The following is a 115,343-nucleotide window of genomic DNA, read 5'->3' as shown; positions in this document are numbered from 1 at the left end:
GCTGACTGTTCTGGCCCTTTCGCTGGTTCTGATCCAGGGCGTTGCTCACGGGCGCCAGATCCGGCAGCTGAAAACCTCGCTCAAGGACCGCTGCGATATCCTTGGCCGGGAGCTGCACGCGACCACCAGCGGCAGCGTCGGCGTCGGCCAGCGGCTGGTCGCCTGCGAACGACAGCTCCACGAACTGCGAACCACGCTGGACGAGATGCGCCAGAACGACCCGCTGCGAATCTCCTACGATGAAGCCTCCCGGCTGGTCGACCTGGGTGCCGACATCGACGACCTCATGAATACCTGCGGTATCTCCCGCCCCGAAGCCGAGCTGGTCTCCGCGTTGAAACGGCGACAGGTGGCCTAAACCGGTCCGGAAGTCTTCGGGCGCGCGCTCAGTCGCTTTCCCGGTTTGCGGGTCGGGCATCGTCGGGTGTCCGGCCCCGGATGTGGAAGGCGAAGGCCAGTATCTCGGCGATCACCCGGTACAGGCTCTCCGGAATTTCCTCATTAAGCGAGAGTCGGGCCAGAATGCTGGCCAATTCGGCGTTCTCATAAAGCGGCACATTGTGCTCCCGGGCTATCCGGATAATTTCCTCTGCCAGTTCATGAGTGCCGGTGGCGGCAATGATTGGAGCCTGCTCGCCCTCGTATTTCAGCGCGACGGCCGCGTTGGCGGCCTGTCTGGTCGTACCATTGGTCATGCTCTTGTATCCACCAGTCTGTGTTCAAGGCGTGTGGCCGACGTCTGAGGGGTTCCCCGTCGACACTCCAGATCGGTCACCTCCAGCCCAAGGTCGGTCAAGCTCTGCCTGAGCAAGGGCAATTCCTCGTTAACCTGTCGCAGAGTGCTCTGCTTCTCGGCCCAGACCCGGGCGCTGACCGATTGCTGGCGCAGTGTCACGTCGAAGTGCAGGGGGCCGGCTTCATCCAGGTCCATGGCCAGCGAGAGTCGCCATTCACTGGCGGCAGCTTTCTGCGTTTTCTCCTGGTTTGCGCGGTCGTCCGGGTATTGCTCCAGGCGCAGCTGTGCGACCCGGGGTTCGTTCTGGGGGGTGACCCAAGGCAACTCCAGCAGCAGGGTGGACAGAGGTGCGGGCGCGTCACCGCCGGCCCTCGCTGTCAGTACCTGGCTGTGGAGCTGGTTCACGGTAATCCGGTTGAGCATGCCCGCCAGAAGCCGAAGCATCTGGCCGACGGTGGTTGATTCGCTGGCGGAGGAGGGAGCCGATGTTTGGACCGGGGCCTGGGGAAACTGCAGGGGAGCCATCACGAGCTCCGGGCTGGCCAGAGGTGTCAGCCGGTTAAAATGCTCCGGGCCCTGGCCCTGCTGGGCGAGCAGGGCGGTAATGACCCGTCCGATCGCCAGTTTCAGATCTGGCAGGTTGGCAGAGGGCGTTTGGGTCAGTCTCGATTCGGCAAACAGACCGCTTTCGTTGATCCATTGCTTGATCTGTTGCAGCGGCTGATCCTGACGGCCGCTGCCGGGGGTGAGCGTGGTGGTCGAGGGCAAGCGGGCGAGCACCTGCTGAATGCTTTGTCGGGCTGCTTCCGGCAAGGGTTGGCTCGGCCGTGCCGAGGGCAACTGGCCGGGAACGGGTTCTGGCTTCAATCCCTGGGTCAGGCTGGACAGCAATTTCGTGAGGCCGCTCTCCAGATTTTGCTGCCAGGGCATGTGCTGGACCAGGGCTCGTGCGATACCGGTTTCCTGGGCCGGTGCCAGCTTGCCCATCAACTGCAATTCATTGCCTGCCCGCATGACCTTGACCCAGTCACCGGTTTCCAGGCGAGTGTTGCCAATGGCCGCGTCGACCAGCAAAGACTTGCCCCGAACGTCCAGAAGCACCTCGGACGTTGCATTCCCCTGTCGGGTGATAATCTCGGCGACCCGCGCCAGTGTGGTTTGCCGATTGGCCAGCAACGCGTCAAGCTGCTGTCGCGCCGACGGCGGCACATTGTCCAGGTTCACCCCATTCGACGTTGACGTTCGGACCGGTGAGATTGGGTGTTGCCCGGCGGGTTGGGGAGGCTGTTGGCCAGTCGGTAGTTTCATCGCTATCGATTTGATGTTGGGCAAGAGTAATCCGTTAACGCTTCCGTTATAATACGCCGCGCTGGCGGGTCTTGCCGTGACTAATGTCCGCATCCGCCGCGCCAGTCTTGAATACACCCGATGCCGCATGAGCCGTGCATCGTCCTGGTTACGGGGCCCCGATGTCTGAGCCGTTACTACAGGCTGCCAATCTGCAGTGTGAACGAGATGAGCGGATACTCTTCCGTGACCTTTCGTTTTCCATACTGCCCGGTACAGTCACCCGTGTCGAGGGTGCCAATGGCACGGGCAAAACCACACTGCTCCGGATTCTGGCCGGGCTCAACGATGCCTGGTCGGGCGACGTACTCTGGCGCGGGCAGTCACGGACAACCCACCGGGAAGAGTTTCTGCGCAATACGCTGTATCTGGGCCACAGGCCCGGCATCAAGGCATTGCTAACACCGTTGGAAAACCTCCGGGCGTTGACGGCATCCCGCCGACCGACGACCGACTCCGTGTTGCGCGAGGCGCTGGCGGGTACCGGGCTGGACGGCTTTCAGGATGTCCCCTGCCGCAAGCTGTCTGCCGGTCAGCAACGCCGGGTGGCCCTTGCCCGCCTGCTGATTGCCGACGAGCCTCTCTGGTTGCTCGATGAAGTGTTTACCGCCATTGATGCAGACGGTGTCCGCGCCATAGAGGCGTTGCTGCAGCATCGTGCGGATGAGGGCGGTGCCGTGGTCGTCACCACCCACCACAACCTGCAACTGCCGGGCATGCATCGGGTCGTTCTGGGCGGAGAGTTGAGCGATGAACGCTGAAGCCCGGCCCGTGATCAAGCCCCTGAGTTCGGGGGTCGGCAATGTTGCCGCCATGAAGGCGGTGTTCAGCCGTGACATGAAGGTGGCGTTTCGACAGCGCCAGGACCTGCTCAACCCGTTGCTGTTTTTTGTCATGGTGGTGACGCTCTTCCCCCTTGGTGTTAGCCCGGAAGTGTCATTCCTGCGGGAAGCCGGTGCGGGTATCCTGTGGGTAGCGGCGCTGTTGTCCGTGCTGCTGTCGCTCGATCACCTGTTCCGGCACGATTTTGATGACGGTACGCTGGAGCAGTTGGTGCTTCAGCCGCAGCCGTTGTTTTTGCTGGTGCTGGCGAAGACGGTGGCACACTGGGCGCTGACCGGGCTGCCGCTGGTGCTGCTGGCCCCGGTTCTTGGGGTCATGGTGCATCTGGAAGGGAACTCCATTGCAGTTTTGTGTCTAACGCTGCTGATTGGTACGCCGGTGCTGAGTCTGATCGGGTCTATTGGCGCGGCGTTGACCCTCGGATTGCGGTCAGCGGGTGTGCTCTTGTCCCTGCTGATCATTCCGCTGTACATTCCGGTCCTGATTTTTGGCACGGGCACGGTCGCCGCGGCTGCCGAGGGAGCGTCGGTTGACGCTTACCTGGCCCTGATGGGGGCTTTCCTCGTCCTGGCAGTCACGCTGGCCCCGTTTGCGGCCTCGGCGGCATTGCGAATCAGCCTGTCAAACAGCTAGGAAGACGTTGATGATGTTTAGGGTATCCAACTGATGTGGCAGATCTTTCATAAACTGGGCTCCCCCAAATGGTTCTTCGGGATTGCAACCCGGTTAATGCCCTGGCTGCTGGCGGGTGGCGTACTGCTGTTAATGGGCGGCATCGTGTGGGGCCTGGGATTTGCGCCCAAGGACTATCTCCAGGGCAACAGTTACCGCATCATTTTTATCCACGTGCCCACAGCGTTCCTGGCGCAGTCCGTCTACATCATGATGGCCGTGGCCGCCGTCGTGACACTGGTGTGGCGAATGAAGCTGGCCGACGTCTTTGTCAAAGCGGTGGCACCGGTTGGCCTGGTGCTGACGTTCCTGGCCCTCTTCACCGGCGCTGTCTGGGGTAAGCCGACCTGGGGAACCTGGTGGATCTGGGATGCCCGGCTCACGTCCATGTTGATCCTGCTGTTCCTCTACGGCGGCGTGATTGCCCTCGATCGGGCGATCAACGATGAGAAATCGGCGGCCCGGGCTGTGGCGGTGCTGGTCTTGGTCGGCGTGGTGAACATCCCTATCATCAAGTATTCGGTGGAGTGGTGGAACACCCTGCACCAGCCGGCAACGTTCAAGCTGACCGAAAAGCCGTCCATGCCGCCTGAGATGTGGGTGCCGCTGTTGCTGTCCATCCTCGGTTTGTACTTGGTGTTTGGCTGGCTTGCCTGCCTGCGTATGCAAACCGAAATTCTGGTCCGTGAGCAACGCACGCGCTGGGTAAAAGATCACGTTATGGCGGGGAGGGCCTGATCGATGGCGTTTGATTCGTTCGCTGCCTTTCTCTCGATGGAAGGACACGGTCCCTACGTGTGGACCTGTTATGGGGCCTTCTTCCTGCTGATGGCGGGGCTGATGATCTGGTCGGTCCGGCGTCGCCGGGCGGTGATCCAGTCCTGCCGTCGGCAATTTGAATCTCTCGAGAACACGACGGGGGCTGCCGCGACCCGGGCGGCGGCCACGTTCACTCGCGTCAATGTTTCCCAAGACTGAAGGGCAGATACTCAATGCACCCGATCCGTAAAAAACGGCTGACCATTGTTCTTTTCCTCGTGGCAGGCATCGCTATTGCGGTAGGTCTGACCACCTACGCGCTCCGTCAGAACATCAACCTGTTCTATGATCCAACCCAGATCTCCGAGGGTGAGGCACCGGTTGATGTCCGGATTCGCGCTGGCGGTATGGTTGAAGAAGGGTCTGTGGTGCGTGATCCCAACAGCCTGAAAGTGGAGTTTCGGGTGACCGACTTCAATGCGTCGGTTCCGGTGGAGTACGTCGGTATCCTGCCCGATCTGTTTGCCGAAGGGCAGGGTGTTGTTGCCATGGGCCAGTTGAACGGTCAGGGTCGTTTCGTTGCGGACCAGGTGCTGGCTAAACACGACGAAAACTATATGCCACCGGAAGTGGCTGACGCGTTGGCGAAATCCGCAAAAAACGGGCAACAGCCGGCCAAGGCTGGCGACGCACCCGCTTACTGATCACCACACATTGAACAGCCGGTTGGCTGGAGGGCTTTGATGTATCCGGAACTCGGACAGCTCGCACTGATTCTCGCGCTGTTGCTGGCAGTGCTCCTTTCCGTCGTGCCCCTGGCAGGTTCTGTCTCCGGGCGGGACAATCTCCAGGCTTTCGCCCGTCCTCTGGCGACCGGCATGTTTGTATTCATTGCCCTGGCCTTCGCGGTACTGACCCATGCCTTCCTGACCGACGATTTTTCCGTCGCCTATGTGGCCAATAACAGCAACAGCCTGTTGCCCTGGTACTTCAAGTTCAGTGCGGTGTGGGGCGGTCACGAAGGGTCGCTGTTGCTCTGGATATTGATGCTGGCAGGCTGGACACTGGCTGTGGCGGTCTTCAGCCGACGCCTGCCGTCCGTGATGATCTCCCAGGTCCTGTCGGTCCTGGGCATGGTCGCGGTTGGTTTTCTACTGTTTATCATTATCACCTCCAATCCGTTTGACCGCCTGCTGCCGAATATTCCGGCGGACGGCGCCGACCTGAATCCGCTGTTGCAGGACTTCGGGCTGATCGTGCATCCGCCCATGCTGTACATGGGTTATGTGGGTTTCTCCGTGGCTTTCGCCTTTGCGATTGCCGCGTTGATGAACGGCCGGCTGGATGCGGCCTGGGCCCGTTGGTCGCGCCCCTGGACCACGGTGGCCTGGGCGTTCCTCTCGCTGGGTATTGCCCTTGGCAGTTGGTGGGCCTACTACGAGCTGGGGTGGGGCGGCTGGTGGTTCTGGGACCCGGTCGAAAACGCCTCGCTCCTGCCCTGGCTCTCCGGCACCGCATTGATGCATTCACTGGCGGTGACTGAAAAACGCGGCGTGTTCAAGAGTTGGACCGTGCTGCTCGCCATCGTTACCTTTTCCCTGAGTTTGCTGGGTACGTTCCTGGTTCGGTCAGGGGTTCTGACGTCGGTTCATGCCTTCGCTTCCGATCCGGAGCGGGGTGTGTTCCTTCTGGGTCTGTTAGCGATCACTGTCATCGCCAGTCTCACGCTTTACGCTTTTCGGGCCCCCGTGGTCCACGTCCGGGCCCGATACGGTTCCTTGTCGCGGGAGATCTTCCTGCTGCTCAACAACGTACTGCTGGTTTCTGCCACCTTGCTGGTTGCCGTGGGCACGTTGTACCCGCTGGTGCTGGATTATCTCGATATGGGCAAACTCTCCATCGGCGAACCCTTCTTCAACCTCACGTTCAGCCCGCTCGCGGTTGCCACGGGCCTGTTGCTCGGCGCCGGTATCTTCTCGCGTTGGAAAAAGACCGACGGGGGCTGGCTTGGCCGCAAACTGTTATGGCCACTGGCGATCAGCCTGGTCGCCAGTACCGCCGTACTGATCGGGTATGGTGGCTTTAAGCCCTGGGCGTTTGCCGGGATCTTTTCCGCCATGTGGGTGGCGGTGGCCACGTTCTGGGACCTTTGGGACAAATCCTCGTCCCGCAAGGGCCGGATCCACGGGCTCAGGCGCCAGTCAAGAAGCTATTACGGCATGGTTCTCGGGCACCTGGGCCTGGCCATCACCATCGCGGGTGCCACCGTGGCTTCGAACTACGGCATCGAGCGGGATGTGCGGATGGTGCCCGGTGATGTCGCCTCGGTGGGTGATTACCAGTTCGTCTTTCGCGAGATCGGCGAGCGCCAGGGGCCCAACTTCACGGCACAATACGGCAGCTTTGATGTGATTCTGGACGGCAAACGGATCGCCGACCTGCACCCGGAAAAGCGGCAGTATTCCGTGGGCATGAGCGTCATGACCGAGGCGGACATTGACGCAGGCCTGTTCCGGGATATTTTCGTTGCCATTGGTGAACGTATCTCGGACCAGGCCTGGGCAATTCGGCTCCAGTACAAGCCTCTGGTGCGCTGGCTATGGTTGGGCTCTCTGTTCATGGCGGCAGGCGGCTTCCTCGCGATCTCCGACCGCCGTTACCGGGTTCGTGAGCGGGCCGGGGCACCCGAACGCACCCGCGAAGGTACCGCGGGTCAGTCTGATGATCCTGCTGGAGCTCTATCATGAAGCGGCTTTTCCTGTTTCTTCCCCTGCTGATTGCCATTGTGCTCGGTATCGTCCTGTTCGCCGGTATTGGCAAGGACCCCACCAAACTGGAGTCGGCCCTGATCGGCAAGCCGGTGCCTGCGTTCAGCCTCAAGGACCTCAACAATCCCGAGGCCGAGCTGGACGAGAGCCTGCTTCGTGGAGAAGTCCAGCTGCTGAACGTCTGGGGCACCTGGTGCCCGGCCTGCCGGGACGAACACGATGATCTGATGTGGTTGGCGCAGGACAAAGGTATTTCGATCGTTGGGCTGAACTATAAGGACAACCGGGCAGACGCTCTGGTGTGGCTGGAGCGCCTCGGAAATCCCTACAGCACGACCATTTACGACCCCAAGGGCACTCTGGGCTTTGATCTCGGCGTCTATGGGGCGCCAGAGACCTTCGTGATCGATGCGTCCGGCGTGGTTCGTTATCGCCACGTTGGAGTGGTAAACGAGAAGGTCTGGCAGGAAACCCTGCTTCCGGCGATCAACGACGCCCGGGGGAACGGTTGATGCGGCGGCTTCTATTCATCTCGCTGCTGGCGATTCTGTCCTCGGTGACGACCGCAGAAGTAGCGGACGTCTACGATTTTGACACCGTGGCCCAGGAGCAGCGGTTTCAGTCTCTGATCGAGACGTTGCGCTGCCCCAAGTGCCAGAACCAGAACATCGCCGATTCCAATGCGCCTATCTCCAAGGACATGCGGGCCGAGGTGTATCGGATGATGGGGGAGGGCGCCGGTGATCAGGAGATCAGGGACGCCCTGGTGGCCCGATTCGGAGAGTTCATTCTCTACAAGCCCGAGGTGGAGAAGCGCACCATCCTATTGTGGGCGACGCCGGCCATTGCGGTGTTCGGTGGGCTCCTCCTGGTCGCGATTGTGGTGATCCGATCCCGGCGAGGAGCAGCTCACGTGACCGCCCTGACCCCGGAAGAGAAAGCCCGAGTGGAAAAGATTCTTGCAGAGAATGACCGGGACACACGCGCCTGAGCCAGCCCTTCTCTGCTGCACCCATGACTAGACCTGTGACGATAGCTTCATGACCGAAACCTTCTGGATTGCCGCAACGGTATTAATCATTCTTGCCCTTGCCTTTGTGCTTTACCCGGTACTGTTCCACAGCACAGGGGCACGGGAACGAGCCGACCTGAGAAACCAGAACCTGCTGGCTTACCGCAGCCGGATGAAAGAACTGGACGCCGAGTACGAAGCCGGAATACTGGATGACGAAAACTACCGGCAGCTGAAGGAAGAGCTGGCGGGCGCGATGCTCGACGATCTCCCGGAGAATGCGGAGCCTGGCCGGCTCGTCAGTGGCCGGAAAAGCGCCATGGCGGTCGGCCTTCTGGCCATTCTTGTGGTGCCCGCCGCCACGTTCATGCTGTACCAGGAATGGGGAGCCATGGATCGGGTAGAACAGTTCCTCACCATGCAGGAGATGGGGGATACCGAGGCGGCCCGCCAGGATCGAATGAACGAGCTGGCTGGGCAACTGAGGGAAAAACTCGAAGCCAGCCCGGACAATTCCGAGGGCTGGGCGATGCTCGGACAAAGCTACATGCGGCTTGAACGCTATGGGGATGCAGCGTGGGCCTTCCGGAGCCTGGCGGACAGCGTCGAGGACGATGGCTCCAGGGCCGTCGCCCTGGGACTGGCGGCACAGGCTCTGTTCTACCGCAGCGAGGGGGCAATGACCGAGGAAGTGACCGGCGCTATCGAGGCGGCCAGGGCCCTCAACCCCGATGAAGTGAACTCCCTGGGTTTGCTCGGTATCCATGCTTTCAGCCAACAGAACTACCGCGAGGCAATCCGGTACTGGGAACGAATCGGCACCGTGGCGCCGGACCATCCCCAATTGGCGTCCATTCAGGGTGGTATCCGGGAAGCCTACAACCGGTTAGGGGAGGAGCCCCCGGCGATGGAGCAGGCGATGTCTGACGGTCCGGCGGTGATCGTCCGGGTGAGCCTCTCTGACGCGTTTCAGGATCAGGTGCCCCCGGACACCACGCTCTTCGTTTTCGCACGCCGGGTTGACGGTGCGGGTGGGCCACCGCTGGCGATCACCCGTCTGACCGCCGGAGCGCTGCCGGCGGAGGTGCGCCTGGACGACAGCACATCCATGTCTCCCGAGTCGAAGATCTCCGGTGCGGAGCAGGTCATGGTGACGGCACGACTGAGTCGTTCCGGCAACGCCATTGCTCAGGCCGGTGATTGGCAGGGCAGTCTCGATGCCCCGGTTGAGGTAGGGTCGGAGGCTCCGGTGGACCTGGTGATTGACCAGCAGCTCACCGACTAAGCCGGGGAGGCTTGCCGCCACGGTCCGTGGTTCAGGCCGACAGGTTGCCGGGGTAAAGCGGCGGTAGCCCGGCCTCGGTCGTGTTGTCCTTCTCACCCTCGCGGCGTAATTGCTGCAGTGCCTGAGCCAGCGCAATGCCATCCCAGTCGGGGGTTGTTCCGGCCCCTGGCGAGAACAGGTGCGCCTGCAGGCGTCGAATCTCGGTTTCCAGGGCCGGATCGTTGCACCAGGTGATCACGTCGCTGGCCGTCTGAAACTGGTGCCCGGGAAAGCGCCGATTCATCCACTGTACCAGCAGGACCGGTGTCGATGACGAACCTGCCCGGGCGGACTGAACCAGCTTCTCGAACAGTTCCATCTCCTGGGGATTGGCCGCACCCCGTTTGGCCTTGGAGTGAGCCTTCGACGGTCTGGAGCGCCACCAGAACCCCAGCGTGAGCAACCACAATACCGCCAATGCCAGGCTCAGCCATGGCCAAAGACCTGCGCCGCTCTCGGTTCCGGTTGCCGGCGTGTTGCCGGTTTCACGCGCCTCCGGTTTCTCGTTGTTGGTGGCGGGTTCTGTGGGCTGGGTCACCGGGGCAGAGGCGCCGGCAACCCGAAGGGTTTGCGCGGGGATAACGGCAACACGCTGGCTGTCAGTGTTGGTATCCCACCAGGGCACCCGGATCTCCGGCAGGGTCAGTTGCCCGGCTTGTACCGGCACCAGAGCGCTGGTCTGACTCAGGGTGGACGTCAGGCCAGCCGGCGTGACCTCGGTGGATCGCTCGGGTTGTTCCGGATAGCTTCTGAGCCCTTCCGGTGTCGCATCGGGCAGCGGGGGAAGCGCCTCTGCGGGCAGGCCCGCGGCCTTGAGGGTGATGGTCCGGGTGAGGTTCTCGCCGGTTTCCACCTGCAGGGTGGGCGGCAGGCCGGCTTCGTTCAGGCTCAGACCACTGGCGGGCAGCCAGGTCTTCCCGGTGAAACCGGCAGGCACGTCCTTGACGGGGACGGCGTAAAGTTGCTCGCTGTCTCTCAGGAAGATCAGCTTGCCACTGGCATCGCGAGCCTGCCCCTCGAAACGGATCGGGGCCAGTGACAGTTCGCCTGGTTGTTGCGGGAACAGGGCGTAGCGGCGTTCCACTACCCGGTAGCGTACCCCGTCACGGTAGCGGGAGAACTCCCGCTGTTTGCCCAGCGGCTCGATGATGGCGTTCGGGTGCTCGGGCTCGGACAACTCTCCGCGAATCAGGTTGCCGCTGAAGAACAGGCGAATGGTCAGCGTAAGCTGCTCCTGCACGTAGACCTCCGCCTTATCCGCCGACAATTCGATAAAGCTGTCCCGGCTGGCGCTGTCCTGGTCCGGTGGCGTGCCGCTTACCACCTCAATGGTCACCGGTTTGGAGGTCGACTCCTTGAAGCTGAGCGCCGGTATGGTCAGTGTTCCGTTGTGCTTGGGCGCCAGCTGGTAGGTCCAGGTAATTTCACCGATCATTTCACTGTTCTCGGTGCGAATGCTGTAGCGCTGGTTTTTGCCCAGTATCTCGAAATCCGGCTCGACCTTTTCAATGTTTGGTGCCGGCAGATCGGAAAGATTGAAGTCGAACAGGTTACTGAGATTGATGTCGAGCTTCATGGAGCCGGTAACGGTCAGGGTCAGCACTTCGCCCTCGTAGAGCCGGGTCCGGTCCGGCTCCACCTTGAGTTCTTCGGCGTGAAGCGATGTCGCCAGGCTCACCAGCAGTAACAGCAGAGTAACGGGTAGGGTTAGCTGTTTCACCATGGTGTATCGCCCTCATCGGATGGTGTCTGACGTTCCTGGTACTGTTGCAGGAATTTGCGTTTCAGGAGCCCGCCCGGATTGTCAGGAACCCGGCGCAGCCATTGTTCCTGTCCCTGGGACAGGGGCCTTTCCGAGATCTGTGCCGGTGCTTCGACCTGGCCGGCGGGTTGCTCGCCATCGTTGGCACGGTCCTGCTGCTCCTGTTGTTCCTGATCACGCTCGGCGTCACCTGGGGATTCCTGCTGGTCGCGGTTGTTGCTGTCCGGTGATTCATCGGACGATTGTGGGGATTGCTGTCCTGAGTTCTGGCTGTCGTCGGATTGAGACGGCTTCTGCTGCTGGTTCTGGTCGTCGGAGGATTGCTCCCGGTTGTCGTTCTGACTGTTGCCCGAGTCCTGCTGCTGGTTCTGGTTGTTCTGGTCCTGTTGCTGTTGTTGTTCCAGCAATTCCTTGACCAGAGCCCGGTTAAACTCGACATCCTCCAGATCCGGATTCCGGGACAGCGCCCGGTCATAGGCGGCGATGGCGTCCTCAAGCTTGCCCGCCCGAGCCAGGGCATTGCCGCGATTGTAGTCGGAACGTGCGCTTTCGCCGGATGCAAATGCCTCGACGGCCTGATCGAACTTACCGGATTTGTAGAGCGCGGAACCCCGCCATTCCGGATCGGTCAACTGCTCAGCGGCCCTGTCGGGATCCTGGCGGATCATGTCCGCTGCCCGTTGATCCTCCCGCTGCCAGAGCGCGTCCCAGTCCTGGGCTTGCGCGGATTGGGGGACAAGCGGCATGGCGCTCAGGGCGATGACTGCGAATGCTCCTCGTCGCCACCCCAGGAGCAGCAGGGGTAAGGCCAGCCAGAGCAGCCAGTAGCCATCGTCCTGCCATCGGTCGACCGTGAGTCCGTCCTGGCTTTCCTGCCAGTTTTCGTTTTCCGTGGGTTCCAGCCTGAGGGCCTGGATGTCTGCGTCGGCGAGGGTCAGTGTCTGGCTCCAGCCGCCGTTTTCTTCGGCGAGATCGGCCATGGCGCCCGGGGCGGCCCGGGTGATCACAATGTCCCCGTTGTCGCGGATAAAACCGCGCTTGGCAAGGGGAATCGGCCCACCTTCCTCCGTACCGACAACCAGTGTACTCAGGGAGATGTCGGTGCCCGCGAGGGTTTTGCTGATGGCGGTGTGGTAACGCTCGGGTACATCATCTGAAATCAGGAGAATCCGACCTTCACCCGGCGCCCCCTGGGTCAGCAGGGTTTTGGCCCGGGCGATGGCAAGATCGGCCCGATTTCCGGGGGCGGGCATGATCACCGGATCCAGTACATCCAGCATGCCCTCGATGGTCTTGCTGTCGTCGGTCAGCGGTGCGACCACGTGTGCGTCTGCAGCAAAAACGATCAGGCCATTCAGGCTGCCTTGCCGGGCATCCAGAATGTCCCGGATTTTGCGTTTGGCGAGGGTCAGCCGGTCGGGTTCCACGTCGGTGGCCAGCATGGATAACGACAGGTCCAGGGCAATCACCAGGCTGTCCCCGGGCTGTTTGAGGGGCGTCGGCGCTTCCCGCCAGGCCGGGCCCGCCAGGGCCAGGGCAAGCATTGCCATGGCGACGCAGGCCGGCAGGACCGGCGACCGGTGCCTGCTGCCGGATGTGCCCTCGTGCCGAATGACCGGAGCAAGCAGCCGGTCCGGTATGACGCGGGACCACCCGCTGTCTCCGGCTCGATAATGCCGAAGGGCCAGGTAGATCACGGGCAGGCTCAGCATCAGCAGCAGCCACATAGGTCGAAGGAAATGGAATTCAGCCACGCGCTGCCTCCCCTCCGTTCAGTCCCCGTGACAACCTCGTGCGACTCACGGGAACCAGCACAAGCAGCGCGAGCCAGAGCAGGGCGGCGATCCCTGCGGGCCAGACAAAAAGTTCGGTGACTGGCCGGTAGAATTTGCCTTCCAGCTCGATGGGTTCCAACTGGTTGATGTTTTCATAGATCATTTCCAGCTCGGGCAGACTTCGGGCCCGGAAGTAGCGGCCCCCGGTCTGCTCCGCCATTCGTGTGAGCAGGGCTTCGTCCAGATCCCGGGATGGGTTGACCCGCCGCGATCCCAGGAATCCCCGCTGCACCATGGATTCCGCACCAATGCCAATCGTGTACAAGCGAACGCCAGCGGCTTCCGCGATTTCCGTTGCCTTGTCCGGGGTGATCTCGCCCGCGGTGTTGGCACCGTCGGTCAGCAAGACGACCACCCGCTGATCCTGGGGACGATCCCGCAGGCGCTTGATGGCAAGGCCAACGGCGTCTCCAATCGCGGTGGCCCGACCCGCCATGCCGAGCCCGGATTCATGCATCAGGGTGCGTACCGTTTCCAGGTCGAAGGTCAGCGGCACCTGCACATAGGGCTGGGTGCCAAACAGAATGAGCCCCAGCCGATCCCCCTTTCGCCGCGTGACGAAGTCGTCGAGCACCACCTTGACGGCCTGAAGCCGGTTGATGCTGCGTCCCTGAATGATCATGTCCTGTTCGTCCATACTGGGAGAAATGTCGACCACCAACATAAGGTCTCGACCGGACACCGGCAGTTGGACCTGTTCGCCCACATGCTGCGGCCGTGCCACGGCCACCACCAGCAATACCCAGATCACGAACAGCAGGATTTTCTGCCAAATCGGTGTGGCGCTGCCCCGTCGACTGACGCCAGGCAGTTCCGACAACCAGTGCCCGATGGGTAACACGGGTGCGTCAACAGACTGCCCGACCGGTCGCCGCCATTGCAGGAGTACGGGCAGGATGATCAGTAATAGCAGCCAGGGATAAACCAGTGTCAGCATTTCTGGCCTCCCAACCAACGCCAGGCAAAGTCCATGGCCTGGCGGGGATCGGCACTGGCCCGGGGTTGCCAGGCACTGTGGACGATGGCCTCGACCACCGGCCGCGACGCCACCCGTTCGCTCGGTGCCTTTTCAAGGAGAAAGGCGACCCAGGCCTCCCCAGTCAGGGTTTCCGGGTGAAGGTCGGGGTAGCGCTGGCGGGCAGCCCGCTTGAGCAAGTTGTTGAGTTGCGAGAACCAGTCAGGATCTCCGGTGGCGCCCTGTTCAAGGCTGGCCATCTCGGCCTTGGCCAGCCGTAACCAGCGATTCTGCTGCCGCTTGCGTCGAACCAGCCAGGACATGCCGGCGATCATCAGGAGTACCAGCAGCGCCAGTACCCACCAGCCGGGTGCCGGTGGCCAGAATCCCCCGGTCTCCGGTAGGTGAATATCCCTGAGCTGGCTGAGCGGGTCCTGGGGGTTCATCCGATGCGTCCTCCCGGGCCGAGCAAGGTTTTCAGCACGACGGCCGGGTCGTCGGCGGTGGACAGGGTGGCCGCGGCGACACCGGCGGTGCGAAAGCATTCCTCCAGTTGCGCCTCATGGGCGTTCACCTTGCGGTGCCAGGCGTCCTGGAATCGGGCATTGCCAGCGTCAAACCACACCGGACCATCGGCCCCCGCCACCGCAAAACGGCCATAGTCTGGCAGCTCGAGTTCCAGTGGATCGACAATGCGCAGCGCACTCACCGAATTATGGCGGGCGAGCGCCCCGAGCAGGGCGCCGGTGTCGCCGGAGACACCGAGAAAATCGCTGATCACGAAAATACGGCTACCGGTATGAGCGACCCGGCGGGCTTCGGCGAGTGCGCGATCCAGGCCATTGCCCGCGTCCGGGTCAGGAGCGTGACGGGTCGGTTCCCGGCCCGGTTGTCGCTGTTGTTCGGCGAGGGTGTCCAGTAGGCGCAGGACGGATTTCTTCCGGCGCGCAGGTCGCAGGACGTTGAGTTCCCGATCGTTGAACACGATGCCGCCGACCTGGTCACCGGCCCACAGGGCCAGCCAGGCGAGCAGGCCGGCTACTTCGGCGGCGCGCACCTGTTTGAAGGCGCCGGTACTGGCGAAAAACAAAGTTTGACCAAGGTCGCAGAGCAGCAGCACCGGGCGTTCGCGTTCCTCCTCATAGAGTTTGGTGTGGGGCGCCTGGCGTCTGGCCGTGACGCGCCAGTCAATACTGCGGATGTCATCGCCTGGTTGGTATTGCCGGACTTCCGCGAAGGCCATGCCACGACCGCGTTGAGGGGAGCGCTGCAGGCCCGCCTGCCGGTTACGTACCGGTCGGGCGGACGGTAGCTTCAGGGCCCTGGCGTCCGCTTGCAGGCGGATCAGGTCGGGCAGACTGATGTGAGTTACAGCGTCAATGTTGGCCATGGTGGCATGGTGAGTCTGTCGGGTCTGGAGTGAACATCACGCGGTTACCGGCACCCGGTCGATCAGTCGCTGGATAACGGTATCGGGCGTCATGCCCTCGGCTTCGGCTTCGAAGGTCAACAGGATCCGGTGGCGGAGGACATCGAAGGCCATGGCCCGGACATCATCCGGGGTTACGTAATCACGACCGTCGAGCCAGGCCAGCGCCCGCGCGCAACGGTCCAGGGCGATGGTGCCCCGTGGACTGGCGCCAAACGCGGTCCAGCGTGCCAGTTCAGGGTCCAGGCTGGCGGCATCGCGACTGGCGAGCACCAGGGCCAGGAGGTATTGCTCGACCGGTTCCGCCATGTACATGTCCGCCACTTCCGCCCGGGCCTCGAATACCTGCTCGGCGGTCAGTTGGATGTCTGCTCGCGGCTGGCCCTGGCGATAGTCATTGCGTGCCAGGTGAAGGATGGCTTTTTCGGCATCCGCGGACGGGTAATGAATCACCACGTGCATGAGGAACCGGTCGAGCTGGGCCTCGGGCAGGGGGTAGGTGCCTTCCTGCTCAATCGGGTTCTGGGTGGCCATGACCATGAACAGGCGATCAAGGGGGAAGGTACGGAGGCCCACGCTGACCTGGCGTTCACCCATGGCTTCCAGCAATGCCGACTGGACCTTGGCCGGCGCCCGGTTGATTTCATCGGCCAGTACGAGGTTGTGGAAGATGGGGCCCCTCTGAAACTCAAACTGGCCCGTTTCGGCCCGGTATATTTCGCTGCCCGTCACATCGGAGGGCAACAGATCCGGTGTGAACTGGATGCGGTGAAAGTCGCCGTCCAGGTGATCGGCGAGCGCCTTGATTGCGGTGGTCTTGGCCAGACCGGGGGCACCCTCGACCAACAGGTGTCCGTCCGCAAGCAGTGCAATCAACAGCCGGTCCACCAGTTTTTCCTGCCCGATTATCCTTTTTGCCAACTGCGATCTGAGCTCACCGAACGTATTCTGTAACGACATTGGAAGTGACTGCTCCCATTCTTTTTGGGTTCATCAAAAGAACGTGTTTCGTCCGTAAGTAGTTGCCGCAGTTTTGGTGTCTGGCCGGCAAAAATCAAGGGTTTGACTATGCTTATGTGACGATACGACGATTACGTTTATTTCACACTAACCGAGGTCGACCATGAATGCGCTGACAGTGGCCAGCAAGGATCAGTTTTTTGAACAACTGGCTGATGCCTTCGCCCAGAAGATTGCCAAAACAGAGGCAAAGAAAATCAGCGAATTTGCCAAACAGCATTACGCCCATATTCCTCTCGAAGAGCTCGTTAGTCGACGATTTTCGGATACCTACGGTGCGGTGCTGGCCGCCTGGCAGTTTCTCCAGAAACGAAGCGCCGAGGAATCCCCGGTTTCGGTGTTTAACCCGGACCTGGAAAGCGACGGCTGGCAGTCCACCCATACCGTCATTTTCATTCTGCACCCGAACATTCCGTTTCTGATCGATTCCCTGCGCATTGCGATCAACCAGCGGGAGATCGGCACCCATTCCATCCAGCACTCCATCCTGCAGGTGGAGCGGACCGAGGAAGGCAAGCTGAGCAAGCTGCTTTCTACCAAGAAAACCAACAAGCAGGCCGAGTACGAAGCCTTCATCGTACTCGAGATTGACCGGCACAGCGATCCGGAAGACCTCAAAGAACTTGAGGAAGCCCTGCAGACCGTACTGCACGAGGTGCGGATTGCGGTGGCGGATTTCCCGATCGTGACCAACAAGGTTGCGGAAATCCTGGAGGAGCTCGACGACACCACAGCGGGCATCAGCGATGAGGAAAAGGAGGAAGCACGAGCCTTCCTGAACTGGCTGGTGCAGGACCACTTTACCTTTCTCGGCTACGACGAGTACGACTTCGCCAAGGACAAGAGTGGCATGGTGGTGCGACGGGTCGAGAACTCGGAATTGGGCATCCTGAGGGTTAATAACGAGCGCCCGGACCGGGTTCGGCTGAATGAGCTGCCCCAGCGAACACGCCATGAAATGACTCGCACCGATGACATCTTCATCTTCGCCAAGTCGGCGCAGCGGTCCCGGGTCCACCGACCGGCCTATCCCGATTACATCGCCGTGAAGAAGTTCAACAGCAAGGGCGAAGTGGTTGGTGAACGTCGGTTCCTCGGCCTTTACACGGCCCGGGTCTACAACGAGAGGCCGGATGAGATTCCCCTGTTGCGGCGGAAGTATCAGAGCGTGATGAAGCGCTCGGGGTTTATGCGGGACGATTACGCGGGCAAGGAGCTGGAGCAGATTCTGACGCTCTATCCACGGGACGAGCTGTTCCAGATCGAGAGCAATGAGCTGCTGAAGGTGGCCAAGAGCATCCTTTACATCCAGGAGCGCCGGCGGATCGAGCTGTTCATGCGAGAGGATGTCTACGGTCAGTTCGTGACCTGCCTCGCCTTCTTCCCCCGGGACATCTACAACACCGAACTGCGGCTCAAGGTCGAGCAGGTGTTACTGGACCGCCTCGAGGCAGAAGACATCGAGTTTGTGACCCATTTTTCTGAATCGGTGCTCGCCCGGGTGCAATTCACGGTTCGGGTTCCGCAGGTGGAAAACCGGCAGTTGCCGATTTCCGAGATCCGGGAGAAGGTCATCGAGATGGCCCAGTCCTGGCGTGACGGGCTCTACGAGGCGCTCAGCGAGGCCTATGGCGAAGAAGAGGGGAACGAACTTTACCGGCTCTGGGCCGGCGGTTTCCCGGCCAGTTACACGGATATGTTTTCGCCGCGCCGCGCCGCCATCGATCTCGAGCACATTGCCCAGTCTGCCCGTACCCATGATCTGGCGATGAGCTTCTATCGGGCCCTGGAAGAAAATGAGAGCACGCTGCACTTCAAGCTGTTCTTTCCCGATGAGCCATTGCCCTTGTCCGATGTGATGCCGATCTTTGACAACCTGGGTTTCCGGGTGCTGGGTGAGCACCCGTTCGAGGTGATTGATCGTCACGACAAAACGGTGTGGATCCACGACTTCACGTTGCAGGCGCACACCGGTCGCGTGGTGGATATCCATCGCATTCGGCCCATTTTCGAAGACCTGTTCCGGCGGGTCTGGCACGGTGATGCCGAAAACGATGCCTTCAACCGGATGCTGCTGTCCTCCTACATGAGCTGGCGCGAGATCGCGCTGCTGCGGACCTACGCCCGTTACATGAGGCAGATCCGCTTCTCCAACAGTCAGACGTTCATCTCCAACACCCTGGTCAACCATGTGGAGCTGACCCGGATGTTGCTGGACTACTTCGAAGTGCGCTTTAACCCGGATCGCTATCAGAGTGACGGCAAGAGCCGGGCGGCTCAGCAAAAACTGGAAATCGAATTCAATGCGGGGCTGGACGAGGTGGAGAACCTCAGTGAGGACCGGGTCCTGCGATTGTACCTGGAACTGATGCAGGCGACCCTGCGCACTAACTACTACCAGCCCGACGATCAGGGCATCAACAAGTCGTACATCAGCGTCAAGTTCGATCCCTCGCGGATTCCGGACATGCCATTGCCCATGCCGATGTTCGAGATTTTCGTGTACTCGCCGCGGGTGGAAGGCGTGCACCTGCGGGGCGGAAAGGTGGCCCGCGGGGGGCTGCGCTGGTCCGACCGGTTCGAGGATTACCGCACCGAGATCCTGGGGCTGGTGAAAGCTCAACAGGTCAAGAACGCGGTGATTGTCCCGGTCGGGGCCAAGGGCGGTTTTGTCGCCAAGCGCCTGCCCGATCCCTCTGATCGTGAAGCATTCCAGGCCGAGGGTATCGAGGCCTACAAGACCTTCATCCGTGGCTTGCTGGACATCACCGACAATCTCGTGGATTCCGACATTCATCCACCCGAACGGGTGGTGCGGCACGACGAGGACGACCACTACCTGGTGGTTGCGGCGGACAAGGGCACCGCCACTTTCTCGGACATCGCCAACAGCCTGTCTGCCGAATACGGTTTCTGGATGGGGGATGCCTTCGCGTCCGGGGGCAGCAACGGCTACGACCACAAGAAAATGGGCATCACGGCGCGGGGCGCGTGGGTGTCAGTGGAGCGGCATTTCCGGGAACTGGGTGTGAACCCGGCACTGGACGAGTTCACGGCCATCGGGATCGGGGACATGGCTGGCGACGTGTTCGGCAACGGCATGCTGTGCTCCGAGAAGACCAAACTCGTGGCGGCGTTCAACCATATCCACATCTTCATCGATCCGACGCCGGATCCGGAGAAAAGCTTCAAGGAGCGGAAGCGGTTGTTCGAGCTGCCACGTTCCTCCTGGACCGATTACGATACCAAGCTGATCTCGAAGGGTGGCGGGGTGTTCAGTCGCAACGCCAAGTCCATTCCCCTCAGCCCGGAAATGAAGAAACTCCTCGGGGTGAAGTCGGACAGGGTTCCGCCAAACATGCTGATTTCCCTCATCCTCAAGGCGCAGGTGGATCTGCTCTGGGTCGGAGGTATCGGCACCTACGTGAAAGGTACCACCGAAACCCACGCGGATGTCGGCGACAAGGCCAACGACGGCCTGCGGATCAACGGCTCCGAACTGCGCTGCAGAGTGGTGGGAGAGGGCGGCAATCTCGGCCTCACCCAGCTCGGGCGCATTGAGTTCGCCCTGAAGGGCGGACGCCTGAACACCGACTTCATCGACAACTCCGGCGGTGTGGACTGTTCGGACCACGAAGTGAACATGAAGATTCTGTTGAATCAGGCCGTCGCCATGGGCGATCTTACTGGCAAACAGCGCAACATCATGCTGGAAGACATGACCGATGACGTGGCCGCGCTGGTTCTCAAGAACAACTACCGTCAGACCCAGGCCATCAGTATCGCCAGTGAAGACGCAGCGATCCGGCTTGAAGAGTACCGTCGGTTGATGAATAGCTTTGAGATCGAGGGCAAGCTCAACCGGGCCCTGGAATTCCTGCCGGACGATGAAACCCTGTCCGAGCGAAAGCTCGACAAGAAGGGTCTGACCCGGCCGGAGTTGTCGGTCCTGATTTCTTACGTGAAAGGCGATCTCAAGCAGACCCTGATCGACAGCACCTTGCCGGATGAGCCCCTGTTGGCGGGGGAGATGTATAAGGTCTTCCCCCGAGGACTGACCCAGAAGTTCTCCAAGGAGCTGGGTGAGCACCAGTTGAGGCGCGAGATCATCGCAACCCAGATTGCCAACGACATGGTCAATCACATGGGCATCACCTTTGTTGAACGCCTGAACCAGTCCACGGGTGCCGACCCGGCGTCGATCGCCCTGGCCTGGATCATTGCCCGGGATGTGTTCCGCATTGATAACTGGTGGGACCGCATCGAGGAGCAGGATTTCAACGTGCCGGCCCAGCTGCAAATGGCGCTCATGCAGGACCTGATGCGACTGATGCGTCGGTCCGTGCGTTGGCTGCTGCGGAACCGTCGGGCGGAACTGAGTATCCAGAACCACATCGAACGGTTCGCCGACAGTGTCTGGGCCATTACCGCCAATCTTCCGGATTACCTGGGCGAGCAGGCCCGCACTGCCTGGGAAAAGCGTCACCAGACCCTTGTCGAGGCGGGTCTGTCCAAGGAGTTGGCGTCGGTGGTTTCGGGTACCGATTACCTCTACTCGTCGCTGGGCATCATTGAGGCCCAGGAAGCGACCGGGATGCCGCTTAAAACGGTGGCCAACCTCTATTATGAGCTGGGCGACAGGCTGGACCTGAACTGGTTCGCCCAGGCCATCGCGGCTCTCACCCCGGCATCGCACTGGCAGGCCCTGGCCCGTGAAAGCTTCCGCGAGGATCTCGAATGGCAGCAACGGGCCCTGACCACGGGCGTGCTCCGGCTGGCGGAAAAGCCGGAGGATGTTCCCGTCTGTGTGGATGCGTGGCTGAATCGTCACACGGGTATGATTCATCGCTGGAAATCCATGCTCGCGGAGCTCAAAGGCGTGCGCGAACCGGAATACGCCATGTTCTCCGTCGCACTGCGGGAATTGCTGGATCTGGCGCAAAGTACAATGCACTCAGGCCATCTTGAGGTCGAACCTGAGACCATCTGAGTATTGATTTGTGGCGACGATTACCGTTCAATTTCAGACTCCAAGCCATTGAGTGGGGGACATTTTGATGGGTCAGCTTGACCACCTTCTTGAAAAAAACCGGGCATGGGCCGACGGAATCAAAGCGGAGGACCCAAAGTTCTTTGACCGTCTGTCCAGCCAACAGGCACCGGAATACCTATGGATTGGTTGTGCCGACAGCCGGGTCCCCGCGAACCAGATTGTGGATCTGATGCCGGGGGAGTTGTTTGTCCATCGAAACGTGGCCAACGTGGTGGTTCACACCGACTTCAACTGTCTCTCGGTGTTGCAGTTCGCGGTCGAGGTGCTGAAGGTGAAGCACGTCATGGTCGTCGGTCACTACGGTTGCGGTGGCGTTCGGGCTGCACTGCTGGATGAGGGCTTCGGACTGATCAGCAACTGGCTGCGCCACGTCCAGGATGTTCGGGACCGGCACCAGGCCGTGCTTGATGAGATTTCCAGTGAACAGGATCGTGTTGACCGCCTGTGTGAACTGAACGTTGTGGAGCAGGTTGGGCACGTGTGCCAGAACAGCATCGTGCAGGAGGCCTGGAAACGCGGGCAGCCGCTGACCGTGCACGGCTTCGTGTACGATCTGGCTGACGGCATCCTGCGGGACATGGGGCTTTCCATTTCCAGCGAGCAGGACCGGGAGCGGATCAAGCAGAACAGTGTCGATGAACTGGTGTTGAGGCCGGTTCGGTCCGGGCGCCAGAAAAAGGTATAGCGTCAATTGTAAAATGACGTCAAAAAATCGTGATGAGCGTCACTTATGAACCCGTGGCGTCATCACAGTTGGTCACCTCCCGTTTTGGTACATTGGTACCTGCTGTAAGCGAGGAGGTTGACCATGAAAGAATTGATGCAAAAAGCGCTGAGTGCCCTGGCACAGCGAAAGTCCGATAACCTCGAGGCAGACGTTCGGACCGAACACCCCAAGGCGCCTGCCCATCGGCAGCGCGAAGACTGGGGAATGTCTCCGGAAGACGCCCTGCGCGTTGGCACGGTCGCACGGTACAAGTAAGACCCTCTCACCCCGTATCCTCCCGATCAGCCCTCTGATGCTGCCATTCCTGGCGAGACTCAGGGGCTGATTCCGGTTAGAGTATCCCGTTTCAAGAACCAGCCACGGGACCGCTTTGCCAATGTCTGTCATGCCCAATTCCCATGAAGCCCTGATCCGCAATCGCGACCGACTGGGTGGCCGCGTTGCTCTGCTTGGTGTCAGCGCTCCGGCGTTGCTGGCTGAGCTTCCGGATGGGGGCATGGCCATGAGCGAACATGCAGGGCAGGCGGCTGCGCTCGCCACCCAGGAGCACTGGCAATCGTGCTTTGGTTATGACGACCCGGGATTGATCGCGTCGGCGTTTGACACGGTGGTGGTCTTCCTGCCGAAGGCCCGGTCGGAACTGGACCTGAGGCTTTCGTTGGCGCGTTGGTTGTCAGCCCCCGGTGCCAGAGTGATCCTCGTTGGCGAAAAAAAGGAAGGCATCGCGGGCGCCGTGAAGCAATTGAAAGCAGTGGCCCCCGGCGCCTCAAAAGTAGACAGTGCGCGGCATTGCCAGGTCTGGGAGGCCGCCAACATCGAGCCGCTGGCCGACTTCGACTTGTCCAGCTGGCAGGCGTGGCATTCCGTCAGTCACGCCGGTTGTTCAATCGACGTATGTGGGTTGCCCGGTATCTTCAGCCACGGCGAACTGGATGGCGGCACGGCGCTCTTGCTCGAAACTCTCGTCACGTCGCCGCTCAAAGCTGAGCACATACTGGACTTCGCCTGCGGTGCGGGGGTGATTGGCGCGTGGTACCAGGCGTGGCAACGCGCCCAAGGTCAGTCCCCAAGCGTTGTGGATGGCGTGGATGTCCAGTCGCAGGCGGTGATCTGTGCCCGGGCAACCTACGACCGCGCGGGCGCCCGTGGTGACATCATGGCTTCGGACGGACTCGAGAATGTTGACGGTCTCTGGTCCGCGATCGTGACGAATCCGCCGTTCCACTCCGGCGTGAAAACTGACACCTCGATGACCGAGAATTTCCTGCGCGAGGTTTCGCGCCACTTGAAATCTCGGGGGGAGTTGCGGTTGGTCGCCAACAGTTTTCTGCCCTACGAATCCGTGATCAAGCGCTTCATCGGACCGGTGGAGCGACTCTATGAGGACCGGCGCTTCACGGTTTACCGGGCGATTCGGCGCTGACACGCGCTTCTCCGTTTCTGCGAGCGCACAACGAAAAAAGCCCCTGGGGTGAGGGGCAAAGGGTTCGCGTCCAAAACAACGGAGCCAACCGGAAAAGGGATGTTGCGTGAACAGGTACTAATCTAGGGTTAATTTCTAGAATAATCAGCCTAGAATGGCGCGAATGTGACAATCTTCGTTTTGGATGCCTGAAATGACAACTGCAGTACTGGATTATCCGGACGGTCAGCTCAGCCTGTCCCGGCCGGGCGGCGGCGATCCGTCACTCCGCGCATGGGATGCCGCGGATGAACTGTTACTGCAGGAAGTTTTCCAGCGCGTGGATGCCGGCAAAGCGCCGAAAGTGCTTGTTGTCGATGATCAGTTCGGCGCCTTGGCGCTGGGCCTGCACCGCTACCAGCCGGACCTGGTGGCGGATAGTGCGACGCTGGCGGAAGCTCTGGCGCACAATGCCCGGATCAATCCCGGCGCGGCTGACGGGGTGAGTGTACGCAGTTGGCTGAATCCGCCAGAGGGCGTCTATGACGTCGTCATTGTCAGAATTCCCCGCCACGCGGATTATCTGGCCTGGCTGCTGCGCTGGGCGAATGGCATTCTCAAACCCGACGGTGTGTTGCTCGCCGGTGGCATGATCAAGCATCTGCCGGATCGAGGCGTGGAGGTATTTGCTCAGGCCGTGCACACAGAACAGGTCTGTCCCGCCCGTAAAAAGGCCCGGGTGGTGGTCTGCCGGCGCGGTGAGGCGACGCTCGAAGGTTGGTCGGGCGTATGGAAGGGGTACCATCCTGACGACGCCGGATTCCGGGTTGAGGCTCTGCCTGCGGTCTTTGCCCGGGAGAAGCTGGATATCGGCACACGGTTGTTGCTGCCCCACGTGAAGCGGCTGGTGTCGGGCCTGGCGACGAATGCCCCAGTACTGGACCTGGCTTGCGGCAATGGTGTGGTGGGTTTGACGGCGCTGGTCGTGCGGCAGGACCTGTCCCTCACTTTCTCCGACGTGTCCAGCCAGGCTGTTGTCAGCGCTCGCCACAACGTGTCCGGAGCGTTCCCCGACAGCCGGGTTCACTTTGAACATGGGGATGGCATAGCGGAGTCCGCCGGTTTGTTTGACCTGATCCTGCTGAACCCACCGTTCCACGAGGGTGGGGTTGTCGGCGATCACGTGGCACTGCGCCTGTTCGGGCAGGCGGCGAAACATCTGACCCCCGGCGGTCGACTGCTCATGGTTGGCAACCGTCACCTTGGTTACCACCGGAGTTTGCGTCGGTTTTTCCCGCAGGTTCGCCAGCTCGATGCGAACCCGAAGTTTGTCGTTCTCGAAGCGGGGCTGGGTTAGCCGATTCGGCGGTGTGGTGGCTGTTTTCGGTCAGAGCTGTCTGGGTGGCTGGTCGTAACCAAGGCGAGCGAGGGTGTCTACGATCGTCTGGGTCTGGCTGTCGATCTCGATGTTGACCTGATCTCCCTCGGTCGCCTTGCCAAAGGTCGTTGCCCGAAGGGTTTCCGGGATCAGGTGCACATTGAACCGGTTGCCCTGGACCTCGCCAATGGTGAGGCTGGCACCGTTGATGGCGATATAGCCCTTGGCAAAAATGTAGCGGGTCCACTGCTCAGGCACTTCAAACCAGAGGGTGACGTTATTTTCCGGCCGCAGGATGTCCACAATCGTTGCCGTGGTATGAACGTGGCCCGACAGAAGGTGTCCGCCAATTTCGTCACCGATCCTGGCCGCCCGCTCGAAGTTGATTTCATCCCCGGGTTCAAGGTTTCCGAGCGTGGTCAGCCTCAGGGTTTCCTGCATGGCGTCAAAGTAGAGCGCGTTGCCGTCTTGCCGGGTGACGGTCAAACAGGTGCCATTGATGGCGACCGACGCCCCAATGGTCACGCCTCCCACCTTGTCCTCGGGCAAGCGGATCACGAACGTGTTCAGTCCGGGAGCCGTTTTGATCTCCTCGACGGTTGCAATGCCTTGAACGATGCCTGTGAACATGGTCGAACCTCGTGAAGTTTATACCTGGTTGCCCGCTGGGGTGGGGGCCAAGGATAGCGGGCGGGTTCGCCATTGCCAAGTTCGCCGGATCGCCATTCGGGTTGTGACGCTGACTCAAGAATGGCGGTAAACTGTCGATAGACAGATAGAGCTGCATTTCAGGGCTATTCCGTTGCCCATTTTCCGGACCGTTGAGCATGGCTGAGAATCAGAGGACCGCACCGCCCGTCAAGGATCCCGCCCAGGGCGCCGTACTGCGTCCGGGCCGGGCTGCCGATCCGTTACCGTCAACGGCACCGAACCCTGCCCAGCCCGCCACGCCATCGGCGATGCCCGCAAGTGTGCGCCCGGAGCCGTCTTCAAAAGAAGACAGTCCGGACGAGTCCCCAGTGAGCAGGAGCGGCGATGGCCCGGCGGACTCCGAGGCGTCGGGGCAAGAGGAGATTGCCGGCGATGACGTCGAGCAGACGCTGGCCCTATCCCGGCAACGTCAGCTTCGGCTCATGCTGCGTCAATGCGACCGGGTCCTGTTGATGGACTTTGATCAACTGGCCATGGCGGACTGGCCGGATAACTACACACTCGCGGCGGCGCGCAGGCGGCGGGACCTCTGGCTGTTCAGTGCGCTGCTGGCGGCGCTGGTGTTTCTGAGCGGTCTGACCGGTTTGGTCCCGGCCTGGGTCGCCGGTACCGGCTTTGGTGCGTTCGTCATTATCCTGTTATTGGGCATTCCCTCGGTGAGGCGGATTTATACCGCCAGTCCCTCCTACCTGGATGTGGTAATGAAGCGGCAGCGAATGCTTCGGGATGCGCGGGCCCACGCCGCTCACCTGGAAGGCAGTGATGGCTTGATCTGGCAGTGTGCCCGGATGGCGGACTTTAATCCGGCCCTGAAGAACACCCGGTTCAGCAATCTGCTCAGGTTGTCGGAGCAGCGGGCGTTGGCACGCAATCTGAACCGGCGGGACCATGTTCGCATGTACCTCATCTATCTGCTGGAAGCCGAGAAGGCCTACGACCGGGTGCAGAAAGCGTTTTTCGAGGGGAACCAGCGGGCAATTGATCGCGGCTGGCAAGGGGTGGCCGCAGAGCCAGAGCCCAGAGCTTGACATAGACTGGCTTCAAACGTATGTTTCAAACAGACGTTTGCTAGAGGCTTTGAGAATAAAATGGCGCAGTCTGACACCGTTGACCGGATTCTTGATGCAGCCGAAGAGCTGTTTGCCGACCGAGGTTTTTCGGAGACCTCGCTTCGCATGATCACCAGTAAGGCTAAAGTAAACCTGGCCGCTGTCAATTACCATTTTGGTTCAAAAAATGCGCTGATTCATGCCGTATTTGCCCGTTTTCTGACGCCGTTTTCGGCCACGCTGGAGAAAGCCTTCGATGAGCTTGAAGACCGGTGCGAGGGGCAGCCGCCGACGCTGAACCAGACGCTCTGGGCGTTGACCGAGAGCGCAGTCCGCATGCCCCAGCGCAATGAAAAGGGGATTTCCATCTTCATGCGCCTGCTCGGGCTCGCCTACACCCAGTCCCAGGGTCATCTTCGAAAGTTTCTCGAGCAGGAATATGGCGATCCCTTCAGCCGCTTCATGCGTCTGCTCAAGGAAGCAACGCCCCAGTTGTCCGCCGTCGACCGTTACTGGCGTATCCAGTTCATGCTGGGTGCCACCGCCTTCACCATGTCCAGCAGCGACGCGCTGCGGGATATCCTGCAGAACAAACTGGGTGTCGAAACCACCGTGCAGGAAATTGCCGCCAGACTGGTGCCGTTCCTCGCCGCCGGAATGCAGGCCGAAGACACCATGCTTGTGCCTCCCTCTGGCAGCAAGGTCTCGGTTGCCTGAGTTCTGTGCAGTCGGTTAGGCTTCCTTCTGGCACCAGCCCGAAGGGAGCTTCACCGATTTGAGTTTCGACCGTTCCACCGCCCCGAAAATCCGCATCAGCCTCGATCGTCAGGTCCTGACTCTGGTCAGTCATGACGGCACGGTGCTGGTCGAGTACCCGGTTTCCACCGCCCTCAACGGTCCCGGGGAGCAGGACAGCAGTGGTTGTACGCCCCGTGGAGAGCACTACATCCGTGCCAAGATTGGCGGGGGTCAACCCATTCGCACGGTCTTCCGTGGCCGTCGGCCGACGGGGGAAATCCATACCCCGGAGTTGTCCCGCCAGAACCCCGAGCGGGACTGGATCCTGAGCCGCATTCTCTGGCTCTGTGGCCTCGAGCCCGGCAAAAACCGCGGGCGCGGGGTCGATACTTTCCGCCGCTTCATATACATTCACGGCACGCCGGATACCGAGCCCATGGGCGTTCCCATGTCGCACGGCTGTGTCCGCATGCGCAATGCCGACGTCGTCGACCTGTACGATCGGGTCAGTGCTGGCACGGCCGTCGTCATCCGTTAAACCAGATTGAACAGAGGGATCCGATGATCGGAGACGTAACTGCCATGGTCAATGGCTGGATTCAGAGTTTTGATCTGCTGTCCCAGGGTTGGCGTGTGGGCATTGTGGTCTTTGCGTTGGTGTTTGGTACCGCGACCGTTGCCTACATCGTCAGCAAGGTCATCGGGGCGTTGGAGCACAAGTTCAGCAACACCAAGAACCTCTGGGACGACGCGGTGCTGCATGCGGCTCGCAAGCCTGCCGTCGCTTTCGTCTGGTTGCAGGGCGTCTACTGGGCCGCTGAGGTGGCCCACCGGTATTCTCAGGCCGAAATCTTCAAGGCCAACGAGACCATCCTTGAGGTTGGTTTTATCTGGGTGTTTGTCTGGACCCTGCTCCGGCTCATCAAAGAGGGCGAGAAAATCCTCATCTCCCCCCTGAAGATGAAAACACCGATGGACTACACCACCGTGAACGCGGTGAGCAAACTGTCGCGCGCCGTGGTCATCATCACGGCCGTGCTGATCGCCATGCAAACACTTGGTTACAGCATCTCCGGGGTCCTGGCGTTCGGTGGTCTTGGCGGTGTCGCCGTTGGTTTCGCGGCCAAGGACCTGTTGGCAAACTTCTTTGGTGGTTTCATCATTCACCTGGATCGTCCCTTCAAGGTGGGCGACTGGGTCCGGTCTCCGGATCGGAACATCGAGGGAACGGTCGAGCACATTGGCTGGCGCCTGACGACCGTTCGAACCTTCGATCAGCGGCCTCTTTATGTTCCTAACGCGGCGTTCACCACGATAGCGGTGGAGAATCCGTCGAGGATGAGAAATCGCCGTATCAGTGAAACCATCGGCATCCGCTACGCTGACGTCAGTCAGATGGCGGATATCGTCCAGGATATCCGGTCCATGCTGGAGAACCACGAGGAAATCGATACCAGCCAGACCCTGATCGTGAACTTTGTAGCCTTCAACGCCTCCTCTCTGGACATCATGGTCTACACCTTCACCAAGACTACCCAGTGGGTGCATTTCCACGAGGTGAAACAGAACGTCCTTCTCCGGATCAGTGAAATCATCGAGGGTTACGGAGCCGAAGTGGCCTTCCCGACACGCACCCTGCATTTGCCGGGGGGCGTTCGGTTAGCGAGCGCCAAAGCGGGCGATGACGAGGGTGGTCGTGATCAGGCGCAGGGCGACGAGGCCAGCGGTCAGGCTGAATCCGTCAGGCAGTCGCGCCAGACGACACGGGTCGGTGATCAGGACGAAGCGGGAGAGGCAGAATGAGCAAGGTTGCGGGGAACTACCCTGTGGGAATCATTGGCGGTACCGGACTGACCATGCTCTCCGGTCTGGAGATTACCGGTGAGCGGGTGAAGGACACGGTCTGGGGAGCGCCATCGGCGCCCCTGGTTGACGGCAAGCTGGGCGATCAGCCCGTTGTGTTTCTTTCGCGGCACGGCAACCCGCACCGGATTCCGCCGCATCAGGTGAACTATCGGGCCAACCTGCAAGCGCTCTACGATGCCGGTGTCCGTACCGTGGTGGGTGTGAATGCCGTCGGCGGTATCCATCGGGACATGGGGCCGGCGCACGTGGTCATCCCCGATCAGATCATTGACTATACCTGGGGGCGGCCGAGTACCTTCTTTGAAGGTGATCTCGAAGCCGTCACCCACATTGATTTCACCTGGCCCTACGACGCCGAAGCGCGCCAGATCCTGATTGAGGCAGCGTCCTCACAGGGCGCCTCTTTCTCGGACTTTGGTGTCTACGGGGCGACCCAGGGGCCGCGGTTGGAAACGGCCGCCGAGATTCGCAGAATGGAGCGCGACGGCTGTGACCTGGTGGGTATGACCGGCATGCCGGAAGCGGTACTGGCCGCTGAGCTGGGGATGCGTTATGTCTGTCTGGGGCTGGTGGTCAACTGGGCTGCGGGCAAGTCCGACCACATCATCACCATGGCCGAAATCGAAGAGGCCATCGACAGGGGTATGTCCAGCGTCAAAGGCATGCTGGAGAAGTCGATGGCCGGTCTTGGGCGACTTACTCCGACGCCTCAACCCTCTTGAAGAACACCAGTACGCCGATGGTGGGGGAGTCCAGGAAATGGATTTCCTCACTGCGCATGCGGCGGGTTTCGCGGATCCAGGTCAGCAGTTCAACCGGGGGTTCCGAGGCAGTCGGTTGCATCTCACCACCGGTTGCCATCGAGGCAAGGTCACTGTCCTGAGTGGCGGCCACGGTGCCTGACGCCATCTGATCGCCTTCTCCGGCCTCGGGTACGGCCGTCGCGGGCTCGGGCGTCGCATTGCGGGCACGCTGCCAGTGATTCAGGTGCACACCGACATGCAGATAGCGCTGACGATCAATGGTGATCGTCCCTTCCACTTCCCGCGTATTGGCGCCATCAATCCAGTCACCAACCGCTACCCGCAGGGGCTCACCCTCATAGTCGGGCGGGAACGCCTGGTACCAGCCTGCTTCAACCAGCACCCGATAACGGCCGCTGCCCTCAAGGCGCTGGGCCGCGCCGTGCAGGTGCAGTTCACCATTCGGCGCCAGATCCAGGGTGGTTTCTGCCGTCCCGTCCGGGGCCACGGCGCGCAGGATCTCCGTTGTGTCGGGCGTAGGCTCCACCTTCCGATCGGCCATTTGTTCATTGACTGCGTCGGGTTGGACAATGCGCTCGAGGACCACCAGTTCTGCCCGATAGTAGTTGTCGGGGATGGCGGTTGTGCCCGTGCCCGCTTCCTGCGACTGGGCCGTCAGCGAAAACGTCAGCAGCAGGGCTGTTAATACTGTGCGTGCCGTGAACCGGCCGCCGCAATTACCGTCAGTCTGCAAGGCTCTTACTCCAAGTGTGAATCGGGCGTTCATGTGGCGGTTGCAGCCGTTTTCGCGGGTGCCAGCTCGCCAAGCATTTCGGAAATGCCGTCGAGTTTACCACCGGTGGACGCGTCCTTCAGCCGAAAACGGAAGCTGTTGGCGCCTTCCAGTCGGTACTGGTCTGGTGCGGATTGCATTTTTTTAACCAGAATCAGCGGGTCAACCGGTGTGGTTTCGCCGAACTCCAGTCGTGCCCACTCCTTGCCGGCGTCCACCTGGACAATGCCCAGACCTTCAGCCTGCAATCGCAGCTCTGCCTGACGCATCAGGTTCTTCGCCGGTTCCGGTAATAATCCGAAGCGATCAATCATCTCAACCTGAAGTTCTTTTAATGCGGCTTTGTTCTCCACGCTGGCAATGCGCTTGTAGAGCATGAGGCGATTGTGCACATCGGGCAGGTAGTCTTCCGGAATGAGCGCGGGAATCCGCAGGTTCATCTCGGTACCGTGGCTCAGCGGAAGGTCGGCGTTCGGTGTCCGGCCCTCCCGGATGGCTTTCACCGCCTCGTCCAGTAACTGCATGTAGAGGGTGAAGCCGATGCTTTCGATCTGCCCGCTCTGCTCCTCGCCCAGCAATTCGCCCGCACCCCGGATCTCCAGGTCGTGGGTGGCGAGCATAAAGCCAGCGCCCAGGTCCTGGGATTCCGAAATGGCGTCCAGCCGCTTCTTGGCATCGGAGCTGATGGATTTCGGTGGCGGTGTCAGCAAGTACGCGTAGGCCTGGTGATGCGACCGGCCAACCCGGCCCCGCAGCTGGTGCAGTTGGGCCAGGCCGAACTTGTCGGCCCGTTCAATGATGATGGTGTTGGCGCTCGGGATGTCGATACCGGTTTCGATGATGGTGCTGCACACCAGAACGTTGAAACGCTTGTGGTAGAAGTCCGACATGATCTGTTCCAGCTCCCGCTCCCGCATCTGGCCATGGGCTACGCCGACACGGGCTTCGGGAATCAGGCGCCGCAGATCCTCGGCGCTCTTCTCGATGGTCGCAACATCGTTATGCAGGAAGTACACCTGACCGCCCCGCAGGATTTCCCGGAGGATGGCTTCCTTGACCATGGCGTCGTCACGCTGCCGGACGAAGGTTTTAACGGACAGCCGTCGGGCTGGCGGCGTGGCAATGATCGACAGGTCGCGCAGGTGGCCCATGGCCATGTTCAGGGTGCGCGGAATGGGCGTCGCCGTCAGGGTCAGCATGTCTACTTCCGCCCGCAGGGCCTTGAATTTCTCCTTCTGCTGTACCCCGAAGCGATGCTCCTCGTCGATGATGACAAGGCCGAGATTCTTGAACTTGATGTCGCCCTGCAGCAGCTTGTGAGTGCCGATGACGATGTCGGCCTTGCCCGCCTCGATGGCTTCGAGGGCCTTGCTGGTCTGGCTGGAACTGCGAAAGCGGCTGAGCAGTTCAACGTTGACCGCGGTATCGGAAAACCTGTCCCGGAAGGATTCGTAATGTTGCTGGGCCAGCAGGGTGGTGGGCACGAGAACCGCCACCTGTTTGCCCGAGTAGGTCGCCATGAACGCGGCGCGCATGGCGACTTCGGTTTTGCCGAAGCCGACGTCGCCACAGACCAGTCGGTCCATTGGGCGCTCGCTGGTCATGTCCTCGATAACCGCCTGGATGGCCACTTCCTGATCCGGGGTTTCCTCAAACGGAAAGCCTGCGGCAAACGCGCGGTAGGCTTCTTTGGGGTCGTCGAAGGTGAATCCCTTGCGGGCTTCCCGGCGGGCATAGACATCCAGCAGCTCGGCCGCGGTATCCCGGATCTTCTCCAGGGCTTTCTGTTTTGCCTGACTCCAGCGCTCGTTGCCCAGCTTGTGCAAGGGCGCATGGTCGGTGTCGTTGCCGGCGTAGCGTGAGATCAGGTGCAGGCTGGAAACCGGTACGTAGAGCTTTGAGCCGCCGGCGTATTCCAGCATCAGGAATTCGTTGGAGTCCCCTTCGACGGTGATGGTCTCGAGGCCCTGATAGCGACCCACGCCGTGATCAATGTGCACCACCGGGGCGCCGATCCGGAGCTCCGACAGGTCGCGGTAGCCGGCGTCGTCTATTTCAGTCGGTTTCTGGCGCCGGCGGCGCTGCAGAACCCGCTCCCCGAACAGGGCGGTTTCGGTGATCAGGGTCAGGTGCTGTTTGGGAAGGACCAGCCCCTGTTCCATCGGGGCTATGGTAATGCCCAGGGTGCAGTTTTCGTCGTCCAGGAAGTCCTGCCAGCTTTGCTGGGTCACGAGCTTGAGCTGGTGGTCTCCAAGATTCTCGATCAGGGCTTCCCGGCGACCGGAGGATTCCGCGCAGATAAGTACACGCCCGCCGACGTCGTTCAGGTACCGCTTGAGACGGCCGGCGGGATCCGCAGCGCGACCGTCCATGGCGATGTCCGGCAGGCTCTCGGTGGCGCAGTTTTCAGTACCTGGGCCCGTGGCCGGCGCTTCGGTCGTGGTCACCCTCGGGAAGGCTTTGAGGTGGCCAAAGAGCTCGTCCTGCTGCAGAAACAGGCGGGTTGGCGGCAGGATGGGGCGCAGACGGTCGTGGCGACGGTCCTCGTAGCGGTCACGGGTTTCCGAGTCGAAGAGGTTGACTGCGTCATTCAGGCCTTCGGCGGTGAATACCTGGGTCTGGCCGGGCAGGTAGTCAAACAGTGTCGCCGTGTCATCAAAAAACAGCGGCAGGTAATACTCGATGCCTGGCGGGGTGATGGCGTTCGTGACGTCCTTGTAGATGGGGGCGTCTTTATCCGCATCGGGAAACTGTTCGAACCAGCGATTCCGGAAACCTGACCGGGCCTCCTTGTGCCATGGGAACTCGAAGGCGGGCAGGAGCTCGATGCGCTCCACGCGATCGATGGATCGCTGGGTTTCCGGGTCAAAGGTGCGCAGTGTCTCGATTTCGTCGTCGAACAGGTCGATGCGGTAGGGCAGGTTGGAGCCCATCGGGTATATGTCCAGGATTGCCCCCCGGACCGCGTATTCGCCATGCTCGTAGACGTTTTCCGCATGCCGATAGCCGGCCGATTCCAGGTTGAGGCGCCAGGTGTCGATATCCAGAGACTGGCCGACCTCAAGCAACAGCGTGTTGCCCTGCAGGTACGTTACCGGTGGCAGGCGGTGCATCAGGGTTCGTGCCGGCACCACAAGAACGCCGTGACTGGTCGATGGCAGGCGATGCAGTGTGCGTATGCGCCGGGAGGTGATGTCCTGATGCGGCGAAAACAGGTCGTAGGGCAGTGTCTCCCAGTCCGGCAGTGACAACAGCTCAAGCCCGTCCCGGGTGATGGCGGCGCCTTCCTCGTCGGCCGGCAGGCCGAGAAAGAATCGCATGGCCTGTTCCAGGCGGATTGCGTCGTTGGTGCTGCGGGTGATGACCAGGGTCAGTCCCCGGTGAGCACGGGCCGTTTCGCAGATGGCCAAGGCGTCGCTGCTGCCGTGCAGTTGGCCCCACGTTCGGTGGTCCGCCGGTTTATTGGGGAATGCCGGGGCGATCAGCGTGGGACGCAGGTCTGGCATGGATGCACCTTGGCTCATGGGCTGTTATGTTCTCCTGCTGTGGGTGACCGGGAGAGGAAGAGGCGCGTATTCTAACGCCGGAGCCGGGTGGTGTCATGGTCGCCATGAGGGCCAGGTGGCTTCGGCGGGTCCCAAGCCAGGGCTGAGGGAGTGCATTAAATGAAGTGTAATCAGTCGGTATTTGCCGTTGGGAAATTTAAATTGGATAATATGCCCCCAAAATTCTTCCCAGTGTTACACAGAGGTCCCAACCGTGAGTCACGAACAGATCAATCAGCACCTGTCTAACTGGACGGAAAGAGAGTCCACCGCGGAAACCATGATTCCGCTGATCGGCCGCCTTTACCGCAAGAACAACGTGGTAACGTCCGTCTACGGTCGCGCAATCATTAACCAGTCCGTGATCGACATCATCCGTGCCCACCGGTTTGTTCGTCAGGTGGAGGACAGTGAGCTGTCTGTGCACGACACTCTGCCTATCCTGCAGGCGATGGATTCGCTTGAACTCGGTCGTGCCCACGTGGATATCGGCAAACTGGCGGTCAAGTTCAAGGAAGAGGGCGGCGATCTGGTCGAGTTCCTCAAGCGTGAAATCGGCCCGGTGGTTGGACAGTACGCGGCGCAGTCCGAAGAAGACGCGAACAATGACACCAAGGACGTGGTGCTGTACGGCTTTGGGCGTATCGGCCGTCTGCTCGCCCGGATCCTGATCGAGAAGGCCGGCGGTGGCAACAACCTGCGTCTGCGAGCCATTGTGGTGCGTAACGGCGGCGCCGAGAACGATCTCGAGAAGCGTGCCAGCCTCCTGCGTCGTGACTCCGTGCACGGCCCCTTCGACGGCACCATTACCGTCAACGAGGAAGAATCTGCGCTGATCGCCAACGGCAACTACATCAAGGTGATCTACTCCGATGGGCCGGACAAGGTGGATTACACCCAATACGGCATCAACAACGCCATCGTGGTGGACAACACCGGTAAGTGGCGGGACGAAGCCGGTCTGGGTCTGCACCTGAAGTCCAAGGGCGTGAGCCGCGTCATTCTGACTGCGCCGGGCAAGGGTGACATCAAGAACATTGTGTATGGCATCAACAACGACTGGATCACGGACGACGACAAGATCCTGTCGGCGGCGTCCTGTACCACCAATGCGATCACGCCTGTCCTGAAGGCCATTGATGACGAGTACGGCATCGAAGATGGTCACGTGGAAACGGTGCACTCCTACACCAACGACCAGAACCTGATCGATAACTACCACAAGGGCAGCCGTCGCGGTCGCAGTGCGCCCCTGAACATGGTTATCACCGAGACGGGCGCAGCGAAAGCGGTTGCCAAGGCTCTGCCCGAGCTGAAGGGCAAGCTGACCGGTAACGCGATCCGCGTTCCCACTCCGAACGTGTCCATGGCGATCCTCAACCTCAACCTGAAGAAGGATGTAGACGTTGAGGGTGTCAACGAGTACCTGCGCGACATGGCGCTGCACTCGGAGCTGCAGAAGCAGATCGATTTCGTGAATTCGCCGGAAGTGGTCTCCACGGACTTCGTGGGATCCCGTCACGCGGGCGTGGTCGACGCCCAGGCCACCATCGCCGGTGGTAAGCGCCTGATCCTGTACGTGTGGTACGACAACGAGTTTGGTTACAGTGCGCAGGTTGTGCGCGTTGTGAACCAGATGGCCGGCGTTACGTATCCGATCTTCCCGAAACGTGCGAGGGACTGATCGAAACGAGCCCTAGTTGGCGCGTAACGTCTTCGAAAACCCCGGCGACGAGAGTTGCCGGGGTTTTTGTTTGTGGAAACTGTGCTCTGTGAGGTTTACGTTCGGGCACAAACCTGTTCCGGTTTCTGGTGGAAATAGGTTTCCTTAATCTCTATAATTGGCGCGATTTTGGGTATGTCTGGCACCCAGTTTCTCATCTTTTCCTGCGTCGAAGCTTGGGCCGCATTCTGGCGGTTATCGCTTTCGCTACTTTGGGGCTACCGCCTGGTGCAAACCGGAGAGGAAATCTGGGTCGCGGGGGCCGGACGTTACAAATCCATAGAATAGTTTCTGATGATTGGATGAGGCTAATGATCAAGATCAAGAAAGGCCTGGATCTTCCCATCAGCGGCGCTCCCGAACAGACCATTACAGAGGGCAAACCCGTTCGCCACGTGGCGTTGATCGGTTTTGACTACAACGGCATGAAGCCGACGATGGCTGTGAAAGAAGGGGACCGCGTCAAGCGCGGCACGCTGCTGTTCACGGACAAGAAGACCGAAGGCGTTCGTTATACATCACCCGCTGCCGGCGTGGTGAAAGAAATCAACCGCGGTGAGCGTCGCGTGTTTCAGTCGATCGTTATCGAAATCGATGGCGACGACACAGAGACCTATGCCCGATACAGCGACGCGGATCTTGCCGGCCTGGAACGCCAGCAGGTAGTGGACAATCTGGTTGAGTCCGGACTGTGGACTGCGTTTAAAACCCGTCCCTACAGCAAAGTCCCCGAGATCGACAGCGCGCCCCATTCCATCTTCGTGTCCGTGATGGATACGAATCCGCTGGCTGCCGACCCGACCGTCATCATCGGTGAGAACAGCAAGGCCTTCGAGCAGGGTCTGACGGTTCTGTCCAAACTGACGTCCGGCAAGGTGTTCGTCACGGGCAAACCCGGCTCTAATATCGCGGTTCCCAAGACAGACAGCATCGAAGTACACCAGTTCGACGGCGTACACCCGGCTGGGAATGTGGGCACCCACATTCATCACCTGGATCCGGTGTCCGGCAGCAAGACCGTCTGGTCCATCAATTACCAGGACGTGATCGACATCGCCAAACTGTTCGAAACCGGTGAAGTTCCGGTTGAGCGCATTGTTGCGATCGGCGGCCCGAAAGCGCAGAAGCCGCGCCTGGTGCGTACCCGCCTGGGTGCGAGTCTGCCGGAGCTGCTCGAAGGCGAAGTGGCGACCGATTGCGAAGTTCGTGCAATTTCCGGTTCGGTTTTCGGTGGCCGCCGGGGCGACGGTCCCTGCGCGTACCTCGGACGGTTTGCCAATCAGATCTCGGTGCTGGAAGAAGGTACCAAGCGCGAGTTCATGGGCTGGCTCTCGCCGGGCCCCAACAAGTTCTCCGTACTGAATATCTACCTGTCCAAGCTGACTGGCGGAAAGCTGTTCAATTTCACCACCACCACCAATGGCAGCGAACGCGCCATGGTGCCGGTCGGTGCCTATGAGCAGGTCATGCCCCTGGACATCCTGCCGACCCAGTTGCTGCGTTCGCTGATTGTTGGCGACACCGAAATGGCCCAGAAGCTGGGGGCGCTGGAGCTGGATGAAGAGGATCTGGCGCTGTGCACCTTCGTGTGCCCGGGTAAATATGAATACGGTCCGATTCTCCGCGAGAATCTGACCCGAATCGAGATCGAGGGCTAATACGATGGCTATCAGACAGTTTCTCGATGGAATCGAGCATCATTTTGAAAAAGGTGGCAAGTACGAGCGCTGGTATGCCCTGTACGAAGCCGTCGATACCATTTTCTACACACCGGGCAAGGTAACGTCCACCACGGCTCATGTACGCGATGGCGTTGACCTGAAACGCATCATGATCACGGTGTGGCTGTGTACCTTCCCGGCGATGTTCTTCGGCATGTGGAATATCGGCTTTCAGGCCAACAGCTTCCTGGCGTCCAACCCGGATGCGATGGTCGGTGACGGCGGCCTGCGCACTGCGTTCATTCAGGCTCTGGCGGTGACCGGAGCGGGAGCGGGCCTCTGGGACAACTTTGTCTACGGCATGGCCTACTTCGTGCCCATCTACTTCGTGACCTTCGTCGTGGGTGGCTTCTGGGAAGTGTTGTTTGCCACCGTGCGTCGCCACGAGGTCAACGAAGGCTTCTTTGTCACCTCGGTACTGTTTGCCCTGATCTGCCCGCCCACCATTCCCCTGTGGCAGGTGGCCCTGGGTATCACCTTCGGTGTCGTGATCGGCAAGGAAGTATTCGGCGGTACCGGCAAGAACTTCCTGAACCCGGCGCTGACCGGTCGTGCGTTCCTGTACTTCGCCTACCCGGCGCAAATCTCGGGCGACACCGTCTGGACCGCAGTCGACGGGTTCAGTGGCGCGACAGCGTTGAGCTGGGCGGCAAGTGGCGGCCTGGATGCGCTGAAAGAGCAGATCGGCTGGATGCACGCATTCATGGGGACCATCCAGGGCTCCATGGGTGAAACCTCCACGCTGGCGGTATTGATCGGCGGTATCATCCTGCTGGTGATGAAAATTGCCAGCTACAGGATCGTCGGTGGTGTGCTGATTGGTATGATCGCGACCTCCCTGCTGTTTAACCTGGTCGGTTCCGAAACGAATCCGATGTTTGCCATTCCGGCACACTGGCACCTTGTTATGGGCGGCTTTGCCTTCGGCATGATGTTCATGGCGACTGACCCGGTCTCAGCGGCCATGACCAATACCGGTCGCTGGTGCTTCGGTATTCTGGTTGGCGTCATGACGGTCCTGATCCGTGTGGTCAACCCAGCGTTCCCGGAAGGCATCATGCTGGCCATCCTGTTCGCAAACCTGTTCGCACCGCTGATGGATCACTACGTGGTTCAGGCCAACATCAAACGGAGGCTTGCTCGTGGCTAAAGCTAAAGAAACCGTCTCCCGCACACTGATCGTTGCGCTGGTGCTGAGTATCGTATTCTCTGTCGTGGTATCCACGGCAGCGGTACTGCTTCGCCCTGCCCAGATCCAGAACCAGAACCTGGACATCAAGACCAACATCCTGTCGGCGGCCGGTATGCTGCCGCAGGGCGCGAGTGCACAGGATATCGAAGCGCTGTTCGAACGCTTCGAGGTACGTCTGGTTGACCTGAATACCGGTGAGTACGTCGAGCCGTCAGTCGTCGGTGTCAAGGACCCGATGAAGTACGACATGTACAAGGCGGCCTCGGATCCGGAACTGTCGACCGATATTCCTGCCTCAGAAGACAAGGCCGGCATCAAGCGCCGTCCGGACATCGCCAAGGTCTACACCATGAGTGAAGATGGTAAGGTGAACCGCGTGGTGCTTCCGATTCACGGTTATGGTCTCTGGTCCACCCTGTACGGCTTCATCTCACTGGAGGGTGACCTGAATACCGTCGAAGGTCTTGGTTTCTACGCCCACGCGGAGACACCGGGTCTGGGTGGTGAAGTTGACAACCCACGCTGGAAAAAGCAGTGGGTTGGCAAAGAGGTCTATGACGGTGAGCTGACCGAACCCCAGATCCGTCTGGTCAAGGGTGGCGTCAGTGCGGATGCGGCCGACAAAGAGCACAAGGTCGATGCGCTTTCCGGAGCAACTCTGACCAGCCGTGGTGTCCAGCAGCTGGTTAACTACTGGATGAGTGACCGGGGCTATGCGCCGTTCCTGCAAAAACTTCGTGAAGGGGAGGTCTGATCATGGCAGATGCATCAGCCAAACAGGTTCTCTTCGAACCAATATTTAGTAACAACCCCATTGCCCTGCAGATTCTCGGTATCTGTTCGGCCCTGGCGGTAACCACCAGCATGAACGTGACCATCGTCATGTGCCTGGCGGTTATCGCGGTTACCGCATTTTCCAACCTGGCGGTGTCGCTGGTACGGACCCAGATCCCGGGCAGTATCCGGATCATCGTTCAGATGACGATCATCGCGTCACTGGTTATCGTGGTCGACCAGATTCTCAAGGCCTACGCCTATGAGATCAGCAAGCAGCTGTCGGTCTTTGTTGGCCTGATCATTACCAACTGTATCGTCATGGGCCGTGCTGAAGGCTTCGCCATGAAAAACGGCCCGTACCTGAGCTTCCTCGACGGTATCGGTAACGGTCTGGGCTACTCCGTTCTCCTGTTGTTCGTGGCGTTCTTCCGGGAACTGCTGGGTGCCGGTTCGCTGTTCGGTGTCGCCCTGATGCCGACCGTGAACGAAGGCGGCTGGTACATTCCGAACGGCCTGCTGCTGTTGCCGCCGAGCGCGTTCTTCATTATCGGACTGGCGATCTGGGGACTTCGTACCTGGAAGCCGGAGCAGGTTGAAGAGGCGGATTACAAGATGTCTCGCCATACCGCCAAGGAGGCCTTCTGATGGAACACTATATCAGTCTGATTGTTAAGGCCATTTTCGTTGAAAACATGGCACTGGCCTTCTTCCTCGGGATGTGTACCTTCCTGGCGATCTCCAAGAAGATCGAGGCTGCAACCGGTCTTGGCATTGCCGTTGTCGTCGTACTGACCGTCACCGTGCCGGTGAACAACCTGCTGTATAACAGCATCCTGCGTGAAGGCGCGCTGGAGTGGGCCGGTTTGCCGAACGTCGATCTGAGCTTTCTCGGCTTGCTGACGTACATTGGTGTAATCGCGGCGATTGTTCAGATCATGGAAATGGTTCTGGACAAGTACATTCCTGCGCTGTACGCCGCCCTGGGTGTGTTCCTGCCCCTTATTACCGTGAACTGCGCCATTCTGGGTGCGTCACTGTTCATGGTTGAGCGGGACTACACCTTCGGCGAGAGTGTCGTGTATGGCTTTGGCGCTGGTTTGGGCTGGGCCCTGGCCATCATTGCGCTGGCCGGCATCCGCGAGAAGTTGAAGTACAGCGATGTTCCGGAAGGTCTTCGTGGCCTGGGTATCACCTTCATTACCGTTGGTTTGATGTCCCTGGGCTTCATGTCCTTCTCCGGCATCTCTCTGTAACTCACCCGGTGATTCGGTTTAACGAAAAGGCGAGACCATGAATACAGAAATTATTCTCGGCGTGGTCATGTTCACCGTGATCGTTCTGGCCCTGGTCGCAGTGATTCTGGCGGCACGGTCCAGGCTGGTCAGCACCGGTGACGTGACTATTGAGATCAACGATGATCCCGAACACACCATGAAAACCGGTGCGGGCGGGAAACTGCTGGGTACCCTGGCCAACCAGGGTATCTTCCTGTCCTCAGCGTGCGGTGGCGGCGGTACCTGCGCCCAGTGCAAGTGCAAGGTTCTTGAAGGGGGCGGTGCGATGCTGCCCACTGAAAAGACTCACTTCACCAATCGTGAAGAGAAGGAAGGCTGGCGCCTGTCGTGCCAGGTTCCTGTAAAGCAGGACATGAAGATTGAGGTGCCGGAAGAGTTCTTCGGCGTCAAGAAGTGGGAATGCGAGGTTATCTCCAACCACAACGTGGCCACCTTCATCAAAGAACTGGTGCTCAAGCTGCCCGAAGGCGAGGAAGTCGACTTCCGCGCTGGCGGTTATGTCCAGCTCGAGTGCCCGCCGTACGATATCAGCTTCAAGGATTTCGATATCGAGGAGGAGTTCCACGAGGATTGGGACAAGCACGATATCTGGCGCTACCGGGGTGTGAACAAGGAGGAGACCATTCGGGCGTATTCCATGGCGAATTACCCGGAGGAGAAAGGCGTCCTCAAGTTCAACATCCGTATCGCGACGCCGCCTCCGGGCACCGATCATCCGCCAGGAATCATGTCGACCTACGTCTTCAACATGAAACCGGGCGACAAGGTGACCGTGATGGGGCCATTCGGTGAGTTCTTCGCCAAGAAGACCGACGCCGAGATGGTGTTCATCGGCGGTGGTGCCGGCATGGCGCCAATGCGCTCGCACATCTTCGACCAGCTGAAGCGTCTGAACTCCAAGCGCAAAATCAGCTTCTGGTACGGTGCACGGAGTGTCCGCGAGATGTTCTACGTGGAAGACTTCGACATGCTCCAGGAAGAGAACGACAACTTCGAGTGGCACGTGGCGCTCTCGGATGCGCTCCCGGAAGACAACTGGGAAGGCCCGACCGGCTTCATCCATAACGTGCTGTACGAAAAGTATCTGAAGGACCATCCGGCTCCGGAAGACTGCGAGTTCTACATGTGTGGGCCCCCAATCATGAACGCATCGGTCATCAAGATGCTGAAGGATCTGGGCGTTGAAGATGAAAACATCATGCTGGATGACTTCGGGGGTTAATCAGCTCAGATGACATCCTGCATGCTTCGACCCGTCAGGGTAGCCCTGGCCAGTACCGTATTGGTGCTGGCCGCGGCCGCTCTGGCGGGTTGTTCGTTTCAGCCTGAAGAAAAAGTCTGGGAGATCTCCGGACCGGTATTCGGCACCCGCTATCACATCAATGTCGTATTGACCGAGGACCAGTCGCGGTTGGAGACTCTGGCAGCAGGGATCGAAACCGAGCTGGAAAAAGTCGATGCCTCCATGTCGACCTGGCGGCCGGATTCCGAACTGTCGGCGCTCAACAGCGCGGATGATCAGTCGGACTGGTTTCCGCTATCGGACCCGTTGTTTGAGGTGCTGAAACGCGCCGATGAGGTGTCCACGCTCACCGAAGGTGCCTTCGACGTCACCATCGGCCCGGTCGTGAACCTCTGGGGCTTTGGCCCGGAGGCTCGTCCCGATCAGGTGCCGTCCGATGGGGAGCTGGAATCGGCTCTGGCGGCAACCGGCCACGACAAGCTGGAGTTCCGGGAAATGCCGCCCGCAGTGCGGACCGAGGGGCACCAGTACATTGATCTGTCGGCGATTGCCAAGGGCTATGGGGTTGACGTGGTTGCCCGTTACCTCGACAGTGAAGGTATTGAGGCGTATCTGGTCGAAATTGGCGGCGAAGTCCGGGTTCGTGGGCGCAAGCCGGGCGGGGACGCATGGCGTCTGGCGATCGAACAGCCGTCGCCGGAAGGGCGGCAGGTGAACCGTGTCATTGCTCTGGAGAGCCGTGCTATGGCGACCTCTGGCGACTATCGTAACTATTACGAATCGGATGGTCGCCGTTATTCCCATACAATTGACCCCAAAACGGGTAAGCCGATCGCTCACAATCTGGCGTCGGTGACCGTAATCGCAGAAGACTGCATGACAGCCGACGCTCTGGCGACCGGCTTTAACGTGATGGGCTTTGAGCGGGCGCAAGCGCTCGCCACCAGGGAGAATATCCCGGCCTATTTCATCATTCGGACGGAAGACGGCTTTGAAACGCATCAGACGCCGGCATTCTCGTCATTTGTGACTCAGTAAAGGGAGGGCAACATGGGTACCTTTCTTCTTGTTTTGTTTATCGTAGTGCTGCTGGTTGCGGCCATGTCCATCGGCGTGATTTTGGGTCGTAAACCGATCAGCGGCACCTGCGGAGGGATTGGAGCGCTGGGTATCAGTCAGTCCTGCGACATTTGCGGTGGCAACACCCAGAAGTGCGAAGAGGAGAATGAACGCCTGGCCAGCGAGGGCAAGGCGGCCGAGAGCCTCACCTACGATGCCAGCAAGGCCGGCAAGCACTGATACACGCTCAATAATTGATAATACCTTTCCAAGACGTAGATAAGGAGTCACTGCGCGCATGGCAGAACATCATTACGACGTCGTCGTTATCGGCGCTGGGCCTTCCGGTGAAGGTGCGGCGATGAATGCGACGAAACATGGCAAACGTGTCGCGATCATCGAAGACAAGCCCACCGTCGGCGGTAACTGCACCCACTGGGGCACCATTCCTTCCAAGGCCCTGCGCCACTCGGTCAAGCAGATCATTACCTTCAACACCAACCAGATGTTCCGAGATATCGGCGAGCCCCGCTGGTTCTCTTTTCCGCGGGTCCTCCAGAACGCCCAGAAGGTGATCGGCAAGCAGGTTAAACTGAGAACCCAGTTCTATTCACGTAACCGCGTGGACCTGATCAACGGGCGCGCCTCCTTTATCGACAGTCACCGGCTGGAAATTCGAGGCAACAAATCGATTGAGACCCTGCATTTCAAACAGGCAATCATTGCTACCGGCTCACGGCCGTATTTGCCACCTGACGTTGATTTCCGCCACCACCGGATCTACAACTCCGATACCATCCTCAACCTGTCCCACACACCGCGAACACTGATCATCTACGGTGCCGGTGTTATTGGATCGGAGTATGCCTCGATCTTTGCCGGGCTGGGGGTCAAGGTGGACCTGATCAACCCCGGTAGCCGGCTGTTGTCGTTCCTGGACGACGAAATCTCGGATGCGCTCAGCTACCACCTGAGAAACAATGGCGTGCTGGTGCGGCACAACGAGCAGTATGAGAAGGTTGAGGGCGATGACCACGGCGTGGTTCTGTCGCTCCAGTCGGGCAAGAAGATCCGGGCGGATGCGTTTCTCTGGTGCAATGGCCGCAGCGGGAACACAGAATCCCTCGCCCTCGACAACATCGGACTGGTGCCGAATGGTCGCGGTCAGTTGGCGGTGGACGAGCATTACCGTACCGAAGTGGAAAATGTTTACGCCGCAGGCGATGTGATTGGCTGGCCGAGTCTCGCCAGCGCGGCCTATGATCAGGGGCGGTCAGCGTCGTCAGACATCGTGAGGGACGAGTATTTCCGGTTCGTCTCGGATGTGCCCACCGGTATCTACACCATTCCTGAGATCAGCTCAGTCGGCAAAACCGAGCGCGAACTGACCGAAGCCAAGGTGCCCTACGAAGTCGGGCAGGCTTTCTTCAAGGACCTGGCGCGGGCCCAGATCACCGGGGAAGCCGTCGGCATGTTGAAGATCCTGTTCCATCGGGAAAGCCGCGAAATCCTGGGTATTCACTGCTTTGGGGACCAGGCAGCCGAGATCGTGCACATCGGCCAGGCGATCATGAACCAGCAAGGCGACGCCAATTCCCTGAACTACTTCATCAATACCACGTTTAACTACCCGACCATGGCGGAAGCCTACCGGGTTGCCGCCCTGAACGGCCTGAACCGGATCTTTTGATCCGGATTCAGCCCGCGGACAGCGCTTCGTCGCCCGACAGGGTGTCCGCCTGGGCTGTGGGCAGGGACAACAGCGCCTTGGCGCGGTTATCGAAGAACATTCGGGTGCTGGTCGGGTAGTCGGTGATGATGCTGTCCACGCCCATCTCCTCCAGTTGAAGCATGTCGTGGATGCGGTTGACCGTCCAGGTTGAGACATGCAACCCCTTGCGGTGGGCGTTGGCCACCAATTCCTTCGAGCACAACTTCCAGTTCAGGCACAGGTAGTCACAGCCGAGCCGGGTGGCCATGTTCAGTGGTCGCGGGAATTTGCGTTCAGCGACCAGTCCGATCCGTATGTTTTTGTTTCGACGCCGGATTTCCTTGAGGAACCAGGTGTCTGACGAGGTGATGGCGGCGGTCTCATAGAGGTTCCGACGCTGGATGATTTCGGTGACACGGTTGCAAAGGATGTTCAGTCTTTGCCGGCTGTCCTTTTTTACTTCGAGCTGGAGATGCTGCAGATCGTCGAACTGGTCCAGCAGATCCTCCAGGGTGGGAATGCCAATCTTCCTGGGCCAGGAGCTGGTGTTGCGCCGGGCGTCCATGTCCGCCAGCTCGGCGGCGGTGTAGCTGCTGACTTCCCCTTTCCGGCCGGTGGTGCGGTCCACGGTCAGATCATGCACCAGCACCGGTCTGCCATCTTTGGAAAGCACCAGATCCAGCTCAAAATGGCGAATTCCGTGACGGTAAGCATGGACAAAACCGGGCAGGGTGTTTTCCGGAGCTTCTCCCTTGGCTCCTCTGTGTCCGTACACAATCATTCTGTGGTTTCACCTTTGAGGCGTTGGTAGATGGCTTGTCGTTTCTTCCAGGTGTCGTGGCAGAGACGAATATCTTCGAGGTAGGCCGGAAGCTCATTCATTAGCAGGGCTTGAGGTCCGTCCACCAGCGCTTTTTCCGGCTTGGGGTGGAAGTCCACGAGTACCATGTTGGCCCCGGCGATCACTCCCTGCGCGGTGGCGTGCATAACATCCAGAACCCCGTCCGGCGCCCTTTCCCGGCTTCCGACGGAATGGGATGGATCAACGCAAACTGGCATTCGGGTCAGTCGTTTTACCGCCGGAACATGAGCGAAGTCGACCATGTTCCGGTGAGGTTGACCGGCCTCGGTTTTCATTCCCCGGAGGCAGAAGATAACGTTGGCGTTGCCTTCGCTGGCCAGGTATTCGGCCGCATTCAGGGATTCATTCAGGGTGATTCCGAATCCGCGTTTGAGGAGGACGGGATAGGTGCTCTGGCGGCCGATTGCCTTGAGCAGCTCGAAGTTCTGGGTGTTACGGGTGCCAACCTGCAACATGACGCCGGTCGGGCGCCCGAGTTTCTCCAGGCAGGTATCGATCTCCTCAATGTGGCTTTCGTGGGTGATCTCCATGGCAATCACCTTGATGCCATGCTTGCCCGCTTTCTCGAACACCCAGGGCAGGCAACCCTTGCCATGTCCCTGGAACGAATAAGGGTTGGTCCTCGGCTTGTAGGCGCCCATCCGGGTGCACACCTCGCCATTGTCCTCCAGGGCCTGCATCATCATTTCCACGTGCTCGGGCACATCCACCGCGCACAGGCCGGCGAACACGTTCAGGTTGGACTGGCTGAACTCAACCCCGTTGTAGGTAAAGCCGCTCTGGCGTCGATCATCCCGATGGCGTCCGAGGATCCGGTAGTCATCGGAAATCCGGATAGCGCGCTCGACGGCAGGCAAGGCTTCCACTTCTTCCTTGTCCAGCGACTTGGTGTCGCCAAGAAGGTAGATCTCGGTCAGGCGCTGGCTCGCGCCCTGAACTTCATGAACCCGTACCGACACCCCCGGCAGATTTTCCAGGTAATCCATGGTCTGGCGATAGGCGTCGCTGTCCAGTGAGGTGTTGGGGTGAAGAATGGCTAGCATGCTGTCTCCTCGTCTTAACCGGCGCTCTCCGCCCGGTGCCGCGCTTGCATGTACTCCCGATGATTAAGATGCAGCAAGTCCGCCATTCGGCGAATCAGGTGTTCCTCGTACTTGTCGATGCGGCCGTCGGCAAACGCCACCCGCCAGATGCTTTCCAGCAGCGCTTGCTTGGACGCCTGGTCCAGGTGCTCATTGATCTGGCCGGTGAACTCGTACATGGAGGTCGCGTCGTCGGCATGGCTGAGGGCATCGGCGAGAATCGTTTCCGCCTCTTCCCGGGTGACCTGGTGCGCCTTTACTGCGCAGTCCACGATGGTCTGCATTTCCCGCTCGTCTTCATCCCGGTCGATCCGGGAAAGCTGTACCATCAGTGCCGTGGCGGCAACCGCGAGCTGATGTGGGTCAGGTTCCGATGCCGCCGTTTCCGGGGCGGCGAACAGCTTTTTCAGATGCTCTATCATGATGGGACTGCAAGGCTCCGTTCACATTGAATTCAGGCCGCTTTGGCCAGTTGCCGAACGCGGTGTTCCAGCTCAATCTGGTCAGCGGTAAAGCGCCGGATACCGTCGGCAAGTTTTTCCGTTGCCATGGCGTCTTCGTTGGATTCCCAGCGGAAAATCCGCTCGTTAACAGTGCCGGGCCGGTCGGGTGAAGTGGCACCGTTGGCAGACAGTTTGCGCGTCAGCTCACTGGTGTCGTCCTGCAACGCCTGCAAAAGCGCGGGGCTGATGGTCAATCGGTCACACCCGGCAAGCATTTCGATCTCGCCGATGTTTCTGAAGCTCGCCCCCATGACCACGGTATCGTAGCCATTGGCCTTGTAATAATTATAGATCCTTGAAACCGACAGGACGCCCGGGTCTTCGGCTGCGGGGAAGCTGTCCCGCCCGGACGTGGCGAGGTGCCAGTCCAGAATCCGGCCAACAAATGGCGAGATCAGGAAGGCGCCGGCCTGGGCGCAGGCAGCAGCTTGGATAAAGGAAAAGAGCAGGGTCAGGTTGCAGCGAATGCCTTCCTTCTCCAATTGCTCGGCCGCCCGAATGCCCTCCCAGGTGGAGGCAATCTTGATCAGGACGCGATTGGTATCGACACCGTGCTTGTCGTAGAGATCAACGAGGCGGCGGGCCCGCTCCAGTGTGCCGGCGGTATCAAACGAAAGTCGGGCGTCGACCTCGGTGGACACCACGCCGGGAATCAGGTTCAGGATTTCCCGCCCTGCCAGCACCGCCAGGCTGTCGGTGGCCATGGTCAGTTGTTCGGCATCGGAGCCGCCGTGACGTCGGGCTTCGGCGACGGCCTTGTCCAGCATGGGACGATAGCCGTCCGAGGCCGCCGCTTTCAGCAGTAGGGAAGGGTTGGTCGTGGCGTCTTCCGGCCGCCATTTGGCGATGGCGTCGAGGTCACCGGTATCGGCAACCACGGTGGTCATGGTTTTCAGTTGTTCAAGCTTATTCGTCATTCGTCCTGTCGTCCCGGTTGATCGGTTATTGATGCATCCGACTCCCGGATGCTGGCCTTTCACCTACAATAACGGGCTGGTCTGACAGGAACAAGACAACAAAAGGTATGGGGACGATTAAGCTTCCGCAATGACGGCGGTTTCCGGCTCACGGACTTTCTCAAGTGCCGCCTGCAGGACCTCGATCCCGGCGCCCGGTTTGTGAGCGTTCTCACTGATGTATCGACGGAACTGGCGTCCCCCGGGGACACCGTGGAACAGGCCGAGCAGGTGTCGGGACATGTGGGTGAGAAACACGCCGCGCTCAAGTTCACTCTGGATGAAGGGGATCATGGCCCTCAAGGTGTCATGGCGGGTGCGCGCTGGTGAGGCATCGCCAAAGAACTCGGCGTCCACGCCTGCCAGCAGCCAGGGGTTGTGGTAGGCCTCCCGGCCCAGCATCACGCCGTCGGTGTGGGCCAGGTGCCCGTGACACTCGTCAAAGGTCTTGATGCCACCGTTGATGATGATCTCGAGCTCCGGGTAGGTCTGTTTGAGGCGGTACACCCAGTCGTACTTCAGCGGTGGAATGTCGCGGTTCTCTTTCGGACTCAGTCCCTCCAGAATCGCGATCCGGGCATGAACAATGAAGGTCCGGCAACCCGCTGCCGCAACCTTTTCAATGAATTCGCACAGGTCTTCCCAGGATTCCCGGCCATCAATACCGATGCGATGCTTGACCGTCACCGGAAGGCTGGTGGCCTCGATCATTGCTTTCACGCCCTCAGCCACCTTGTCGGGATGCCCCATCAGGCAGGCGCCGATCATGTTGTTCTGGACCCGGTCGCTGGGGCAGCCCACGTTGAGATTGACCTCGTCAAAGCCAAACTGCTCCGCCAGAGCGGCGCAATGTGCCAACTCGGCGGGGTCACTGCCCCCCAGTTGCAGCGCCAGCGGGTACTCCGCCGGGTCGTGGCGCAGGAACCGTTCGGTATCGCCATGAATCAGCGCACCCGTGGTCACCATTTCCGTGTAGAGCAGGGCGTTGCGGCTCAGCAGTCGGGCCAGGTAACGGTAGTGGCTCGTGGTCCAATCCATCATCGGGGCAACGCAAAAGCGTCTTGAAATCGTGTCGGAACCGTACGGAGTCGAGGGCAGAGATTGTCCAGGGCTGTAAGGCATAATGAATTCGTTTGGTCAGTAAGTTTGTCCTGATCGGTCATTGTATCAACAAAGCAGCAGTGTTTACGTAAGTGTTTGGCGCGAAGTTCATGCAGGGCTTCATCGAAATGAGTCTGGAAGGGAAAAGGAACGGGCATGAGGAAATCCATCTTCATCACCGGCGCGGGCGCCGGAATCGGCCGGGAAACGGCCCGGCTGTTTGCATCCAAAGGCTGGTTCATCGGTGCCGCCGATCGGGATGAGCAGGCCCTGGCAGCGCTCAAGTCAGAACTGGAAGAAGGGGCCTGTTCCATTCACCTTATGGATGTGACGGACCCGACTTCGGTGGCCCGGTCGCTTGCGGATTTCGCCCGGCACACTGGTGGTACCCTTGATGTCCTGCACAACAACGCGGGAATCCTGCGGGTCGGGGCCTTCGAGGACATCGATATGGCCTCCCACAAGGCGGTGGTTGAGGTCAATGTCATCGGGCTCATGAACGTCCTGCACGTGGCCTTCCCTTATCTGAAGGCCACTTCCCGCCCGGTGGTGGTGAACATGAGTTCGGCATCGGCGGCCTATGGCATTCCCGACTTTGCCTCGTATTCGGCGAGCAAACACGCCGTCCGTGCCTTGACGGAGGCATTGGATATCGAGTGGGAGCCACATGGAATCCGGGTCTGTGACCTTATGCCGCCGTTCGTGAAAACCGCCATGGTCCATGACAATGCCGGTGCCTCGCGCCTTTTCGACAGCCTCGGCGTCAACCTCAGGCCGGAGGAGGTCGCCCGTGAGGTCTGGGAACAGGTACGTTCGCCCAGGTTGCATCGGCCCATCTCCGCCCAGTTCAAGGCACTCTGGCCCGTGGCCCGTTCAGCTCCGGCGTCAGTGACGCGGGCGGTCCTGAAGAGACTGCGCCAGGGCTGATCCTCCCGGTTTGTCTATGGGACGGGCCGCGGTCCATTTGTTATGCTGCATAGCTTCCTAATGACGGGGCGGCGTATGCGTGGCTCCTGACGGCCTTGGAGTTTGCATCTATGCCGGTGATGGTTCAGGCGCTTGTTCCGGTTTTTGTCCTGATTTTGCTCGGTCACCTGTTTCGACGCTGGGATTTTCCCGGTGGTGATTTCTGGCCGAGGGCAGAGCGCTTCACCTATTACGTTCTTTTTCCGGCCATGCTGGTGTTCAAGTTGGGCCAGGCTCGTCTGCCCGCTTCGGCATACTCCGACATTGCCCTGCTGATCTGCGCCATGCTGCTGGCGATGACGCTGGCACTGTGGGTCGTTCAGTGGTTCTGGAAATGGCCCGGTCCGGTTTTCTCTTCTGTCTACCAGGGCGCCATCCGTTTCAACTCCTACGTGGGTCTTGCCGCCGGCGGCATGTTGCTCGGGGATGAGGGGTTGTCGCTCACGGCGATCGCCGTAGCCATTATGGTGCCCTTGCTGAACCTGATGTGCATTCTGATGTTCTCGCTGGTGGCCAGCCAGGATCCGGTTCGTTTCCGACCGGTGATGAAGGCAATCATCACCAACCCACTGATTGTCGGGTCGGTGATCGGTGTGGTCTGGAGCTTTTTCGAGATCGGTTTCCATCCCCTGCTGGCCGGGATCCTGTCCCCACTCAGTGATCTGGCGCTGCCCATGGGGCTGATGACCGTCGGTGCGGGTCTTCAACTGAAGGCGCTCAGGGGGGCGTCCATGCCCTTCCTTGTGTCGTCCATTCTGAAACTGTTTGCGTTTCCCCTGATGGCGGCGGGGCTCGCCTTGATGCTGGGGCTGGACGGGCTGCTCGTTCAGGTGGTGATCCTGCTGGCAACGTTGCCTACGGCCACGTCGGCCTACATTCTGGCGAGGCAACTGGGCGGCGATGCCCCATTAATGGCAGGCATCATCAGCGGTCAGACCTTGCTCGCCATGGCGTCCATCCCTTTAATGCTCGGTATTCTCTGGTAGGCACTTCAATACGGCCTCGGCAATGCTGAGTTGGAAAGCCCGGTACCCGTCTGCGGTGACTTCGATGTCCGTGGCCAGGGGATCCCAGGTGCTGAAGGTTACGTCCAGACCCTCGGTGATGGAGGTCCACCACTGGCGGTTGAACTGCGGTTCGGTCAATAGGCACGGGTGGTTGGCCTTGCGCAATTTGGACTGAACCTCGGCAACGTGTCGGGCACCGGGTGACAACTCCGGATTGAGGGTCAGGACATCCTCCAGTGAAAGCCCGTAGTGTCCGGCGAACCGGGTGAATGCGCTGTGGTAGGCAAACAGGCTGAGTTCATGGGTGGGCGCCAGTTTCTCGCGGATGAGGGATTCGGTTTCCGCCAGGCTCGTCTCGAATCGGGCGAGGTTTTGGTCCAGTGTCGCCCGGTCAGCGTCTTCCAACCCGGACAGGGTCTCGTGGATCTCTTTGGCCATGCCGAGCGCAAGAACGGGATCCAGCCAGACATGGGGGTCCTCGCCGTCACCATGATCATGCGCATGGGTTTCTCCGGCATGGTCGTCGTGCCCTTCCTCTTCCTCGTCGGCGTGTGTGTCTTCAGTCATGAAGGCCACGGTTCGGTCCCGGAACTCGTCGCCCTGAAGAAGGCGATCGAGAAAGCTTTCGACGTCCGGTCCGACCCAGAAAATCACGTCGGCGTTTTCGAGCGCACGCCGCTGGGACGGCCGCATGCTGTACGTGTGCGGGCTGGAGCCCGCGGGTACGAGGGTGCTGGATCTGACATCGTCACTGGCGATGGCCCGAACCAGCAGCTCCAGGGGCTTGATGGAGGTAACAACTTCGGTGGCGGTACCCAGAGCGGGCGCGGTAAATAACAGTCCGGCGAGAAGGGTGCTGGTGGCTTTGGCGTAAGCTCGGGGCATGGTTGGGCGTATCCTGATTCATTTGATGGAATGTTATAATGTTACATTATTGCGTGCGGCTCGCCAATAGTCGGTCGGGCATTGCCGGATTGGGGTCTTCGCGCCGGCGGGTCATGCGAAATCCAGAGCGGGTCGGTATAATGCCGGGCTTAATAAACGGCCACCGACATTTCAGGAAGGTTTCATGACAGTACGTACCCGAATTGCTCCATCACCCACCGGTGACCCTCACGTTGGTACCGCCTACGTGGCCCTGTTCAATCTCTGCTTTGCGCGTCAGCATGGCGGCCAGTTCATCCTGCGGATTGAAGACACTGACCAGGCCCGCAGTACGGCGGAATCCGAACGCGACATTCTTCAGGCACTGCGCTGGTTGGGGCTGAACTGGGATGAGGGTCCCGATGTCGGTGGTCCCCACGGTCCGTATCGTCAGTCTGAGCGCAAGGACTCTTACAAACAGTACGCTGAAGACCTGGTTACGGCAGGCCATGCCTTTTATTGTTTCCGCACGCCGGAAGAGCTGGAAGCGATTCGGGAAGAGCGCAAGGCTCAGGGGCTGAATCCGGGCATCAAAGGCGATCTGGAGTTGCCGGAAGAGGAGGTAAAGCGTCGCCTGGATGCCGGTGAAGCCCATGTGATCCGGATGAAGGTTCCAGACGAGGGCGTCTGTGAAATTCAGGACATGCTGCGCGGCACCATTGAAATCGACTGGGCGCAGGTGGACTGCCAGATCCTGCTGAAATCGGATGGCATGCCCACCTACCACCTCGCCAACGTGGTGGACGATCACAAGATGGGCATTACCCACGTGCTGCGTGGCGAAGAGTGGATCAACTCTGCGCCCAAGCACAAGCTGCTATACCAGTACTTTGGCTGGGATATGCCGGAACTCTGCCATCTGCCGCTGCTGCGTAACCCGGACAAGAGCAAGTTGTCGAAGCGCAAGAACCCAACCAGCATCAATTTCTACGAGCGCATGGGCTTCCTTCCGGAAGCGGTGACCAACTACCTTGGCCGCATGGGGTGGTCGATGCCGGACGAGCGTGAAAAATTCACGCTCGACGAGATGATCGAGAACTTTGATATTCAGCGCGTGTCCCTGGGTGGCCCCGTGTTCGATGTCGAGAAGCTGCGTTGGCTCAATGGCCAGTGGCTGCGCGATGAACTGTCCGATGAGCAGTTCATGGAGCGCATGCGCCAGTGGTGGTTCAACGAGGATGCGCTGCAGGCGCTGGTGCCCCATATCAAGGGCAGGGCGGAAGTGTTCTCAGATGTTGCGCCGATGGCCAACTTCATGTTCTCCGGCATGCTCGATTTGAGCCCGGACGATTTTGCCCACAACAAGCTGGACGAGGCGCAGATCAAGCGCGTCCTCCAGTTTACCCTGTGGAAGCTGGAAGCCCAGCGGCACTGGAGCAAGGAAAACATCTTCGCGGACATCAAAGCCCTGGCCAAAGCCATGGAGTTGAAAATGGGCGACTTCATGTTCTCCATCTTCGTTGCCGTCGCCGGCACGCCCAATTCCTGGTCGGTGATGGATTCCATGGACCTGCTGGGGCCGGACATGACCCGTTCCCGTTTGCGGCATGCCCTGGAAGTGCTGGGTGGTTTCTCCAAGAAAGAGACCAAGCGAGTGGAAAAAGAGTACGCCGCATTGGGTGCTTAGTGACCGCTTTGGTGACGAAATAAACGGCTTGGACAGGGATGTTCAGAAAACTTTAAAAAAGTGCGATTCAAAGGTTGACGCCCATAGGGCGGATCCTTAATATACGCAGCCGTTGAGGGGCCATAGCTCAGCTGGGAGAGCGCAACACTGGCAGTGTTGAGGTCGGCGGTTCGATCCCGCCTGGCTCCACCAATTTCTAGTCCCCTTCGTCTAGTGGCCTAGGACTCCGCCCTTTCACGGCGGCAACAGGGGTTCGAACCCCCTAGGGGACGCCAATTCGGCTTGACGGTTTAGTCCACCGGATAGCCATCAAAAAAACCGCCTTCGGGCGGTTTTTTTGTGTCTGCAGATATCCTGGTCAGAGAGCCCCGTCATCCTTGGGGCACAGCCACGCATCGGCACTAGCGGGCTGCGATGGCGCCCTTGCCAACACCCTCGTAGGCTTTGACCCGAATGGTGTCGGTGGGAAACTCCAATTTCAGCTTGTCCGCGATATGGGCGGCAATCAATTCCACGGTGGTGTCGGTGTCGAGCATGTAGACCCGTTCCTCGGGCAGGGTCAGCGCAAACTCGCCCTGGTTAGCCTCGTATTCGAAGGTCACATACCGAACCCCATCGGTACCGACGTGGCGCCTCACCACGTCTTCTTCGGAGCCCACGTAGATGTCCCGCCAGAGCTTGGACCAGCGGCGCTCCAGGTCGTGGTCCCGATGGCCGTTGCGGTCGATCCGGATGGGTGATCGGTGCCCGTGGGCAATCCGCTGGCAGTTGCCCAGATGCTTTTTCAGGCCATGCACGTAGTGATAGTAGGCCCCTTCAATCACCTCTTCCCGCAGATTGATCTCCACGGTGGTGACGTTTGCGGGTAGGACCGCCTTGAGTTCATGTTCGAGCAGGCTGGCAACCGCTGACGGCACCACTCGCTCCGAGGACAGCCACACCAACGCCTCATCCGGAGAGCGATGGATGATTTCACTGCCGTCAGTCAGGGCCCAGTGAAAGGTGTCGGGTTCTTCCTCGTTCCAGGCAAGACCCTCGTAACCACGGGGAATGACAAGCCGGTGGTCCACGCGCTCGTCGATGATCCGTTTAATGGTCCGTTTCACGTTGCTGAAATCGAACACCATACCCTGATCATCGAGTTCGCCGCCCAGCACCACATCGGCAATCCAGCTCTCGCCGACCAGGCCGCGGGTAGGGTCCAGGTAGGCGAAATCAATGACGGTGAGGTTGTCCACAAAAAGGTGATTCATTAAAAGTCCGGGCGGGTATGGTTGAATGATGGCGGAATTCTAGCAAAAATCACTGAAACCGGCAGTCTGGTTCTGCTCCAGGCATCACCTATCTGACTATCGAGACGCTTATCATAAACCTATCCCCACGCGTAACTGATCAGGAATTTCCGACACTTATCCTTGCTGCAGGCGCTTCCAGCCGATACGGCCGGCCCAAGATGTTGCTCCCCATGGGGGGCCAGCAGGGCATTCTGCTGGACCGGGCCATTGAGCTGGGGCGGGTTCTCAGTCGGGACGTTCGGGTGGTCTGTGGCGCCTGGTACCCACTGATCCGGTTTCGCTGCTCGTCGCAGCCGACAGCCTGGCTCAGGTCGCCAGATTGGCACCGGGGGCTGTCGGCTTCCCTGGCAACCGGCCTGGCGAGCCTGGGGCCAAAAGCCCGCGGGGTCTTTGTCCTGGTGGCGGACCAGCCACTGCTGGATGTGGATTCGCTGAGGGCGTTTGGTGAGGCCGCCCGGTTTGTCCCCAACCAACCAGTGGCCGCGGATTACCATGGTCGCCCCGGCGTACCCGCCTATCTGCCAAGGTGGCTCTGGCCAGAGGTGATGGCGCTGGAGGGGGATCGTGGTGCTGGCCCGTTGCTGGCCAGTGTCCGGGCGACCAGGGTGGATATTCCCGGTGTCCACGACGATGTGGACACCCCGGAGGACTGGCAGGACGTGCGTTCGCGGCTCAGCCAAACAGGCCGGACAGCCAGGCGATCCCGACGCTGAATATACCCAGACTGACCGCCAGACCGACGGTGTAGATCTTGGAGGATGCCGACCGCTGCTGGGCCACAAAAAGGTCGATGGTGCGCTGGGCGATATCCTCGGCGGTTTCCCGGGAGATCTCATGGGCCTGCTGGATGGCCTCTGACTGAAGGGTCTGCCAGAACTCGGTGTCGATGGTCTGCACGCTGGTGATGTGGTCCTTCAGTTCCGCCATGTGGTCGGCGGTAAACCCGGAATTGCTCTTCAGTTCCCGCTTCAGGTCCGACAGCTCACGGGCGAGGTTGAGGTTCACTTCGGCAGCCACATCGTCCCGCAGATGTTTGGTGCGGTCCTCGACCAGTTTGGCCACGCCGGCCAGCCGCTCTTCGATAGCGCTCTCCTGGCGGCTTCTCGATTCATCCAGGGCTCGTTTCAGATGGTCGAACTGCTCGTCAAACAGGGAACTGAGCAGCTCGTGCAGGCGGTTATTGATGTGGGTTTTCACCGCGGAACGAGCAATTTGCTCAATCAGGTCGCTGGTGAGTGGCACCACGTTGGAGGCCTCGCTACTCTGGGTGGCGGCGTCCTCACCATCGGATTTCATCGACAGTTCCACCGAGGCATCGTCAGGAATATTCAGCAGGTCATCGGTGGCACTGTCGTCGGAATCGACATCGGGTGGTTCCGGCAGGGTGCCTTCGGTGACATCCCGGTCCAGTTGCTCAAGGACGAGGGACAGGCCCTCGGTCTGCGGTGGCTTGGTGAGAATGTTGTAAACGCCGAAGTTTTTCGCTTCTTCCATGAAAGTTGACGACTTCTTGGAGGTGCACATGATGATCGGGATGGCGGCGGTTTCCGGATTGCCCTTGATCGCCTTGGTTGCCTCCACGCCGTTCATGCCGGGCATGAGGTGATCCATGAAAATCACATCCGGGCGATCAGAGCCGTTCAGGAAATCCAGGGCTTCCTCGGCCGATCCTGCCATGTTCACTTCCATGTCACGACTTTCCAGCAGCTTGCTCAGGGCAAACCGTGCCACCTTGGAGTCGTCCACCAGCAGAGCGTTCTTGATCGCCATGTCACTACCTCAATCGTTTACTGCAAACGCATGTGTGATCGGGCTGATGCCAGTTACCAGCCTTCCAGTGTCGGGCATTGAGTGGCCCGGTAGCTCTTGTCCCGATAGCACACACCGGGCTCGGTTGTGCGGGCGGTGAAGATTTCACCGGCCGCGGTTGTCAGACGGACCTGTCCGTAGGGCTCGCCGTGGCGGAACGTTGCCTCGATGGAGCTGCCGTTGGGGTTCAGTAGCAGGCCCTTGCCGTGGAACTTCCCTTCAATGTATTCGCCTTCGTATTTTTTGCCATCGGCAAAAACTTCGGAGCCGGTTCCGTGGAATTCACCGTTGGAGAATTCGCCTTCATAATGCCGGCCATCGGGGTAGGTCAGTGAACCGCGGCCGTGGAACTGGTTGTCGCGGAAGCCGCCCACGTACAGCATGCCGTCCGCGGTGGTTAACGAGCCATGGCCATTCAGGCGTCCTTCTTTCCAGAACCCGGTCAGAATGTCGCCATTGGCCTTGGTGAGGGTGCCCTTGCCGCTGAACTGGTTGTCGCTGAATTCGCCAGCGTAGCGAGCGCCATCAGCACTTCGCCAGGTTCCTTCTCCATCCCGCTGGCCTTCGTTCCAGCTGCCATCAAAGCGGCTGCCGTTGGGGTACCAGGCCGTTCCCTCGCCATGAAACTTCCCATCCACGAACTGGCCCTCGTAGCGCAGTCCCTCTGCATCTTCGTAGGTGCCATCGCCGGTTTTCACACCGCCGACCCAGTTGCCCTTTTGATAATTGACGGTGGTGTAGGCCTCGAGCTTGCCGACGAGGGTCATTTCGTTGCCGGCTTCAAGCGAAACCTGCCGGCTCCAGTCCTTGAATCCGGGCTTGCTGATGGTCACGTCGTAACGACCGGGTTCCAGGTCCAGGTCAAGTCGGGTGGCGCCGTAGGCTTCGCCGTTTATGGTGACGCTGTCGCCGACCACATTTGAGCGCAGAACAAGGGTGCCGGTGGTCGGAGTCGGTTTTGCCGGTGCCGGGGGCGGCGCCACGTCGGTTCGGGTCGCCAGGGCCGCTGGGGGCTCAGCAACGGCCAGCACGGTGGTTTCTTCCGGCATGGGCGGTACGCTGAATGGTTCTGCTTCCGCGTTCGGCCGGCGGGGCGGCTCTGTTGATGCGGGCGTTGTTGGTTCCGGCTTATTGGCCGAGGCGAGAATCTCGGTTTCGGCCTGGGCCTGAATGGGATCAGGCATCTCGACGGACTCGGCAAATACATCGGATTGCGCGGTGCCGGGCTCTCGGGTGTCTGTTGCCGCCGCAACGGCCTGCTCAACGGCAGGGGGCTCGGCCGTCACCACGGCATCCATGTCATCCTGTACCGAAGCAAAACCGGCGGTCACCAGAAGCATCAGGGCCAGTGCGTTGATGAACAGAAGCGGTCTGAAATCGACCATGTGGAACCTCGTGAGCCTGCATTCTCAGAATTCTGTCTACCTCTGCATCTTAACCAGTACGTGCAAAGTTATGTAACAGAAAGTGTCTGGAGTTAACGAGAATGCAGGCCAAATCACACTTTGTCCGGAAGCTGATCATGATTGAGCTGCTCCCAGGACCTCATGTACACATCGGCTTCATATTCATAGGGCGAGCGGAAGGGGGTCAACACGAAGTCGAAGACAAGGAAAATAAAGCCGATTGACGCCCAGGCAATGGTCAGGGTGCTGATCGTGGTTGCCTGAACTTCGGGGTTGGAACTGGTGAATTCCTGCAGGATGGGTATCAGATCCGTTGCCATGACCACCGGATTGAAGCTGGAGAGCACAAACGGTATCCAGAAGGCGATGAAAATGGGGAAGAAGCCGAAGGACCACAGAATCCGCCGCAGCAGGTAGATCGCAACTTCCCGCCAGAAACGTTGCCTGATCTCCGGAACCTTGCGGATGCGTTCCAGGTACCGCCGGCGTTCAGCCCAGTATACGGCTACTTCCGGGGCATCCACGGCCTTGGTGTGAGGTGAATAGGTGGTCATGGGTCGCAGGGCTACCTTATCGCTTCTGGACTGTGCATGATAATCGATACTACGTGTTACCCTACAAGTCTCCAATCGTTAAAGACAGGATAGTTTGAATGGCTGCAGTGATCGACAACGCAACCCATCCGGCCTTTGAGAAGCTTCGCAGTCACCGGATTGGCACCCTCAATCTGGATGTTGAGGAGTATCGTCACAAGAAGACCGGAGCCCGTCACCTGCACCTGGCAGCGGACAACGATGAGAACGTCTTTTTCGTAGCGCTCCGGACTTTCCCCATGGATTCAACGGGCGTGGCCCACATTCTGGAGCATACCGCGCTGTGCGGGAGTGAGCGTTATCCGGTACGGGATCCGTTCTTCATGATGATCCGTCGCTCGCTCAACACCTTCATGAACGCGTTCACCAGCAGTGACTGGACCGCCTATCCGTTTGCCAGCATGAATCGCAAGGACTTTGACAACCTGTTGTCGGTCTATCTGGATTCGGTGTTTTTCTCCAAGCTGGACCAACTGGATTTCGCCCAGGAAGGCCATCGGCTGGAGTTCGATACGCCGGATAATCCGGACACCGACCTGGTATACCGGGGGGTGGTCTACAACGAGATGAAAGGCGCCATGAGCTCGCCCACCTCGCAGTTGTGGCAGAACCTCAGTAGTCACCTGTTCCCGACCACCACCTATCACTACAACAGCGGTGGCGAGCCGGACCACATCGTCGACCTGAGCTACGACGACCTGGTGAAGTTTTACCGTCATCATTACCACCCGAGCAACGCCATATTCGCAACCTACGGCAATATCCCGGCCCATGAACATCATGAGCGATTCGAGGAGCTGGCCCTGAAGCGGTTCGACCGTCTGGACATCGAACTGCCGGTGCGCGACGAGAAGCGCATGTTCTCGCCGGTGCGGGTTGAGCAGGGGTATGCCGTCAACGAAGGTGAGGGCACCGAGAAAAAGACCCACATCGTTATGGGCTGGCTGCTCGGTCACAGCTTTGATCTCCAGGAAAACCTCGAGGGCCAGCTTCTGTCCGCGGTGTTGCTGGAGAACAGTGCATCGCCCCTGATGCGAGCTCTGGAAACCACGGATCTCGGGCATGCGCCGTCACCCATGTGCGGTCTCGAAGATTCCAATCGGGAAATGACGTTTGTCTGCGGTATTGAAGGCAGTGAGCCCGAGAAGCACAAGGAACTTGAGTCGCTGATTGAAGGCACCCTGAAGAAGGTGGCCGAAGAAGGTGTCAGCGAGGCGCGTCTGGAGGCCATTCTGCACCAGCTGGAACTGCACCAGCGCGAGATCGCCGGCGATCAGTTCCCCTACGGCCTGCAACTGATCATGAGCGCGATTGCGCCCATGGTTCATGGTGGCGACCCGGTGGAGTTGCTGGACCTTGAGCCGGTGCTGGAAACGTTGCGCGAAAAGATTCGGGATCCCAAGTATGTGCCGGACCTGATCCGTCGCAAGCTTCTGGAAAATCCGCATCGGGTGACGCTGACCCTGCGCCCGGACGACAAGCTGGAACATCATCGCCAGCAGGCGATTCGTGAGGCACTGGCGCGTCGCAAGGCCGAGCTGACCGACACGGACATCCAGGAAATCGTCGAGCGTGCCAAAGCGCTGGAAGAGCGTCAGATGCGCAAGGACGACGATTCCATCCTGCCTAAAGTGGATCTGTCCGACGTGCCGGTGCAGATGCCGGAGCCTGAATCCCGCTACGACGGGGATATTGCCGCGACGGTATTCGCCCGTGGCACCAACGGTCTGGTGTATGAACAGGTGGTGGTGCCCGTCCCCGCACTGACCGAGGAAGAGCTGTTGCTGGTGCCGTATTACACCACGCTGATTTCGGAAGTGGGCTGTGGCGATCTCGACTACCTGCAGATGCAGGATCGCATTTCAGCGGAATCGGGCGGCATTGGCGCCTCCTTCAGTGCCAAGGGGAAAATTGACGATGTGCAGGACCTGTCCGGGTACATTGTCTTCAACGGCAAGGCCCTGGCCCGGAACCGGAGTGAGCTGACTGCGTTGCTCCGGGACGTATACACCGGTGCTCGTTTTGATGAGAAGGAACGGATCCGGGAGATCATTGCCCAGATCCGTGCCCGGCGGGAACAGGCGGTTACCGGGAGCGGTCACGCGCTGGCCATGGGCGCCGCCGCCCAAGGCATGAGCCCCGGTTCCTGGCTGTCGTTCCGGCTCGGCGGTCTCGCCGGTATCCGGGGGACCAAACAGCTGGACCAGACGCTGGATGACCCGAAGGAGCTGGAGGAGCTGTGTGCGAAATTGGCGGCCCTGCACGACAGGATCCGCAACCAGAGTCGCGAATTCCTGGTCGTTGGCGAGGAAGATCAACTGCCGGCCATGGTGGACGATCTGAAATCCTGCTGGCAGGGCGAGGCGGGTACCGAGACGTCACCGTGGAAGATCGAGCCGGTCAACTACACCACCCGCGAAGCGTGGTTGGCCTCCACCCAGGTAAATTTCTGCGCCAAGGCCTACAGCACGGTGGCGGTGGATCACCCTGATGCGGCCGCGCTGACCGTACTGGGGGGCTTTCTGCGCAACGGTTACCTGCACCGGGCGATCCGCGAGAAGGGCGGTGCCTACGGTGGTGGTGCTGGCCAGGACAGCGTCAATGGAACCTTCCGGTTCTTCTCTTACCGGGATCCCCGTCTGGCTGAAACGCTGGACGATTTCGATCGCGCGCTGGAGTGGCTGCAGACCACCGACCACGATTACCAGGAGCTGGAAGAGTCCATCCTGGGCGTTATCGGCCAGCTGGATCGACCACGCTCTCCGGCAGGGGCAGCCCGGCATGCGTTCCACAACAAGCTGTTCGGTCGTAGCCCGGAGCAACGTGCCCGGTTCCGAGAGCGGGTGCTGGCGGTTACGCTCGATGACCTCAGGCGGGTGGCCAGCACCTGGCTGGTACCGGAGAAGGCGAGCACTGCGGTTGTCACCAGTCCCGAAAACCGAAAGGTTGTCGAGGAGCTCGGTCTGGCGATTGAGGAAATGTAACGCAGCATGGAAAGCGGAATGAAAAAAGAGGGCCTTCAGGCCCTCTTTTTTTGCGTCAGCGGTTCCGCTTGAGACCGGTGGTGACCATGATTCGGGTGGAGATTTCCTCCACCGAGTACGCGGTGGTGTTCAGGTAAGGAATCCGTTCCCGCCGGTACATCAGTTCGATTTCCTCGATTTCATGCATGCACTGTTTCAGTGACGAGTACCGCGAGTTGGGGCGGCGCTCATTCCGAATGGTGGCGAGTCGTTCGGGCTCTATGGTCAGCCCGAAGATCTTCTCTTTGTGGGGTTTGAGGGCGGCAGGCATTTGCTGATCCTCAAGGTCCTCCTCGGTGATCGGATAATTCGCGGCTTTGACCCCGTATTGAAGCGCCAGGTACAGGCAGGTCGGGGTCTTGCCACTGCGGGAGGCGCCGACAAGGATGAGGTCGGCTTCGTCATAATGGCGAATGCGCGCACCGTCATCGTTGTCCAGGGCAAAGTTCACCGCGTTGATGCGGCGCTCGTAGCTGCCCTCGTTATTGATGGAGTGCGACTTGCCCACCGTGTAGGACGACGAGGACTGAAGTTCCTGCTCCAACGGACTGAGGAAGGTCCCGAAAATGTCCACCATGAAGCCGTCGGCCGTGGCGATCACGTCCCGGATGTCGCTGTTGACGATGGTGTCGAACACCAGTGGCGCCGCGTTGTCGGTTTCAGCGGCTTTGTTGATGCGCGTCACCATGTCCCGGGCCTTTTCCTCGTCATCGATGTAAGGCACAGTCACGCGCTCAAATTCGATTTTTTCAAACTGGGCCAGAAGGCTGTGACCGAGAGCCTCGGCGGTCAGGCCGGTGCCATCGGAAATAAAGAAAGCAGTGCGTTTCATGGTGTCTCGTCCGGTTCCGTATTTGGCGGGTTCCCTAGGTAATTGCCGCAGGTTACAGTATCATACACGCCAAGTTCGAGACTCCGCAGTGGATATTGCCCGCTTTTGCCGCTAGATACCGCTGGCCCGGTTATGCTCTTTGCTTCACAGACTCAAGGGAGACGTGCTTTGGAAGATTACATTATCTGGTTTGATCACCTGGGAATGTCCGATGTTGACCGGGTGGGCGGGAAAAACGCCTCTCTCGGTGAAATGATCAGTAATCTCGCCAACGCAGGTGTTACCGTTCCCGGCGGTTTCGCCACGACAGCTCATGCTTACCGTGAATTCCTGGCCACCGATGGCCTGAAAGACAAGATCGATAACGCCCTCGATGCGCTCGATGTGAATGACGTCAACGAACTGGCCCGTGTGGGTGCGCAGATTCGTCAGTGGATCATCGATACGGATTTCCCGGACGTTCTCGAGAATGCCCTGGCGGAAGCCTACAGCAAGCTCCAGGCGGGGAATGAACACATGGCCGTTGCCGTGCGTTCGTCCGCCACGGCTGAAGACCTGCCGGACGCCTCGTTTGCCGGCCAGCAGGAAACCTTCCTGAACGTGGTCGGCCTGCAGCAGGTTCGCACCTCTGTAAAGGAAGTGTTTGCCTCCCTGTTCAACGATCGCGCGATTTCCTACCGGGTGCACCACGGCTTTGATCATAAGCTGGTGGCGTTGTCTGCCGGTATCCAGAAAATGGTGCGCAGTGAAACCGCCGCCAGTGGCGTCATGTTCACGCTCGACACCGAGTCCGGGTTCCGGGACGTGGTGTTCGTGACCGCTTCTTACGGCCTGGGCGAAACCGTGGTTCAGGGGGCCGTGAACCCGGACGAGTTCTACGTTCACAAGCCCACACTGGCAGAAGGCCGGCCTGCCGTGCTGCGTCGCAATCTCGGCAGCAAGGCCATCAAGATGGTGTACCACACCAGCCCCGATGCCAGTGAGTTTGTCGAGACCGTGAAGGTTGAGCAGGAAGAGCGCAATCGCTTTTGTATCACCGATGCGGAAGTGGAAGAGCTGGCCAAGCAGGCCATGATCATCGAGAAGCACTACCAGCGTCCGATGGACATCGAGTGGGCGAAAGATGGCGACGATGGCCGGATCTACATCGTTCAGGCCCGTCCAGAAACGGTCAAGAGCCGTGCCTCCGCCAACGTAATGGAGCGCTACCTGCTGAATGAAACCGGCAAGGTGCTGGTGGAAGGTCGCAGCATCGGCCACAAGATCGGCAGCGGTCCGGTGAAGATCATCACCAGCATCAAGGAAATGGATCGGGTGCAGGCCGGCGACGTGCTGGTTACCGACATGACCGACCCGGACTGGGAACCGGTCATGAAGCGTGCCTCGGCGATTGTGACTGATCGTGGCGGGCGTACCTGCCACGCCGCCATTATTGCCCGGGAGCTGGGTATTCCGGCCGTGGTCGGTTGCGGCGATGCCACCGAGCTTCTGAAAGACGGTCAGGAAGTCACGGTATCCTGTGCCGAAGGCGACACCGGGATGATTTACGAGGGTGCGCTGGACTTTGAGCTGCGTGAAAATACCGTCGATTCCATGCCCAATATTCCGTTCAAGATCATGATGAACGTGGGCAACCCGGACCGCGCGTTTGATTTTCAGGCGCTGCCGAACGAAGGCGTTGGCCTGGCTCGTCTTGAATTCATCATCAACCGCATGATCGGCGTGCATCCGAAGGCACTGTTGAACTTTGACGGTCTGCCGCGCGACATCAAGCAGACGGTCGAGAAGCGCATTTCTGGCTACAGTTCACCGGTGGATTTCTACGTGGACAAGCTGGTGGAGGGTATCTCGACCCTGGCCGCGGCTTTTGCACCGAAGAAAGTGATCGTGCGTCTGTCGGATTTCAAATCCAATGAATACGCCAACCTGATCGGCGGTACGCTCTATGAGCCGGATGAAGAAAACCCGATGCTCGGTTTCCGTGGCGCGTCCCGTTACATTTCCGAGACCTTCCGCGACTGTTTCGAGCTGGAATGCCGGGCGCTGAAGAAAGTGCGCAATGAAATGGGGCTGACCAACGTAGAGGTTATGGTGCCGTTTGTACGCACGGTGGGCGAAGCCGAGCAGGTGGTGAACCTGCTGGCCGAGAACGGTCTGAAGCGGGGCGAAAACGGCCTGCGCGTGATCATGATGTGCGAATTGCCGGCCAACGCGTTGCTGGCGGATCAGTTCCTGGAGCATTTCGATGGCTTCTCCATTGGCTCCAACGACCTGACCCAGCTTACCCTCGGCCTCGATCGGGATTCCGGTATCATCGCGCACCTGTTTGACGAGCGTAATGACGCGGTCAAGGCGCTGCTGTCCAACGCTATCCAGGCGTGCAAGAAGGCCGGTAAGTATATTGGCATCTGCGGCCAGGGGCCGTCGGATCACCCCGATCTGGCCAAGTGGCTGATGGACCAGGGCATCGATACCGTGTCGCTGAATCCGGACTCGGTGCTGGATACCTGGTTCTTCCTGGCTGACGAGAAGATCGACTGAGCCCATTGCAGGAATAAGGAGAGCGAGACGTGACAGAGATCATTACACCCGACCTGTGTGACGAGTTTCCGGACGTTCAGGTTGTCGAGCCCGGTTTCAATAATTACGGCGGCAACAAGGCGTTCGGGGGCGAAATCGTCACCGTGAAGTGCTTTGAGGATAACTCGGTCGTGAAAGAGCAGGTTGGTCAGCCTGGTAATGGCCGGGTCATGGTCGTCGATGGTGGCGCATCCAAACGCCATGCTCTGCTGGGAGACATGCTGGCGGAAAAAGCGGCGACGAATGGCTGGGCCGGTCTTATCATCTATGGCTGTGTGCGGGATGTCGATGAAATCGGCAAGACCGCGTTGGGCGTGCAGGCGCTGGGAACCCATCCGCGCAAGAGCGAGAAGCGTGGCCTGGGAGATCTGAACGTGGCGGTGACATTTGGCGGGGTGACCTTCCATCCGGGCCACTACGTTTACGCCGACAACAACGGCATCATCGTTTCCGAGAAGCCTCTGGTCTGAGGCGCTCATTACCGCGGAACGCAGTGGATGCTGCCTTCCGCGGTTTTCTTCAGCTTACCTCGTTAATGGTTGCACCCAGCAGGTAACCGTCACCATCCGGTTCGCAGCGCAATACCTCACAAACGGTTTCCAGTGGCGGAATCTGGTCGCCAGTAGGGCGTAGCAGCGTTTTCAGTTCTTCACCCACGACCACCGGTCGCTTCACGAACAGCTGCATGCCAGCGGCGCTGAGGTCCCGGCAAATGCCGGTAAACGTCTCACCATTGCTATCGGTCAACTCGATCTCTGAGTTCACCTGCATTCGGTGAAAGTCCCGCTTCTCCGAGTAATCCCGCATGGCATCAGGCCCAGTTGTCGGTTTTTCTTGTTGGTTTCAGCATCGGAATAATCAGTGCCAGAAGAACACCGCCGAGAACGAGGCCGGCTCCGAGTAACATGAAATCCGATTCCTTGCTGGCTTCCAGGCGCTCGTTTTCCGCCGTCAGCACTTCCAGGTCGTTACGGATCTTCTGGTTTTCTTCGCGGAGTTCCCGGTTCCGGCGCTCCAGATTGATGGAGTCTGCCGCGATGCTCTTGATGCGTTGCAGCTCTTGTTGGAGCGCCTGGGAGCGGTCCGAGAGGGAAGACTCGGAACTCTGAAGGGAATTGCGCTCCTTGGTCACTTCGGAGAGTTGTTCCTTAACCTGTGACAGCTCATTTCGGGTCTGCTCCAGTTCGCGATTCGCCCGCTGGAGGCGGTCTGCGGCAATCGGTGTGTCGCTCAGATACTGGCTGGAGACCCAGCCTTCGGTGCCCTTGGGCGTGCGTACGCGCGTGTAACCGGATTCTGTCGTTTCCAGGACCTCCAGCGGTGTCCCGCTCGGAACGGCATTTTCGATGATCCGGAACTGGGTGCCGGCCCCGGCCCGAACGGGCAGGTACAGCTGGTCATCAACCCAGACGGTTTTTGCCTGGGCAACTGCCACGGAAGACACAACAAACAGCACACTGATAAGAAGACGGAAAGGCGTCACTGGATACGATCCCTGAGTTAGACGGTTAAAAAGCAGTCATGAATCAAAGGCGCAATTTTGTCACAGATAATAGGCCATTCAAGCGGGCCCGCATTACAATAAACTCATGCGGCTGGTACTGGCAATTACGGCAGTACGGCCTTGAACGGTTTCACGGTCACGTTCCGGTAGACACCGGCATCCATGTAAGGGTCCGCATCGGCCCAGGTCTGTGCAGCTTCGAGGGAGTCAAATTCGGCGACGACCAGGCTGCCGGTGAAGCCGGCTTCACCGGGATCCGGGGTGTCGATTGCGGGATGAGGCCCTGCCACCAGCAGGCGGCCTTCGGCTTTTAGTGCTTCCAGGCGTTCAAGATGTGCAGGCCGCGCAGACTGACGCAGGGGCAGGCTGTTTTCGACGTCCTCGCTGATAATCGCGTAGTACATTCAGCTCTCCATTTTACCGGGGGTTGCCGGACGTGGGCCCGGCAACGGGATGTAGTACAGAACCGGTGGCTGGCTGGTACACTGGTGAACAAACGGGTAAGACGACCAGCCAACTGATTCGGGATTTTCTGTGACTATACCGCAAGCCTCCACTCTGTGCATTGATCTGCATTGCCACAGTACCGCCTCTGACGGGGCCCTGGAGCCTGCCGCACTGGTGAACCGAGCCGTGGAGCGTGGGGTAACCCATCTCTCACTGACCGACCATGACACGATCGCAGGTCTGTCAGAAGCGCGCACTGCTGCCCGTGAGCGGGGCCTGGTCATGATTCCGGGCGTTGAGCTCTCCTGCCTGTGGAAGAGCCGTACCATTCACATTGTTGGTTTGGACTTCAATCCGGACGATGAGTCGTTTCTGGCGGCTTTGGAGCGTCAGAATGACAATCGGTGGGCGAGGGCGCGTTCGATTGCGGACCGGTTGAGCAAGCTCAAAGTTCCCGATTTGTTTGACCGTGCCACGGCCGTTTCCGGCGGCGATGTGCCCGGTCGCCCCCATTTCGCGCAGGTGCTGGTTCAGGCCGGCGTGGTCAGTAACACGGCTCAGGCCTTCAAGCGCCACCTTGGGAATGGCAAGCCCGGTGATGTCAAAGCCTTCTGGCCGGAATTGGAGGAAGTCGTGGGCTGGATCAACGAGGCTGGCGGCATTGCCGTATTGGCGCACCCGCGAAAGTATCAGTTGACGGCCACGAAACTGAGGGAACTGACGGCCGATTTTCGACGTGCTGGCGGCCGCGCGATAGAAGTCTCGACGTCCGGTCAGTCCAGCGGAGATCTGGGTTTCCTGGCGGAACTGTGTCGCCGGGAGGGCCTACTGGCGTCCCAGGGTAGCGATTTTCATTTCCCGGGGGCGCCCTGGTGCGAGCTCGGAAAAATCATGAAAATGCCAGACGGGCTTGAGCCGGTCTGGCATCATTTCACAACGCCTGTGGAGTCGCCCGCGCCGGTCTAATCCGGCGCGTGGAACAGCAGGTAAAGGTCGGTAAGAGAATCCGGAATGGCATCGGCCATCTGGCGTGACAGTTTGTCGCTGTTGCGGACCTTCTGGAAGTCCTCGTCGTCAAACAGTCCGGAGAGCGTGAGCATAGGCACGAGCAGGTCGGCCGTCTCTTCCTCACTGGCGGCTTCCAGCCATTCGTCCTCATGCTCCAGGAATGTGTCCACGAACCCGGCGCACCAGTTTTCCAGCGCATTCATGGGGTCGCCATCTTCCGGTTCCGGGAGCTCGAGTGCCTGCCCCATGTCCAGGGCATGAGCCATGTCCTCGGAGAGCTTGTGGACGCAGCGGGCGAAGGTCTCTGGAACCTCCCCGCCGGGCACCGCCTGGGTGCCCGTGGCGAGGCGGAAGATGTCTTCCGCGCTCAGCTCTGCCGGCCCGACGACACTGGCACAGACAACTCCATGCAGACCGAAGAAGTCCAGGGCTTCGTCTCCCCAGGGTTCGGCAAACAGGATGTCTTCCAGCGCTTCGATGTCGGAATTGGATAGCATTCGTTAATTACTCCCGGCCTTCTTGGCCTCTTCCGCGGCGCGTTGGCGCTTGCGGACTTCTCTTGGGTCATTGTAGGCACGACCCGGGGTCACCGGAACATCAATGGCAGATGGTTCCTGTGACTTGGTCTCGCCGGCATCGGCAGTTTCTGCTTTGCCCACTTTCTCGCCTTCCTGTTTTGACTCGGATTGCGGCGTGATCGTGGGTTTGGGTTCAGGCGCTTTGGTGTCCGGAGACTCGGTGCCGGCCTTTGGCTTGGCCTCGGGTGCCGGCTTGGCCGGAGTCGACGGTTCAGCGACAGCCTGCTTTTCCGAAGGCGATGTTTCAGCCTTTGATTCGGTTTTGGCAGGCGCGGCTTGCCCGGTCGTGGCGGCGGATTCGGCGTCCGGCTTGCCGGCTTTGGGGGCAGCGGCTTCCGCGGGTTTTGCCGACGGCTGATCAGTTTCCGCAGCCTTGCTCTTGTTGGCGTCCGTCTGGTCCTCTGCCTTATCGGCCGACTTCGGCTTTCGGTCAGCACGGGCAGTGCTGCCGGCCTCGGCTGTTGCCGATTCAGACTTACCGGTTGGCACCTCTTTGGCCGCGGTTTCGCCAGCCTTGGTCGCCTCGGTCTCTGCCTCAGGCTTGTCAGCCGCTTTTGGCTCAGCCGGTTTCTCCGTCCTGGTTTCTGCCGGTGTCTCCGGTTTGGCCTCTGCCGGTTTCTTGGCCTTGGCGTCTGCGGGTTTCTCAGCCTGGGCCGTGGTTGCCTGAGGCTCGGTTTTGGTCTGCTTCGGCTGATCGGCTTTTTCCGGCGTCGTCGCCTTGGCGCGATCGTTCGGGCGCTCCCCGGCTTGCTTCACGTCCGGCTTGCCAGCGGATTCCAGCGGCTGCTCAGGCTGGGTGTCCTTCTGATGCCTCTCGCTACGTTCGGCTTTACGTTCTGCCGGCGTAGAAGCAGGCGCTTCCGTTGGAGAGCCATCACGGCCACGTTGGCGACGGGGCTTGCCACGCTTCTCGCCTCCGGCGCTCTTTTCGGCGTTGGCTGGCTTCTTCGCGGGACCCTGCTGCTGATCCTTCTGCTCGCGAGCTTCTTTCTGTTCGCGCTGGGGTTTGTTGCGCCCCTGGCCGCGGCCTCTGCCTTGGCCGTCCTTGCGACCCTCACCGCCTTTGCTGTCGCCGGACTTGTCGGCGGCCGGTCGATTCTGGTTGGGGCGGTTCTGATCGTCGCTACGGTTGCGTCCGCGGCCGCGACTGTCATCTCCACGGCTCGGCTGTCCGCCCTGGCGACGGTCGCTTCCGGTGCGATTGCCAGCTGAGCGCTGGTCGTCGCGGGCAACCCGGGATTTGCGGCGGTCCTGGCGACCCTGGTTCCGGCGATCCTCGCGCACGGCGCGGTTCTTGTCGCGGGTCTCAGACGGTTGTTCGTCCTCACCGCCAAAGAAACCAGCGATTTTGCGACCCAGGCGCCGGAAAAGTCCTTCTTCCTGATCCTGAGATTCGACGGGCTTGGCGGCCGGCTTGGGGGCAGGGGCGCTCGGTCGGATTGCCTTGACCGCGGCCTGTTCGCGTACCGGACGCTCGGGTGCCGGAGCTTCAAACACCTCTTCTTCACGCTCGCTGTATTCCTGGGCCACCTGGTGGCTGGAAATATGCTCAGGCGTGGTTTCATCCTCGCGCAGGCGCAGAATTTCGAAGTGAGGTGTCTCCATGTGAGGAACCGGCACGACGACCACGCTGACTTCCTGGCGGGCTTCGATGTCGGCCAACTGCTTGCGCTTTTCGTTCAGCAGGAAGGTGGCCACGGACACCGGAACCACCGCCCGGACTTCGCCCGTTTTCTCCTTCGAGGATTCCTCGTAGATCAGGCGCATGATGCTCAGTGCCAGAGACTCGATGCCACGGATGGTGCCCTGACCCTCGCAACGGGGGCAGACTTCACTTCGGGTCTCGCCGAGTGACGGGCGCAGACGCTGCCGCGACATTTCCAGCAGGCCGAAGCGGGAAATCTTGCCAACCTGAACGCGGGCCCGGTCAATTTCCAGAGCTTCACGCATCTTCTGCTCGACTTCCCGCTGGTGTTTGGCCGGGGTCATGTCGATGAAGTCGATGACGATCAGGCCGCCCATATCGCGCAGGCGCAACTGGCGAGCGATCTCTTCAGCGGCCTCCAGGTTGGTCTGGAGCGCTGTTTCCTCGATATCGTGCCCTTTGGTGGCACGGGAGGAGTTGATGTCGATCGAGACCAGGGCCTCGGTAGGGTCGATGACAATGGAGCCGCCAGAGGGAAGCTTTACTTCCCGCTGGAAGGCGGTCTCGATCTGGCCTTCGATCTGATAGCGACTGAACAGAGGGATCTCGTCCTTGTACAGTTTGATCTTGTTTTCGAAGGTCGGCATGACGGCGCGAACGAAGTTGAGGACATCTTCATACACCCCGTTGGCGTCGATCAGCACTTCGCCGATGTCCTGGCGGAGGTAATCACGTACCGCGCGAATGATGACGTTGCTTTCCTGGTGGATCAGGAACGGCGCTTTGCGCTCGCCGGCCGCCTGGGTAATGGCTTCCCAGAACTGAACCAGGTAATCGAGGTCCCACTGGAGTTCTTCCGTGGTTCGCCCGATACCGGCCGTGCGCACGATGATGCCCATGGATTTGGGTACCTGGACGTCGTTCATGGCCTCTTTAAGTTGGGCGCGCTCATCACCCTCGATACGCCGTGAAATGCCTCCGGCGCGGGGGTTGTTGGGCATCAGTACCAGGTAGCGTCCGGCCAGGGAAATGAACGTGGTCAGGGCCGCGCCCTTGTTGCCGCGTTCTTCCTTGTCAACCTGGACAATGACTTCCTGGCCTTCGGATACCACATCCTTGATGTTGATCTTGCCCTCGATCTGGCCGGGGGATTTCTTGAAGTACTCCTTGGAGATCTCCTTCAGAGGCAGAAAGCCGTGGCGCTCGGCGCCAAAGTCAACAAAGGCAGCTTCAAGGCTGGGCTCGACGCGCGTAATGCGGCCTTTGTAAATGTTGGCTTTTTTCTGCTCGCGGGAGCTGGATTCGATGTCGAGGTCGAACAGACGCTGGCCGTCGACCAGAGCTACGCGCAACTCTTCGGGATGAGTTGCATTGATGAGCATTCTTTTCATGGAAAGAAAGGGTTCCTGTCGTTTGATTTTGACAGAAAACCGGAGGGGATCGCATCAGCGAAGCGGGATGTGCGTGCCGCGGGGCTCTTCTACAGCAAGAGCAGGCCGGCGGCCAGACGAATCAGACCCTTATGGGGTGCGATTCTCTTGGTCTGAGACCACCGACTGTCCGACTGCCGGTAGGCAGCGAGAGGTCGTGTGAAGTTCGTGTCTGTTGACGCATGTTATCCGTTTTCAGGTTCACTCAGGTGCCTGGGTCTCACGTCGTATTCGTAAGCTGGACGGCCCGGCCCTGCGTGGCAATGATTCTTCGTGATGTTGCCCGTCGGTTTTCCGCACGGTTTTCCACTTCTCCCGAAGGCAGGTTCACAGCCGTCATCGGTCTGCCCTGTAGCTCCGGGAGCATTTCCTCCGCCGATCCCGATAATGATTGGGTATGCGGCGTTCAAACTCTCGAATAGTGTCGGTATACTTCTGCCGCTCCGGCTTCTGACTGGAGTTCGTCAGGCCGTAGACAAACGGCAGAGCACGCCGGAATATAACAGTATTCGGGTGGTCGTTCAATCCCGTACACACGTCCAATAAGGAATTCCATGTCCCGCAAGCCCGCGACCAGAAAATCCGCCCGGAACGAGAGGCCCGAAGCGCAGTCTGCAGGGCGGAAAGAAGTCCGTCAGGGGGTCCAGTGGGTCACGGTCGACGAGGACAACGAAGGGCAGCGGGTCGACAACTTTCTACTGGCGCAGCTGCGCGGAGTCCCCAAAAGCATCATTTATCGGGTAGTTCGTAAGGGTGAGGTGCGCGTTAACAAGGGTCGCGTCAAGCCGGATACCCGGCTCAAATCGGGGGACCAGGTCCGCATTCCGCCCGTTACCCGTAAAGAAAAGCCGGCACAAGCTGAGCCGGGTAGTCGGGTGCAAGGGGTTATGGAGGCCGCGGTTGTTTTCGAGAATGATCAGATGCTGGTGGTTAACAAGCCGTCGGGCATTGCAGTGCATGGAGGCAGTGGTCTCAGTTTTGGTCTGATTGAGGTGTTGCGGTCGGCTCGGCCGGAGGCACGTTTCCTTGAGCTGGTGCATCGGCTCGATCGCGATACGTCAGGTCTCGTTATGGTGGCCAAGAAGCGGTCCGCACTTCGGTTCCTTCAGGATGAGCTGCGCCAGAAGCGGATCCGGAAGCATTATCATGCGCTGGTCGCCGGCCATTGGTCGGATTCGGTCGGTCGTGTGGATGTGCCGCTTCTGCGCTATGAGATGCCGAATGGTGAGCGCCGGGTAAAAGTGGATGAGGCGGGCAAGTCTTCCCTCACGGTCTACCGGTGCCTTGAGCGTTATGAGGGTTACAGCCTGGTGGAAGCGTCGCCGATTACGGGTCGGACCCATCAGATCCGGGTTCACTGTGCCTGGGCGGGTCATCCGATTGCCGGTGACGACAAGTATATGGATGATGTGAGCCTGAAAGCGTTCCGTACGATCGGCGGGCAGCGGCTCATGCTTCACGCCCGCGCGCTCGAGTTTGCCCTGCCAGTAAGCGGAGAGGCGATGCGCCTGGAAGCGCCCTACGACGATGCATTCAACGACGTGCTCAAAAAGCTCGAAGCGCGTAACAGGAATCGATAAATGAAGGTCAAAGTCGTTATTTTTGATTGGGACGGGACTCTCGTGGATTCCGTCGAACACATTGCTGACAGTCTGCATCAGGCCGCTACCGATCTGGGGTATCCTCAGCTCGAGAGGGAGGCCTACCGGGATATTATCGGGCTTGGAATGGTGGAGGCGTTAGAAAAGCTCTATCCGGGAATCAGTCGCGAGGAAATGAACGCCATTCGGGAAGGGTATGGCCGATATTTCTTCAGCAAGGTGACGACGCCCCAGAATGTTTTTGACGGTATGGCGGACGTTGTCGCCGATCTTCGAGGCTCGGGTCGTGGCTGTTCGGTCGCCACGGGCAAAAGCCGGCGCGGCCTTGATATGGCCCTGGCGTCCAGCGGTCTGGGAGCGCATTTTGATATTACCCGGTGTGCGGATGAAACCCGATCCAAGCCCGACCCCACCATGCTCGAGGAGATTGTCCGATTTTACGGCATCGAACCGGCGGACGCCGTCATGATCGGCGACACCCGGTATGATCTTGATATGGCGCAACGACTGGGCATGCCGTCGATCGGGGTTGAATGGGGGGTGCACAAGCGTGACGTCCTCGAGGACTATTCGCCGCACGCCATCGTCGACAACGTGGCCGACCTGCGCCGGGTGCTGGGTCTCTGACGCTTAACCAAAATAATGCTGCTGACAGGATGTGTGCATGACTGACTGGGATTCCGATAAAACACCCGAGTGGGGTGACGAGCCCGTTGCGCCGCAGGCCGGCCGAAAGGGGCCGAATCTGCCGCCGGAAAGCGGCCGGGACTGGAAGTTGATTGAAAAGCTGGTGATGTCGCTCCAGGCCGAGCAGCGTCGTAGCCGGCGCTGGGGTATCTTCTTCAAGTTCCTGACTTTTGGTTACCTGATTGCCTTGTTGGTCATGTTCCAGTTGCCCCTCGGGGACACCATCGATGCGGCGACGGGCAAACATACGGCGTTGGTCGAAGTGAATGGACCCATTGCGTCCGACGAGCTGGCCAGCGCTGACAACATTGTGGGCGCGCTGCGCGCCGCGTTTGAAGAAAAGAATGCCGCGGCTGTGGTTCTGCGCATCAACAGTCCCGGCGGAAGTCCGGTGCAGTCGGGTTATGTCTATGATGAGATCAAGCGCCTGAGGGAGGAATACCCCGACAAGAAGGTGTATGCGGTCATTTCGGACATCGGGGCGTCCGGCGCCTACTACATTGCGTCTGCGGCTGATGAGATCTATGCCAACCGCGCCAGCCTGGTCGGTTCCATCGGTGTCGTAGCTGGCGGGTTTGGTTTCACGGGAGTTATGGAGAAAGTGGGCGTGGATCGCCGGCTCTACACCGCCGGTGAGAACAAGGCGTTCCTGGACCCATTCTCACCGGAGCAGGATGAGGAAGTGGCTTTCTGGCAGGGGGTTCTGGAAAATACCCACAAGCAGTTCATTGAGGCGGTCAAGGCGGGGCGTGGTGATCGCCTTGCGGATGACGATCGCTTGTTCAGCGGCCTGGTCTGGAGCGGTGAGCAGGCGGTGGAGCTGGGTCTGGTAGATGGCCTGGGTAGCGCCTCCTGGGTGGCCCGCCAGCTTGTCGGCCACGAAGACCTGGTGGACTACAGTCGCCGCAAGTCGCCCTTGCAGGATCTCGTCGATCAGCTCGGTGTTGCGTTTGGCGAGGGGTTTGCCGGGCACTTACTTGAGTCCCGTCTGGAGCTCCGTTGAAGCGGTTTTTTCTGGAAAGCGGCTCAGATTTCCAGTAACGGGTTTCTCCCCCAATGTCGCAGCATGTCGTTCAGTGCGATCAGGGGAAGGCCAATCAGGCTGTTCGGGTCGCGCCCTTCCATGCGGCTGAACAGGGTGACGCCGAGGCCTTCCATGCGGAAGCTGCCGGCGCAATCGTAGGGTTGCTCTCGGCGAAGGTAGGCGTCAATTTCCGCGAATGCCAGGTCCCTGAAGTGCACGGTGAACGGTTCACAGTGGTTCTGCAGGTGTCCGGAGTCGGCGTCCAGTAGGGTCAGGCCGGTCATGAACAGCACCTCGTGGCCGCTGCTCTGGCTCAGCTGGCGAATCGCCGCCTCGTGATTCCCCGGTTTATGGAGTAGGGTGCCGTTTGGTAGGCAGGCGACCTGGTCGGAGCCGATAATCCAGTACCCCGGGTAGGTTGCCGCCAGGGCACGGGCCTTGGCCTCTGACAGCCGGGTGGCGAGTTGGTCTGCGGTTTCACCCGGTTCCGGGGTTTCGTCAATGTCGGGGCTTGCAGTCTCAAATCTCAGGCCAAGCCTTTTCATGAGTTCGCGGCGGTAGGGCGATGACGAGGCCAGTAGCAGGGGAGGGAAGTTCATCGGGAAATTCCTTTTCGGTTGCGTGACTGTTGCAGGGTCCAGCTTATCGTAAAATACACCTACCTACGCCCAAACCCCGGCTAAAAGACAACGAAGTCTTTGACACCGGCGGGCCGCGCCCCTAAAATTGCGCGCCTATGTCAAAAGCTCCGCACGCCGAGTTGCCCAAGTCTGTCGATCCGTACCGATTGGCGGAACACAACAGCACGCTGGAGGGAGAGATCCCCCTCAGTGGGTTGTCTCGTTTCCGGGAAGCGGTTCTGGGTGTTGATGAAGGTGCCGTGTGCAGTGTCAGGCTATCCTTTTACATGGATGCCGAGCGCCGGCGGATTGTCTCGGGTGAGCTCGAAGCTCCGGTTAGTCTGGAGTGCCAGCGTTGCATGAACGCCATGCAGACAACGCTGGAATCCCGGTTCACGCTGGGGCTGGTGACCAGCGATGAGCAGGCTCAGCAGTTGCCGAAAGATCTGGAGCCGTTTCTGACCGATGAGTTCAGCGCGGATCTCTGGTCGATGGTGGAGGACGAGCTGTTGCTGGTACTGCCGGCATTCCCGCTGCACGACCGGAACGAGTGTCCGGCCCGGGAAGATCTTGAGGCTTATGAGCCTGATGGGTCGCCCGCGCAGCCGGAGGGGCCGCGAAAAGAGAATCCCTTCAGCGTGCTGGCGGATCTCAAGAAAACGAAACATTAAGCAGGTGCGGGCTCTATCGGGAGCCGGCGCCATACAACGAACACACGTTCTATTTACGTTAACAGGTCAGGAGCATAATCATGGCTGTACAGCAAAACCGTAAGACCCGTTCCAAGCGTGGCATGCGTCGTTCCCACGACGCCCTGAGCGCTGCCGCTCTGTCCACCGACGCGACCACCGGCGAAGTTCATCGTCGCCACCACGTCTCCCCGGATGGTTTCTACCGCGGCAAGCAGGTAATCGAAGCTCGCGACGAGTAAGCTTTCAGCATAAAGGCGCCGCCCAGTGTCGGATGGAGAAACGGTAAACCCGGTTACCATTGCGATTGACGCCATGAGCGGTGACCGCGGTGCCGCGATAGTGGTTTCTGCGGCGCTTGATGCGGTGCGCGAAAACGAAGCCTTGAGTATCGTTCTGGTAGGAATACGGAGCGAACTCGAGGCTTTGTTGCGTGAGGGGCATGCGCGTATCCGCATCGTTGAGGCGGCGGATGTCGTCCGGATGAACGAACGCCCGTCCCACGCGCTTCGCCACAAGAAAAACTCGTCCATGGCCATTGCCCTTGGCCTGGTCCGGGATGGTGAGGCGCAGGGCTGTGTGAGTGCCGGAAATACCGGCGCTCTGATGGCGTTTGGTCGATCCATTATCCGCATGTATCCGGGAATCGAGCGCCCGGCCATCTCCAAACTCATCCCATCACTTCGTGGTCGGTGTCATGTCCTGGATCTCGGAGCGAATGTCGATTCCACGGCTGAAAACCTTTATCAGTATGCCCTGATGGGGTCGCTGATGGCGTCGGCCATGTCGCGCCAGTCTGAGCCACGCGTAGCGTTGCTGAACGTTGGCGAGGAAGAAATCAAAGGCAATGAGCAGGTGCGTCTTGCGTCCCACATGCTTGCCCAGTGTGACACCATCAATTACATCGGTTACGTGGAAGGCAGTGACCTGTTTCGGGACGTGGCGGACGTGGTGGTCTGCGACGGTTTCGTGGGCAACATCGCCCTGAAAACCGGCGAGGGTGTCGCCGGTCTGCTGATCGAGCTCATGGAACAGGCCTTTACCCGCACGCTGTACGGGCGAATCGTCGGCCTGATGGCCCGGCCTATCATCGGCCGGCTTCTGCGTTTGATGGACCCCTCCCGCCATAACGGTGCCAGCCTGCTCGGACTGCAAGGTGTTGTCATCAAGAGTCACGGCAACGCCAATGAGCGTGCCATGTTGGCTGCAATCCGCCAGGCTGTGCGGGAGGTCGAGCTCGAAGTGCCCCGCCGCATCAACGAGCGCCTCGACGATCTCATGCTGTAACTGCCTGAGACTAAAGTCGGTCCTGTTTTTGTCATTCATTCGCGGATAATTGGCCTAACTTGTACTATTGGCTAATCTCCCGTAACCCCTCAATGACGTTAAGATCCTGTTTATGAAATCAGCCTTTATTTTTCCCGGTCAAGGGTCCCAGTCTGTCGGCATGCTTTCAGCAGCGGCAGAGGCGTGGCCCATCATCAACAGAACCTTCGCCGAGGCGTCCAACGTGCTCGGGTACGATCTCTGGCAGCTCTGCCAGACAGGTCCTGCCGAAGACCTGAATCAGACGACAGTGACTCAGCCTGCGCTGTTGACCGCGAGTGTTGCTTTGTGGCGGCATTGGCTGGTTGCCGGTGGCGGTGGCTGTCGTCCCGATTTCGTGGCGGGCCACAGTCTCGGTGAGTACAGTGCGCTGGTGGCGTCTGAGAGCCTGGATTTCGTCGAGGCCGTCAAGCTGGTTCGCCTGCGTGGCGAGTTGATGCAGGAAGCGGTCCCGGCTGGCGAGGGCAAAATGGCGGCGATTCTCGGTCTTGAGGACGAGGACGTGGTGGCAGCATGCGAGAGCGCGGCTCAGGGTGACGTGGTTGCCGCGGTCAATTTCAACGCGCCGGGACAGGTTGTTATCGCCGGCTCCGCTGCCGCTGTCGAGCGGGCTATCGAGGCATGCAAGGAAAAGGGCGCGCGCAAGGCGATGCCCCTTCCCGTCAGTGTGCCGTCCCACTGCGCGCTGATGAAAGGCGCCGCCGAAGAGTTGGCAGAGGCGCTCGAGGACGTGCGATTTAATGACGCTGTCATACCGGTTATACAAAATGTTAACGCCGCTGCCGAGACCAATTCCGATACACTCAAGGCCAATTTGCTGAAGCAGCTCTATTCGCCGGTTCTTTGGACGGATTCGGTGCGGACGCTGGTCAACAACGGCGTTGAAGTGGCTGTTGAATGTGGCGCCGGCAAGGTACTGGCCGGTCTGGTCAAGCGTATTGATCGCGGGCTGACGGTTCACGGTATCGAAGACCCGGATTCTCTGGCAAAAGCGCTGGACGCATTCGGTCAGTCATAACGAAAGGGAGTTATTCATGTCTCTGGAAGGCAAAACCGCACTGGTGACCGGTGCAACCCGTGGCATTGGTAAAGCGATTGCCCGGGCACTGGCAGAGCAGGGCGCTGAAGTGGTAGGCACGGCCACCAGTGCCGAGGGTGCAGAATCCATTTCAAACGATCTCAAATCCGCTGGTCTGAAAGGCTACGGTATCGTCATGAACGTGGCGGATCCCGAGAGCATCGATGCCGGCCTGAAGGCGATAGCGGAGAAGTCCGGTGCACCGCAGGTGCTCGTCAATAATGCCGGCATTACCCGGGATAACCTGTTGATGCGTCTGAAAGACGATGACTGGTCCTCGGTTCTGGAAACCAATCTGTCGAGCGTCTACCGCACCAGCAAAGCCGTGCTTCGGGGCATGGCCAAGGCGAAGTGGGGCCGGATCATCAACATCAGTTCCGTGGTTGCCGGTATGGGCAATCCGGGGCAGGCCAATTACTGCGCGGCCAAGGCTGGCGTCGAAGGCTTTACGCGCAGCCTGGCCAAGGAAATGTCGAACCGGGGCATCACCGCAAACTGCGTCGCACCCGGGTTTATCGACACGGATATGACAAAAAAACTGGACGACAAGCAGCGTGAGGCTATGCTGGAAATCATACCTGCGGGTCGTCTGGGTGAGCCGGAAGAAGTTGCAGCCGTGGTCGCTTTCCTGGCGTCGGACGCAGCCGGGTACGTGACTGGTGAGACCATTCACGTCAACGGCGGAATGTACATGGGATAAGCGTCGGGAGTTGCGTGCGCGCAACCCCTTGTCGCACAACATGTTTAACCGAATCCCTGCTTGTTTGCAGGTAGGGTTTAATCTAAACTGGCAGCACTACAGTTGCTTGGTTGACACACAAAGTGAGGAAATTATGAGTACAGTTGAAGAGCGCGTTAAGAAGATCGTTTGTGAACAGTTGGGCGTTAAAGAGTCCGAAGTTCAGAACACATCTTCTTTTGTAGAGGATCTTGGCGCTGACTCACTGGACACCGTTGAGCTGGTTATGGCCCTGGAAGAGGAATTCGAAACCGAGATTCCTGATGAAGAAGCCGAGAAGCTGGCCAGTGTTCAGGATGCGATTGACTACATCGTCGCGCACACCTGATACTCTGCAGTTATAAAAGCCAGGCAAGAAGCCGTCCTTGTGACCAAACTAAGGACGGCTTTTTTATTGGCTGTCATTCGGGTTCAATCGGTGAACGGATGCACTCAGACTAGATTCAGGTGAAAGGGGTTATGAGCAAACGACGGGTTGTCATCACAGGCATGGGCATGTTGTCTCCTCTGGGCAACGACGTACAAAGTTCCTGGGAAGGCGTTCGCGACGGTCGCAGTGGTATCGGCATGATCGAGCGTTTTGATACGACCGGGTACAACACCCGAATTGGCGGGGCCATCAAGGATCTGGACCTTGAGCCGTGGCTGTCCACCAAGGACGCCCGAAAGCTGGACGCTTTCATTCATTACGGTCTGATTGCCGCCCAGCAGGCGGTCGATGACAGTGGACTGGCTGACTACGCCGAGCTCGACAGGGACCGCGCCGGCATTGCCATAGGCTCCGGAATCGGTGGCCTGGAATACATTGAGAAGAATGTCCTGACCATGGACAAGTCCGGCCCCCGCAAGGTGTCGCCGTTCTTCGTGCCCGCGTCAGTCATTAACATGATCTCCGGGAACGCGGCTATCCGGTTCGGCTACCGGGGTCCCAACATCGCCATTGTTACGGCCTGCACCACGGGCACTCACAACATCGGCTATGCGGCACGCACCATTGCCTATGGCGATGCCGATGTCATGCTTGCGGGCGGATCCGAAATGGCGACCACGCGCACGGGCATTGCTGCGTTTTCTGCGGCCCGCGCCCTGTCCACGCGCAATGACGAGCCGGAAAAAGCCAGCCGTCCCTGGGACCGCGACCGCGATGGGTTCGTATTGAGCGATGGCGCCGGTGTGGTGGTTCTGGAAGAGCTGGAGCATGCCCAGAAGCGCGGCGCGACCATCTACGGAGAGGTCATCGGTTTCGGCATGAGCGACGATGCCCATCACATAACCGCGCCGCCAGAGAGTGGGGAAGGTGCGGCGCGGTCCATGCAGAATGCGATTCGTGATGCCGGCATCAATCCCGACGAGATTGACTACATCAATGCCCACGGCACGTCCACCCTGGTGGGTGACGTGGCGGAGGTGGCTGCTGTGAAGAGCGTATTTGGCGATCATGCCGGGAAACTGGCCATGAGCAGCACCAAATCCATGACGGGGCACCTGCTCGGCGCTGCCGGTGCGGTCGAGGGCATTTTCTCCGTGCTGGCCCTCCGCGACGGGCTGTTACCGCCGACCATCAACCTGGACAATGCCGACGAAGGCTGTGACCTGGATTTTGTCGCCAACAGCAGCCGCCAGGCTGATGTGCGCGTGGCACTCTCCAACTCCTTCGGTTTCGGTGGCACCAACGGGACCCTGATCTTCCGCCGTTACGAGGGCTGAGCACACCTATGCTCAACCTGTTCTGGGCGAACGAGGGTGGCCTCCCGGCCAATGACCGTGGGCTTGCCTACGGCGATGGTCTGTTCGAAACCATCCGCATGGAAGGACGGCAGGGTGTCCTGCTGTCGCGGCACATCAACCGGATGGTTCGCGATGCGGCGCGGCTGGGAATCACTATATCGCGAGGCGAGCTGACGACGGTCTGTGCCCAGGCTGCGGACCGGTTATCCCTTGTTTCCGACGATGCAGGCTGGGTTCTCAAGCTGACCCTGACCCGGGGCGCCGGTGGACGTGGCTATCGCCCGGATGCCGCCTCGGTACCCAACTTGCTGGTCTCCGCGGCTCCGCTCCCGCCCGAACCGGATCCCGCCGGCGTCATCGTAGACTTTTCCCGGGTTCCGCTGACGGTGAATCCCCTGTTTGCCGGTATCAAGTCCCTGAACCGGCTGGAGCAGGTTATGGCGGCACGGGAGCTGGATTCGGGGCTGTTTGAGGTCATCATGTCAAACAGTGCGGGTCATCTGGTGGAGGGCACCAGGACCAATCTGCTGGTCAAGGTCCGGGATGGATGGGTAACGCCGGCCAGTGCGACCCTGGCGGTATCGGGCATCCTGCGCGAATGGTTGTTGGAGCGCTTGCGGGAGCGCGGGGAGAAGGTAGAGGAACGTCCGCTAACCACAGACGACCTCCTGGGGCCGGATTGCCAGGGTCTGTTCCTTCTCAACAGCGTGCTCGGGGTGGTTCCGGTTCGTACCCTTGCCGACCATGATTTGCCTGTCGATACCGGACTTGCGACAATCTTCCATCCTTTCGAACTACTGGAATAATTCCTTTGCTCAAGAAGTTATTGATAGCGTCTGTTAGTGCGGCCATTCTGGTTGTAGCCGGTACGGGTCTCTGGGTGTGGCAAGGGCTGCAGACCCTGGAGAAACCGGTGGCTCTCGAGGAGCCGGTTCTATTCAGTGTGCCCAGTGGCACCGCCTTCAGTCAGGTAGCCCGGATGCTTGAGCGCGAAGGTCTGGTTGACCAGAGTCTGTGGCTGCGCCTGCACGGACGAATCTATCCGGATCAGGCCCGCATCCAGGCGGGTGAGTACGAGTTCACCAATGGCATGACGCCGCAGGATATGGTGGCAGCCATGGTGTCCGGTGACACCAAGCACTGGTCCGTGCAGTTCATTGAGGGCTGGACCTTCAGTGACATGAGGGCCGCCCTGGCGCGGACAGAGCGACTCGAGCAGGTCACCAAAGACTGGGCCGATGAGGAGATCATGGCCGCGGTGGGGGCTGAGGGTGAGCATCCGGAAGGGCGCTTTTTCCCCGATACCTACCTGTTCACCAGCACCGAATCCGACCTTGACCTGCTCAAGCGCGCCTTTAACACCATGTCCACGGTGTTGGAGGAGGAGTGGGCCGGACGAGAAGAGGGGTTGCCCTACGACTCGCCCTACGAAGCCCTGATCATGGCCTCCATTGTTGAGCGGGAAACCGGAGCCCCCCATGAGCGCGGGCAGGTTGCGGGGGTGTTCGTTCGCCGCCTGCAAAAAGGCATGAGGCTTCAGACCGACCCGACAGTGATCTACGGCATGGGCGACAAATACCAAGGCCGTATTGGTAGCCGTGACCTGCGCACCCACACGCCCTATAACACTTACCGGATTGACGGCCTTCCGCCCACGCCCATTGCACTGCCGGGCCGCGAAGCCATCCACGCAGCGTTGCACCCGGATGACGGTGACGCGCTCTATTTTGTGGCCCGGGGCGATGGCACGCACAAGTTCTCCCGGACCCTGTCTGAGCACCAGAAGGCCGTGCGTGAATTCCAGCTCAACCGGCGTGAAGACTATCGGTCGTCACCCGCCGTTCAGAGTGACGCAGACACCGGTAGTGGAGAGCAGTGATGGCCTCGCGCGGTCAGTTCATTACGTTTGAGGGGGCCGAGGGTGTCGGAAAGTCGACCCAACTGGCGAACGCCGCCGCCACCCTGAAGTCCCTTGGTGTGGACTTCATCCTTACTCGGGAGCCCGGCGGTACGCCGATGGCGGAAGCCATTCGGGAGCTGCTGCTGACGCCCCGGGATGAGCCGGTTAATGATCTGACCGAACTGCTGCTCATGTTTGCCGCCCGTGCCCAGCACCTGCACACGCGCATACTTCCGGCCCTCGAAAAGGGACAGTGGGTGCTTTGCGACCGGTTCACCGATGCCACGTTTGCATACCAGGGCGGCGGGCGAGGTGTGTCCGCTGACTGGATTGCCCAGTTGGAGACACTGGTGCAGGGCGAAGTGCGGCCGGACCACGTCATCCTGTTGGATGCTCCGGTTGAGATCGGGATGAAACGCGCCAGGCAGCGAGGTGAGCTGGACCGTTTTGAGCAGGAAGCGGTGTCGTTTTTCCAGCGCATCCGCGGCACCTACCTGAGGCGTGCAGAGGCCGCGCCCGAGCGCTACAGCATCGTCGATGCAGCGGCTTCGCTCGAGGAGGTCAGCGCTCGGGTGCGTGACCTTGTGTGCAAGTTTCATTCAAATCTGCTTTAATTGAGTAACATTCTCAGTCACTAGGGTCCGCTCGCGTCTATGCTGGATGCACGCCTACTGAAGTTGCCCATAGCCTCTCATCAGCACCGACATGAGCATCATCAGATCGTGGTGGGCGTTCAGGGCGAAGCGGAATTGAGTGTCGATGGTACCGGTTCCCACCTGGACACCTGGAAAGCCTGTCTGGTTCCGACCGAGGCCCGTCACGACTACTGTGGTGACAACCAGAACCACGTATTGGTGATTAACCTCGACCCTTACGTGCCTGCGATCAACACCCCCGCCCATGCCGATTACGAGCGTCTTGCGCCGCTTTTTGAGCGCCCCCGCACCCTGGGCATGGACAACAAGTTGCAGGGCCTGGTTCAGTTCGCCGCCGGCGAATTCGACCGTTCGCCGTCGAACGACGGTATGAAACGTCACCTGGCTGCAAGCATCCTTCATTGCATGGCCGAGCGGCTGAACGCGAGTCGAACGGTCGCAACGAACCGGCAAGCGGTTCGCCCGGATACGGTGCGCCGCTACATCATGGAAAATCTTCATCGTAAGATTACCGTTCAGGATCTTGCCGGCGTGGCCTGTCTCAGTGTCAGCCGTTTCTACGAAATGTTCCGGGAGGTCACCGGCGTGACCCCGCATCAGTTTCTCCTTCAGACCCGGCTGGACCAGGCGGCCCAGCTCCTCATGTCCACCTCTCTCTCCGTCTCGGAAGTCAGTTATCGCACGGGGTTTTCGTCCCACAGTGCGTTGACCAACGCCTTGAGAAAACACAAGGGCACTACCCCCACGAAATTACGATTTGGTGAAAAAGTAGCCTAAATTGCGAAAAAATCGGCTTTTTCGGACGAATTTATAAAAGAATCGTAGGATTTTGTAAGCCGTGGGTCCGTAGTAATACTAAGTTAAACGGTAACTGAAATTGTCAGTGTTCCGGGCTATGTTGCGCCGGCTTGCTGACGCTGCGATCACGAACCGGATGCCGGCCAGAACCGGACATCCGAAACAGGTGCCGACATGTTTCACGCGAGCAAGGTTCTAGAACCGGCCTTCCAGGAGCAGCCTCGATCTGCTTTCTGGCAGAGCCTGGTTGCCAACCATGCTGTGGACGAGGCGGGTTACCTGCAGGAACTGATTGCCCTGGCGCAGAGTGACGCAGCGGAAGATCGTGCGGTGACGGAAACGGCCACCGGGTTGATTGCCAACGTGCGCGACCAGGACGACGCCGTCCATATGATTGACGCGCTGTTGCAGGAGTACAGTCTCGACACCCAGGAAGGCATCCTGCTGATGTGCCTTGCCGAGGCACTGATGCGCATTCCCGACAAGTACACCGCCGATGCGTTGATTCACGACAAGATGTCCGTGGCGGACTGGCAGAAGCACGTTGGGCGTAGTGAATCGACACTGGTCAACGCGTCTACCTGGGGGTTGTTGCTGACCGGGCGGGTTGTGAAAATGGACAAGCGCCTGGATGGGTCGCCATCCAGTGTCTGGAAACGGCTCGTCAAGCGCAGCGGGGAACCGGTCATTCGCAGTGCGATGTACCGGGCCATGAGCATCATGGGCAAACAGTTTGTCCTGGGCCGGGATATCGAAGAGGCGCTCAGGAATGCCCGGGGCTATCGCGACATGGGCTACACCTACTCGTTCGATATGCTGGGCGAGGCAGCGCTGACCGCCTCAGATGCCGACCGTTACCTGAAAGACTACATGAACGCGATCGCGTCGGTGGGTGCTGACTCCGAATCGAGCCGCCACGGCCCCCGGCCATCCATTTCAATCAAGCTGTCCGCGCTTCATCCCCGTTATGAATATTCCCAGGAGGAGCGGGTACTCAAGGAGCTCTACCGCACCGTCCGCGATCTCGTGACCTTTGCCCGCGAGAAACAGGTGGCCATCACGATTGATGCGGAAGAGATGGACCGGCTGGAAATCTCCCTGAAGCTCTTTGAGAAAGTATTCACCTCCAGCGCTGCCAAAGGGTGGGGGCGCTTTGGGCTGGTCGTGCAGGCCTATTCCAAGCGGGCACTGCCGACTCTGTGCTGGCTGACCAGACTGGCCAAAGATCAGGGCGATGAGATTCCGGTCAGGCTGGTCAAGGGCGCCTACTGGGACACCGAAATCAAGATCTGTCAGCAATTGGGCCTGGCGAGTTATCCGGTGTTCACCCGCAAGGAAGCAACCGATACGTCGTATCTGGCCTGCCTGCGTTACCTGCTGAGCGATTACACCGAGGGTGCCCTATATCCCCAGTTGGCCAGTCACAATGCCCACACCGTGGCCTCGGTGCTGGTGATGGCCCGGAATCGCAATCGCAGGATCGAGTTTCAGCGTTTGCATGGCATGGGGGATGCGCTCTACAACAGCATCCTCAAGGATTACGACATTCCCGTGCGTATCTACGCGCCTGTGGGGGCTCACAAGGACCTGCTGCCGTACCTCGTCCGGCGGCTGCTGGAAAACGGCGCGAATTCGTCGTTTGTTCACCGGCTCGTGGACGCCGCAACGCCGATTGAGTCACTGGTCCAGAACCCCGTCCAGGAACTGCAGAAATACGAGTCCCTGCCGAACGACCGAATTCCGGCACCCACGGACATCTACGGCCAGGAACGTATCAATTCCCGGGGGCTGAACATACAGGTTGAGGCGGATCTTACCCCACTGCTCAGCGGCCTTGATGGATGGGTGCAACACAGCTGGACAGCCGGGCCAATCATTGGCGGAACTCGCCACATCGATGGCGACCGCATCGATGTGCACTCGCCCTACGATCAGTCCCGTTCGGTCGGATCGGTGGTGTTCGCCAATGAACGACATGTCGAGGATGCGCTCCGGGTCGCCCAGAATGGCTTTGGCGCCTGGAATGCCCGACCGGTCGCCGAGCGGGCCCGGTGTCTGGACACCTACGCCGACCTGCTCGAAAAAAACAGGCACGAACTCATCGCCCTCTGTTGTCGCGAAGCGGGCAAGACCCTGCAGGACGGCATTGATGAGATCCGCGAGGCCGTGGATTTCTGCCGCTACTATGCGATTCAGGGTCGGGCACGGTTCGGCGATGCCATCGCCATGCCCGGGCCGACCGGGGAGAGTAATGAACTCTACATGGAAGGGCGGGGCGTCTTCCTGTGTATCAGTCCCTGGAATTTCCCATTGGCTATCTTTACCGGACAGATCATGGCCGCCCTGGTGTCCGGTAACAGTGTCATTGCCAAACCGGCTGAGCAAACAAGCCTGGTGGCGGGGCGGGCGGTCGAGCTGATGCTCGAGGCCGGCTTCCCACCGGATGTCATTCAACTGTTACCCGGTGAGGGCGCTAGACTTGGCGGCAAACTGACCCCGGACCCCAGGATTGCCGGAGTTGCCTTCACCGGATCTACCCAGGTGGCACGCCTGCTCAATCGCACGCTGGCGCAGCGTGAGGGTGCCATTGTGCCGCTGATTGCCGAAACCGGCGGTCAGAATGCCATGATTGTCGATAGCAGCGCCCTTCCGGAGCAGGTGGTTCGCGATGCTTTGCATTCCGCCTTTGCCAGCGCCGGTCAGCGGTGTTCCGCGTTGAGAGTGCTGTACCTTCAGGAGGAGGTGGCCGAGCACGTGGAGTCTATGCTGGCGGGTGCCATGCAGGAGCTGTCGGTTGGCAGTCCGGAACACACCAGCACCGACATCGGTCCGGTGATTGACGCCGAGGCCCGGACTGCGTTGCAGGAACACCTGAATGAGCTTGAGCAGACGGCCCGGTTTATCGCCCGCTCGCCCTTGCCGCCGGCGTGTTCGGCGGGGCATTTTGTGGCGCCTTCGGCCTACGGCATTTCCCGCATGGGCGACCTTGCGTCTGAGCATTTCGGGCCGGTTCTGCACGTGATTCGATACAAAGCCGACCAGTTGGATGCGGTGATCGATGAGATCAATGAGGCAGGCTATGGCCTGACGCTCGGGATTCACAGTCGCAGTGAATCCACGGCCGCATGGATCGAGCAACGGGTCAAGGTGGGTAACTGCTACATCAACCGTGACCAGATCGGTGCGGTGGTCGGTGTGCAGCCGTTTGGCGGCCGGGGGCTGTCCGGTACCGGGCCCAAAGCCGGTGGGCCGCATTACCTGCAGCGGTTCGCCACGGAGCGAACGAGAACCATCAACACAACCGCTGTCGGGGGCAATGCCTCGCTGTTGTCACTCGGTATTGAAAAAGTTTAGGGATTACAAAAATATAGCAACGACACGGATGTCGTCTAGAATTCGGATATCTGATGCTTTCGGGCGACAGGTGTCCGTCTCAGGGTTGTCCCTCTCATCCTGTCCGCAGGGTGCAGAAGGAGAGCCGTTCCAAAGCCAACAATAAACAACCCAGATAGCGCACGGGGAGAAAACCGAAATGATAGGAAACAGTGTTGGGATCAGTATTACGTTCCTGGCCTACATTCTGCTGATGCTTGGCGTCGGTTATGTAGCCTGGAAACGTACGTCTAATCTTTCCGATTACATCTTGGGCGGCCGGAGTCTTGGCCCCCTGCCATCTGCGATCAGTGCCGGCGCGTCCGACATGAGTGGTTGGCTTTTGCTGGGTCTGCCCGGTTACGCCTACGCGGCCGGCTATGAGGCCATCTGGATTGCCGTTGGCCTGCTGGCAGGTACCTGGCTGAACTGGCTGTTTGTTGCCAGCCGCCTGCGTACCTATTCGCTGTCCGCTGGTGACTCATTGACCCTGCCGTCTTACTTCGAGAACCGGTTCAATGACACCAGTCGCATCCTGCGCGTGGTGTGTGCTTTCTTCATCCTGATGTTCTTCCTGTTCTACACCAGTTCTGGCCTGGTCGCAGGGGGCAAATTGTTTGAAACGGTGTTTGGTCTCGATTACACGGTTGCTGTGATTGTTGGCACCATTGCGGTGGTTTCGTACACCTTCTTCGGTGGCTTCCTCGCGGTGACCTGGACCGACGTTATTCAGGGCCTGCTGATGTTTGCAGCGCTGCTGCTGGTGCCGATCATGGCAATCAACGCTGACGGTGGCTGGGGCGCAATGACTGCCGCGATGGAAGCGAAAAACCCCGAGTTCCTCGATGCCTTTACGGGCACCGACGGTGCGGCTCTGGGCGTTCTTTCGATTCTGTCACTGCTGGGCTGGGGCCTGGGTTACTTCGGTCAGCCGCACATTCTGGCGCGTTTCAAGGCCATTCGGAGCGAGGATGACGTTCCTGCAGCACGCCGGATTGCTGTGACCTGGAGTGGCCTTGGCCTGCTGGGTGCGCTGCTTTGCGGTTTCGCCGCCATTGGCTACTTCGAGACACCGCTGGATGACGGTGAGCGGGCCTTCATGCTGCTCGTTGATGCACTGTTCCACCCGGTTATTGCGGGTATCCTGCTGGCTGCCATTCTTGCTGCCATCATGAGTACCGCCGACTCCCAGCTGCTGGTATCGTCCTCCGCACTGGCGGAAGACTTCTACAAGGCGCTGTTCCGTAAGGAAGCCTCCCAGGAGGAGCTGGTCTGGGTTGGTCGTCTTGCCGTTGTCGGCATCGCGATTATTGCCTGTATTCTGGGCCTCAACCCCGACAGTAAGGTCCTGGAGCTGGTGTCCTACGCCTGGGCAGGCTTTGGTGCGGCCTTCGGTCCGGCACTGATCCTGTCGCTGTTCTGGCGTGAAATGACCCGCAACGGCGCGATTGCCGGTATCATTGTGGGTGGCGCGACAGTCGTAGTCTGGGGCAATATGTCCGGCGGTCTTCTCGACCTGTACGAGATCATCCCGGGCTTCATCTTTGCCACCATTGCGATCGTGGTTGTGTCCAAGTTTGGTGACAAGCCGCACGCCGAGATCCTTGCTGGCTTCGATAAGGCCATCAAAGAGCGTTATCACAACCTGCCGTAACTGGCAGACCCGTCGCCAGTTGAACGACTGGTGACGGGGTCGCTACGCAAAAGCCCCCGTCCGTCCGGACGGGGGCTTTTTTTTGCCGGTACCCGGGGGAGGACTTATACATAGGTCGAAGTTGGGGGCGTGCTGCTGGCGGCCCTACCAACTAGACGCTAACGTGATAGGTTCACAGTAAGCATCCCGAAATAAATATAACCAATTGAGGATCAAGGCTTATGAATACCAAAACTCTCGGCAAGGTTGCCATGGGGGCGGTCGCTGCCGTGGCCGTTTCACTGTCAGCCAGTGTTCATGCCGAAGGCAACTATGTGATGGGTACCGCGACCACCGGCGGGACCTATTACCCGGTGGGCGTTGCCATTTCCACGCTGGTGAAGGTGAAACTGGAACCGCAAACCAATATTTCCGTTTCCGCCATCAGCTCAGCTGGCTCTGGCGAGAATCTGAAGCTGATGGATGAGGGGCAGATCCAGTTTGGCATTCTGCAAGGTCTTTATGGTGCCTACGCGTGGAATGGCACGGGCCCGGTGCCCAAGGCCTACAAGAACCTGCGTTCGGTTTCCATGCTCTGGCAGAACGTCGAACACTTCGTTGTGCGCAACTCGATGGTGGAAACCGGCACCATCTCTGATATGACCAACGTGTACGATGAGAGCTTTTCCATTGGCGCGCGAAACTCCGGTACCGAAGGGTCGGGGCGCTTCATCCTGGGCAAGGTTGGGATTGACCTGGAACAGGTGGATATTGCCTATCTGGGCTACGGTCCCAGCGCCGATGCCTTGCAGAACGGCAACATCGATGGCATGAACATTCCGGCCGGTGTGCCGGCCTCGGCAGTAACCCGGGCCTACGCCAACCTGGGCGACGAGATTACCACGCTGGACTTCACCGCCGAGCAGTTGGCCCAGGTGAACAGTGATTTCGAGCTCTGGAGCCCGTTTACCATCCCGGCCGGCACCTATCCCAACCAGGCCAAGGACATCAATACGATTGCCCAGCCGAACATCATGGCGGCCCGTGCTGATGTACCCGAGGAAGATGTTTACCAGATCACCAAGACGATTTACGCCAACCTGCCGTTCCTGAACAACATCCATCCGGCCACCAAGGCCATGGCGCTGGAAAAGGCCATTGCCGGCCTGCCCATGCCACTGCACCCTGGCGCGGCCCGATTCTACCGTGAGCAGGGGCTGGAAATTCCCGAGCGGCTGATTGCGGAGTAAGCGTGGCGGAACAACCAGCGAGCGAACCTCCCGGCGAGGTTCGCGACGAAAGCGCGAGCGAAGCCAGCGAACGCCTTGATCACCGGTTCCTTGGGCCGGTGATTTTCAGTTTGGCCGTCGCGACATCGCTCATTCACCTGTATTTCAATACCGTGTCCACACTCTCTGAGTTGTGGACATCGGCCCTGCACTTTGGCCTGTTCGGTCTGATCTGCGCCCTGACCACGCCAATGTTAAAGGCGCGTACAGCCGGTGGTCAGCGGGTGGTGTTGGGCGTCGACGTTTTCCTCGGTCTGACCGCGCTTGCCTGCGCCGTGTATCTGATGTTGTTTGAAAATGCGCTGTATGCGCGTGGCGTTACCTTCAGCACCGGAGACTGGATTTTCTCCATAGCTGCCGTCCTGCTGATCCTGGAATTCGCGCGCCGCACCGTGGGTTGGTTCATCCCCGTCCTTTGCATCCTGGCTTTGTCCTACGTGGCCTGGTGGGGCCAGTATGTCGACGGCATCTTCAATTTTCCGGGGCTGACCTGGGAAACCGTTCTGTTTCGGTCCTACATTGGCGGGCAGGGCATGCTTGGGTCGATTGCCCGCATTTCCTGGACCTACGTGTTCATGTTTATCCTGTTCGGTGCCTTCCTGGTGAAGTCGGGCGCAGGGGACTTTATCATCGAACTGGCCCGTTGTGCGGCAGGGCGTTTTGTCGGTGGCCCGGGCTTTGTAGCCGTGTTCTCTTCAGGCCTGATGGGGTCGGTGTCCGGCTCAAGCGTGGCTAACACGGTGTCTACAGGCGTGATCACCATTCCTTTAATGCGCAAGGCCGGTTTTCCCGCCCGCTTTGCCGCGGGCGTCGAGGCGGCCGCTTCCACCGGTGGCCAATTGATGCCGCCGGTGATGGGCGCTGGCGCCTTTATCATGGCGTCCTACACCCAGGTATCCTACCTCACCATCATTTCCGTCGCTGCCTTGCCGGCGCTGCTTTACTTCCTGTCGGTGGCCATGTTTGTGCGCATTGAGGCCAAGCGCAGTCACGCGATCAAGCTGGAGGATAGCGAGGCGCCCACACTGAAAGACGTGCTCAAGGATGGCTGGCATTTTCTCTTGCCGCTGGTGGTTCTGGTCGCCGCCCTGGTCTATGGTTTTACGCCGACCTACGCCGCCGGCATCGCGATCCTGTCAGTGATCGCGGCGTCCTGGCTGTCCCGACACCCGATGGGTCCCAGGGATATTCTCGAGGCGCTGGTCATGGGGACCCGCAACATCACCACCACCGCCATCCTGCTCATTACCGTAGGGCTGATCGTGATGGTGGTGTCGACCACGGGCATCGGCAACACCTTTTCCATCATGATTACCGACTGGGCGGGCGGCAGCCTGCTGATCACCATTATCCTGGTGGCCCTGGCGTCCTTGATTCTCGGTATGGGGCTGCCAGTCACGGCGGCCTACATTGTGCTGGCGACGCTGTCGGCACCCGCGATCTACAACCTGATCGCCCAGAGCCAGCTGTTGGACATGGTGATGAACGGCAATCTGCCGGAGCAGGCCAAGTCCATATTCATGCTGGTTGCGCCGGACAAGCTGGACCTCCTGAACGGGCCAATGGATCGGGCCAGCGCCCAACAGCTGCTGGCAGCGGTGCCAGACACCTTCAGTACCCAATTGCTGGAGCAGGCCCTGTCGCCGTCCGCGCTCGCCATGGCCCTGGTGGCCGCTCACATGGTGATCTTCTGGCTGTCCCAGGATTCCAACGTCACCCCGCCGGTCTGTCTGACCGCCTTTGCCGCGGCGGCCATCGCCGGGACACCCCAGATGCGCACCGGCTTCACCGCCTGGAAACTGGCCAAGGGGTTGTACATCGTGCCGCTTTTGTTCGCCTATTCGCCGCTGATTACCGGCGACTTCGAACAGATGCTCCGGGTGTTCTGCTTTGCACTGTTTGGCATCTACGCCATCGTCGCGGGCCTCGAAGGGTATCTGGAGCACCCGCTCAATCCGGTGGTGCGTCTGCTCATGTTCCCCATTGGTGTACTCATGCTTTGGCCGCATGGCCAGATCCTGCTGGATGTTGCGGGCCTGGCGATATTCGTCATTGCCTTTGTGTGGAGCAGCCGCCAACAGGGGCCAATGTCCAGGCCAGCGCCGGTGTAACGGGACCCAACTATGACGGTGTTTGAGGTACTCGCGTTGCTGGCGCTGGGTGGAGTCGCTGGCTTCATCAATGTGTTGTCCGCGGGCGGCTCCATGCTGACGTTGCCGCTGTTGATGTTCCTCGGCCTGCCGCCACAGGTGGCCAACGGCACCAACCGGGTGGCCATCACCCTTCAGAGCATGACTGCAGTGGGCAGTTTTTACCGCATGGGGCATGGCAATCTCATTGTCAGTCTTCACCTTGCCGTGCCCGCAATTCTCGGATCGCTTCTGGGGGCCTGGATAGCAACCTGGGTGCCCGATGCGGTGTTCGAGATTGTCCTGGTGTCGGCGATGATCGGTGCCTCGGTGTTCATGCTGTTGCCGCAACCCTCCCTGAGTACGCGTCCGCTGACCAAAGAGCGGTTAACGCCGGCGATTTACGTGGCGATGTTTTTTGTTGGCATGTACGGCGGATTTATCCAGGTGGGCGTTGGCGTTCTGTTCATTGTCGTGCTGTACCACATGCTCAAGATCGATCTGAGGCAGGTGAACGTGCTCAAGGTGTCGATCGTCCTGCCCTTCACCTTTGCGGCATTGATGGTGTTCGCCCTTAATAATCAGGTGCACTGGGGTGTCGGGCTGACGCTGGCGCTGGGTAATGTCACCGGCGCTTTCATCGCGACTCGGGTCAATATGAGCAAGCAGGGCGCGCGCTGGGTTAAAGGGATAACCCTGGTTATGGTGGCGGCGATTCTCGTAAGGCTGATTCTGTACTGATACTGATGAGAGAGGTTCAAGACAATGAAAGCGATGGTGATTGAAGAGTTTGGTGGCCCCGAGGTGTTCGTTGAGCGTGACGTCGACACACCGGAACCGGCCGAGGGTCAGGTCCGCATCAAGGTCGTCGCCTCCAGTGTCAATCCGCTGGAAACCAAAATTCGTTCGGGCTTGGTGAAAACCGGTCCGGCCATGCCGGCAATTCTGAATGGCGATGTCTCTGGTGTGGTCGATAAAGTCGGCCCGGGCGTGAGCGGCTTCGCCGTGGGCGACGAGGTTTTTGGGTGCGCGGGTGGCGTAAAGGGGTGGCAGGGGGCGCTGGCGGATTACATGATTGCCGACGTGCGTTTGCTGGGCAAGCGCACCCCGGCCATGGCGTTACCGCTGGCGGAGTGCGCGGCTTTGCCGCTGGTGTTCCTCACCGCCTGGAGCGCGCTGGTGGACAGAGCCCAGCTCCAGCCTGGCGAACAGGTGCTGATTCATGCCGGCATCGGGGGCGTCGGCCACGTCGCCATCCAGATTGCCAAGTACCTGGGCGCGCGGGTCGCTACGACGGTTTCGACGGAAGAAAAAGCCGCCCAGGCCAGGGCGCTGGGCGCCGACGACATCATTTTCTACAGGGACGAGTCGGTGGAAGACTACAAACAACGCCTGACAGGCGGTAACGGTTTCAGTTTGGTGTTCGACACCGTGGGTGGCGAGAACCTGGATCGGTCCATTGAAGCGACCGCGATCAACGGTCGGCTCTGCTCAATCAATACCCGGTCCACCCACGATCTCAGCCAGATGCACGCCAAGAGTCTGACCCTGCACGTCATCTTTCGGTCGATTTCACTGCTCTACGGCGTCGGTATGAACGATCAGCCGCGGCTACTGAAGGCCTTGTGCGATCTGCTGGAGCAGGGCAGGGTCCGGCCATTGCTGGATAGCCAGCGGTTCAGGTTCAGCCAGGTTGGGGATGCCCACCGGCGCCTCGAGTCGGGCCAGGCCGTGGGTAAGATCCTGTTGGAGCGATAAAGCGATCGCTTTCCGGGCACAAAAAAACGCCAGCCCGAGGGCTGGCGTTTCTGGTGTCACTATACCTTGAAGGTTGGAAGCTTACGCAACGTTCGCTTCGGATGCCTTCTTGGTGTAGTTCTCCATCTGGTCGAAGTTGAGATACTTGTAGATCTCTTTCGACATGCTGTTGAGGTCCTTGGCGTATTCCATGTACTCCTGCGGAGAGGGGAGTTTACCAAGAACCGCACCAACCGCAGCCAGTTCCGCAGAGGTCAGGTACACGTTGGCACCGTCGCCGAGGCGGTTCGGGAAGTTACGGGTGGACGTGGACAGCACGGTGGACTTGGCGGCAACACGCGCCTGGTTACCCATGCACAGGGAGCAGCCCGGCATCTCGGTTCGAACGCCGGCAGTGCCGTAAGTGTTGAAGTAACCTTCTTCCATCAGCTGGGCCTGATCCATCTTGGTGGGTGGTGACATCCACAGACGGGTCTTCAGGGGCTCTTTGTTCTGCTCAAGCAGTTTACCCGCGGCACGGAAGTGACCGATGTTGGTCATGCAGGAACCGATGAACACTTCGTCGACCTTGTCGCCAGCGACTTCGGACAGGAACTTGGCGTCGTCCGGATCGTTCGGGCAGCACACGATCGGCTCTTTGATGTCGGCCAGATCGATTTCGATGACGTGCGCGTACTCTGCGTCCTTGTCAGCACGCATGAGCTTCGGATCGGCCAGCCACTCTTCCATCTGCTTGGCGCGACGCTCCAGTGTGCGTGGGTCGCCGTAACCTTCGGCAATCATCCAGCGCAGCATGGTGATGTTGGAGCGCAGGTACTCAGCTACAGAATCTTCAGACAGGTTGATGGTACAACCGGCTGCAGATCGCTCGGCGGAGGCGTCAGACAGCTCGAATGCCTGCTCGACGGTCAGGTGTTCCAGACCTTCGATCTCCAGAATGCGACCGGAGAATTCGTTGATCTTGCCTTTCTTCTCAACGGTCAGCATGCCCTGCTTGATGCCGTACAGCGGGATGGCGTGGACCAGGTCGCGCAGGGTGATGCCCGGCTGCATTTCGCCTTTGAAGCGAACCAGAACGGATTCCGGCATATCCAGCGGCATAACACCGGTCGCGGCGGCAAACGCCACCAGGCCTGAGCCAGCCGGGAACGAGATGCCCATCGGGAAACGGGTGTGGGAGTCGCCACCGGTACCCACGGTGTCTGGCAGCAGCATACGGTTCAGCCAGGAGTGGATGATGCCGTCGCCCGGACGCAGGGCAACACCGCCCCGAGTCTGGATGAAGTCCGGCATGGTGTGCTGCATTTCCACGTCTACCGGCTTCGGGTAGGCCGCTGTGTGGCAGAAGGACTGCATGACCAGATCAGCCTGGAAGCCCAGACACGCGAGATCTTTCAGTTCGTCACGGGTCATCGGACCGGTGGTGTCCTGGGAGCCCACGGTGGTCATGTGCGGCTCGCAGTAAGTACCAGGACGAACGCCTTGGCCTTCTTCCAGACCGCAGGCCTTACCGACCATCTTCTGGCCCAGGGTGAAGCCCTTGGTGCCGGCTTCTGGATCTTTCGGCAGGCGGAACAGGTCGGTCGGACCCATGCCCAGTGCGGCACGCGCCTTGGCGGTCAGGCCACGGCCGATGATCAGCGGAATACGACCGCCAGCCTGAACCTCGTCCAGAATCACTTCGGATTTGAAGTTGAACTCGGAGATGGTCTCGCCAGCCTCGTTCAGGATCTTGCCTTCGTATGGGCGGATCTCGATCACGTCGCCCATGTTCATGTTGTCGACCGGTGCCTCGAACACCAGGGCACCTGCGTCTTCCATGGTGTTGAAGAAGATCGGGGCAACCTTGTTACCGATGCACACGCCACCGGCGCGCTTGTTGGGAACGCCCGGGATGTCTTCGCCGAAGAACCACAGAACCGAGTTGGTGGCGGATTTACGGGAGGATCCGGTACCGACAACGTCACCAACGAAAGCGACGGGCAGGCCCTTGGATTTGATTTCGTCGATCTGGCTCATCGGGCCGGTGACACCCGGCTCTTCAGGCTTCAGGCCATCGCGTTCCATCTTGTAGGCAGCGCGGGCGTGCAGCGGGATGTCCGGACGGGACCAGGCATCGGGTGCCGGTGAAAGGTCGTCGGTGTTGGTTTCGCCAGTCACCTTGAACACCACCATCTTGGTGCTTTCAGGTACTTTCTTCTTGTTGGTGAACCATTCGCCGTTGGCCCAGGATTCCATCACGGCCTTGGCGACGGCATTGCCTGCGTCCATTTTTTCCTTCACATCGTTGAAGGCGTCGAACATCAGCAGGGTGCGCTTGAGCTGCTCGCCGGCCAGTTCAGCCAGTTCGGAGTCGTCCAGAAGATCCACCAGGGTGGCGATGTTGTAGCCGCCCTGCATCATACCCAGCAGCTGAACCGCTTTCTGCTTGTCCAGCAGGGGAGAGGAGGCTTCGCCTTTAACAATGGCGGTCAGGAAAGCGGCCTTCACGTAGGCGGCTTCGTCCACGCCCGGCGGGATGCGGTTTTCCAGAAGATAAACGAGAGTTTCTTCTTCGCCGGCCGGCGGATTTTTCAGCAGTTCAACCAGAGCTGCTGTCTGCTCGGGATTCAGAGGCTTGGGAGGAATACCCAGAGCTTCACGTTCTGCAACGTGTTCACGATAGGCTTCTAACACGATATGGACCCTCATCAGTTGGAATGTCCCGCGCCCTTGGCTAGTAAGCCCGGCGGGAGTTTTATGGCGGAAAAGGCCGTAAACTGGCGCTGCATTCTATAGGAAACCCCTTATAAAGTTAAGATGGACAGAGGTCGGAGTGTTCTGGTAACTGGGTTATACTCCGGCGTCCAATTCATTCGCCCGATATCGACATGACCGAAGCCCTGCAAGAGATTTACGACTTCCTTCCCTGCCGTACGCCACAGCGATGGATCGACAATGCCCTGGCGAACCAGGACCTGATGCTCATTGATCATGCCCATTGCGAGAAAAAGGCGGCGTCGACGGCCCTGAGCCTGATGTACCGCTATGTCGACAACACCGACCTTCTTAACAAAATGTCGCGGTTGGCCCGGGAAGAGTTGCGCCATTTCGAGCAGGTTCTGGCGATCATGAAAAAGCGGGGCGTGGAGTACGGTCACCTGACCCCCGCTCGCTATGCCGCTGGCTTGCGCCAGGAAGTCCGGACCGAGGATCCGGACCGGCTGGTCGACGTGCTGATCGTGGGCGCCATCATCGAGGCGCGGTCCTGTGAACGGTTCGCTACGCTGGCGCCGCACCTCGATGACACCCTCCGAGACTTCTACAACGGCCTTCTGAAATCGGAGGCCCGTCATTACCAGGACTACCTGAAGCTGGCAGAGCAGGCGAACGGTGGGCCGGTGGCGGATCGGGTCCGGCAGTTTCTGGAGATTGAGCACGGGTTGATCACGGAGCCGGACGCCGAATTTCGGTTCCACAGTGGCCCTGTTCAGTGAATCAAAGCCGGCGGCACAGCTCCATCCAGGCATCAATGCCGGCACTCCGGTACTTCTGTTTGTGCAGGATGAAGTAGAACTGGCGATCGAATTGCCGGTGCTCCGGCACTTTCAAGGGCACCAGGCTGCCGCGCCGGAACGCGTCCTCGAGCACCACTTCCGACAGGCAGCCAATCCCGAGGTTGGTTTCAACGGCCCGCTTGATGGCTTCCGTGTGTTCCAGCTCCAGTAGCACGTTCAGGTCCGACAACAGGCCGTGCATGCCGCGTTCAAAGCTCTGGCGGGTGCCTGAACCCTGTTCACGCATGATCCAGGTGGCGCGACGCAGGTCGTCATCGGTCAACGACTGCTTTTCAGCCAGCGGGTGGCTTGGCGAGCAGAACACGACAAGCTCATCCCCGCGCCAGGGTAGAACCTCCAGTTCGGAGGATTGCAGCTCGCCCTCGATCAAACCGATATCAAGCTCGAAATCTCTTACCCGGCGGGCAATTGTGCTGGTGTTGGCCACTTCCAGTGACACCCTGGGGTGGGTCGGGGTATTCATGTATTGGGCCATGACGCCCACCGCCAGATAGTTGCCAATGGTGAGCGTCGCGCCGACCTTCAGGGCGCCGACCTCGGTGTGTTTACTGAAGGCCTGCTCCAGTTCGTTGGCCTGGGCGAGTACAGCCTCAACCTTGGGGCGATAGAGTCGACCGAGCTCATTCAATTGGAGCCGTTTGCCCACGCGATCGAACAACTGGATATCAAATTGGTTTTCCAGTTCTTTCAACGCACTGCTGGCAGCAGATTGCGACATGGCGAGGGATTCGGCCGCCCGGGTAATGTTCTGGAAGTGCGCGGCGGCAAGAAAGACCTCCAGCTGGCGGAAGCTGTATTTCATAATGAAATGCTCTAATCGATTCGCTCGAATAAGGTTATGAGAATATCCCATTTTCCCGATAGGTTAGTGGTGGGTTACACTTTACGCAATCTAAAGTTGAACCATTCGCAGTAGAAAGCGATCCGAACAGGACGAGGTTTACATGAGCAACCTGATTAAAGAAACAGTGACCAGCGTACACCACTGGAACGATACCCTGTTCAGCTTCAAGACCAGCCGCGACCCGGGTTTTCGTTTCAAGAACGGCCATTTCGTGATGATTGGCCTGGAGACGGATGGCAAGCCCCTGATGCGGGCTTACAGCATTGCCAGCGCCAACTATGAGGAAGAACTGGAGTTCTTCTCCATCAAGGTTCAGGACGGCCCGCTGACCTCACGCCTGCAGAAGATCCAGGTCGGTGATGAGATTCTGGTCAGTCGCAAACCCACCGGTACCCTGGTTCTGGATAATCTGCTGCCTGGCAAGAACCTGTGGCTGATCAGCACCGGCACCGGCCTTGCGCCGTTCATGAGCATCATCAAGGATCCAGAAGTCTACGAGGCCTTCGACAAGGTCATCCTGACCCACGGCGTCCGTTATGTGTCTGAACTGGCCTACCAGAGTGAGATTGAAGAATTGCCGGAGAACGAGTTCTTCGGTGAGATGGTCAAAGGCAAGCTTGAGTATTACCCGACGGTCACCCGTGAGGACTTCCGCAATCAGGGCCGCCTGACCGATGCGATGGAAAACGGGAAGATCACCCGAGATCTCGGGCTTCCGGATTTTGACCCGGAGAACGACCGCTTCATGATCTGTGGCAGCCCGAGCATGCTCAAGGACACCTGTGCCATTCTCAACAAGATGGGCTTCAAGGAGGCGCGTGGCGGCGACATGGGTCACTATGTGATCGAGCGGGCTTTCGTTGAGCAGTAAGCACGTTCTTTTCAGTCGCGCAGGGAAATAAAAAACCGGAGCAGGGCTCCGGTTTTTTTATGGCCAGATCTTCAGAACCGGAAGGTCGCGCCGAAACTGAAAACATCGATATCCTCATAGGTATCCAGTCGGCCCACCAGTGCCAGATTGGCGCGGAGGTTGTACCGGGCACCGATGCCGATTGCGAAGTCGATGCTGGAGTCATTGGCAGATGCCGATGCTGTACCATTGCTGGCGGAAGCGTCGGCGTCTGTGTAGGCAAGACCCAGGCGGCCGAGTACTTCGAGGCCTTTGATTTCCTTGTCCAGGCTGTAGGTGTAGGTGGCATAACCGGCCAGAGACGCATAGCTCGCTTCAACGGTGCCGCCGACAAAGTCTGATTCCGCGTCGATGGCCGTAAGAGTCAGATCCGCTTCAGCGCCGAGTCCGGGGTACACCTGGGACAAGCTGGTTCCGAAAGTACCTGCAACGATGACTGCGCTGTCATCAAGGCCAACATCCGCGAAGCCGAGTCGTGCTTCGACATAACCATTTTCAACCAGGCTTTGGCCAGTGATCGCGTTGCCATTGTTGCTGTGGTTATCCGCCTGGGCAAACCCGGATACCAGGGCAGTGGTCAGCGCTGAACAGATCAGAACGTTTTTCATAGTGTTTCCTTGAATTGCTTTTTATTGGCGCACCGTCTGGTGACGGAGCGCCGTCGAACCCTATCGGAGGTCCTCGCCCTAATCGATATGAGTCTTGTAACATGCTGAAAGAAAGACGTAATTTTTTATCGGCGTGTGACGTGCTACACAGAAGTAAGCAGTATTTCGGGGGGCTTGTCGCTGGGTGTATAATTCAACGCTTTCATGACAGGACAATTCGATGTTTGAACTGGAAATTGAACCCCGCTTCAGCGATACCGATGCGCTCGGTCACATCAGTAACACGGCGTTGCCAGTATGGTTCGAGCAGGCAAGAACGCCGGTTTTCAAGATCTTTCACCCAAGTCTTGATGTGAAGGCCTGGCCGCTGATCATTGCGCGGCTTGAGATCGATTTGTTGGCTCAAAGCTATTGGCACATGCCGGTAAAAATCCGGACCGGCATCGGCAAGATTGGCAATTCCTCGTTTCATGTGGTGCAGGAAGCCTGGCAGAACGACAAAAAGATCGCGCGTGGTGTCGCTGTGCTGATCCACTTCGATTACGACACCGAAAAAGCCCTGCCGATTCCGGATGAGATCCGGGCGACATTGTCGGAGCATCTGATCGACTGAGCGGTTTGTTGCGCTCAGGTTCGGGCTTCGCGCACTGCGGCCCGTATTTCCGCCAACAACTCGTCCCCCGGCCAGCGCCGTCTGGTCCTCTCGCAGTCATGCACAAGCTCTGTCAGGCGCCGGTTTACTGGCGCCGTCGTGTTGAGGCTCTCTGCCAGCCGGACCACTTCACCGTTGATCCAGTCCACCTCCGTTGGCCGGCCTGCTTCCAGATCCTCCCACATTGAGGAGCGGGCGATCGGGTCAATGGCCAACATCCGGCTTGCCAGTCTCGTGAACAACCAGTCGGGCAGGGTCATCACAACAGGCACGAGGCGCATCGGGATGGCGGTTAGCTGGATCGTCTCGATGCCGGCCTGCCGCATCAGCGCCAGCGTTTCGCGCTGGGCGGCGGCCAGGCAGCGTCGATAGGCGCGATCGGACAGTTCTTCCAGGAGCGGGACATTGGACAGGGCATTGATCGGATTGTTCAGGTTTAGCAGCAGCTTGGACCACAGGACCGACGTCATATCATCACGCAGTTCCAGTGGCAGGCCGCATTGTTCAAAGAACGGGAGAAAAGGGGTCAGGCTGCTATCCCGGGCGGCCATCAGGTGGCCTTCGGTACCGTGGTGGAAGTGCCCCGGTGTCTTCTGGACGACATTGAAAGGGATCATGCCGGCACACACATGGGCATCGGGCAGGTGTCGACGAAGTTCCTCCGCATTGGAGATGCCGTTCTGCAGGCTGATGACCGGCGTACCGGGTTTTAGATGCCCGGCAAGCGTCTTCGCCGCATCGCCGGTTGCCGCCGATTTTACCGTGATCAGGACCAGATCGGCTGTGGCAGCCTGGGCAGGATCTTCAGTGAACTGCTCGGGAGTCAGTTGGGTCTCGAACTCGAAACCCTCGTAATCCGTCAGTACCAACGGGTGGTCTTTCAGGGTCTGGCTGATGCGGGCCCGGCCGATCATTACCACGTCTGCGCCGCCGGAGATCAGCCGGCCACCCACATAGCAGCCAACACTGCCGGCGCCGAACACGACAATACGCAGAGCAGAGGATGGGGAAGGGGGCACAGTCTTTACCATGATCGATCCGTTGTTTTTGTTATGACCCTGTGAAGATTGTCTGGAGCTCCGGGATAAGTCAATCCGCTTTATTTCCATTTCGTAAGCCAAATTCCGTCCCCCGGCAATCGTCACTGTTCCATACTTAGATGTCTTGAATTCAACCGGGAGCGTTTGGCGGTTGCTCCCCCAATGGACAGATAACGAGGTGGTTTCGTGGCTTGGGCAAAACGTGTGTGGTTCGTGGCATTTGCGATTCTGATGTTGGCCGGGTGCGATGCCCGGGAAGAGAAGGCGGATCAACGCCCGGAAATGCAGGCGGACGGCGAGGCTGAGTCGGACGAACCTGATGTCTCGATCACACTGGAGGCGGCCCAGATGGACTGGGTGGGAGCCCAGATTTTCCGCAACGAATGCGCCGGTCAGCTCGACTGTCTTGTGCACTGGAATGTGGGCGAGACGTTTCCGTCCCTGGGGATCGGGCATTTCATCTGGTATCCCAGCGGCGTGGAGGGCCGTTTCGTAGAGAGCTTTCCTGCGCTGATCCAGTACATGATGCAACGTCAGGCGTCGGTACCGGAATGGCTGAGGGCGCTGGAGCCCTTTGACGCGCCCTGGCCGGACCGTGAATCGTTTCTCGCCGCGCAGGATTCGGTCGAAGTGGCAGAGTTGAAGGAGTTTCTGGCGGGTACCCAGGGCCTGCAGGCGGAGTTCATTGTGCGCAGGGCCAAGCGGTCACTGACAGATGTTGTCGCTGCGGCGCCCGAAGGGCAGCGGGAGGCCGTGCAGAGACGACTGAAATCGTTGGCGGCGACACCGGGAGGAATCTATGCCTTGATGGATTACGTCAATTTCAAAGGCGAAGGCCTTTCCCAAACCGAGCGATATAACGGTGAGGGGTGGGGGCTGCTGCAGGTTCTGCTTGCCATGGAGGGAGACAGTCCGGGGCAGTCTGCCCTGACCCGTTTCCGCGAGGCAGCCGAGCGCGTGCTCAGGCGAAGGGCAGAGAATGCCGAGAACCCGATCGAGAGAGACCAATGGCTCAGCGGGTGGCTGAAGCGTCTGGAGACCTACAAAGAGCCTGCGGAAATGAAAGCGGCTACATAAAATTTCGTAAAAACTAGTTGAAATCTCGAACTTTGTTCTACTTTGTAAAGGTACAGTTCGCCAATTTTGCCTTGTGGTAGGGCACAGGGGCGCGTCGGATGCGCTATTTGTGTGCCGGTTTGACTTCTATCGCCGATCAAGGCAAGAATTGACACTGGAAAATTGAGAATAAGTACAATTAATCAATAACCTAGCTCGCATGGCTCACAATTTGCTGATATCCATCGCGAAGCAACCAACCGAAGTTCGGAGATCCGATAATGAAAAAGACGAAATCAATTGCCCTGGGGATGGCACTGGCAGTGGGCGCATTCACGGCCACCGGTGCAATGGCGGCAACGACGCTGGAAAATGTGAAGGAAAAGGGGCACCTGCAGTGTGGTGTGACCAGCGGTCTGCCCGGCTTCTCCCAGCCTGATGAGAAAGGTAACTGGACGGGCATCGATGTTGATACCTGTCGTGCCGTTGCTGCCGCAATCTTCGGCGATGCCAAGGCCGTTGAATTCACCCCGCTGACTGCCAAAGAGCGGTTCACTGCCCTCCAGTCGGGCGAGATCGACATGCTGTCGCGGAATACCACCTGGACGCTCACCCGTGACGCGTCACTGGGTCTGAATTTCGCCGGCGTGAACTATTACGACGGTCAGGGCTTCCTGATCAACAAGGGTATCGGTGTTGATGACGCTACTCAGTTGGACGGTGCCACCATCTGTATTCAGTCCGGTACCACCACCGAACTGAACCTGTCTGACTACTTCCGGGCCAAGGGCATGGAATTCAAGCCAATTGTGTTTGACACCTCCGAGCAAACCGTTCAAGGCTTTGCCGCCGGGCGCTGTGATGTCTTGACCTCTGACCGTTCCCAGCTGGCGGCGCTACGCTCCAAGCTGTCGGATCCGAGCTCTGCAAAAATCCTCCCCAACACCATTTCCAAAGAGCCGCTGGGCCCCGTGGTTCGTCAGGGTGATGACCAATGGTTCAATATTGTGAAGTGGGTCCTGTCGGTTCAGATCAACGCTGAGGAGCTGGGTGTCACCAGTGCCAATGCTGATGACATGCTGAAGTCGGATAACCCGAACGTGCAGCGCCTGCTGGGCACCGACGGCGACATGGGGGCCAAGCTTGGTCTGCCGGCTGATTTTGGTTACAAGGTGGTCAAGCTCGTTGGCAACTACGGCGAGATGTACGATCGCAACGTTGGCCCGGACACCCCGCTCGGACTGGATCGCGGTATCAACGCTCTGTGGACCGAAGGCGGCGTCATGTATGCCCCGCCGGTACGGTAATACCTGAAAGCGTATGCGGGCGGCCCATCCGGGGCGCCCGCTGTTATCTCTGATGACATTTACTGCAGGGAAGCTTTCCGGGAAAATGCATGAAAAAACAAACCATTGATTCAAGACCCGCGGGCCCTAAACCCTGGTATGACCCACGGGTGCGTTCGATTTTCTTCCAGGTTGTCGCCATAGCGCTGGTTTTCTGGGGTGGCTGGACCCTGGTCGACAACACGCTCTCCAATATGGAGAGCCGCGGTATCAGCACCGGTTTCGGATTCCTAGAGGAGTCGGCCGGTTTCGGCATCATCATGCACCTTGTGCCCTACGATGCCACCATGTCCTACGGACGAACCTTTTGGGTCGGTCTCACCAACACCCTGCTTGTGTCTGCAATGGGTGTTGTGGCGGCAACGATCCTGGGTTTCGTACTCGGTGTCGCGCGTCTTTCGAGTAACTGGCTGGTTGCCAAAATCTCGCTGGTCTACATCGAAGTTATCCGTAATATTCCACTCCTGCTCCAGATTTTCTTCTGGTATTTCGCGGTCCTGAGCAATCTGCCGTCGCCCCGACAAAGTGTCGATGTGGGTGGCACCCTGTTCCTGAATAACCGCGGACTGTATCTTCCAGAACCGCTGACTCAGGACGGTTTCGGATTGGTTTGGGGCGGTGTTCTTGCGGCCATCGCGGCAGTGATCGGGATTCGCATCTGGGCCAAGAAGCGGCAGCTGGCAACCGGCCAGATCTTCCCGACCTTCAAGGTGGGCGTTGCCATTCTCGTGCTGGTGCCGATCGTCTCGTATCTCGTGGCGGGCCGACCGCTGGAGTGGGAGATTCCGGCGCTCAAAGGCTTCAACTTCGGGGGTGGCATCACCATCATTCCGGAGCTGGCCGCATTGTGGATTGCCTTGTCCCTTTACACCGCGAGCTTTATCGCGGAAATCGTGCGCTCCGGCATACTGTCGGTCAGCAAGGGGCAGACCGAGGCATCCAAAGCGCTTGGGCTTCCGCACGGGCTGACCCTGAGACTGGTGGTTATCCCCCAGGCAATGCGGGTCATCATTCCTCCGTTGACCAGCCAGTACCTGAATCTGGTGAAAAACTCCTCGCTTGCAACCGCAATCGGTTACCCCGATCTGGTTGCCGTCTTTATGGGCACGACCCTGAACCAGACCGGACAGGCAGTTGAGGTCGTGGCGATGACAATGGCGGTCTATCTGACCATTAGTCTGCTGATCTCCCTGTTCATGAATATTTACAACCGGGCCGTGGCGATTAAGGAGCGATGATGACTGAGTCTACGATGAAACCTCCCAAGAAAGTGCTCAGTCCGGTCAACTGGATGCGCCAGCATCTGTTTTCCACCTGGTACAACGCACTGCTGACCGTCGTGGTCGGCTACCTGATTGTTACCAGCGTCGGGCCGTTGCTGAACTGGGTATTTTTTGATGCCAATTTCCAGGGCAGTGACCCTAGTGACTGCAGTGGGGCAGGTGCCTGCTGGCTGTTTATCAACCAGCGTCTTAATTTCTTTATCTACGGGTTTTACCCGGATGAACTGCAGTGGCGCGTGGACTTGATGTTCCTGCTACTGGCAGTGTCTTTCGTTCCCCAGTTCATTGAACGTTTTCCGGGGCGGAAGTGGCTTGGCATTTTCGGGATGACCGGTCTGCCATTGATTGGCTTCTTCCTCATTCCGGGCGGGAACTTTGGCCTTGAGCAGGTAGAAAGCACCAAGTGGGGCGGGTTGATGCTGACGCTGATCCTGGCTTACATCGGGATCATTGCGTCCCTCCCCATAGGGATCTTACTGGCGCTTGGACGGCGTTCAGAGATGCCGATCATTCGAGGGCTGTGTGTCGTGTTCATTGAAGTGTGGCGCGCAGTGCCGTTGATTACCGTGCTGTTCATGGCATCAGTCATGCTGCCGCTGTTCCTGCCTGAAGGCATGAATTTCGAAAAGCTGGCGAGGGCGCTGATTGGTATAACCCTTTGGCAATCGGCCTACATGGCCGAGGTTATCCGCGGGGGCTTGCAGGCCATTCCACGTGGGCAGTACGAGGCGGCAGATGCGCTTGGGCTGGGTTACTGGCGCAAGATGGGGCTCATTGTTCTGCCCCAGGCACTGAAGATGGTGATTCCCGGGATCGTGAATACCTTCATTGCCCTGTTCAAGGACACCACGCTGGTCCTGATCATCGGCCTCTTCGACATTCTCGGTACGGTTCAGTCAACCGTAACAGACCCGGCCTGGCAGAACGTTGCCGTGGAGGGGTATGTCTTCGTGGCGTTCTGCTTCTGGGTGTTCTGCTTCGGCATATCCCAGTACAGCCAGAAACTTGAACGCAAACTCGACACCGGTCACAAAACCTGATGGGTAATCCAATGACAGAACAGACCCAAACTTCAGAAACACAGTCTTCCCCTCGGAGTGAGGCGGGCCAGAAGCCTGACATTATCCGGGTTGAAGGGATGCACAAATGGTATGGTGATTTTCACGTCCTCAAGGATCTGAATCTCAACGTTAAACAGGGCGAGCGCATCGTCATCTGTGGCCCGTCCGGTTCTGGTAAATCGACCTTCATCCGGTGCCTCAACCGGTTGGAAGAGCACCAGCAAGGCAAAATCATCGTGGACGAAGTGGAGCTGACGGCCGACGTGCGTCACATCGACACGGTGCGCCGGGAAGTGGGCATGGTGTTCCAGCATTTTAACCTGTTCCCGCATCTCACGGTTCTGGAGAACTGCTGCCTGTCCCCGATCTGGGTGCGCAAGATACCGCGCAAGGAAGCAGAAGCGACGGCCATGGAGTATCTGGAACGGGTCAAGATCCCGGACCAGGCCAACAAGTACCCGGGCCAACTTTCAGGCGGGCAGCAGCAGCGCGTGGCGATTGCACGGGCGCTGTGCATGAAACCGAAGATCATGTTGTTCGATGAGCCCACGTCCGCTCTTGATCCCGAAATGATCAAGGAAGTACTGGACGTCATGATCGAGCTGGCGGGCAGCGGCATGACCATGCTTTGCGTCACCCACGAAATGGGCTTCGCCAAGACAGTGGCGGACAGGGTGATCTTCATGGACGGCGGTGAGATTGTGGAGGAGGCGCCCCCCCACGAGTTCTTCAGCAATCCGAAGGAAGCCCGAACCCAGAAATTCCTCAAACAGATCCTGGCGCACTAACGCCAGAACCAGAAAGGCCGGGCATATGCCCGGCCTTTCTGGTTAAAGGGGATACTTCTTGAGGTCCGGTTCTTCTCCGGGCCGCACCTCCAGCCACCAGACGTGCTTGTCCCAGTCACCCAGCACAATTCGCTGGGCGGGCTGGCCGTTGGCCTCCAGCTCATGCACTGCCGGACGATGGGTGTGTCCGTGGATCATGCGTTGAACCCCGTGAGCCTCCATTTCCTTCACTACCTCTTCCGGCGTGACGTCCATGATGGTTTCTTCCTTGCCTTGATTCTTGGCCATGCTGATTTCCCGGAGCTGGCGGGCCATCTGCTGGCGATCAGCAAGGGGGCGTTGCAGAATCATCTGCTGCCACTGGGGGTTGCGCATGTTCGCGCGGAATTTCTGATACTCCACATCCGCTGTGCACAAGCTGTCGCCATGCATGAGCAGGGTGGGGGTGTCATAGAGGTCTACCACGGTGGGGTCGTCCAGCAGGCTGGCGCCGGCGCGGCTACAGAAGTCCTCGCCAATGAGAAAATCCCGGTTGCCGTGCATCAGGAAAATATCGGTACCGCTCGCCTTCACGTCGCGCAGGGCGTTGGCGACCTGCTCCTGCAGCGGGGTCCGTTCGTCGTCACCGATCCAGGCCTCAAAGAAGTCACCGAGGATATAAAGTGTTTCCACGCCTTGGGCTTTGCTGTTCAGAAAGCCCAGGAAGGCCTCGGTAATATCCGGCCGGGATTCCTCAAGGTGCAGGTCGGAGATGAACAGCGTGGTCACGCTGTACCTCCATCCTCCAGAACTTCCGCTTTCTCGATGATGACATCATCGGCAGGAACGTCTTGGTGGCCGGCACGCATGGTAGTGCGAACGGCGCGAATCTGGTTGACCGTATCCATGCCTTCAACCACCTTGCCAAAGACGCAGTAACCCCAGCCTTCGGCATTCTTGGCGGTGTGGTCGAGGAAGCCGTTGTTTTCGACATTGATAAAGAACTGGGCGGTCGCGGAGTGGGGATCCATGGTGCGGGCCATGGCAACCGTACCCTGCATGTTGCTCAGGCCATTGTCTGCCTCATTCTGGATCGGCTCCCGGGTTTTCCGAGGGGTCATGCCCGGCTCAAACCCGCCGCCCTGAATCATGAAGTTGCTGATCACGCGGTGAAAAACGAGGCCATCGTAAAAGCCATCACGCACATACTGCTCAAAATTCTTCGCCGTTTCCGGCGCCTTGTCGTAGTCCAGTTCGAGCTTGATGTCACCGTGGTTGGTTTTCAGCAGAATCATCAGGGTTTCCTGTTCATAAGGGTTAGAATCGATAAAGCCCATATTGTACGCAAGACTTTCCCGCTATGCATGAGTCTGGTCAGGATTTGTGAGTATAATAGTCGGTTTCAGATCCACCTCCTTTTGACAGAGAACGTATGAGCGCCGAATCGAAGAAAGCCCACAACTTTATTCAGAGCCTGATCGAAGACGCCATCGCCAAGGGCGAGCACACCGGTAAGGTGGTGACCCGCTTTCCGCCGGAGCCTAACGGCTACCTGCACATTGGCCACGCCAAATCCATCTGCCTGAATTTCGGTATTGCCGATACCTTTGGTGGCGAATGCAACCTGCGGTTTGATGACACCAATCCGGAAAGGGAAAACCAGGAATACATCGACGCCATCAAGCAGGATGTGGAGTGGCTTGGTTACGAGTGGGCCGGCGATGTCCGTTATGCCTCCGACTACTTCGACGCCCTGTACGCGTTTGCCGAGGAGTTGATTGAAAAGGGCAATGCCTATGTCTGCGCGCTGTCTGCCGAGGAAATGGCCGAGTACCGGGGGAGTCTTAAGGAACCCGGAAAGAACAGCCCCTATCGGGATCGTCCGGTGGATGAAAACCTGCAGCTGTTCCGCGACATGCGTGATGGCAAGTACCAGAACGGTGAGCTGGTATTGCGGGCGAAAATCGATATGGCGTCGCCCAATATCAACCTGAGGGATCCGATCCTGTACCGTATCCGGTACGCCGATCACCACCAGACCGGCGATAAGTGGTGCATTTACCCGATGTACGACTTTACCCATCCGATTTCGGATGCCATGGAGTACATCACGCACTCGCTGTGCACCCTGGAATTCGAAGACCATCGCCCGCTCTACGATTGGGTTCTGGATAACATTTCCGGGCCATGCCACCCGCGCCAGATCGAGTTTGCCCGGCTGAACCTCAACTACACCATCACCAGCAAGCGAAAACTCAAGCGTCTGGTGGATGAGCACTTTGTTGACGGCTGGAACGATCCGCGCATGCCCACCATCTCCGGCATGCGTCGCCGCGGGTATACGCCCGAATCCATCCGGACCTTCTGTGACATGATCGGGGTGAATAAGGCCGGCGGTACGGTCGATGTGGGCATGCTTGAGCACGCCATACGGGAGGACCTGAACACCCGTGCGCCGCGTGCCATGTGTGTGATGCGACCGTTGAAAGTGACGCTGACCAATTACCCGGCCGACAAGACCGAGACCCTGGTCCTGCCAGTTCATCCCCAAAATCCGGACATGGGTGAGCGGGACGTCACCTGGAGCCAGACGCTGTTCATCGACCGTGAGGATTTTGTCGAGGAGCCGCCACGGAAATGGAAGCGGCTGGCGCCGGATCAGGCCGTTCGCCTGCGCGGGGGCTACGTCATGACCTGCCGCGAGATCATTCGTGACGACCGCGGCGAGATTGTTGAGCTCAAGTGCGAATACGACCCCAACACGCTGGGCGTGAATCCGGAAGGCTACAAGCCGAACGGCGTGGTGCACTGGGTCTCGGCTACCGACAGCGTTGAAGTGGATATCAATCTCTACGACCGCCTGTTCAATCATGAGTCCCCGGACAGTGACAAGGACGGCGACTTCGTGGACCACATCAATCCCGATTCGCTGGTCGTGTTGAAAGGTGCGATGGCGGAAAAGGGTCTGGTTGAGCCACGTGGCGATCTGCCTTACCAGTTTGAGCGTGAAGGTTATTTCTTCTGTGATCCGGAGCTGTCTGCAACGGCGGGTCGCCCGGTCTTCAACCGAACCGTTACTCTGCGGGATTCCTGGGGTAAGGGGGGCAAGTGATCCGTATTTACAACACGCTCTCGCAGCAGAAAGAAGAGTTCCGTCCGATCGAGCCGGGCAAGGTCCGTATCTACGTCTGCGGGATGACCGTCTATGACTACTGTCATCTGGGACATGCCCGGGTCCTTGTGGCTTTTGACGTGATCACCCGGTATCTCCGGCATAGCGGTTATGACGTCCACTACGTGCGCAATATCACCGACATTGATGACAAAATTCTGCGCCGGGCGGAAGAGAACGGCGAGGTCTTTACCGACCTGACCGAACGCATGATCCAGGCCATGCATGAAGACGAGGCTCGTCTTGGGGTGCTCTCGCCGACCGAGGAGCCCCGTGCCACCGGTTACATCAACGAAATCGTGGCGATGATTCACAAGTTGGTAGCCAGTGGTCACGCCTACGCGGCGGATAACGGCGACGTCTACTTTGCGGTCGATTCCTTTGAGGGCTATGGCAAGCTCAGCAAGAAGAAGCTTGAGGATCTGGTGGCCGGCGCACGGATCGATGTTCGGGAAGCCAAGCGCAGCCCGGCCGACTTCGCGTTGTGGAAAGCTGCTGGCGAAGGTGAGGTCAGTTGGCCATCACCCTGGGGCGATGGCCGCCCCGGTTGGCACATCGAGTGCTCGGCCATGTCCACAAGTTGCCTGGGAGACACCTTTGATATTCACGGCGGTGGTCCCGACCTGCTGTTCCCGCATCATGAAAACGAGATTGCCCAGTCCGAGTGCGCTACCGGGCATGATTTTGCGAGAACGTGGATGCATGCGGGCGCAATTCGCGTGAATAAAGAGAAGATGTCCAAATCGCTGGGCAACTTCTTCACCATCCGGGAAATCCTGGAGAGCTATCCGGCCGAAGTGGTGCGGTACTTCCTGGTATCGAGCCATTACCGCAGTCAGGTCGACTACTCGGAAGAGAATCTGGCGGAGGCGGGTCGCACGCTGACCAAGCTGTACCATGCCCTGCGGGGTATCGTGCCGGCCAAGGACAGTGACGTGGCGGAAACGGAACACGATCGCCGCTTCGCGGAAATGATGAATGACGATTTCAACACCGCGGGCGCTATTGCGGTGCTGCACGCGGTGGCGAATGATATCAATCATTACCGTCGCGAGGGCCGCGAGCAGGAGGCCAAGGAAAGTGCTGCGGTGCTGGTGCGACTGGGTGCAGTGCTCGGCTTGCTGCAGCAGGACCCGGAGGCGTTTTTCCAGGCAGATACCGGTGACGCTCTGGGCGCCGAGGACATCGAGGCGATGATCCAGGCCCGGACGGATGCCCGCAAAGCAAAAGATTTTGCCGAGGCGGATCGTATCCGGGACGAGCTGGCGGAAAAAGGCATCATCCTTGATGATTCACGGCAAGGAACCACCTGGCGAAAAGCCTGACACCGGTAAACGGCGGTTGGTCAGACCAGTTTTGCGCTCGCAGGCATGATCTTGTAGGGATTTTCCCTTACAATGCGGCGCTCAAATTAGAATGCCCCCTCGTGACGAAGGGGGAGTCGGGAAACGTAACCCACTGAGGCAGACAACGATGACAGAACGCGTACAAGTCGGCGGCATCCAGGTCGCGAAGAATCTGTATGATTTCGTAAACAACGAGGCGATCCCGGGAACCGGTGTCGACGCCGACAAATTCTGGGCGGAATTTGACAAGATCGTGAACGAGCTGGCTCCGCGTAATCGCGAGCTGCTGGCCAAGCGCGATGCGATCCAGGAAAAGATGGACAGCTGGAATCGTGACCACAAGGGTCAGAAGCTGGACATGGCCGAGTACAAATCCTTCCTGAAGGACATCGGGTACCTGGTGGACGAGCCGGCGGAGTTCAAGATTTCGACCTCCAATGTCGATCCGGAAGTAGCCACCATGGCCGGTCCGCAGCTGGTTGTGCCGATCATGAACGCCCGCTTCGCCCTGAACGCGGCGAACGCGCGGTGGGGCAGCCTGTACGATGCGCTCTACGGCACTGATGCCATCTCCGAAGAAGGTGGCGCGGACAAAGGTCCGGGATACAACCCGGTTCGTGGCGCCAAGGTTATCGAGTGGGCTCGTAATCTTCTGGACAGCTCTGCACCGCTCGCGTCTGGCAGTCACAAGGACGCCGCCAAGTACACCGTTGAAGGTGGCAAGCTGGCTGTCAAGCTGCAGAACGGTGAAACCACAGGCCTGAAAGACGAGGCCGGATTCGTGGGTTACACCGGAGCGGCTGACGCTCCGACCGGTGTGTTGCTGGTCAAGAACGGCATGCACTTCGAAATCCAGATCGATGCCAGCCATCCGATTGGCAAGGACGACGGTGCTCACGTCAAGGACGTGCTCATGGAGTCGGCCCTGACCACCATCATGGATTGCGAGGACTCGGTAGCCGCCGTTGATGCCGACGACAAGGCCCTGGCTTACCGCAACTGGCTCGGCCTGATGAAAGGCGATCTGCAGGAGACCTTCGAGAAGGGCGGCAAGCAGCTGACCCGTAAGATGAACCCTGACCGCACCTACACCGCTCCGGCTGGCGGCGAGCTGAGCCTGAAGGGCCGCAGCCTGATGTTCATCCGTAACGTTGGCCACCTGATGACCAACCCGGCCATCCTGCTGAGCGACGGCCAGGAAGTGCCGGAAGGTCTGATGGATGGCCTGATCACTTCCCTGATCGCCATTCACGACCTGAAGGGCAAGGGTCAGTTCCAGAACAGCACCAAGGGCTCCATGTACATCGTGAAGCCGAAGATGCACGGTCCGGAAGAAGTGGCGTTCACCAACGAGTTCTTCGGTCGTGTCGAGGATGCCCTGGGGCTGCCCAAGTTCACCCTGAAAGTCGGGATCATGGACGAAGAGCGTCGCACCACCGTTAATCTGAAGGCGTGTATCCACGCGGCGAAAGAGCGCGCTGTCTTCATCAACACCGGCTTCCTCGATCGCACCGGTGACGAAATGCACACTTCCATGGAGCTGGGGCCGTTCATCCGCAAGGGCGAGATGAAGCAGGCAGCGTGGATCAATGCCTACGAACAATGGAACGTGGATATCGGCCTGGAAACCGGTTTCCGCGGCGTCGCGCAGATCGGTAAAGGCATGTGGGCCATGCCGGACCTGATGGCGGGCATGTTGGAAGCCAAGATCGGCCATCCGAAGGCCGGTGCCAACACCGCCTGGGTACCGTCCCCGACGGCCGCTACCCTGCACGCGACACATTACCATCAGGTCAATGTGGCCGATGTCCAGAAGGACATCGAAAGCCGGGCCCGCGCCAACCTGGACGACATCCTGACCGTTCCGGTCATGGCCGATCCGGGTGCGCTGTCAGCCGACGAAATCCAGCAGGAGCTGGACAACAACGCCCAGGGCATCCTGGGTTACGTTGTGCGCTGGGTTGAGCAGGGTGTGGGTTGTTCCAAAGTGCCCGATATCAACAACGTCGGCCTGATGGAAGACCGTGCCACCCTTCGTATCTCCTCCCAGTTGCTGACCAACTGGCTGTACCACGGTGTGTGCACCGAGGCGCAGATTGACGAGACCATGAAGCGCATGGCTGCCGTGGTCGACAAGCAGAACGCCGGTGATGCGTCCTATCGCAACATGGCGCCGAACTTTGACGACAGCGTGGCGTTCCAGGCAGCGATGGATCTGATCCTCAAGGGTCGGGAACAGCCGAACGGCTACACCGAGCCGCTGCTTCACGCATACCGTCTGAAGGCGAAAGCCAAGTACGGCGCGTAA

At 59.5% G+C, this 115,343-nt stretch carries 103 protein-coding genes and 2 tRNA genes (1 of these 105 only partly in view); 71 read left to right on the top strand and 34 right to left on the bottom strand.

What is annotated here, in order from left to right:
- Positions 1-358: the 3' portion of a DUF2802 domain-containing protein gene (locus KXD86_RS04445; protein WP_218634861.1), read on the top strand. Its footprint begins 35 nt before the window's first position; 358 of the gene's 393 nt are visible here — the last part of the coding sequence; the start codon falls outside the window, past its left edge; it ends in the stop codon at positions 356-358.
- A gap of 28 nt (positions 359-386) precedes the next feature.
- Here the strand turns inward: KXD86_RS04445 and KXD86_RS04440 are convergent, their stop codons facing one another.
- A complete protein-coding gene (locus KXD86_RS04440) occupies positions 387-695 on the bottom strand; it encodes an EscU/YscU/HrcU family type III secretion system export apparatus switch protein (RefSeq protein WP_218634860.1) in 309 nt (102 codons plus the stop codon).
- Positions 692-1,960, bottom strand: coding sequence for a flagellar hook-length control protein FliK (fliK, locus tag KXD86_RS04435; protein WP_312846252.1), 1,269 nt, complete (start codon positions 1,958-1,960; stop codon positions 692-694). The genes KXD86_RS04440 and fliK overlap by 4 nt, the downstream gene beginning before the upstream one ends.
- A 245-nt stretch (positions 1,961-2,205) precedes the next feature.
- Here fliK and ccmA point away from each other — a divergent pair, with 245 nt between their 5' ends.
- The 9 genes from ccmA to ccmI are packed head-to-tail and all read left to right on the top strand — an operon-like array spanning position 2,206 to position 9,422.
- Positions 2,206-2,844, top strand: coding sequence for a cytochrome c biogenesis heme-transporting ATPase CcmA (gene ccmA, locus KXD86_RS04430; protein WP_218634859.1), 639 nt, complete (start codon positions 2,206-2,208; stop codon positions 2,842-2,844).
- A complete protein-coding gene (gene ccmB, locus KXD86_RS04425) occupies positions 2,834-3,559 on the top strand; it encodes a heme exporter protein CcmB (protein WP_218634858.1) in 726 nt (241 codons plus the stop codon). Before ccmA ends, ccmB begins: the two co-directional genes overlap by 11 nt.
- A 33-nt stretch (positions 3,560-3,592) precedes the next feature.
- The gene (locus KXD86_RS04420; protein ID WP_218634857.1) at positions 3,593-4,336 is read left to right on the top strand and encodes a heme ABC transporter permease; all 744 of its coding nucleotides are present in this window, start codon (positions 3,593-3,595) and stop codon (positions 4,334-4,336) included.
- Positions 4,337-4,339: 3 nt separating this feature from the next.
- A complete protein-coding gene (gene ccmD / locus KXD86_RS04415; protein ID WP_218634856.1) occupies positions 4,340-4,576 on the top strand; it encodes a heme exporter protein CcmD in 237 nt (78 codons plus the stop codon).
- 14 nt (positions 4,577-4,590) lie between these two features.
- The gene (gene ccmE, locus KXD86_RS04410; protein ID WP_218634855.1) at positions 4,591-5,061 is read left to right on the top strand and encodes a cytochrome c maturation protein CcmE; all 471 of its coding nucleotides are present in this window, start codon (positions 4,591-4,593) and stop codon (positions 5,059-5,061) included.
- Positions 5,062-5,100: 39 nt separating this feature from the next.
- Positions 5,101-7,104 (top strand): heme lyase CcmF/NrfE family subunit, encoded by a 2,004-nt coding sequence (locus tag KXD86_RS04405; RefSeq protein ID WP_218634854.1) that lies wholly within the window; start codon positions 5,101-5,103, stop codon positions 7,102-7,104.
- Entirely contained in the window at positions 7,101-7,637 is a 537-nt protein-coding gene (locus KXD86_RS04400) for a DsbE family thiol:disulfide interchange protein (protein ID WP_218634853.1), read from the top strand. The genes KXD86_RS04405 and KXD86_RS04400 overlap by 4 nt, the downstream gene beginning before the upstream one ends.
- Positions 7,637-8,116, top strand: a complete 480-nt coding sequence (locus KXD86_RS04395) for a cytochrome c-type biogenesis protein (RefSeq protein ID WP_218634852.1) — start codon at positions 7,637-7,639, stop codon at positions 8,114-8,116. Before KXD86_RS04400 ends, KXD86_RS04395 begins: the two co-directional genes overlap by 1 nt.
- A 49-nt stretch (positions 8,117-8,165) precedes the next feature.
- Positions 8,166-9,422, top strand: coding sequence for a c-type cytochrome biogenesis protein CcmI (gene ccmI / locus KXD86_RS04390; protein WP_218634851.1), 1,257 nt, complete (start codon positions 8,166-8,168; stop codon positions 9,420-9,422).
- A 31-nt stretch (positions 9,423-9,453) separates the two neighbouring features.
- Here ccmI and KXD86_RS04385 read toward each other — a convergent pair whose 3' ends face one another.
- Genes KXD86_RS04385 through KXD86_RS04360 form a run of 6 tightly spaced genes read right to left on the bottom strand, consistent with a single transcriptional unit; the run spans position 9,454 to position 16,402 of the window.
- Positions 9,454-11,184 carry a BatD family protein gene (locus KXD86_RS04385; RefSeq protein ID WP_218634850.1) on the bottom strand — a complete coding sequence of 577 codons (1,731 nt, stop codon included), beginning with the start codon at positions 11,182-11,184 and terminating at the stop codon, positions 9,454-9,456.
- Positions 11,178-12,977 carry a VWA domain-containing protein gene (locus KXD86_RS04380; protein ID WP_312846251.1) on the bottom strand — a complete coding sequence of 600 codons (1,800 nt, stop codon included), beginning with the start codon at positions 12,975-12,977 and terminating at the stop codon, positions 11,178-11,180. The genes KXD86_RS04385 and KXD86_RS04380 overlap by 7 nt, the downstream gene beginning before the upstream one ends.
- Complete coding sequence (locus tag KXD86_RS04375; protein WP_218634849.1) at positions 12,970-13,995, bottom strand: vWA domain-containing protein; 1,026 nt, start codon at positions 13,993-13,995, stop codon at positions 12,970-12,972. The genes KXD86_RS04380 and KXD86_RS04375 overlap by 8 nt, the downstream gene beginning before the upstream one ends.
- On the bottom strand, positions 13,989-14,459 hold the full coding sequence (locus KXD86_RS04370; RefSeq protein ID WP_218634848.1) for a DUF4381 domain-containing protein: 471 nt from the start codon (positions 14,457-14,459) through the stop codon (positions 13,989-13,991). Before KXD86_RS04370 ends, KXD86_RS04375 begins: the two co-directional genes overlap by 7 nt.
- A complete protein-coding gene (locus tag KXD86_RS04365; RefSeq protein WP_218634847.1) occupies positions 14,456-15,403 on the bottom strand; it encodes a DUF58 domain-containing protein in 948 nt (315 codons plus the stop codon). Before KXD86_RS04365 ends, KXD86_RS04370 begins: the two co-directional genes overlap by 4 nt.
- A 36-nt stretch (positions 15,404-15,439) precedes the next feature.
- Positions 15,440-16,402 carry an AAA family ATPase gene (locus tag KXD86_RS04360; RefSeq protein ID WP_218634846.1) on the bottom strand — a complete coding sequence of 321 codons (963 nt, stop codon included), beginning with the start codon at positions 16,400-16,402 and terminating at the stop codon, positions 15,440-15,442.
- A 163-nt stretch (positions 16,403-16,565) separates the two neighbouring features.
- On the opposite strand from KXD86_RS04360, the gene KXD86_RS04355 reads away from it, so the two are divergent.
- The 5 genes from KXD86_RS04355 (at position 16,566) to KXD86_RS04335 (ending at position 25,001) form a co-directional block, all read left to right on the top strand.
- Positions 16,566-21,452: an NAD-glutamate dehydrogenase gene (locus KXD86_RS04355; RefSeq protein WP_218634845.1), complete on the top strand. Its 4,887-nt coding sequence runs from the start codon at positions 16,566-16,568 to the stop codon at positions 21,450-21,452.
- Between the two features lie 67 nt (positions 21,453-21,519).
- Complete coding sequence (can, locus tag KXD86_RS04350) at positions 21,520-22,200, top strand: carbonate dehydratase (protein ID WP_218634844.1); 681 nt, start codon at positions 21,520-21,522, stop codon at positions 22,198-22,200.
- Positions 22,201-22,323: 123 nt separating this feature from the next.
- A complete protein-coding gene (locus KXD86_RS04345; protein WP_218634843.1) occupies positions 22,324-22,497 on the top strand; it encodes a hypothetical protein in 174 nt (57 codons plus the stop codon).
- A gap of 121 nt (positions 22,498-22,618) precedes the next feature.
- Entirely contained in the window at positions 22,619-23,665 is a 1,047-nt protein-coding gene (locus KXD86_RS04340) for a class I SAM-dependent methyltransferase (RefSeq protein ID WP_218634842.1), read from the top strand.
- Positions 23,666-23,858: 193 nt separating this feature from the next.
- The gene (locus KXD86_RS04335) at positions 23,859-25,001 is read left to right on the top strand and encodes a class I SAM-dependent methyltransferase (RefSeq protein WP_218634841.1); all 1,143 of its coding nucleotides are present in this window, start codon (positions 23,859-23,861) and stop codon (positions 24,999-25,001) included.
- A gap of 30 nt (positions 25,002-25,031) precedes the next feature.
- Here KXD86_RS04335 and KXD86_RS04330 read toward each other — a convergent pair whose 3' ends face one another.
- Positions 25,032-25,652, bottom strand: coding sequence for a riboflavin synthase subunit alpha (locus KXD86_RS04330; protein WP_218634840.1), 621 nt, complete (start codon positions 25,650-25,652; stop codon positions 25,032-25,034).
- A 197-nt stretch (positions 25,653-25,849) separates the two neighbouring features.
- Between KXD86_RS04330 and KXD86_RS04325 the strand changes: the two genes are divergently transcribed.
- The 5 genes from KXD86_RS04325 (at position 25,850) to KXD86_RS04305 (ending at position 30,108) form a co-directional block, all read left to right on the top strand.
- Positions 25,850-26,761 (top strand): hypothetical protein, encoded by a 912-nt coding sequence (locus tag KXD86_RS04325; RefSeq protein ID WP_218634839.1) that lies wholly within the window; start codon positions 25,850-25,852, stop codon positions 26,759-26,761.
- 60 nt (positions 26,762-26,821) lie between these two features.
- Complete coding sequence (locus tag KXD86_RS04320) at positions 26,822-27,499, top strand: TetR/AcrR family transcriptional regulator (protein WP_218634838.1); 678 nt, start codon at positions 26,822-26,824, stop codon at positions 27,497-27,499.
- Between the two features lie 94 nt (positions 27,500-27,593).
- Positions 27,594-28,058 carry a L,D-transpeptidase family protein gene (locus KXD86_RS04315; RefSeq protein WP_376770966.1) on the top strand — a complete coding sequence of 155 codons (465 nt, stop codon included), beginning with the start codon at positions 27,594-27,596 and terminating at the stop codon, positions 28,056-28,058.
- Positions 28,059-28,081: 23 nt separating this feature from the next.
- Positions 28,082-29,323: a mechanosensitive ion channel family protein gene (locus KXD86_RS04310; protein ID WP_218634836.1), complete on the top strand. Its 1,242-nt coding sequence runs from the start codon at positions 28,082-28,084 to the stop codon at positions 29,321-29,323.
- Positions 29,320-30,108: an S-methyl-5'-thioinosine phosphorylase gene (locus tag KXD86_RS04305; protein ID WP_218634835.1), complete on the top strand. Its 789-nt coding sequence runs from the start codon at positions 29,320-29,322 to the stop codon at positions 30,106-30,108. Before KXD86_RS04310 ends, KXD86_RS04305 begins: the two co-directional genes overlap by 4 nt.
- On the opposite strand, the gene KXD86_RS04300 is transcribed toward KXD86_RS04305, so the two are convergent.
- Positions 30,083-30,883, bottom strand: a complete 801-nt coding sequence (locus tag KXD86_RS04300) for a CsiV family protein (protein WP_228739320.1) — start codon at positions 30,881-30,883, stop codon at positions 30,083-30,085. The genes KXD86_RS04305 and KXD86_RS04300 overlap by 26 nt on opposite strands.
- A gap of 29 nt (positions 30,884-30,912) precedes the next feature.
- A complete protein-coding gene (gene mfd, locus KXD86_RS04295) occupies positions 30,913-34,446 on the bottom strand; it encodes a transcription-repair coupling factor (protein WP_228739319.1) in 3,534 nt (1,177 codons plus the stop codon).
- Positions 34,447-34,681: 235 nt separating this feature from the next.
- On the opposite strand from mfd, the gene KXD86_RS04290 reads away from it, so the two are divergent.
- The 10 genes from KXD86_RS04290 (at position 34,682) to sthA (ending at position 45,167) form a co-directional block, all read left to right on the top strand.
- The gene (locus tag KXD86_RS04290) at positions 34,682-36,151 is read left to right on the top strand and encodes a glyceraldehyde-3-phosphate dehydrogenase (RefSeq protein WP_218634833.1); all 1,470 of its coding nucleotides are present in this window, start codon (positions 34,682-34,684) and stop codon (positions 36,149-36,151) included.
- Positions 36,152-36,501: 350 nt separating this feature from the next.
- Positions 36,502-37,848, top strand: coding sequence for a Na(+)-translocating NADH-quinone reductase subunit A (locus KXD86_RS04285; protein WP_218634832.1), 1,347 nt, complete (start codon positions 36,502-36,504; stop codon positions 37,846-37,848).
- A 4-nt stretch (positions 37,849-37,852) separates the two neighbouring features.
- A complete protein-coding gene (locus KXD86_RS04280) occupies positions 37,853-39,061 on the top strand; it encodes an NADH:ubiquinone reductase (Na(+)-transporting) subunit B (RefSeq protein ID WP_218634831.1) in 1,209 nt (402 codons plus the stop codon).
- Positions 39,054-39,857: a Na(+)-translocating NADH-quinone reductase subunit C gene (locus tag KXD86_RS04275; protein WP_218634830.1), complete on the top strand. Its 804-nt coding sequence runs from the start codon at positions 39,054-39,056 to the stop codon at positions 39,855-39,857. Before KXD86_RS04280 ends, KXD86_RS04275 begins: the two co-directional genes overlap by 8 nt.
- A gap of 2 nt (positions 39,858-39,859) precedes the next feature.
- Positions 39,860-40,525 (top strand): NADH:ubiquinone reductase (Na(+)-transporting) subunit D, encoded by a 666-nt coding sequence (locus KXD86_RS04270; RefSeq protein WP_218634829.1) that lies wholly within the window; start codon positions 39,860-39,862, stop codon positions 40,523-40,525.
- Positions 40,525-41,133, top strand: a complete 609-nt coding sequence (gene nqrE / locus KXD86_RS04265; protein WP_218634828.1) for an NADH:ubiquinone reductase (Na(+)-transporting) subunit E — start codon at positions 40,525-40,527, stop codon at positions 41,131-41,133. The genes KXD86_RS04270 and nqrE overlap by 1 nt, the downstream gene beginning before the upstream one ends.
- A 37-nt stretch (positions 41,134-41,170) precedes the next feature.
- A complete protein-coding gene (gene nqrF / locus KXD86_RS04260) occupies positions 41,171-42,397 on the top strand; it encodes an NADH:ubiquinone reductase (Na(+)-transporting) subunit F (RefSeq protein WP_218634827.1) in 1,227 nt (408 codons plus the stop codon).
- Between the two features lie 9 nt (positions 42,398-42,406).
- Entirely contained in the window at positions 42,407-43,456 is a 1,050-nt protein-coding gene (locus tag KXD86_RS04255; RefSeq protein ID WP_218634826.1) for an FAD:protein FMN transferase, read from the top strand.
- A 12-nt stretch (positions 43,457-43,468) separates the two neighbouring features.
- The gene (nqrM, locus tag KXD86_RS04250; protein WP_218634825.1) at positions 43,469-43,717 is read left to right on the top strand and encodes a (Na+)-NQR maturation NqrM; all 249 of its coding nucleotides are present in this window, start codon (positions 43,469-43,471) and stop codon (positions 43,715-43,717) included.
- Positions 43,718-43,775: 58 nt separating this feature from the next.
- The gene (gene sthA / locus KXD86_RS04245) at positions 43,776-45,167 is read left to right on the top strand and encodes a Si-specific NAD(P)(+) transhydrogenase (protein ID WP_218634824.1); all 1,392 of its coding nucleotides are present in this window, start codon (positions 43,776-43,778) and stop codon (positions 45,165-45,167) included.
- Positions 45,168-45,174: 7 nt separating this feature from the next.
- Here sthA and KXD86_RS04240 read toward each other — a convergent pair whose 3' ends face one another.
- From KXD86_RS04240 to dusA, 5 genes are all read right to left on the bottom strand, one after another.
- On the bottom strand, positions 45,175-45,969 hold the full coding sequence (locus tag KXD86_RS04240; protein WP_218634823.1) for a glycerophosphodiester phosphodiesterase: 795 nt from the start codon (positions 45,967-45,969) through the stop codon (positions 45,175-45,177).
- Positions 45,966-47,093: a 3-deoxy-7-phosphoheptulonate synthase gene (locus tag KXD86_RS04235; protein WP_218634822.1), complete on the bottom strand. Its 1,128-nt coding sequence runs from the start codon at positions 47,091-47,093 to the stop codon at positions 45,966-45,968. The genes KXD86_RS04240 and KXD86_RS04235 overlap by 4 nt, the downstream gene beginning before the upstream one ends.
- A 14-nt stretch (positions 47,094-47,107) precedes the next feature.
- On the bottom strand, positions 47,108-47,554 hold the full coding sequence (locus tag KXD86_RS04230; RefSeq protein WP_218634821.1) for a tellurite resistance TerB family protein: 447 nt from the start codon (positions 47,552-47,554) through the stop codon (positions 47,108-47,110).
- A 32-nt stretch (positions 47,555-47,586) separates the two neighbouring features.
- Positions 47,587-48,552 carry a transaldolase gene (tal, locus tag KXD86_RS04225; protein ID WP_218634820.1) on the bottom strand — a complete coding sequence of 322 codons (966 nt, stop codon included), beginning with the start codon at positions 48,550-48,552 and terminating at the stop codon, positions 47,587-47,589.
- 117 nt (positions 48,553-48,669) lie between these two features.
- A complete protein-coding gene (gene dusA, locus KXD86_RS04220) occupies positions 48,670-49,713 on the bottom strand; it encodes a tRNA dihydrouridine(20/20a) synthase DusA (protein WP_218634819.1) in 1,044 nt (347 codons plus the stop codon).
- A 135-nt stretch (positions 49,714-49,848) separates the two neighbouring features.
- Between dusA and KXD86_RS04215 the strand changes: the two genes are divergently transcribed.
- Positions 49,849-50,619, top strand: coding sequence for an SDR family oxidoreductase (locus KXD86_RS04215; protein WP_218634818.1), 771 nt, complete (start codon positions 49,849-49,851; stop codon positions 50,617-50,619).
- Between the two features lie 110 nt (positions 50,620-50,729).
- Positions 50,730-51,644, top strand: a complete 915-nt coding sequence (locus KXD86_RS04210) for an AEC family transporter (protein ID WP_218634817.1) — start codon at positions 50,730-50,732, stop codon at positions 51,642-51,644.
- Here the strand turns inward: KXD86_RS04210 and KXD86_RS04205 are convergent.
- The gene (locus KXD86_RS04205; RefSeq protein WP_218634816.1) at positions 51,621-52,550 is read right to left on the bottom strand and encodes a zinc ABC transporter substrate-binding protein; all 930 of its coding nucleotides are present in this window, start codon (positions 52,548-52,550) and stop codon (positions 51,621-51,623) included. The genes KXD86_RS04210 and KXD86_RS04205 overlap by 24 nt on opposite strands.
- A 184-nt stretch (positions 52,551-52,734) precedes the next feature.
- On the opposite strand from KXD86_RS04205, the gene gltX reads away from it, so the two are divergent.
- The 3 genes from gltX (at position 52,735) to KXD86_RS04190 (ending at position 54,491) form a co-directional block, all read left to right on the top strand.
- Positions 52,735-54,216, top strand: coding sequence for a glutamate--tRNA ligase (gene gltX / locus KXD86_RS04200; protein ID WP_218634815.1), 1,482 nt, complete (start codon positions 52,735-52,737; stop codon positions 54,214-54,216).
- A 116-nt stretch (positions 54,217-54,332) separates the two neighbouring features.
- A tRNA-Ala gene (locus KXD86_RS04195) sits at positions 54,333-54,408 on the top strand.
- 7 nt (positions 54,409-54,415) lie between these two features.
- A tRNA-Glu gene (locus KXD86_RS04190) sits at positions 54,416-54,491 on the top strand.
- A 126-nt stretch (positions 54,492-54,617) separates the two neighbouring features.
- Here KXD86_RS04190 and KXD86_RS04185 read toward each other — a convergent pair.
- Positions 54,618-55,469 carry a 6-carboxytetrahydropterin synthase gene (locus KXD86_RS04185; protein WP_218634814.1) on the bottom strand — a complete coding sequence of 284 codons (852 nt, stop codon included), beginning with the start codon at positions 55,467-55,469 and terminating at the stop codon, positions 54,618-54,620.
- An 83-nt stretch (positions 55,470-55,552) separates the two neighbouring features.
- Between KXD86_RS04185 and KXD86_RS04180 the strand changes: the two genes are divergently transcribed.
- Positions 55,553-56,224 (top strand): nucleotidyltransferase family protein, encoded by a 672-nt coding sequence (locus KXD86_RS04180; RefSeq protein ID WP_218636720.1) that lies wholly within the window; start codon positions 55,553-55,555, stop codon positions 56,222-56,224.
- On the opposite strand, the gene KXD86_RS04175 is transcribed toward KXD86_RS04180, so the two are convergent.
- The 3 genes from KXD86_RS04175 to KXD86_RS04165 all read right to left on the bottom strand — a co-directional run bounded on the left by KXD86_RS04175 (position 56,184) and on the right by KXD86_RS04165 (position 59,280).
- On the bottom strand, positions 56,184-57,281 hold the full coding sequence (locus tag KXD86_RS04175; protein ID WP_218634813.1) for a response regulator: 1,098 nt from the start codon (positions 57,279-57,281) through the stop codon (positions 56,184-56,186). The two genes, KXD86_RS04180 and KXD86_RS04175, sit on opposite strands and share 41 nt — an antisense overlap.
- A gap of 53 nt (positions 57,282-57,334) precedes the next feature.
- A complete protein-coding gene (locus KXD86_RS04170) occupies positions 57,335-58,705 on the bottom strand; it encodes an MORN repeat-containing protein (protein WP_218634812.1) in 1,371 nt (456 codons plus the stop codon).
- Positions 58,706-58,818: 113 nt separating this feature from the next.
- Complete coding sequence (locus KXD86_RS04165) at positions 58,819-59,280, bottom strand: hypothetical protein (RefSeq protein WP_218634811.1); 462 nt, start codon at positions 59,278-59,280, stop codon at positions 58,819-58,821.
- 98 nt (positions 59,281-59,378) lie between these two features.
- Between KXD86_RS04165 and KXD86_RS04160 the strand changes: the two genes are divergently transcribed.
- Entirely contained in the window at positions 59,379-62,303 is a 2,925-nt protein-coding gene (locus KXD86_RS04160; protein WP_218634810.1) for an insulinase family protein, read from the top strand.
- A 55-nt stretch (positions 62,304-62,358) separates the two neighbouring features.
- Here the strand turns inward: KXD86_RS04160 and ppsR are convergent, their stop codons facing one another.
- Positions 62,359-63,174 carry a posphoenolpyruvate synthetase regulatory kinase/phosphorylase PpsR gene (ppsR, locus tag KXD86_RS04155; protein ID WP_218634809.1) on the bottom strand — a complete coding sequence of 272 codons (816 nt, stop codon included), beginning with the start codon at positions 63,172-63,174 and terminating at the stop codon, positions 62,359-62,361.
- A 168-nt stretch (positions 63,175-63,342) separates the two neighbouring features.
- On the opposite strand from ppsR, the gene ppsA reads away from it, so the two are divergent.
- Together ppsA and rraA are read left to right on the top strand one after the other, a co-directional pair.
- Positions 63,343-65,715, top strand: coding sequence for a phosphoenolpyruvate synthase (ppsA, locus tag KXD86_RS04150; protein ID WP_218634808.1), 2,373 nt, complete (start codon positions 63,343-63,345; stop codon positions 65,713-65,715).
- A 29-nt stretch (positions 65,716-65,744) separates the two neighbouring features.
- Positions 65,745-66,224, top strand: a complete 480-nt coding sequence (gene rraA / locus KXD86_RS04145) for a ribonuclease E activity regulator RraA (protein ID WP_218634807.1) — start codon at positions 65,745-65,747, stop codon at positions 66,222-66,224.
- Positions 66,225-66,273: 49 nt separating this feature from the next.
- Here the strand turns inward: rraA and KXD86_RS04140 are convergent, their stop codons facing one another.
- From KXD86_RS04140 to KXD86_RS04130, 3 genes are all read right to left on the bottom strand, one after another.
- Complete coding sequence (locus KXD86_RS04140; protein WP_218634806.1) at positions 66,274-66,561, bottom strand: PilZ domain-containing protein; 288 nt, start codon at positions 66,559-66,561, stop codon at positions 66,274-66,276.
- 4 nt (positions 66,562-66,565) lie between these two features.
- On the bottom strand, positions 66,566-67,237 hold the full coding sequence (locus tag KXD86_RS04135) for a TIGR04211 family SH3 domain-containing protein (protein WP_218634805.1): 672 nt from the start codon (positions 67,235-67,237) through the stop codon (positions 66,566-66,568).
- A gap of 125 nt (positions 67,238-67,362) precedes the next feature.
- Entirely contained in the window at positions 67,363-67,662 is a 300-nt protein-coding gene (locus KXD86_RS04130; RefSeq protein WP_218634804.1) for a YciI family protein, read from the bottom strand.
- 130 nt (positions 67,663-67,792) lie between these two features.
- On the opposite strand from KXD86_RS04130, the gene KXD86_RS04125 reads away from it, so the two are divergent.
- Entirely contained in the window at positions 67,793-68,671 is an 879-nt protein-coding gene (locus tag KXD86_RS04125) for a PHP domain-containing protein (RefSeq protein ID WP_218634803.1), read from the top strand.
- Here the strand turns inward: KXD86_RS04125 and KXD86_RS04120 are convergent.
- Positions 68,668-69,210, bottom strand: coding sequence for a YecA/YgfB family protein (locus KXD86_RS04120; protein ID WP_218634802.1), 543 nt, complete (start codon positions 69,208-69,210; stop codon positions 68,668-68,670). The two genes, KXD86_RS04125 and KXD86_RS04120, sit on opposite strands and share 4 nt — an antisense overlap.
- A gap of 3 nt (positions 69,211-69,213) precedes the next feature.
- Positions 69,214-72,327, bottom strand: a complete 3,114-nt coding sequence (rne, locus tag KXD86_RS04115; protein WP_218634801.1) for a ribonuclease E — start codon at positions 72,325-72,327, stop codon at positions 69,214-69,216.
- 593 nt (positions 72,328-72,920) lie between these two features.
- On the opposite strand from rne, the gene rluC reads away from it, so the two are divergent.
- Genes rluC through KXD86_RS04100 form a run of 3 tightly spaced genes read left to right on the top strand, consistent with a single transcriptional unit; the run spans position 72,921 to position 75,657 of the window.
- Entirely contained in the window at positions 72,921-73,946 is a 1,026-nt protein-coding gene (gene rluC, locus KXD86_RS04110) for a 23S rRNA pseudouridine(955/2504/2580) synthase RluC (RefSeq protein WP_218634800.1), read from the top strand.
- Complete coding sequence (locus KXD86_RS04105) at positions 73,947-74,594, top strand: HAD family hydrolase (RefSeq protein WP_218634799.1); 648 nt, start codon at positions 73,947-73,949, stop codon at positions 74,592-74,594.
- A gap of 37 nt (positions 74,595-74,631) precedes the next feature.
- Entirely contained in the window at positions 74,632-75,657 is a 1,026-nt protein-coding gene (locus KXD86_RS04100) for a S49 family peptidase (RefSeq protein WP_218634798.1), read from the top strand.
- A 23-nt stretch (positions 75,658-75,680) separates the two neighbouring features.
- Here the strand turns inward: KXD86_RS04100 and KXD86_RS04095 are convergent, their stop codons facing one another.
- Positions 75,681-76,277: a Maf family protein gene (locus tag KXD86_RS04095; protein WP_218634797.1), complete on the bottom strand. Its 597-nt coding sequence runs from the start codon at positions 76,275-76,277 to the stop codon at positions 75,681-75,683.
- A 137-nt stretch (positions 76,278-76,414) separates the two neighbouring features.
- On the opposite strand from KXD86_RS04095, the gene KXD86_RS04090 reads away from it, so the two are divergent.
- The 17 genes from KXD86_RS04090 to KXD86_RS04010 all read left to right on the top strand — a co-directional run bounded on the left by KXD86_RS04090 (position 76,415) and on the right by KXD86_RS04010 (position 95,393).
- On the top strand, positions 76,415-76,969 hold the full coding sequence (locus KXD86_RS04090; RefSeq protein ID WP_218634796.1) for a YceD family protein: 555 nt from the start codon (positions 76,415-76,417) through the stop codon (positions 76,967-76,969).
- 80 nt (positions 76,970-77,049) lie between these two features.
- Entirely contained in the window at positions 77,050-77,229 is a 180-nt protein-coding gene (gene rpmF, locus KXD86_RS04085) for a 50S ribosomal protein L32 (RefSeq protein ID WP_008174968.1), read from the top strand.
- Between the two features lie 25 nt (positions 77,230-77,254).
- Complete coding sequence (plsX, locus tag KXD86_RS04080) at positions 77,255-78,274, top strand: phosphate acyltransferase PlsX (RefSeq protein ID WP_218634795.1); 1,020 nt, start codon at positions 77,255-77,257, stop codon at positions 78,272-78,274.
- A 112-nt stretch (positions 78,275-78,386) separates the two neighbouring features.
- A complete protein-coding gene (gene fabD / locus KXD86_RS04075) occupies positions 78,387-79,331 on the top strand; it encodes an ACP S-malonyltransferase (protein ID WP_218634794.1) in 945 nt (314 codons plus the stop codon).
- Positions 79,332-79,347: 16 nt separating this feature from the next.
- Positions 79,348-80,091, top strand: a complete 744-nt coding sequence (gene fabG / locus KXD86_RS04070) for a 3-oxoacyl-ACP reductase FabG (protein ID WP_218634793.1) — start codon at positions 79,348-79,350, stop codon at positions 80,089-80,091.
- A 133-nt stretch (positions 80,092-80,224) separates the two neighbouring features.
- Positions 80,225-80,458 (top strand): acyl carrier protein, encoded by a 234-nt coding sequence (gene acpP, locus KXD86_RS04065; protein ID WP_007154069.1) that lies wholly within the window; start codon positions 80,225-80,227, stop codon positions 80,456-80,458.
- A 131-nt stretch (positions 80,459-80,589) separates the two neighbouring features.
- Complete coding sequence (gene fabF, locus KXD86_RS04060; RefSeq protein WP_218634792.1) at positions 80,590-81,837, top strand: beta-ketoacyl-ACP synthase II; 1,248 nt, start codon at positions 80,590-80,592, stop codon at positions 81,835-81,837.
- A gap of 8 nt (positions 81,838-81,845) precedes the next feature.
- Positions 81,846-82,664: an aminotransferase class IV gene (locus tag KXD86_RS04055; protein ID WP_218634791.1), complete on the top strand. Its 819-nt coding sequence runs from the start codon at positions 81,846-81,848 to the stop codon at positions 82,662-82,664.
- A 5-nt stretch (positions 82,665-82,669) separates the two neighbouring features.
- Positions 82,670-83,737 carry an endolytic transglycosylase MltG gene (gene mltG, locus KXD86_RS04050; RefSeq protein ID WP_228739317.1) on the top strand — a complete coding sequence of 356 codons (1,068 nt, stop codon included), beginning with the start codon at positions 82,670-82,672 and terminating at the stop codon, positions 83,735-83,737.
- Positions 83,737-84,372: a dTMP kinase gene (gene tmk, locus KXD86_RS04045; RefSeq protein WP_218634790.1), complete on the top strand. Its 636-nt coding sequence runs from the start codon at positions 83,737-83,739 to the stop codon at positions 84,370-84,372. The genes mltG and tmk overlap by 1 nt, the downstream gene beginning before the upstream one ends.
- Before the next feature lie 39 nt (positions 84,373-84,411).
- Complete coding sequence (locus tag KXD86_RS04040) at positions 84,412-85,191, top strand: AraC family transcriptional regulator (protein ID WP_218634789.1); 780 nt, start codon at positions 84,412-84,414, stop codon at positions 85,189-85,191.
- Between the two features lie 195 nt (positions 85,192-85,386).
- Positions 85,387-88,566 carry a bifunctional proline dehydrogenase/L-glutamate gamma-semialdehyde dehydrogenase PutA gene (gene putA / locus KXD86_RS04035; RefSeq protein ID WP_218634788.1) on the top strand — a complete coding sequence of 1,060 codons (3,180 nt, stop codon included), beginning with the start codon at positions 85,387-85,389 and terminating at the stop codon, positions 88,564-88,566.
- 181 nt (positions 88,567-88,747) lie between these two features.
- A complete protein-coding gene (gene putP, locus KXD86_RS04030; RefSeq protein ID WP_376770965.1) occupies positions 88,748-90,238 on the top strand; it encodes a sodium/proline symporter PutP in 1,491 nt (496 codons plus the stop codon).
- 221 nt (positions 90,239-90,459) lie between these two features.
- Positions 90,460-91,467, top strand: a complete 1,008-nt coding sequence (locus tag KXD86_RS04025) for a TAXI family TRAP transporter solute-binding subunit (RefSeq protein ID WP_218634786.1) — start codon at positions 90,460-90,462, stop codon at positions 91,465-91,467.
- A gap of 2 nt (positions 91,468-91,469) precedes the next feature.
- Positions 91,470-93,617: a TRAP transporter permease gene (locus KXD86_RS04020; RefSeq protein WP_218634785.1), complete on the top strand. Its 2,148-nt coding sequence runs from the start codon at positions 91,470-91,472 to the stop codon at positions 93,615-93,617.
- A gap of 12 nt (positions 93,618-93,629) precedes the next feature.
- Positions 93,630-94,376: a sulfite exporter TauE/SafE family protein gene (locus KXD86_RS04015; RefSeq protein WP_218634784.1), complete on the top strand. Its 747-nt coding sequence runs from the start codon at positions 93,630-93,632 to the stop codon at positions 94,374-94,376.
- Between the two features lie 24 nt (positions 94,377-94,400).
- The gene (locus KXD86_RS04010; RefSeq protein ID WP_218634783.1) at positions 94,401-95,393 is read left to right on the top strand and encodes a zinc-dependent alcohol dehydrogenase family protein; all 993 of its coding nucleotides are present in this window, start codon (positions 94,401-94,403) and stop codon (positions 95,391-95,393) included.
- An 81-nt stretch (positions 95,394-95,474) separates the two neighbouring features.
- Here KXD86_RS04010 and KXD86_RS04005 read toward each other — a convergent pair whose 3' ends face one another.
- Positions 95,475-98,069 (bottom strand): bifunctional aconitate hydratase 2/2-methylisocitrate dehydratase, encoded by a 2,595-nt coding sequence (locus tag KXD86_RS04005; protein WP_218636718.1) that lies wholly within the window; start codon positions 98,067-98,069, stop codon positions 95,475-95,477.
- Between the two features lie 194 nt (positions 98,070-98,263).
- On the opposite strand from KXD86_RS04005, the gene KXD86_RS04000 reads away from it, so the two are divergent.
- The gene (locus KXD86_RS04000) at positions 98,264-98,869 is read left to right on the top strand and encodes a MiaE family protein (RefSeq protein WP_218634782.1); all 606 of its coding nucleotides are present in this window, start codon (positions 98,264-98,266) and stop codon (positions 98,867-98,869) included.
- A 1-nt stretch (position 98,870) separates the two neighbouring features.
- Here the strand turns inward: KXD86_RS04000 and KXD86_RS03995 are convergent, their stop codons facing one another.
- Positions 98,871-99,752: a LysR family transcriptional regulator gene (locus tag KXD86_RS03995; RefSeq protein WP_218634781.1), complete on the bottom strand. Its 882-nt coding sequence runs from the start codon at positions 99,750-99,752 to the stop codon at positions 98,871-98,873.
- Between the two features lie 142 nt (positions 99,753-99,894).
- On the opposite strand from KXD86_RS03995, the gene KXD86_RS03990 reads away from it, so the two are divergent.
- The gene (locus KXD86_RS03990) at positions 99,895-100,665 is read left to right on the top strand and encodes a ferredoxin--NADP reductase (protein ID WP_218634780.1); all 771 of its coding nucleotides are present in this window, start codon (positions 99,895-99,897) and stop codon (positions 100,663-100,665) included.
- Positions 100,666-100,736: 71 nt separating this feature from the next.
- Here the strand turns inward: KXD86_RS03990 and KXD86_RS03985 are convergent, their stop codons facing one another.
- Positions 100,737-101,312: an outer membrane protein gene (locus KXD86_RS03985; RefSeq protein WP_218634779.1), complete on the bottom strand. Its 576-nt coding sequence runs from the start codon at positions 101,310-101,312 to the stop codon at positions 100,737-100,739.
- A 220-nt stretch (positions 101,313-101,532) separates the two neighbouring features.
- On the opposite strand from KXD86_RS03985, the gene KXD86_RS03980 reads away from it, so the two are divergent.
- Positions 101,533-101,925: an acyl-CoA thioesterase gene (locus KXD86_RS03980; RefSeq protein WP_218634778.1), complete on the top strand. Its 393-nt coding sequence runs from the start codon at positions 101,533-101,535 to the stop codon at positions 101,923-101,925.
- 14 nt (positions 101,926-101,939) lie between these two features.
- On the opposite strand, the gene KXD86_RS03975 is transcribed toward KXD86_RS03980, so the two are convergent.
- Positions 101,940-102,995, bottom strand: a complete 1,056-nt coding sequence (locus KXD86_RS03975; protein ID WP_218634777.1) for a 2-dehydropantoate 2-reductase — start codon at positions 102,993-102,995, stop codon at positions 101,940-101,942.
- A gap of 240 nt (positions 102,996-103,235) precedes the next feature.
- On the opposite strand from KXD86_RS03975, the gene KXD86_RS03970 reads away from it, so the two are divergent.
- The 5 genes from KXD86_RS03970 (at position 103,236) to KXD86_RS03950 (ending at position 108,538) form a co-directional block, all read left to right on the top strand.
- Positions 103,236-104,081 (top strand): lipocalin/fatty acid-binding family protein, encoded by an 846-nt coding sequence (locus KXD86_RS03970; protein WP_376770964.1) that lies wholly within the window; start codon positions 103,236-103,238, stop codon positions 104,079-104,081.
- Positions 104,082-104,341: 260 nt separating this feature from the next.
- Positions 104,342-105,367: an amino acid ABC transporter substrate-binding protein gene (locus tag KXD86_RS03965; protein WP_218634776.1), complete on the top strand. Its 1,026-nt coding sequence runs from the start codon at positions 104,342-104,344 to the stop codon at positions 105,365-105,367.
- An 89-nt stretch (positions 105,368-105,456) separates the two neighbouring features.
- Complete coding sequence (locus KXD86_RS03960; RefSeq protein WP_218634775.1) at positions 105,457-106,644, top strand: amino acid ABC transporter permease; 1,188 nt, start codon at positions 105,457-105,459, stop codon at positions 106,642-106,644.
- Complete coding sequence (locus tag KXD86_RS03955; protein ID WP_218634774.1) at positions 106,644-107,729, top strand: amino acid ABC transporter permease; 1,086 nt, start codon at positions 106,644-106,646, stop codon at positions 107,727-107,729. Before KXD86_RS03960 ends, KXD86_RS03955 begins: the two co-directional genes overlap by 1 nt.
- A 98-nt stretch (positions 107,730-107,827) precedes the next feature.
- Positions 107,828-108,538: an amino acid ABC transporter ATP-binding protein gene (locus KXD86_RS03950; protein WP_228739315.1), complete on the top strand. Its 711-nt coding sequence runs from the start codon at positions 107,828-107,830 to the stop codon at positions 108,536-108,538.
- Positions 108,539-108,580: 42 nt separating this feature from the next.
- Here KXD86_RS03950 and KXD86_RS03945 read toward each other — a convergent pair whose 3' ends face one another.
- Positions 108,581-109,306, bottom strand: coding sequence for a UDP-2,3-diacylglucosamine diphosphatase (locus KXD86_RS03945; protein WP_218634773.1), 726 nt, complete (start codon positions 109,304-109,306; stop codon positions 108,581-108,583).
- Positions 109,303-109,812, bottom strand: a complete 510-nt coding sequence (locus KXD86_RS03940) for a peptidylprolyl isomerase (RefSeq protein ID WP_218634772.1) — start codon at positions 109,810-109,812, stop codon at positions 109,303-109,305. Before KXD86_RS03940 ends, KXD86_RS03945 begins: the two co-directional genes overlap by 4 nt.
- Before the next feature lie 137 nt (positions 109,813-109,949).
- On the opposite strand from KXD86_RS03940, the gene KXD86_RS03935 reads away from it, so the two are divergent.
- The 3 genes from KXD86_RS03935 (at position 109,950) to KXD86_RS03925 (ending at position 115,343) form a co-directional block, all read left to right on the top strand.
- Positions 109,950-111,629, top strand: a complete 1,680-nt coding sequence (locus tag KXD86_RS03935) for a glutamine--tRNA ligase/YqeY domain fusion protein (protein ID WP_218634771.1) — start codon at positions 109,950-109,952, stop codon at positions 111,627-111,629.
- A complete protein-coding gene (gene cysS, locus KXD86_RS03930; protein ID WP_218634770.1) occupies positions 111,626-113,014 on the top strand; it encodes a cysteine--tRNA ligase in 1,389 nt (462 codons plus the stop codon). Before KXD86_RS03935 ends, cysS begins: the two co-directional genes overlap by 4 nt.
- Before the next feature lie 148 nt (positions 113,015-113,162).
- The gene (locus KXD86_RS03925; RefSeq protein WP_218634769.1) at positions 113,163-115,343 is read left to right on the top strand and encodes a malate synthase G; all 2,181 of its coding nucleotides are present in this window, start codon (positions 113,163-113,165) and stop codon (positions 115,341-115,343) included.

Source organism: Marinobacter arenosus (genome assembly GCF_019264345.1).
In the GTDB taxonomy this organism is placed as follows: Bacteria; Pseudomonadota; Gammaproteobacteria; order Pseudomonadales; family Oleiphilaceae; genus Marinobacter; species Marinobacter arenosus.
This window is presented reverse-complemented; position numbering and strand designations above follow the sequence as displayed.

Bases quoted from the DNA above. Each gene is read 5' to 3' on its own strand.
- KXD86_RS04440 (WP_218634860.1), bottom strand. From the start codon at position 695: ATGACCAATGGTACGACCAGACAGGCCGCCAACGCGGCCGTCGCGCTG.
- ccmA (WP_218634859.1), top strand. From the start codon at position 2,206: ATGTCTGAGCCGTTACTACAGGCTGCCAATCTGCAGTGTGAACGAGAT.
- ccmB (WP_218634858.1), top strand. From the start codon at position 2,834: ATGAACGCTGAAGCCCGGCCCGTGATCAAGCCCCTGAGTTCGGGGGTC.
- KXD86_RS04420 (WP_218634857.1), top strand. From the start codon at position 3,593: ATGTGGCAGATCTTTCATAAACTGGGCTCCCCCAAATGGTTCTTCGGG.
- ccmD (WP_218634856.1), top strand. From the start codon at position 4,340: ATGGCGTTTGATTCGTTCGCTGCCTTTCTCTCGATGGAAGGACACGGT.
- ccmE (WP_218634855.1), top strand. From the start codon at position 4,591: ATGCACCCGATCCGTAAAAAACGGCTGACCATTGTTCTTTTCCTCGTG.
- KXD86_RS04405 (WP_218634854.1), top strand. From the start codon at position 5,101: ATGTATCCGGAACTCGGACAGCTCGCACTGATTCTCGCGCTGTTGCTG.
- KXD86_RS04400 (WP_218634853.1), top strand. From the start codon at position 7,101: ATGAAGCGGCTTTTCCTGTTTCTTCCCCTGCTGATTGCCATTGTGCTC.
- KXD86_RS04395 (WP_218634852.1), top strand. From the start codon at position 7,637: ATGCGGCGGCTTCTATTCATCTCGCTGCTGGCGATTCTGTCCTCGGTG.
- ccmI (WP_218634851.1), top strand. From the start codon at position 8,166: ATGACCGAAACCTTCTGGATTGCCGCAACGGTATTAATCATTCTTGCC.
- KXD86_RS04385 (WP_218634850.1), bottom strand. From the start codon at position 11,184: ATGGTGAAACAGCTAACCCTACCCGTTACTCTGCTGTTACTGCTGGTG.
- KXD86_RS04375 (WP_218634849.1), bottom strand. From the start codon at position 13,995: ATGCTGACACTGGTTTATCCCTGGCTGCTATTACTGATCATCCTGCCC.
- KXD86_RS04370 (WP_218634848.1), bottom strand. From the start codon at position 14,459: ATGAACCCCCAGGACCCGCTCAGCCAGCTCAGGGATATTCACCTACCG.
- KXD86_RS04365 (WP_218634847.1), bottom strand. From the start codon at position 15,403: ATGGCCAACATTGACGCTGTAACTCACATCAGTCTGCCCGACCTGATC.
- KXD86_RS04360 (WP_218634846.1), bottom strand. From the start codon at position 16,402: ATGTCGTTACAGAATACGTTCGGTGAGCTCAGATCGCAGTTGGCAAAA.
- KXD86_RS04355 (WP_218634845.1), top strand. From the start codon at position 16,566: ATGAATGCGCTGACAGTGGCCAGCAAGGATCAGTTTTTTGAACAACTG.
- can (WP_218634844.1), top strand. From the start codon at position 21,520: ATGGGTCAGCTTGACCACCTTCTTGAAAAAAACCGGGCATGGGCCGAC.
- KXD86_RS04345 (WP_218634843.1), top strand. From the start codon at position 22,324: ATGAAAGAATTGATGCAAAAAGCGCTGAGTGCCCTGGCACAGCGAAAG.
- KXD86_RS04340 (WP_218634842.1), top strand. From the start codon at position 22,619: ATGTCTGTCATGCCCAATTCCCATGAAGCCCTGATCCGCAATCGCGAC.
- KXD86_RS04335 (WP_218634841.1), top strand. From the start codon at position 23,859: ATGACAACTGCAGTACTGGATTATCCGGACGGTCAGCTCAGCCTGTCC.
- KXD86_RS04330 (WP_218634840.1), bottom strand. From the start codon at position 25,652: ATGTTCACAGGCATCGTTCAAGGCATTGCAACCGTCGAGGAGATCAAA.
- KXD86_RS04325 (WP_218634839.1), top strand. From the start codon at position 25,850: ATGGCTGAGAATCAGAGGACCGCACCGCCCGTCAAGGATCCCGCCCAG.
- KXD86_RS04320 (WP_218634838.1), top strand. From the start codon at position 26,822: ATGGCGCAGTCTGACACCGTTGACCGGATTCTTGATGCAGCCGAAGAG.
- KXD86_RS04310 (WP_218634836.1), top strand. From the start codon at position 28,082: ATGATCGGAGACGTAACTGCCATGGTCAATGGCTGGATTCAGAGTTTT.
- KXD86_RS04305 (WP_218634835.1), top strand. From the start codon at position 29,320: ATGAGCAAGGTTGCGGGGAACTACCCTGTGGGAATCATTGGCGGTACC.
- mfd (WP_228739319.1), bottom strand. From the start codon at position 34,446: ATGAGCCAAGGTGCATCCATGCCAGACCTGCGTCCCACGCTGATCGCC.
- KXD86_RS04285 (WP_218634832.1), top strand. From the start codon at position 36,502: ATGATCAAGATCAAGAAAGGCCTGGATCTTCCCATCAGCGGCGCTCCC.
- KXD86_RS04280 (WP_218634831.1), top strand. From the start codon at position 37,853: ATGGCTATCAGACAGTTTCTCGATGGAATCGAGCATCATTTTGAAAAA.
- KXD86_RS04270 (WP_218634829.1), top strand. From the start codon at position 39,860: ATGGCAGATGCATCAGCCAAACAGGTTCTCTTCGAACCAATATTTAGT.
- nqrE (WP_218634828.1), top strand. From the start codon at position 40,525: ATGGAACACTATATCAGTCTGATTGTTAAGGCCATTTTCGTTGAAAAC.
- nqrF (WP_218634827.1), top strand. From the start codon at position 41,171: ATGAATACAGAAATTATTCTCGGCGTGGTCATGTTCACCGTGATCGTT.
- KXD86_RS04255 (WP_218634826.1), top strand. From the start codon at position 42,407: ATGACATCCTGCATGCTTCGACCCGTCAGGGTAGCCCTGGCCAGTACC.
- nqrM (WP_218634825.1), top strand. From the start codon at position 43,469: ATGGGTACCTTTCTTCTTGTTTTGTTTATCGTAGTGCTGCTGGTTGCG.
- sthA (WP_218634824.1), top strand. From the start codon at position 43,776: ATGGCAGAACATCATTACGACGTCGTCGTTATCGGCGCTGGGCCTTCC.
- KXD86_RS04240 (WP_218634823.1), bottom strand. From the start codon at position 45,969: ATGATTGTGTACGGACACAGAGGAGCCAAGGGAGAAGCTCCGGAAAAC.
- KXD86_RS04235 (WP_218634822.1), bottom strand. From the start codon at position 47,093: ATGCTAGCCATTCTTCACCCCAACACCTCACTGGACAGCGACGCCTAT.
- KXD86_RS04230 (WP_218634821.1), bottom strand. From the start codon at position 47,554: ATGATAGAGCATCTGAAAAAGCTGTTCGCCGCCCCGGAAACGGCGGCA.
- tal (WP_218634820.1), bottom strand. From the start codon at position 48,552: ATGACGAATAAGCTTGAACAACTGAAAACCATGACCACCGTGGTTGCC.
- dusA (WP_218634819.1), bottom strand. From the start codon at position 49,713: ATGCCTTACAGCCCTGGACAATCTCTGCCCTCGACTCCGTACGGTTCC.
- KXD86_RS04215 (WP_218634818.1), top strand. From the start codon at position 49,849: ATGAGGAAATCCATCTTCATCACCGGCGCGGGCGCCGGAATCGGCCGG.
- KXD86_RS04210 (WP_218634817.1), top strand. From the start codon at position 50,730: ATGCCGGTGATGGTTCAGGCGCTTGTTCCGGTTTTTGTCCTGATTTTG.
- KXD86_RS04205 (WP_218634816.1), bottom strand. From the start codon at position 52,550: ATGCCCCGAGCTTACGCCAAAGCCACCAGCACCCTTCTCGCCGGACTG.
- gltX (WP_218634815.1), top strand. From the start codon at position 52,735: ATGACAGTACGTACCCGAATTGCTCCATCACCCACCGGTGACCCTCAC.
- KXD86_RS04185 (WP_218634814.1), bottom strand. From the start codon at position 55,469: ATGAATCACCTTTTTGTGGACAACCTCACCGTCATTGATTTCGCCTAC.
- KXD86_RS04175 (WP_218634813.1), bottom strand. From the start codon at position 57,281: ATGGCGATCAAGAACGCTCTGCTGGTGGACGACTCCAAGGTGGCACGG.
- KXD86_RS04170 (WP_218634812.1), bottom strand. From the start codon at position 58,705: ATGGTCGATTTCAGACCGCTTCTGTTCATCAACGCACTGGCCCTGATG.
- KXD86_RS04165 (WP_218634811.1), bottom strand. From the start codon at position 59,280: ATGACCACCTATTCACCTCACACCAAGGCCGTGGATGCCCCGGAAGTA.
- KXD86_RS04160 (WP_218634810.1), top strand. From the start codon at position 59,379: ATGGCTGCAGTGATCGACAACGCAACCCATCCGGCCTTTGAGAAGCTT.
- ppsR (WP_218634809.1), bottom strand. From the start codon at position 63,174: ATGAAACGCACTGCTTTCTTTATTTCCGATGGCACCGGCCTGACCGCC.
- KXD86_RS04140 (WP_218634806.1), bottom strand. From the start codon at position 66,561: ATGCGGGATTACTCGGAGAAGCGGGACTTTCACCGAATGCAGGTGAAC.
- KXD86_RS04130 (WP_218634804.1), bottom strand. From the start codon at position 67,662: ATGTACTACGCGATTATCAGCGAGGACGTCGAAAACAGCCTGCCCCTG.
- KXD86_RS04120 (WP_218634802.1), bottom strand. From the start codon at position 69,210: ATGCTATCCAATTCCGACATCGAAGCGCTGGAAGACATCCTGTTTGCC.
- rne (WP_218634801.1), bottom strand. From the start codon at position 72,327: ATGAAAAGAATGCTCATCAATGCAACTCATCCCGAAGAGTTGCGCGTA.
- rluC (WP_218634800.1), top strand. From the start codon at position 72,921: ATGTCCCGCAAGCCCGCGACCAGAAAATCCGCCCGGAACGAGAGGCCC.
- KXD86_RS04105 (WP_218634799.1), top strand. From the start codon at position 73,947: ATGAAGGTCAAAGTCGTTATTTTTGATTGGGACGGGACTCTCGTGGAT.
- KXD86_RS04100 (WP_218634798.1), top strand. From the start codon at position 74,632: ATGACTGACTGGGATTCCGATAAAACACCCGAGTGGGGTGACGAGCCC.
- KXD86_RS04095 (WP_218634797.1), bottom strand. From the start codon at position 76,277: ATGAACTTCCCTCCCCTGCTACTGGCCTCGTCATCGCCCTACCGCCGC.
- KXD86_RS04090 (WP_218634796.1), top strand. From the start codon at position 76,415: ATGTCAAAAGCTCCGCACGCCGAGTTGCCCAAGTCTGTCGATCCGTAC.
- rpmF (WP_008174968.1), top strand. From the start codon at position 77,050: ATGGCTGTACAGCAAAACCGTAAGACCCGTTCCAAGCGTGGCATGCGT.
- fabD (WP_218634794.1), top strand. From the start codon at position 78,387: ATGAAATCAGCCTTTATTTTTCCCGGTCAAGGGTCCCAGTCTGTCGGC.
- fabG (WP_218634793.1), top strand. From the start codon at position 79,348: ATGTCTCTGGAAGGCAAAACCGCACTGGTGACCGGTGCAACCCGTGGC.
- acpP (WP_007154069.1), top strand. From the start codon at position 80,225: ATGAGTACAGTTGAAGAGCGCGTTAAGAAGATCGTTTGTGAACAGTTG.
- fabF (WP_218634792.1), top strand. From the start codon at position 80,590: ATGAGCAAACGACGGGTTGTCATCACAGGCATGGGCATGTTGTCTCCT.
- KXD86_RS04055 (WP_218634791.1), top strand. From the start codon at position 81,846: ATGCTCAACCTGTTCTGGGCGAACGAGGGTGGCCTCCCGGCCAATGAC.
- tmk (WP_218634790.1), top strand. From the start codon at position 83,737: ATGGCCTCGCGCGGTCAGTTCATTACGTTTGAGGGGGCCGAGGGTGTC.
- KXD86_RS04040 (WP_218634789.1), top strand. From the start codon at position 84,412: ATGCTGGATGCACGCCTACTGAAGTTGCCCATAGCCTCTCATCAGCAC.
- putA (WP_218634788.1), top strand. From the start codon at position 85,387: ATGTTTCACGCGAGCAAGGTTCTAGAACCGGCCTTCCAGGAGCAGCCT.
- KXD86_RS04025 (WP_218634786.1), top strand. From the start codon at position 90,460: ATGAATACCAAAACTCTCGGCAAGGTTGCCATGGGGGCGGTCGCTGCC.
- KXD86_RS04015 (WP_218634784.1), top strand. From the start codon at position 93,630: ATGACGGTGTTTGAGGTACTCGCGTTGCTGGCGCTGGGTGGAGTCGCT.
- KXD86_RS04010 (WP_218634783.1), top strand. From the start codon at position 94,401: ATGAAAGCGATGGTGATTGAAGAGTTTGGTGGCCCCGAGGTGTTCGTT.
- KXD86_RS04000 (WP_218634782.1), top strand. From the start codon at position 98,264: ATGACCGAAGCCCTGCAAGAGATTTACGACTTCCTTCCCTGCCGTACG.
- KXD86_RS03995 (WP_218634781.1), bottom strand. From the start codon at position 99,752: ATGAAATACAGCTTCCGCCAGCTGGAGGTCTTTCTTGCCGCCGCGCAC.
- KXD86_RS03990 (WP_218634780.1), top strand. From the start codon at position 99,895: ATGAGCAACCTGATTAAAGAAACAGTGACCAGCGTACACCACTGGAAC.
- KXD86_RS03985 (WP_218634779.1), bottom strand. From the start codon at position 101,312: ATGAAAAACGTTCTGATCTGTTCAGCGCTGACCACTGCCCTGGTATCC.
- KXD86_RS03980 (WP_218634778.1), top strand. From the start codon at position 101,533: ATGTTTGAACTGGAAATTGAACCCCGCTTCAGCGATACCGATGCGCTC.
- KXD86_RS03975 (WP_218634777.1), bottom strand. From the start codon at position 102,995: ATGGTAAAGACTGTGCCCCCTTCCCCATCCTCTGCTCTGCGTATTGTC.
- KXD86_RS03970 (WP_376770964.1), top strand. From the start codon at position 103,236: ATGTTGGCCGGGTGCGATGCCCGGGAAGAGAAGGCGGATCAACGCCCG.
- KXD86_RS03965 (WP_218634776.1), top strand. From the start codon at position 104,342: ATGAAAAAGACGAAATCAATTGCCCTGGGGATGGCACTGGCAGTGGGC.
- KXD86_RS03960 (WP_218634775.1), top strand. From the start codon at position 105,457: ATGAAAAAACAAACCATTGATTCAAGACCCGCGGGCCCTAAACCCTGG.
- KXD86_RS03955 (WP_218634774.1), top strand. From the start codon at position 106,644: ATGACTGAGTCTACGATGAAACCTCCCAAGAAAGTGCTCAGTCCGGTC.
- KXD86_RS03950 (WP_228739315.1), top strand. From the start codon at position 107,828: ATGCACAAATGGTATGGTGATTTTCACGTCCTCAAGGATCTGAATCTC.
- KXD86_RS03940 (WP_218634772.1), bottom strand. From the start codon at position 109,812: ATGATTCTGCTGAAAACCAACCACGGTGACATCAAGCTCGAACTGGAC.
- KXD86_RS03935 (WP_218634771.1), top strand. From the start codon at position 109,950: ATGAGCGCCGAATCGAAGAAAGCCCACAACTTTATTCAGAGCCTGATC.
- KXD86_RS03925 (WP_218634769.1), top strand. From the start codon at position 113,163: ATGACAGAACGCGTACAAGTCGGCGGCATCCAGGTCGCGAAGAATCTG.